The sequence below is a fragment of the Shewanella sp. Isolate8 genome, assembly GCF_022398495.1.
GTDB lineage: Bacteria > Pseudomonadota > Gammaproteobacteria > Enterobacterales > Shewanellaceae > Shewanella > Shewanella aquimarina.
The window spans coordinates 1,095,759-1,210,619 of the sequence record NZ_JAKEVI010000001.1; the positions used below are offsets into that span (position 1 = coordinate 1,095,759).

Genomic DNA, 114,861 nt, shown 5'->3' on the forward strand with positions numbered 1-114,861 from the left:
CTTTTTGCCCACAGACGCGCCTTCATAAGTTTGGCTTTATTTCGATTGAGTAGTGACATCTTAATTTCTCGCTGTTGAATCATTGACTGTGCTGAAGTTGAGGCGAGTGTTTCAGTTATTGTCGTAATTCCAAAAAAATGACTAAGCTAACTTTTTTTTATTATTTTTTTATTTGGCTTTAAGGTGTTGATTTTTAATGGTTTATTTTTTAATTATTTTTTATAGTTGTTTATGGATTTTTTTGTTTCACCCACCTCTGGTGGGTTGTATGCCTCGCTTTAATCGTTATATGCGAGGCGGCCCCTAGGCTGAGGGGGCCGCTTAATTGGAGCGTATCGTCACTGTGGCCTATATTGAGGTTGCGCTAGTTCTTCTTAGAGCTCGCTAGTTCATTATTGACTATACGGACTGCTATATAGATGCTTCCAGCAACAAAAATGGTTAGCGGTATCAGCATGATCATAGGTTTTCCTCCATTTAAATGAATCGCAGAGCGACATAGGATAGATGAGTCCACCTTGTTGGTTTTATCTGGTTCGTTGCTTTTCGATATTCATAGAGATAGCCCCCCCAAGTACATTTTAGGCCAAAAAACACAGAGGCTATAAAGTTGGCTTTAGTTTCAAAGATAACTAAACACGCAAATAGCCCTCCACCTACGACAACCATGTAGAGTAGTGGTGATATTTCGGCAAAATAATCAATGTCGAATTTTAGGCGCATACTAAAACGTATCCCCAAAGCCGGAATCGAATCCAGAGTCAAAACCTGAATCACAGAAGCCTGAATCAAAGCCCGAGTCTAAGCAATCGTCAAAGCTACTATCGATTGTGTTTACGCTCCAATCATCCTGTATCGAATCAGACATTGAATCGTCATTTGTAACGCCAAATGGCTTTCCCTGGGTATCGACATCGGCACCGTCAATCATCGGCGTGCCATCAACATTTACAGCAGGTGTAGTCGGTGTTTCATTTTTCATATCAAGCTCCTGTTGCGTCGTTTATTGTTTGGTCTTTTTTCGACATTAATGAAAAAAAGTGCGATTGCAAGAGCATTTTTTATCATTTTTTATTCGATGCTTTTTGTTAGTTTAGCTTCTGTTTTTGCTAGTTTTTATTCGTTTTCTTTACCGGGAATTGGGTATTGCTAGGCACAGAATGTGTATCTTTAAAGCAAACAATCGGCACGATTTTTTGTGAATAAAAGCGCCTGTGCAACAGGCTAACCGCAGGCGCATTTGAATGGGGACGAAGTCCCGATTCAAAGGAGCAACGCGCATGTACAGCTGGTCTGTACTAACCGTATTTACGTTTTGCTTCAGCAAAATTTAGCCTCACATTTGGCACAAATTGATGGCTAAACCATTTGTCTTTTCGTTAGAAAAGCAGAGCGTCGAAAGAGGGGAGAGGAGTGGCACACTCACCCTCGTCGTAAGCGGCGAAAATGCGGTTAGTACAGAGCGTAGCTCGGTACATGCGCGTTTAATGTCTTTGGAAGGCTAGAGCGTAGCTCGTAAGACAGATCGATGACGAGTCATCAGAGCTGGCGTGCCTTTCAAGACATATGGCCGAACAACGAAGATGTTCTGCCATCAGGCGCAGCCTGGCTTGGTAGCGACTTCAGTCGCTATTTTCATTCCGATAGGAATGGAACAGATTCTCGTGATGATTATCGAGACTTTTCTATCAATAGAGATTGTTTGCTTGGGGGGGATCTACCTGGTGATACCACTTAATCCGTTGTCTAAAAAGGTATCCCATGCAAATGCACATTTCTCAATCTCAGCAGCTCGTCAATCGGAGCATATTGCAGGCAGGAAGCTCTGCCGAAAAGTACCACCCGTATCTCAATATGGTCATGCAATATGCCCCAGGTTGTAACAACAACCAGACAGGTAAAATGAGAAGAATGACAACCATCAAACTCGTGGCGCGTTTCGGCTTAACTTCTCCCAGTATTATTGCCTGGATGTATGCCATTCCTTACCGACTAGCCTTGGAACACTTAAACAAGCTGGTAAAAGAAAAACTATTGAGTCTAGTCATTACACATCGCTCTATGGATGGCCGGGTATACCTGCTTGATTACGCCGGTGCTAAATATGCCGAAGAGTTACTTTCAGTTGCTGTGCATTTTCGCTCTGGCGAGCCGAGCTTGAGGGTGAACCAGAATACCATCATGCATGACCTTATGATGCAGTACATTTTGCAAAAAGGGCTTATCAATAAAACCAAAGAAGGGGCAAACAAACCGTTTTGGCATGCCTATGTCACAGAGCCTGAGTTTAAGCGCTTGTTTAAGTCAAATGACGTGCGCAATGTGGATGCAATAGCCGTCGAGCCTGATGGCACTATGGTCGCTGTTGAGATGGAGCACTCCTTTAAAACCAAGGCGTCTAGGCAAACCATATTATTGAAATGGCTCTATGGGTTAAAGCACGGGTATTACGGCAAGGTCATGCTGTTTTCTCAGTCACTCTCCATCTTTAGCGATATAAAACGGTTGCATGCTGAGTTGCTAGAGGAAATGCCTTTTAGATACGACAAAGCGACTCGTAAACCGCTACTCAGTGAGAATGATGCTCTGTTACTGAAAAAGGCGATAATTTGTCGGACTGTATTTTGCAATGATCTAACAGAACTGTTCTACGGGTAGTTAAACTGCAGTCTAAAACGAAGAAAAGACACACTAGGTGTCTTTTCTCGGTTCATCTTACCAGAAAGAGGAACAGTAGGATGATGACGGTATGAACACTTTGGCTCAAACGTCGGGTGTCTATGTCTAGACGATAAACACCTCCTCGGTACAGGAATCATCTACAAGGGCGCGCGCTCCCTCGTAGAATTAGATAGTATCAACAAGGGCGAAATTTAGCTTGAATTTGCCCTTTTCTCTTTTAAGGTATTCACCCTTTATAATAAGTCGGTTTGTTTGTTGACCTAATTTATTTCATGTTTCAGCATGTGAATGGTTAAGTACCGAGGGATCCCCTTATAAATCCGCCAGTGCATAACCATTTTTTTAGATCTGCTCTGCTAAATCCATGACCGTTGCTAAAAAATGTTGAATAGTAACTTCGTAGTCTGGTCGCATGAGGACTTCCATACCGAGAGTTGTGGCCAGGAGGGAAAGTGAAGTTGAGGCTTGGATTATGGAGAGAATTGCGGATCGGGGTGTTATTGGGCAATGGTTTTCACAAAAGGAGAGTGTAAAAAGATCTGTGTAAGTGGCATTCTTAATCTCTTAAAAGGAATGCAGAATGCCAATAACAGACAAACTTATCGTTCAGCTACTCGTTGGCTGTAATTCTCCAGATGATATTCTCGGTGAAGCTGGATTACTCAAACCAGAAAACACTACAGAAGTACATGAAAAAAGATAGCTGATAGTTTTTGGGGACTGATAAACATCTCTGGAATACATTAACGATGCTTCGCAATATTAATTGCATTTTTTTATCATTCTAGCGACTACTCAAAAGCCTCAGCCACTCCTCTTTTGGTTAAAAATTGCATTTACAGAGCGGTTAGCTAAGGGAGGAGGGCCAGTATGTTACGCTTATCTTTCTTTGTGTTCTACACTAATAGTTCTACAGATTAACAAGGACGTATAATGCTGATACTTACCCGAGCGGAAGGCGAATCGCTCTACCTAGATAACATCTACGACGCAGACGGCAATCAATTGCCTCCCATTGAAGTGATCAATATGGGAAAAAATAGCATTGGCGTACATGCTGCCAACTCAATCACTATCTTAAGATCAGAAGTCCATCACAGAGCCAAAATAAAGGAGCTCAATGTACGGTATCGAGACAATGTTTGCTTAGCTGACAATGATGAGTAAAATCGCTTCTTATTCTAAATAATGCAATATCGCAAAGCAGGGCATTTAAAGTAGAAAAGGCCGGGGTTAATCTATTACTGTGAGTGCAGCACAATGTTCTCCCAACTTTATCCGGCAAACAATCCGCTATACGAAAATGCCCCAAAGTGTGCTGCCCTTAGAATGAAGGTTTGGCATTTCTATAATTTGCTTGGTTGGCACTTGGCGACATGCTCATCTATTAAGTGAGTTGAAGGTCACCCCTTCATAGCCATCTATCACCTGCGGTGGGCTTATGTGCAGATACGCCTGTGAGACACCGTGAATAAGTCCCTTTAGGCTCTGCCGAAACATCCCTGTTTCGGAAGCTCACCGGCGTATCTACACTCGGTATTTAACGTCTCTTCGATTTGGCGGTATTGGATGTTTAAGGTGTGTAAGGAATTGTTCAACGGCTGCTTCCGCAGTTGGGCTGGATGTCTTTTCTGGTGAGAATAGATAAACTTCCTGACCCAATACAGGTAAGCCTTTTCGGTTTTTAAGCTATATCGCTTAGTTCTCAACACATTACGGATGGATTCAATGAAAGGTGATTTACTCATCTGAGACACTCAAAATCAGTGTCTGTATATTTATACAGTTGTAATGGGAGATCGTGAAAAAAGCAAAATTCTTCTTCCTACTATGTAAATTGAACACTCTCGTTTTTTTCTGATGTAAAAGTATAAGGGTCTGATTTTTAGGCTTTTATTAAATTTGCGAATCAGTTTAATAGGAAGCACTGTCAGAGGCGCTAAATCAGGTCTCGCATTATTCAACGATGATCAGATAAACCTTGCCAAAAGAAGTGGATTATTGGTATAAAATTCAGTCAATTAAGGTTGGCTGATGGGGAGGTATATTAGATGTTTTTGATTTACATATCCGGCACTCCCCCTACTAAGCGTTATAGCTCAGGGAAGCTATGTCACATTTAGAAAATTTGTTAGCCGAGTATTACGACTGGAAAGGCTACCTTATTAAGCGAAATATTAAGGTCGGCAAACTCAGTCATGGCGGCTGGGAAATGGAGCTGGATGTAATCGCCTTCGATCCACATACGGGTCATCTAGTTCACTTAGAGCCATCAATTGATGCTCACTCTTGGGCAACACGAGAAGAGAGGTTTACTAAAAAATTCACTGCCGCAAAGAAATATATATTCAGCGAGGTATTTACCTGGCTTGATCCAAGCACAGAAGTTGAGCAAGTAGCTGTACTCATATCTCACCCCAAAGGGCGCGACTCACTTGCTGGCGGCAAAATCATCTCAATAGATGAATTGCTGGCTGAAATACGTGAACAAGTTATTTCATGTGGCATAGTGGCTAAAAATGCAATACCTGAACAATACCCTTTGCTACGCACATTGCAGCTTTCACACAATGGTTACTACAAAGCGTTATAACAAGGCCATGTTGTAAGCCCAGCAAGCTGGGCCGGACAGCCTTTCCGCTGCTTCGCAGCTACAAGTCTGCCGCAAATGGCGGCGTTAGGCAGTTGAATAAGGAGTATTCATGTCTTCTAGAAAAGATAGAATTCATAGTCACATTGATGCAATTGCGCATGAGATTTTGGAGTATATAAAGGACAAGGAGCAATTCGATTCTGAACGTTGGGTTCCAGCTAAAGAGATAAGAAAAGATCTCGAGTTAAACTTTGTATCTGTTCCTAAAAATAACACTCAATATGGTAAAAAAGGGTGGTTATTTGCAATCGTAGCGAGAGTGCTCGAAGACAATAATTTAGTTGAGTTTAATAAAGTAAACGGCAATTCTTTTTATCGAAGTGTGCGTTAATGCCATACAAGCGCATCAACTGGACAAATACTGGTTGGCTCCTACGCTGCGCTTCGGATTATAGCCAACCAGTATTTGCCCGTTATGCGGGCGTTAGGTGCCAGCAGGGAGTCCATGTGCGATACGCAATTGTTGATAACGTAAAGGCAGAACCATCCCCCAAGCTAAGAGGCATATGTCGGTGCTGCGGGGGGGAAACCATATCAAAATGTGGTCGCTTCAAGGTGCATCACTGGGCACACAAAGACAAATTACATTGCGACCCATGGTGGGAGAACGAATCTGAGTGGCATAGAAGTTGGAAGAACTACTTTCTTCCTGAGCACCAGGAGGTTGTATTTCAAGATCCAAATACCTTAGAGCGGCATATCGCTGACGTCTATGTTCCAGATCGTTGGGTAATCGAATTTCAAAGTTACACGATTGATGACGCAGAAGCCCGTAGCCGCGAAGCTTTCTACAAGAACATGATTTGGGTAGTAAATGGTGCTAAGAACGAATTTGACAAGGTCTATTTCGGCAATAGCTTGTGCGGACATCACACAAATGATCCTTGTTACAGAATGATAAAGTGGCATGGCCGCAGTAAGCTTTTAGCTCGTTGGTCTACAGCAACAAAACCTGTGTATTTCGATTTTGGAGTAGATACAATTTGGCAGCTATTGTCATTTGACTGCCAAACAAAGCAAGGTGAAGTAAGAGCGCATGAAAAAAGTGAATTCATTAGGCAGTTTGGCGGAATTGGCACCTAACCATCACATCAAATCCGCTCCCTATGGTCGCCCGACGATCGTGCCTCGCGCGGTTTATGTGGGGCGTTATACGCATTGGAGATTTAAGTGAAGGATGACAGATTAAGGTGTCCCGTTGACACCGATTATGTTACCGCTCTTGGTTTGGCTGCATACACATTTGCAAGGCTAGAGTGGCAAGTTGTCTGGTGTATGGAAAAAATCATTCCACAATCAATTCATAAGGTAGTCGGCAATGAACTTACAGCCGGCCAAATAGCTAAGAAGTTTATAGACGCAACTAGAAACATGCCAAAAAGCTCAGAACGAGAACAGTTAAAACTACTTTCTAAGCAATTTTCAGATCTAGTGGAATTAAGAAACAGAATAGTTCACGGAAAGCCTTGTACGAGCCCAAACAAACAACAACGGTTAAGCTCAAACGGAATAATTGAACTCATCGACCTTGAGAACGCTGCGGACGATTTTAGCGAGTGTGCCAACAAACTAAACAGTTTGTTTTATGGTTTCTTATCAGAGTAGTTCGTGCAAAATGCATATAACAAACGCTTTAACAAAGGACGCAAAAAGCTTGGCTTGCGCACCTTCGTCGCTAATTTTAGCCAAGCTTTTTTCGCCTGTTAAGCGGGCGTTATACACCAAGGAGTTGAGAGTCCTAAATGCTATGGCTTGATATGGCAGTATCCCCTAGGTTCTCTTGGCCAAGAAAACAGGTTGAGATTCCATTTGAAGGTTACAAGATTGTTCTGCAGCCGCTTAGAAAAGTACCAGAAAGCCCGATGGAATTGGCGTGCACAGTATCTGTTTTCGACATTGATGGGACGACTTTTGAAATCGGAGGAACAGTTGCAAGTAGATTTTTAAGTCGCTTAGCGTGGTCTCGAAACGGTGGTGTTGTAGAGTTATTCCCAGCAGGCTCAAATAATCCAAAACGGCCAGGCTGGTTGGGCCAAGGTACTTATGGCGTATCCGGATACGCACAGGTCGAACCTTGGGACTATTTGTATCTTCCGTCCGCAGAAACTGTAGAATCTGATTTGGCTTTGGGTTTGTTCAGAGAAGGGATGTCCGTCAATTCAGTTCCATTTGCATTCCTGAGTTTTTTTAAAGTTCTAAATATCAAATACGGAGCTGGAGCAGGTCAAAAAGACTGGATCAATAATAACTTAGAGCATTTATTGTATTCCCCAGCAGTCGATAGATTGAATGAGCTAAGACAGGTAGAGAACGATATTGGTAAGTATTTGTACGAAGAGGGCCGTTGTGCAGTTGCTCACGCACATGGCAACCCTCTAGTAAACCCTGACAACTATTCTGATAAACGTCGAATGGAAAGCGATTTAAAGCTAATGAAAGAGTTGGCAGCATTATTCATCGAAAAAGAACTGGGAGTACTGTCGGATAGTTCTTTTTGGAAAAGCTTGCGGGAATCGCATTTGGGTTCGTCAAGAGACTTGCTTAAAAAAGTAGAGCTAGAAGATGGAAGTATTGTTTACCAACATGATCAATAAGATGTATAACATAGCTGTCATAGGGACATTTCTAATTCGAGTAAGAGGGAATTATCTGAATGAAAATTGGTGCCGCAGGGTTAATGAAACTAGCAGAAATGATTTGCGGCGATGATCCATTTCGAAGCTTTCCTTACCGCAGCTCCTCATATTTGACTCGTTTCTTTGTGGATCTCGATCTAGATTATGTTCACGATGGATCAACTCGCCGTGTATGGGTAAATGACGTATTAAAGGAGTTAAATGAACGCAAAGCGCTCCAAGAGAATATGCCATCTGCGGAGATGAAAAAGGTAATTGAATATCTCTTGCATCCAGATCACTTTTTGTTCAATGAAAACGTGGATAGAGAAAAGTCTATCCAAGCGGTCGAAACATGTCTTAAGACCTATGAATTAACAATTGCACAGCAATCAAATGGCGTTGTAAAGCTATGTCCCGCGCATGGACAATTTGTATCTTCTTCTTACGAGGAAGTCCCTACGGAACAGCTCATCAGTTTTAAACCAAGTGTCTTTAATGTTCCGAAAAAGCCCCAAAATGAAAAGCTGATTTCGGTGATGATGCCTTTCAATGCCAGCTTTTCTGGCACCTACGATGCGGTAAAGCGTGTGGCTGAGTACATGCAGCTAGAGTGCCTAAGAGCGGATGATATCTGGGATAACTCCACGTTTATGCAGGACATATTTGATTTGATTTTTTGTGCGAAGGTCATTGTGGTTGATTTTACGGGTAGAAACCCGAATGTCATGTATGAAACCGGAATCGCTCATACACTTGGTAAAACAGTAATACCAATAACGCAATCGTTAGATGATATCCCGTCAGACCTTGGGCATCATAGAGCATTGAAGTATTTGCCAAATGAGCAAGGCTACAGAGATCTGAGTAACGAGTTATATAAAAGATTAAAGGTGATCTATAAGATCGAAATGTAACAAGGCGCTGTTGTCGGACTGTTTTTCCGCTGCGCTCCAAAACAGCCGCAAAGCGCGGCTTTACCAATACTTTTCCTAATCCTTCAGTCTACCTTTAGAGTGTTTGCGTTAGCGCACTTTTGTCCAATTTTTAGTTATGCCTCTCCGTAGTAATAGAGCTGAATTTAGGCAAACCCACTAGTTCAAGAAAGCCGCATTGCAGATAAAATTACTTTCTTTTGTTAGCTCCCTCATCTAACACTTAATCCTAGGAATGTCTGACCACCGTGTCGTATATTGGGGTGTTAGAAAGTCTCGCCTCATTTGCCATTTCGGCTCAACGCCTTGGCCAGCTACAAAAAGCGAGTCTGTTCCATAACGCGCATTGATACAATCAAGCGCCTTCATTAGAGTAGAACTCTTAGGTTGATTGAATAAATCTTGTTGGAGGTGCTTTTCGCTACATAGCTCAATCAGGCCTACGCCAACTTTGTAGTAACGTACCCCTGGTTGAAACCTAAGGCTACTGTAGTGCACAGCCTTTTCTATCAATTCGCATGTATCATTTGTTGGTATCTCGAGGGGGAGCGTGATTTTGAATCCTGTCGGACGCTCATCAAAAGGTGAGTTACTCGCAAAGACAAGCAACGTTTTACAAAGGGAGCCTTGTTGTCTTGCTTTGACTGCTGCGATGGCGACGTGCTTGGTGATAGCTTGGAGTAGGGATGCTTTGTCAGAAATACGGTTACCCATACTCCTCGTTGAAAAAATCTGCTTTTTATCAGCCCTTGCTGCATCCCAGCCTTTGCATGGAATGCCATTGAGTTCTCTTACTGTGCGCTCGAGTTCAATACTAAATTGCTGACGCGCAACACTCGGTTCAAGCAGGGCCAAGTCTAATGCTGTATTGATACGAAGAGCCACTAGGCGTTTCGCGATATGTTTACCCACTCCCCATACATCTTGAGCCTCCATTTGCTCGAGAATACAACTGCGCTCCTCATCTGTGGTGATAGCACAAACGCCGGCGTAGCCTGGTAGGTGTTTAGCCGCATGGTTTGCTACTTTGGCTAGTGTGAGTGTCTCTCCTATACCCACACACACCGGCAACCTTGCTTCTTTCCATACGGCTCTGCGGATTTTATGACCGTGAGATATTAGACAGGGGATAGCCGGGTAAACGTTTCTGAAAGATAAAAATGACTCATCAATACTATAAATGTGTTGTTCTGGCGCAAACCGCCCAATAACTTCCATCATCGCGGCCGAGAGAGAGCCGTATAGTTCATAGTTGGATGACAGAACAATCACACCTTTTTGCTGACATAACGACTTTACCTGAAAGTAGGGGACGAACTTGCTTATCCCCGCTTCCTTGGCCTGACGATTAGCCGCAACAATGCAACCATCGTTATTGCTGAGCACCACTATTGGCTTTCCACGCCATTCAGGTCGAAATACCTGTTCAGCGCTGCAGTAAAAGGAATTGGCATCGACCAAAGCGAACAAGGTTATTAACTCCTACTCAATATCGAGCTTTGCCGGTGACAGCGAATTGAGCGAATCACAACACCCTCAATAGTAAAGGAGTCATGCTCAAAAATAGGTGTGTTCATATGAGAGTCGTTCGCAGATATCAACTGCCTGTTGACCGTATCTATGATTTTGCAAACAAAGCAGCCATTGTAGTTCGCAACGATAATGTCTTGGTTTTTGACGGTTACGTGCCTATCTACAATGAGAATATCTTGATCAAAGATGCCAACGCCTTGCATGGAGTCACCACTTGCCTGGCCGATAAAAGTGGCGCTTGGATGCTCAATAAGCAACTCATCGAGGCTTAATGGCAGCTGTTTATAGTCCGTTGCTGGGGACTCAAAGCCGGTTATCCCGGCACTGGCTAAAATGGGTATGACTTTCATATTTAATGAGTACTGTTTGTTTATACAGTATTTTAGCTGACTTTAGTGTTTTGGCAATATTCGGGAGCTTTCCTTTTGCATGCTACAGCTCGATTCAACGAAAGATCGCTACCTGTTTTGATTTTTACCACCCAAATAGTCCTACACCAAAGTCCGCTAGCGTGCCGATTTTGCTAGCTTTTTCCGGCAAAGTTATTTAGCGTACAGAGGAGACAGATCAAATGCTGGCAAGAAATGAAACCATGAGTTGGTCTTTCAATCGCCGCAATGTCATAAACATGGAGGTTTGTATGAATAGGGTGTACGCGGGCTTAATACGCCGAATGGCATTAGCTTTGGCCTTTGCCGTGTTCACGCCTAGCGCCATTGGTCACAGTGGTGCAAAAGATGAAAATGGTGGCCACCTTAATAGGTCAACCCGTACATACCATTGCCATACCCAAGACTGTCTGCTCCCACTTAATGGCGCTGCTGCAACTAATTACCTTTCGATTGTGTCTTTCAATATTCAATTTCTGGGTAACTTTAAAGACCGCGATGATAAGGCGCTAGCTCAACTATTAGCGAATGAGGATATCGTTGTCATTCAAGAGCTCGTTGCACCACCTTACGATGGTACCTTTCCAGACAACACCTCATACAAGCCAGATGTTGAAGCTCGGCGCTTTTTTGAAGCTATGTCCTCATATGGGTTTAATTACATTCTGTCAGAAGAAGACACGGGCACAAATGACACCATTCACCTTAATAGTGCTGCAACTGAATGGTTTGTCACGTTTTTTAAACCAGACAAAGTGCAATATGAACCAAGCTTGCCTAAGGGGTTCTTAGCGGAAGATCGCTCCAATAATGATAAATACGAGCGGGTCCCTTACGCTACCCCGTTTAAAGCAAAAGCGACGGGAGATGACTTTGTCCTGATATCTGTCCATCTGCAACCAGGAGCGAGTAAGAAGGATGAGGTACGCCGTAAAGGTGAGCTATTTGAAGTAGCCAAATGGATAGACGAGAACGATTCAGTTGAACGAGATTTCTTCGTGTTAGGCGACATGAACTTTGAAGACTGCGATGAAATCTCGACGATTTTACCTGACGCCTATTCTGCACTGAACGCAGGAGATGCTTGTCTCATGACCAACACTAACCTTAATAGTCCCCGGCCTTATGACAACGTCGTTTATCCGACGTCAAATACAAGTAGTTTGTTTTTGGGCGGGCAGTTTGAAGTCATCGACTTAATAGATGAGATGGAAGATGACTGGTTTGAGGATTTTACGACTCCATACCCAGGTTCGCCGTACAACCACAATGCATTCAGGGCTCGTTATTCAGATCATCATCCGGTACGCTTTAAGATCTTACTAACAGGAACTGATGACTAGTAAATCATAAATAGGCACGATGTGCTTAAAGATAGCGATGTATAACAGAGAGTATGAAGAGCAATTAAAGGAAATTGACTACACCGTTATGAATATTTCGATACCAAATAGCATATTACCTCACTTGAATGAAATATCTGCTAGGCTGTGGTCAGGTCATGCTGCGGTAATGGTCGGTGCAGGGTTTAGTTGTAATGCAATACCTATAAACGAATCATCAAAAGCCTTTCCTGACTGGAACAAACTTGGTGAACTTTTTTATGAAAAAACGCGTGGTGAAAGCATAAAGGATGGTAGATTCCTTAATGTATTAAAGCTGGCTGATGAACTACAAGCTTCGTTTGGTAGACCGATGCTTCATCAGTTATTAAGGGATTCCATTCCTGATAGTGAATATGAGCCCTCTAAACTACATGTTGATTTGTTGAACCTTCCTTGGTCAGACATATTAACAACAAATTATGACACTTTACTTGAAAGAACCGCAAGAACAGTCACAGAACACAACTATCAATTAATTGTTGGCAGTCAGGACCTGATTTATTCAGAAAAACCACGAATAATTAAACTACATGGAAGTTTTCCTAGTGATGAGCCATTTGTTATCACTGAGGAAGATTATCGACGTTACCCAATCGATTTCGCACCATTTGTAAATACAGTCCAACAATCACTGCTAGAAAATACGTTATGCCTCATCGGTTTCTCTGGCGATGACCCTAACTTTCTCCGTTGGATTGGCTGGATTCGAGATAATCTAGGGGATGAAAAGTCTCCAAAAATATACCTGATCGGTGTACTTAATCTAACTAAAGCACAGGTCAGTTTGTTGGAGAAATACAATATTGTTCCTATTGATATGTCTGATTTGGATGGCGTTGGAAAGGATGATCACTACAAAGGCATTCAGAAGTTCTTTGAGTTTTGTAGCAGCAAAAAATCTGATTCTGATTGGTTAGATTGGCCCAAGGGTGGATCTAAAAAGTATCCAGATAAAAGTGGGAATGTGCCGATAGCACAACAGATCGAAGAAGTTATAATAGAATGGAAAGCTCAAAGAGAGAACTATCCAGGATGGGTCGTTGTTCCCGAAGATCGTCGACAATATTTGTGGGAATACACCAAACAATGGGAGGGCGCTATAAAGAGCTTTGAGGATCTTTCAGTTAAGGTATTACTTGAGTTTCTGTATGAGTATTTTTGGCGAATTGAAAAATGTCTATGCCCTATTTTCGACCCAAATGTATCTTTGATAGAGTATGTACTAAAGTGTGGTGATGAGTTTCTAAAAGATAATGTCAATGGTTCTGATAGCTCAGTTAATAACAGTGCTTTCGCTGATCTTGATTTACATCAAGTTAAATCGAAATGTTGTTTTATTCAACTGTCATACCTACGATATTTAAGAGAAGAGGGGAAGATTGACAAATGGAAATCAAATGAAAAAAGAGTGAGTGCTTTCCTTGGACAAAGCTCAGACTCTTCTCGTTATCATTATGAGAAATGTCTTTTGTCATTATTTGAACTTGACATTAACGAACTTGAAACCCAGTTAGAGAGTTGGATAATTAAACCCAATCTACCATATTGGTCTGCAAAAAAAGCTGGTTTATTAGCTGAAATGGGAAGATTGGATGAAGCGATTAATCTATTAGAGGATGCTCTAAAGGTAGTTAGATCAAAACTTAACCTAAAGCCGGTAGTATCTGATTATTCAGCAGTGTCCCAAGAATCATATATTTTAGTTTTGCTTAGATATATACAAAGTGGTCTGTCTTGGGTTAATGGTGATTACAGTTTAAAATCTGAATTCTCAGACAGGTGGAATGTTCTAAAGCAATATAAATGTGATCCATGGAATGAATTGAGGTTACTAGAATCTCCATTAAGAAATCATTACAGCAGAGAGTTACCAAATCAGAATAAGCCACTTTTTGATTTGAATAGAACAAACAAGACCATTAACTTTGGAGGAAGTAACTACGAAGTATTAGAAGCTTTTAGATTGCTTAAGTTTGCTGAAGATGTCGGGCTTCCATTTCGAATTCCGGGCAGTACGTATGCAAAAGAAGCTGCAATGGGGGCCATAGAGCGACTTTCTGAAGTTGTTCCCTATTGGAGTATGTCTATAATGTTTCGAATAGGAGATAATAAAGCAGTTGATAGGATTTTTGATAGACGGTCATTACTTTCAATGAGACAATCTGAAGTAGATTCGTTAATTCGAAACTACCTTAGAGTATTCGAAAACATTGTCCTAAGTGGAGATGATAAGAATAATGGCCCGAAGACGATGTTGGTGAACGTTGTTCCTGAATTGTTGTCTCGTTTAATATCCAAGTCTTCAAAAGTTGAAAAAGAAGCAATATTCAATCTATTGGGAAGGATGTATAGTTTTGGGAAAAAAATAGAATATTCTCAGGTTGATAAATTAGTAAGTCGCTCAGTTAGGTCGCTGTCAGAAATTGATATTGTTGACTATCTACCAATGCTTATTGAGTTATCAATAGGTAGTGATGAACATTATGATGGAGTACATAAGTTTTCTAACCCATTCGAATTTACTGATAATTTAAACGAGAAATTTATTAAGGTTCCATCATGTTTTTCGTTAGACTCTGATAGAATCAACGAGCTTATACAAATCGTGATAGATGGTAATGAAAGCGAACGATTACGATGCATACGGACATTAGCTGAACTGAAACGGTTTGAAGTATTGTCAGAAAATCAAGTTTCCGATTTTCTAGAGGCTATATGGTCATCTGTTGATTCTCAAGGATTTCCAAAGTTTGTTGGATATTACAAGTTTGCTATTTGTCGCGATTTATCTCCCGGTACTGTTGATGGAGATAAGCTTATCAAACAGTATATCCTTAATGAAGAGATTGAAGCTCAGAAACATAATCCAAATAAAGGTGTAGTCATGTCTCGTGGAGCTATACCTCTGTGTCATGAAATATCTGGAGCTAGTGAATTTGTAGAATGGTCTATTGAAGAGACACATGTAATTTTTACAAAACTTTTGAATTGGTGGGATTTGGATAAGGATTATCTAAAGAAGTATGAATCAGGAGAAGTTAGAGATGAGTTTGAACTAAGGTTCAAACGACTCAGAGGAGCACTAGTAAGAGCTGTATCAAAGAAATTCTGTAGTGACCGAGAAAAAGATGTTTCAGCACTGATGAACATGGTGCAAGAAATGACGGATTATGGTCTAACAGTTTGCAGTATTAAATGTGCATTCTCTCATATAATACCTAGTTGGAAGAAATGTCTAATTACGGAAGTGTCAAACTCGTACCTCGAGACAAACGAAGTATTCATAGAAGATGCTGTCGAAGGCATGTATTCTATTTTTGATAGATGTGACGATGAAACGATAAAAGAACATTGTCTCAGCCTTCTGGCTAGTTCATTGGTATCTAGAGATAAACATAGGCTTCTCATCTCATTAAGCGCCGCTCGTCGAATCATATTTGGATATAAAGAGTGTTTTAAAAAGTCTTTTGAAAATGCTGTGTTATTTTCATTGGACAAGCTTCGCACAGAAACTGATGGTCATTGTGATTTTCTAACTTTAAATAGTGATCTATTTACTCGCGAGATTTCCGCTCATTTGGCATTTGAACTGTATACGCATTATAGAGAATCTAAGTCTACTCTGCCGTGTGTAATTGAACAGTGGCGTGCTATTTGTGAAGATCCTGATGAATTTGTTGAGATAAGAAATGCTTGGTTGCATATCTGATTTTACAATCAACCACATGCTCGGCATTGAGGTTCGAATTGATATGAATAGATTTTGTTTAAAAATGGACAAGTATGGTCAACCCCTTGTCATATTTGAGATATCTACTGAAACTGCGGGCACAGTTTTTATGACAACAAGAAAGTTTGGCGAGCAAGATAATAACCGAGCTGTCGTGTTTGTTGATGCAAATAAGCTAATAGAGTTATGGAAGAATGACCCATATAACAGTGAGCCTTTGCTAGCTTATGGGAATGAATCTATATGGCGCAGTGATCTAAAGTTTTCTCAAGCAGAAAGAGGGTTTTCATTTGGTAAATGTAATCCAGTCCCTCTAGCCAGTATAGAATGCAGTACACATGTATATAAAAATCCAGTTTGGCAAAGAAAATTTTTATTATTTAAAGAGCTTGTTGGGGTTGTTCAAGAAGAAGTAAGCTATATAGGGTTTATAGACGGAATAACTAGAGCTATATGGTTACTAGCAAATAATGCTAAGAACTTCCCTGTAGAGTGTAGTTTGGGGGATGCTAAACTACTGCAAAAGGAAGCTGGGGTTATTGGTAGTACTTATATCACGGTCGCAGATTTATATAGTGGAATTTAACAATTAATTCCACAGTGCGGTAGGCTGATTTTAGCTTGTTATAATAAGCTACTTTTAAATTCTAACTTTTAACTTTTAAGGCCTATTTTTAGCGGGGAAGTATGACAACAATAGTAATAATAGGTAATGGGTTCGATCTTCACAATGGCTTACCTACTAGCTATAAGCATTTTCAACAACAGTATCATAGTCGTTTAGATGAGCATTTTGCCTTTTTTCCTGAATTCTTTAACGATCAAGATTGGTCTACTTTTGAAGAGAACTTAGGTATCTTTAATCAGGATGAATTTAACGAGCAAGCGGCATGGCAACCAAGTGTGGAAGACATGATTGAATCCTCAAGTTATTTGTATGGCTACGAGGATGAGATAGTTCAAAAAGTCGATGAATTGGTGAATGATATCAAAACTTCATTTATCACTTGGGTAAGAGCAATAGATATAAGTTCAGCTTCCCAACTTTTTAGTTTTCCTGAAGGATCAAACTTCATTAGTTTCAACTATACACCAACTCTTCAGAATATATATTCAATTGCGGATGACCATGTTCTAAATATTCATGGTGAAGCTAGAACTGATGTTATTTTCGGACACGGAATAGGTAATGGCAATCGATCTGCGTCAATGCCGTGGAGCGAGAATGAACCTTGGTTTGATGAGTCAAATAGAACGTTGGCTACAGTAACTGATAAGTTGTACAAGCCTGTCTCTGAGATACTTGAACGATATCGCGCTCAGCTTGAAGGTTATGGATTTGTCGAAAAAATAATTGTGATTGGCCATTCGATAAATAATATCGATCTTCCATACTTCAGATGCATTTTGGAAGCCTATCCTGATGCTGTTTGGGAGAATTGGAATTCGGCTGATAATATATCGTATACCCATGATAGACTTATAGCTCTTGGTGTACCTCAACATCAGTTGAGTTCCGCATCTTCTTGTGATCTCGCAACAACTTATCCGATAATGGCATAGGCGAGTAGCATAAATTGCTTAAGTTATATATCGAACTCAGTTTGATAAAGCTTGTTTTTATTGATAAGACGATGACCTTGTAGTGTTTAACTAAATTTAGTGTCGGTTTTAAAAGTTTTCTTCTTTAGATTAGTTTATAAGCTAAAGCTTTACTCAGTAACACACTTTGAGTAGTGACGGTGTTGATGTCTATTGAATGAGGCGCACATCAGGTGAGATAAAAAGGCAACTCGCTATTAGCGGGAACCTCAGAGTAAGGAACAAGCTGCTAGAGAGTCCGGAACCAATAATAAAATTGAGTTTATGATAATATATTTTGTAAAAATCTGTGATTGCTGACATTTATGCAGATTCCTTTATATGAGAAATTTAGTGCATTAGAACCTTTGTCAAGCTGCGACAGAGAAAAACATTATGATGAATAATAACGTTATATAAACGTGACTATTTCGGCTTTTTCTAATTGGGTTATGTGGTGTTAGTAAGGAGTCTTCTGACAGGTTATTCCACTCTTTGATAATTGAGTTAATGTGTGTAGACAACTCACTGTCTTGCAGTAAACCAACCCCTTGTTTTAGTCGAAGTTCCTCTATATCCCGAGCTAAATTGGAGTACCGAGCTCCTGAGGAACGATGCATTTCAGCTCTTTCTCCAAATCTAGCTTGGCTCACTATTCCTGAGATTACTGCCGCGATACATCCGACGAAAATAACAACATGTTGTTTAGTAATGCACCAAAATAAAATTGTGCTTGGGTTATGAGTAAAAAATGAAAAAGCCGTAACAAATACAGTTGAGTAAATCAGCACGTAGCCAAGGATCTGCGACAAATCAAAGAGTTTTTCTGCTCTCGTATAATGACCATTTCGAGCATCTATACAACGTTGTAGCCATGACTCCAATGCTTCATCAATCGAAGGCGCACTTTTTTTACTATTCTCTTTTGCTGGTTCTTTCATTGTTTATAGCTTGCTGAACTTAAGGGAGGACATTGTACTAGATATTCAAATTTTTTGCATGCAATCAAGTCAAGGTGTCATCTATTATTTCAACGGCTATACCTAGGCACTATGGTCGATTGTGTATCGAAAAACTTGGAGTTTGTAGTTAACCACTACAACATCTTTACTTTAGAAAAAATTTTTTTATAACACTTGATTTGAACTGTCTGTGTACCCATTTGAATATATAGGGCCATGCTATAGTTAAGGAGATTTGTGTTCAATGTCTATTCAAGCTCATTTCAACAAGTTTAATAAGAACATCTACCTAACCAGCCACTCAGAAGGATATAAAAAGGCAAAGGAAAAGGATAATAGCATTTTTGATGAAATCAAAAGTGCTTTCAAAGATGCAGGTTATCCTGTCGTTGATTCATTCATGCAAGGTTCATTTGCTGTTAACACTGCCATCAATAGCTTAGAAGGTGATTTTGACATAGATCGTGCAATAGTCATTGATGCACATAATGCTCCTGAAGATCCTATTGCTCCAAAGAAAATCATTAAAGAAATTCTAGATAAGAGGAATTTTAAGGATCCTAGAATCAAAAAGCCGTGCGTAACAGCTGACTACAAATCTATTAATTTACATATTGACTATACCGTATACAAAAAGGAAACCTCTCTCTTTGGTAATGATACTTATTACCTTGCTGTAGGTAAAAATGGTTCTAGTAATGAACACAAAGAGTGGTCAGAAGCTGATCAGAAAGGACTTATTGAGTGGATTGATAGTGTTGATGATTTTGTTTTAGGAGCCACAGCAAAGCGTATGCAGCTTAAGCGTTTGATTCGTTATGTTAAGCGTTGGCGAGATGTGAACTTTAATTGTGAAGGTGTAAGAAAGAAGATTTTTTCGATTGGCCTAACCATCATTATGAAAGAGCAATACAGTCCAAATTCATTTTCTGCAGAGGTGGATGACGATCTACAGGCTTTGAAAGACACAGTTGATGCGATTCTTAATGCTCAATACATTTCTGCTCCATGGGGAAGCAATGATTACCGCGTTTATGTCAGGTTACCAAAAGAGCCTAGACGAGATGTTTTTCAACATAAGGTGGAAGGAGCACTCGCTGAGGGTAGTGATCTAAATGTAGGTACTCAATTAAGAAATAAGCTGCTGAAACTTCAAGATGAGCTTCAAAAGGCCTTGGATGAGACGGATGAACGAAAGCAATGCCAAATTTTAAACAAGGTGTTTGGCGACGATTTCGAGGTTCCCAAAGAAGAAAAGAAAGCATCATCTAATGTCGCATCAACATGTTTTGTTGGAGGAGTCGCCTCCCTAAGCACTGCTGGTGCTTCCGGTACGTCACAAGGGGCATAATGTGAACTACGCAACTGTTCTAGAGTACTTCCTCGATAGTGAATTTGAGGTTCAACCCTCAAATTATGCAAATCTGGATACAATTTCAGTAAACGTTGAAATCGAAGGACGCTTAATAACATTAGTGCATTTTTGCATTAATGAACTGCAGCAGTTGCCTCACTTTTATTTGAATAACTTTGCATCTTTTGGTGTTTTAGCTCATGTACTTCCTTCATCGAATTTTGAAGGGTTGGGTAGTATTTGTGTGAATCAAATGGACTCTGTGTCTGTCAATTTTGAGAGGCCAGAATTGGCTTTTGCAGAGTCCATAAGACGTCATATCGAACTTCTAAGTAACCTTATAACTGACTATGAATTCAATCAGAGTGAGTTGCTTAGGGAATTTAGTACTAATTGGTATGCGAATACCAAGAGTCTGGTGAGTTCATCGCTTAAGACACTGTACTGCACATCTCGATTTACTCATTTTACACAACTTGAGATTTATCAACCAATTAAGACAGATAGTGTCATGAGCATTCCTGCGTCTTTTACTGCCTCGCCACATGAAGGCAATGATCAAGATGTCGCTCGATTTTTCAATACTAATTCCCGTCAACGACGAAAAGATGCCGTAGGATGCATCCTTCCCTTGCAGCTTATAGAGCCAAATATTCCTCGTGATAGTGATGGATTGAAGGCGTGGTTGTTGGAAGCTATTCAAAATCTAGAGCCTAAAGTCAAAGTACGAGCTGAAAAGGAGTTATTTTCCATTCGAGCTAAAGAGTACTGGTTGGTGCTAAATGTGGAAACACCATCTGGTAAAGCATGGGTTGGGGTAAAACTCTACTTGGATAAAAAACGGGCATTTCCTCTAACCGCTGAAAAGATGAAACAGTGGATGATTGAGCCATTTTTTGTTGAAGCCTTTAACAAGGAACTAATGCTTCCACGCAGTGGTGCTAACCCTTCACTTGATTGTAAGAAAGTACTTTTGATTGGCAGTGGTTCCGTGGGAAGTGAAATAGCTCATAAGCTGGGGGCTTCCGGCATTGGTCGTATTGATATTGTCGATCCTGATCATTTCAGTACGTCTAATCTTTACCGGCATACACTAGACGGTGATAAGACAAACTGGCCTAAGTCTTTTGCTGTAGCCTTTCAGTTGCAAAAAAAGTTTCCGTGGCTAGAAACAGTAAGCTATCGCGACTCTTTGCTTGCACTTAGAAAGAGCTCAACTTTAAATGCATATGATCTTATTATTATTTCTATCGGTGTGCCTACTCATGAGCGCTTGTTTCATGATTACATAGTGAAATCGGATGTTAAAGTTCCTGTAATATATAGCTGGCTAGAGGGGTACGGGATAGGTGGGCATGCCGTATTAGATATTCCGCATCAACCAGGGTGTTTACGTTGTGCGTATGTTGAACCGAATAGTGGGATTCGTGGCTTATCATCTAATCTTAACTTTATAGAACCTGATCAGAATGTAGTTAAAAACTATGCTGGTTGTGGTGAAATGTTTATCCCATATGGTGCAATTAGCTCCACACAAACAGCTCTACTCGCAGCAGACTTAGCTGTTGGGTATTTAGAAGGAAAGCTTAATGAGTCAAAAAAAGTTAGTTGGAAAGGTGATAGTGCAGATGCAGAGTCTGAAGGGCTAAAACTCAGCAAAAGATATCAAACTTTTACATCTTCTTTACAAAAGTTTCCTCTCCGGCATCCTCTATGTGACATGTGTCGACCTAGGGAATTCATCACCTATAGAAGCAAGTGCGGAAAAGTTCTTCTTCTTCCGCAGGCTCTTAATAAAGGGTTGTGTTCTTATATACAGGATAAGTCTACATCTGTTGAGTCTGCGGGACTCCTCATTGGGTTTTATGGCCAGAATGGTGAAGTAATAATAGATAGTTTTACGACTCCAAAAGAATCAGATCAAAGAACCAGAACGACATTTAAGCTAGATGCGAATGCTCACCAGACAGAAATTGACAAAGCCTATATCGGCTCAGATCAACTGTTAGGCTATGTTGGAACTTGGCACACGCATCCTCAGGATTTTCCGCATCCCTCAATCCCGGATAAAACTGACTGGCGAACTCATGCGCATGATAATCCCGACCGCCCTTTATTCTTTATTGTTGTAGGCATAAAGAAAACATCGATTTACACCATGGATAAAGGGAAACTAATTGAATTATCGAATATTTCTGAGGAGCTTTGCTGACAATGTGGGAACGCTTTAAATGGCTGTTTGTTACAGGATTAAAATTCAAACGTACATCTTACCCACGGACAAGATGGGGAGTTAGAGCTTGCCTAGCTGCTTTGGGAACTGGTTTACTTTCGATTGGTGTAATCAACGTGAAATTTGAAACTGGATATGTTATCGACACTCTGAGTTTGGCCGATAAGGAGCCTTCATTATATGCTATGTATCTTAGTGCTGCTTTGTTTATTCTGGGCGCAATGCTAATTTTCTCTGAGTGGAATCAAAAACTTCGCCTCACCGCGAGGGTTATCATTTCAGCAATGCCTGGTGTTTCGACGGATTTTCCTGAAGAGATGCTGGAACCATCAGAAAAAGCGTTTTGCAGAGAGCCTGTTCATCTTGGGGTTCCCTCATCAATACCTGAAAATATAGAGCAACAAGTCCGGCGATATAATGCTGAATTAGAAGTGGATATTTTTAAGCGCCATATACTTCAAGATAAAGGGCAAAAACTTTACATAGGGGGGTTAGCCCGCATCCCCTTTTTAGTTGCTTATGGTGCTATGTTGAGAAACCTTTCGGCAGAGATCGTATATTTTGACAAGCTTCATAAGAACGGAAGTTATGCACTACTATCTGATGAGAATACCGAGGTTAGATTAAAGGAACCTTCTCTAGTGGATAAACTGAACGACTCAGGTGCTGCTGCAATCGCTTTAGGTCTTAGTACTCCTATAAACCTAAGCCAAATTCCTAAAGATTTTCAAAACTCAACTATCATTTTGGATTCCGAGCAAGATGCTTCGAGGAACCTGATTAAGAATCAGGGTAATTTACAAGAGATGTCCGCAAAGGTTGGAGAGATTATTGACAGGTTATCTGCATTACCAGGTTGCAAAAAGATACACTTATTCTTGTCTGTCCAGTCTGCCTTAGCTATAGAAATCGGGCGTCGTTATCAGGAAGGGACACAGCAGAACTGGGTGATACATAACTTTGACCCATCATCACAGTCATATACATGGGCGATTGAATTATCACGTTCGGGAATTTCTGTTTACTCTTAGGGAACAGGAAACAAATTTTATTCAAAAAAATGAGGGTGTGAGTGACTACATTTTTACCGAAAAAACTTTCCCAAGAGGAAATAATTTGGCTCATACATTTTCGCAAAGCGAAGACAATAAATACTCTCGAGCTTATGACTGAAAGGGCTGAACGAGACAATGTTGGTAACCTAAAAATATTGAATGACATCAATACAGGGTTTTGTGCACGGGAGCAGGAGCTTTTACAGTTGAGTTGAGGTGTCGGGTTTTGGTTCACTCCATAGAGGTTTTACTATTAAGTTGCGCTCAATAATCAAAATCGTTTGTTCTTGTATGAGTTTAGTCCAACTTATGTGATGAAAAAGCGAGCCAATTGGCTCGCTAGTAGGTGTTACAAGTCATCATTTAACCTGTCTGCCCAGTGTTGCTCCGCTTGGTCGAAATACTCATTAGGATAGAGGCCGTATAGTTCCAAAAACTCATGTTTGAACAAGTTACAGAAAGTTCTGATCTCTTCCTTTAGCAAGAGGAGAATGATGTACATGTCAATGCCCTCAAGATATTGGCAAGTGAACTCTGGAAAGTCCTCTAGGATAGACTTGCTTACGCTGATACCTAAAATTCTTCCTGCTGAATCCCTATGCTGATAGATGTATTGTCCAAAGCTTAGTTTAATTGTTCCCTGAACATCTCCTTGCTGTTCAGCTAGCAAAAGAACAGTGCAGTGGTCGTCCCAGGGACTTTTCGATTTCCTTTGATATTCTCTAATGAATAGTGACTTGTTGGTGCTCATAGCTCCTCCTAGTTAATGAAAGGTGTGTCCTCTTCAGTAGCTAGGTTCGTTAATGGCATATTAATTAAGAATTGATACAAGAACTCCAAAACAAGTTCGCATTCAATTTCATTCAAGCCATTTTTGCCAAGGTATGATTCAACCGAGTAGAGCAGAAATTCCTGTTCAGCAATTAGTCCGAGCTGAATATCGCTAACGTTTTCAAGCTCTATGTTTATCACTTTATAAAGTTGTTTAATGATGCCTCTTAGCCTGATGAGCTGAAGAGCGATAGCATTGTCTTTCATAGGTACTCCCAATTATGTTTATAGCGACCCAAGTGGCCGCATGATTATCTAGGTGCGACCGGTGCGAATTTTCGGGTTTCATGTGGGATGTGAGGCAGTGCGACAAAGAATGGTTTTTAACGGATGGTAACTATGAAGAGAGTCGATCAGGCTTGGTTAATTTTTGCATTAGTTATAACGACGGGGCGGAGTCGTTGGCAACTAGCTTTGAGAGTGATTCAGTTGAAGAAACGACATTGGTGAGGCGATTTATCAAGCAAATTACCGCCTAATGAAGAGTGGCATTTGCAGATACTGTGGGAGTTGTATTACAAAAGGAGTGAATAAGCATCTACAACGCCCACATCATTACAAAAAGTAATCGAAAGGACACCAGATTTATTACGGATTTTCGTCGTAGGTTTGACCAGAGTTTGACCGGAGTTTGACCATGTTTGAATTGCTAACAATAAATCATTAGACACAAAAAAGCCTGTAACTCGTTAAGAATTACAGGCTTTTTTGATTAAGAATTTGGTCGGTATGAGAGGATTCGAACCTCCGACCCCTGACACCCCATGACAGTGCGCTACCGGGCTGCGCTACATACCGATTTTATCCAAAGCAGCAAAGACTTGGGGTCTGCTTCGAACAGGCTGAACTTTATCAAGTCGTTTGCCCCTGTGCAAGTGTTTCGGCGGTTGAGCGCGATCGACTGGCTAGTTTATAGTCGCTGGTGGCTCAACCTAAGTACTTGGTGCTTAATGACTCAAGTTTCTAGTGATTGTAGAAGCGTCGTCCTTCGCGCATCACCTGGATCAGCTCGGGCGCGCTGATCTTCTTGTTGCGTAGACGCTGGCTATAGTCACGGTTATAGATACGGTATTTGCCGTGTCTGTCGATCACTGTGATCTCATCTTCCTGATAGATGCCAAACACCAGGTTGTCGCCGATGTAGGTCCAGTTCTCGCTTTGGGGCTGCAGTATGTTGCGCCCGGCGCTGTAGTCGCTCGGCTTGTTGGTGCAGTCGAGCAGCTGGGTCATCAGGGTCGGCACCACGCCGTAGTGGCTGCTGGGGTAGGTGACCGTCTTGTCATACTCCATGCCGGGCCAGTGGATGATCAAAGGCACATGCACGTTGGCCGGAGACAGGTTGCCACGCTGGTTGTCGTTGTCGCCGGTAAACACCTTGCCCGACACGCCGGTGACCATCACGAAGGTGCTGGCCGGTAGGCGCTCGATAAGCTTTTGCAGCTGCTTGTCGACAAAGTTGAGCGACTGACGATATTGGTTGAACAGCACCTTCTGTGCCGGCTTGAGCGGTGTGCTCGGCTTCACCGTCTCGATACCCAGGAAACCAATTGGGGTGTCGTAGCTGTCGGGGCTCTGCAGGTTGAGCAGGGCAAACCAAGGTTTCTCCTGCTGCATGCGCCACTGGTCGAAGCTGTCGATGGATTGAATATCGGCATCGGCCACGCCATTGGTCAGCGGCTGCAGGTGCGAGGTCAGGTCCTGATAGATGGCTTGGGGCTGAATAGTGCTTGTCTCAGGGGCGAAACGCGCCAGGGTATAGCCCTGTTTGGCCAGCTCCTGGGTGAACACGGGTGAGCGATAGCTGAGATCGTCGGCGGCGATATAGCTGCCCTGCAAGCCATAGAGCAGGGAGAACATGCCGCTGTTGTGCATATTGCCGCCACTCAGGTGCTGCTTAAATTCGTGGTTGTGTTTGCCGTACTCATAGAGGAACGGCATGGTGTCCTTGTTGACCAGATCGGCCCTGAAGCCGTCGATAGCTACCATCAATATGTTGATCTCTGGGTTGGCGCTGCACTGCAGCGGCGAGATCGGGTAGTTGAGGCTAGGTTGTAACTTGCTCGGGTCTTGTGCCTTGCTGCTCTTCTCTATGCCGTGGCTCTCCATGAAGGAGCGCGCGGTGGCAGGATAAGAGAGTGGGTAGGCATCATCCAGGCGAGTGATCTCTGTGATGTCGGCGGCATCTGCCCAGATATGAATCAGGTGGCTGCTGACGAAACACAGGCCGATAACCAACACCACCTTAGGGCCGTAGTTAGACTTACGTATCTTTTCTATGCGCTTCCACAAGAAGTTGGCTGCGGTCAGCTCCAGGATAATGATCCCCAGCGGCGTCACTATATAAGAGGTGCCTTGCAGCAGGGCGTTGAGATCGGCCCAGGCGATGTCGAACACAAATGGACTAAGGTGCAGACCATAGTCGTCGTAGATCAGGGTGTCATACAGCAAGATACAAAGGCCCAGGGTGGCGGCAAAGGCCGCGAGGCCGCGCAGTATCTTGGAGTAGGGCAGCAAGAGGGTGATGGGAAAGAGCACCACCAGATAGACGATGAAGGCGAGAAAGCTAAAGTGGCCCAGGGTGCTGATGGCCAGGTAGCCCCAGCCAATCCAGGACTCGGGCGCGCCCACGGTTTCAATATAACGGACACCGACTATCATCGCCAAGAAGCCGTTGAAGAAGGCAAACCAGTGCCCCCAACTGACTAAGCGTGACACGCGATCACGGCCCATCTCTTTTTTACGCTCGATCATAGGGATCCGTTATTAGTTGAAATACTTGTCTATCTTAATTTTTTTTAAGGCGGATTGGCCAGTTTTTTGCGAACAAAAACCGCTTTTTTAGCCGTTAGTGTTAGCTTTTTACCGACTGAGTCAGCGCCTTGGCAAACTGTTCGGCCACTTGCTCGCGTGCCGCCTCTGGCACCTTGCGCATCAGCAGATCTGTGACACAGTTGCCCAGGACCATCAGGCTGAGATCGGTTGGCGCCTGGTGCTTGTCGAGTACAGCCAGGATCTCGGCGATGACGGCTTCGACCTGGGCGTTTGAATATTTAGATTGGATAGCCATATTTAAAAATTTTTTCACTTTAATTTGAAATAGCGGCATATAATAACGGATTTCTACCAACATCACTATCGAGGCTTATGAGTATTAACGTCGAACAAGCAATTATTCACGCGATATCCCAAGATGGCGAAGGCCAGCTCAGCTGTAGATTGCGTCCACAACCGCTACTAAATAGTCAAGCCGTCGAAGCCATGCTCGAAGAGCTGCACCAAACCTACACCAGCAAATCGGGTAAGGGCTTTGGTCATTTTGGTACCCACGGTGACGATGGTGAGGCCAACCCCAAGTTTAAAGAGGCACTTAGCCAGTATCTGGGTGGCGAGCTAGGGTTCGTCGAGTTCTCCGGCGTGGCGGGGCAGCTGCTGCAAGAGGAGCTGGCCAAGTATGACTTCAGCCAGGGCGGCTTCCTACTGCTTGCCTGCTACACCTATATGACCAGCGATTACCTGTTTGTCTCTCTGCTTAACGCCAAGTCGTCGATGACGGTGCTGGATGATATGGAGCTGTCGCAGAATACCCACCTGGATCTCAACAATGTGCAGCTGGCGGCGCGTATCGACCTGACCGAATGGCAGGCAGATCCGGATTCGCTCAAGTATATCTCCTTCGTGCGCGGCCGCGCCGGGCGGAAAGTTGCCGATTTCTTCCTCGACTTCATGGGATGTGTCGAAGGGGTTAACACCAAGGCGCAGAACAAGTCGCTGATGAATGCGGTAGAAGACTTTGTCGCCAGCAGTGAGCTGACCAAGGATGAGCGCCAGCAGTGCCGCGAGAAGGTGTTCGAGTATTGCACCGAGCGGGTCGACAGCGGCGCCGATATTCAGCTGAAAGATCTGGCCGATGAACTGGCCGATGCCGGCATGGACTCCTTCTATGACTTCGCCCAAGGCGGAGACTATGAGCTAGAAGAGGAGTTTCCCGGCGACAAGCCGACCCTGCGTCAGCTCAAGAAGTTTTCGGGCACAGGCGGTGGCGTGACCATCAGCTTCGATGGCCAGCATCTGGGTGAGCGGGTGATCTATGACCCTATCTCAGATTCCATCTTGATCAAGGGCGTGCCGGCTAACCTCAAAGATCAGCTGGACCGTCGCCTCAAGGGCGGCCAATAACCCCATTAACGGGCTATTCAGCGCCAGAAAAAAGCGTCTGTGTTAGACGCTTTTTTCGTTTATGATGCTTTAAATAGGGTGTAATGGTCAGGTGACGAACGCTTAACCGCTGCATGACTTGCTAAAATATCGCAGATGAGTTGAAATTATCTGCTGAAACAACAGTACTGTTGAAACAAATGTGTCCGTCGGCCGTTTGCCGGAGGGATCAAATAAGGTGGACTGTTTTTCTGCCTACGGAGCGTAAATGCAACTTTTTGTTAGAGATTTAACCGTAATCGATTTTTCTTACCTGTGCCCTATCCGTGGCATGGTCGGGGAGAGCTGGATCGTCGACGTGCTGCTCGATGGCGGCCTGGACGATCAGAACATGGTGCTGGACTTTGCCAAGGTAAAGCGCACCATCAAGAACACCATAGACGATGTGGCCGATCATCGCTTGCTTATCCCTACCGCCTGCGCCGAGGTGAGATGGCAGCAGCAGGGCGATCGTGTCTGGATGGATTTCAACAGCCTGCAGGGAGATATCCATCTCGCCTGTCCCGCTCAGGCCTTTGCCCTGATCCCCACTGAGATCATCGATTTTGACAGCGTGAACGCCTTCTTGCAGAAAGCCTTGAAAGAGGTGTTGCCAGACAACGTTCAGGGCATCGCATTGACCCTGCGTAACGAGCTGCACGAGACCCCTTATTACCACTACTCTCATGGTCTGAAGAAGCACGACGGTAACTGCCAGCGGATCGCTCATGGTCACCGCAGCCCGATCAACGTGTTTGAAAATGGCGTCGCCGCGCCTAAGTGGGACGAGTACTGGGCCCGCCGCTGGAAAGATATCTATCTCGGATCTGAAGATGATTTGGTCGAGGTGGACGAGCTGGAGCTGTCGCCACAGACTGTGGTGAGCGATGAGACCCACTATGGTTTCCACTATGTGGCGCCACAGGGCGATTTTCAGTTGGCCATGCCCAAGAAACGCTGCGAGATCATCCCCCACGATACCACGGTAGAGCTGTTGGCCGATTTTATCGCCACCACGCTGGCAAACGAGAATAGCGACAGTTCATTTAAGGTGATCGCCTACGAAGGCGTGGGCAAGGGCGCCATCGCCTCTAAAGGCGAGCGTCACGTCTAGCAGCTTGTCAGACGTTTTAGTTTGCCTTAATCCTTTATTAGCCTGAATCGATAGGAGTCGAATGTGAACTTGTTGCGCTTAGTTGTGGCTGTATTTTGTCTTGGTGGCGCCGTGGGCGCTCAGGCCGAGGTGAACTTGAGCGAGGTGAACCTGAGCGAGGTTAACTTGGGCGAGGTTAACTTGAGTGGCAAGATGGAGCAGGGCGCGCTGATCCGCGGCCAGGCTCAGGCGGGAACCCAGGTATGGCTCAACGGCGAGCCGGTAAAAGTCAGCCCCGAGGGGCTGTTTGCCTTCGGTTTCGAGCGGGAAGCCGCGCTCAATCAAGAGCTTAAACTTGTCTACCCAGATGGCCTGACCCAGCTTATGCCCCTCAAGATAAGCGAGAAACAGTACAAGATAGACAAGGTCAACGGCATCGCCAAGAAGATCATGAAGCCAGATCCTAAGGCCCTAGAGCGCGCGGCTAAAGACAGCAAGCAGGTCAAGGCGGCCAGAGCCACCTTCTCGGGGCAGACCGCCTTTGCTCAAGACTTCATCTGGCCGCTGACGGGGCGCATCTCGGGCGTGTATGGCAGCCAGCGGGTCTATAACGGCAAGCCGAGTAATCCTCACTATGGTGTGGATGTGGCGGCCAAGACAGGCACAGTGGTGGTCGCGCCGGCCGATGGCGTGGTGACCCTCTCTGTGCCCGATATGTTCTACTCTGGCGGTACCATGATCATCGACCACGGCTATGGGGTGAGTTCCAGCTTCCTACACCTGAGTAAGCTGTATGTGAAGCCGGGTGAGACCATCAAGCAGGGTCAACCCGTTGCCGAGGTGGGCGCCACCGGACGTGCCACCGGGCCGCACCTTGACTGGCGTCTCAACTGGTTCCAGATGCGACTGGATCCCGTGACTGTGGTACCGTCCATGGCGAGTGTGCTTGAGCGTCAAAACCAGGCCAAACAGACCAAACAGGCAAATTAGGTCAAGTATGGTAAAGCGCTCTCTGACAAGGTGAGTGGAACGAAATATTAGTGAAGGCGGCCAAGGGTCGCCTTTTTCATGTCTCTCATTCTTTATCTCTTCCTCTATTTCTCGCTTTCTTAACCCATCTGGCGTTTGGGTGATCGATTCTTGGTATCGCTGCGTATGCAAGTTATAGGTCAAGCAGATATCGTAAGCAGCAAAGTTACAGCGCTTAGATTTCTGCGTTGGAAAGCATTTAAGCAGAAGAGTCGTGTAAGTCAGTATGAAGATCACCCATGAAACCAGCCCTGCCACTGGGGCGCAGCAAGCGGGCCACACAGAGTCGCGACAACAGGAGCCTACTAGGTTAGCGGAGCAGACCCTGGCGGTTTTTCCCCTGCCGCTGTTTGTGCTGCCGGGCGGCGTGCAGCGCCTGAGGATCTTCGAGCAGCGTTATCTTGCCATGGTTTCAGAATCCTTGGTTACAGAATCCGTGGCGGCCGAGTCTACAGGCAAGGGCTTTGTGATCGCCCGCTACGATAAGGCCTTTGACTTCAATGTGCCGGATTGGGGCACCAAGGTACAAGTCGTCGATTTTCATCATGGCGAAGATGGCCTGCTGGTTATCGATGTTAGGGCCAGTCACCTGGTGAGCCTGGACAGATTCGAGGTGCGTGGCGACGGCCTGCTGATGGCGCGCTGTCGCTATCGCGACCATTGGCCTACTCAGCCGCCCAGAGCTCGGCGCGGCGAGCTGGGGCAGGCCCTTAGCGAGCTGTTTGTTCAACATCCTCCATTGGCGGAACTCTACCCTCAGCCAGAATTTAATCGGCTGGATTGGGTCTGCGCTCGCTTTTTAGAGATATTGCCTTTATCTTTGAATGAGAAGGAGAAATTCATCTTGCCTAACAGTTTTTCTCAGGCAAAGTCGTTTCTCGATACATTTATTTTGGGTCAGGATAAAATTAATTGATCCAAGTTGCCGGCGCCTGCGTATAGACGATTATCTATGGGTCATACGTGAATTCAGATGCAGACATTTGTTAGCGCAGGCGCCCCGGATAAAGGGAGTGCGAACATTAACAGTCATCCAGAGACGCAGGTACCGCCAGAGTTGTCTGTCTGGTTGGTGCGAGTCGCCGATGAAAGGGATAAGCAGGCGTTTACACGTCTGTTTCAATTTTTTGCGCCTAAGATTAAACGCTTTGGTATCAAGCAACTAGGCAACGAGGCTCAGGCACACGAGTTGGTGCAGGAGACCATGAGTAATGTCTGGCGCAAGGCGCATCTGTATGACGGCGACAAAGGCGCGGCCACCACTTGGGTCTATACCGTGATGCGTAATGCCGCCTTCGATATGCTCAGGCGTGTCAAGTCCAAGGCGGAGATGAACCTGGGTGACGACATCTGGCCTATCGAGCAGGTGCAGAGCGAAGAGGCACTGCCTGAATTTGCCGACCACCTGATGGAGAAGCAGATGCTTGCCTATGTCGACAGTCTGCCCGAGGCGCAACGCGCCGTGGTCAAGGGTGTCTACTATCAAGAGCTCTCTCAGGAGCAGTTGGCACAGCAGTTCGGCGTCCCCATAGGCACCATTAAATCCAGACTCAGGCTCGCCCTGGCGAAACTCAAGCAGCAGATGGGAGACCAGCAGCATGATTAATCACCATCCCACTTCTGACGTGCTGGCACAGTTTGTTGCCGGTAACTTACCCGCCTCGGTATCCGTATTGGTGTCGAGCCACGTCGAGCTGTGCACCGAATGCGCCCGCTCGGTGCAGCGTTTAACCCAGCAGGCCGCCATCGACGCCTTTGGCGAACTTGCTGATGAGACAGTTGGCGATGAGTTGCTTGCAACCGATCTGACGAGCGACCTGGACGGCGAATTTGATTTCGATATAGAAGATTTCGACGAGTGCATTGCCGCCATCACGGCCGAGGAAGCCGATGACAAGCGTCAGTTGCCGCAAACCGTTACCGAAATTGCCGTGGGAGGAGAGCGTATCGCGCTGCCTATGGCACTCAGGTCGATTCCCCTCAGGGAGTGGCAGGGCATGGGCAAGCTGTCACGCTCGCGCCTGGCGCTGGATGATGGCGATCTCAGGATGAGCCTGCTGCACATAGATAAAGGCGGCAGCGTGCCTTGTCACACCCATAAAGGCTTCGAGATAACCTTGTTGCTGCAGGGCAGCTTCACCGATGAGATGGGCGAGTATCGCAAGGGCGACTTTATCTGGCTCGACGGCCAGCACACACATCAGCCGGTGACTGAAGAGGGCTGTGTCTGCCTCACGGTTTCCAGCGATGCGATCCATTTTACCCAGGGGATGAGCCAGCTGCTTAACCCAATCGGACGTTTTATCTACTAATTCCTTGATGCCTGGTCTGCTAAATGGAGGCGACATGAAGAAGAAATTGAAGATAGGCATAAGTGCCTGTGTGATGGGAGAGCCGGTACGCTTCGACAGAGGCCATAAAAAGTCCGGTTTCTGCATGGAGCAACTGGCGGAGTTTGCCGAGTTTAAGCCCGTATGCCCAGAGATGGCCATCGGCCTGCCGGTGCCTAGGCCAACCATCAGGCAGATCGTTAAGGACAATATCATCACTGTCTCTCGCCCCGACGGCAGCGGCGATGTGACCGAGGCCCTGAAAGCGTTCGGCGCTAAGGCAGCCCAAGGCTATCAGGATCTAGCGGGCTTCGTATTTTGTGCCAAGAGCCCAAGCTGTGGCATGGAGCGGGTGAAGGTGTATCACCACCACGGTAAAGGCTCTGAATCCACAGGTGTTGGTGTGTTCGCCGAGCAGGTGATGAAGGCCAATCCGCTGCTGCCCTGTGAGGAGAATGGCAGGTTGAACGACCCCATCATTCGCGAGAACTTCACCACCCGCATCTTCACCTATCAGAAGTGGCTGGATCTTAAGGCCGAGGGGCTGACCCGGCACAAGTTGATCCAGTTCCATAGCGCCCATAAGTACCTGGTGATGAGCCACCATGTAGAGAGCTATCGTGAGCTGGGGCGTCTGCTGGGCCGCGCCGACATTGGCCTCGAGGAGCAGAGCGAGCGTTATATCTCGGGTCTGATGCAGGCCCTTAAAAATAAGGCGTCCCGTCGCAGTCATACCAACACACTGCAGCATCTGCAGGGCTACTTTAAGCGTCAGCTCGATGAGCATAAGCGCCGTGAGCTGACCGAGGAGATCGCCGCCTATCGCGAGGGGCTGTCACCACTGTTGGTGCCGCTGACCCTGATAAAACATTATCTTATTGAGTTTCCAAATGAATACCTGCTACAGCAAGCCTATCTGAATCCCCATCCTAAGGAGCTGAGATTGAGGTACGGCTATTGAGAGCACTCTTGTGGCTGAGACGGGATTTCCGTCTCCATGATAATCCCGCCTTGAGTGAGGCGGTGCGGCTCGGGGTGAAACAGGCGATCTTTATTACCACCCCGTCTCAGTGGCAGCAACATGATATGGCGCCGATAAAGGTCGATCTCATTCGTCGTCACCTCGAGCTGATGGCCGGTGAGTTATCCCTGTATGAAATTGAGCTGGTCATCTTATCCGCCGCAGATTTTAGCGATCAGGTAAAGGTCCTGTGTGACTTTTGCCGCTCTAACGCGATCACTCTGCTGCTGGCCAACAGCGAGCCTGAGCTCGATGAGCAGGAGCGCGACAAACAGGTTATGGCGGCGGGGATAGATCTGCGCCTTTGGCAAAACGATACCATCTTGCCGCCGGGCAGCGTACTCAATCAGCAGGGGGAGATGTTTAAGGTCTTTACCCCCTTCAAGAAGGCCTGGCTCAAGTGTGTCGCGGCTAAGGGCATAGAGTGTGTGCCGACGCCGGCCAAATCGGTCGGTGATGCTCAAGCTGCGGCTCAGCTTACACAAGCGTTATCAAACAGCATCAGCCTAGATTATCCCCTGGAGGACTCCAGCCGCTGGCCCGACAGTGAGCAGGTGATGACTAAGCTCCTGCCCGCTTTTTGGCAGGAGAAGCTGCTCGACTATGGTGAGCGGCGTGATTTTCCCGCCATCAAGGGTACCTCGGGGCTCTCTCCCTACTTAGCCATAGGTGCCATCAGCCCACGTTGGCTGGCACTGCAACTGGTGCAGCGTCATCCAGAGGTGATCTATGACCCCCAGCACGCTGCCTTTTCCTGGCTCAATGAGCTGATTTGGCGTGACTTCTATAAACATCTGCTGTTTCACTATCCCGATCTCATCAAGGGCAGGAGTTTTCAGCCCAAGTATGAGTCGCTGCCCTGGCCCAATAACGAGGCGCACTTTCAGGCCTGGTGCGAGGGACGCACCGGATACCCCATAGTCGATGCGGCCATGAAACAGCTGCGCCGCACCGGCTGGATGCACAATCGCCTTAGGATGATAGTGGCCAGTTTTCTGACTAAACACCTGCTGGTGGACTGGCACAAGGGCGAGCGCTTCTTTATGCAGCAGCTGATCGATGGTGATTTTAGTGCCAATAACGGCGGCTGGCAGTGGGCGGCCAGCACGGGCTGTGATGCCCAGCCCTATTTTAGGATCTTCAACCCTATCACCCAGAGCCAGAAATTTGATCCTCGGGGCGATTTCATCCGTAAGTATCTACCAGAGTTAAGTGAGGTGCCCGACAAGCAGATCCACTTCCCCCACGACTATTTGGTGAGTCAGGGTGAGGGTGAGATCTACCCCGCGCCGATAGTGGACCATAAGGCGGCGCGTCAAAGGGCCCTGGCGTTTTATAAGGTGGAATAGGATGACGAAGATGACGGCTAGCGCCCTGTGGTTACAAAACTTTATCGCCGTGTATAGCGACCTCGGCACGGAGATCCTGGAGGGGCTGCGCCGGATCTATCATCCCGAGGTGGTGTTTTGCGATCCCCTGCATCGCGTCGAGGGGTTGGATGGCCTGCTGGCCTACTTTCAAGGGCTCTATCACCAGGTGATAAGCTGTGACTTCACCATAGAGTCGGTCTTAGAGCATCAGGGCGAGGCCGCCGTTTACTGGACCATGACCTTCAGACATAAACAGCTTAATGGGTGCCAGCCAATTAAGGTCGAGGGGCACTCTCAACTGCGGGCCAAAGACAACAAGGTGATCTATCACAGGGATTACTTCGATGTCGGTGCCATGTTGTACGAACAGCTGCCGCTGCTCGGTGGCCTTATCCGCGCGGTAAAACGCCGCGCCGTAAGCTAGGGGAGGTCGCCATGAAGCTAATGATCACAGGGGCAACCTCGGGGATCGGCAAGCAGCTGGCCCTTGGCTATGCCAAGGCCGGTCATAGGGTAGTGGCCTGCGGACGCAGCCAGAGAAAGCTAGATGATTTGACAGAGGCGCAGCCTAACATCAGCACCCTGTGCTTCGATCTGATGCAGTACGATAGCTATCCTGCGCTCGCTGCCGAACATGGGCCGCTGGATCTGCTTATTCTCAACGCCGGCGACTGCGAATATATCGACGACGCGCTTAATTTCGATGCTAAGCGTTTCGACAAAATTATCAATATCAACCTTATCGCCATCGGCTACGCTCTGCAGGCCTGGTTACCCAATTTGAAGCCTGGCGGTCGCCTTGTGTTGGTCAGTTCCAGCGCCCAGCTTTTGGCGTTGCCTCGAGCCGAGGCCTACGGCGCCTCCAAGGCGGGACTGAGTTATCTGGCCAAGGTGCTGGCCATAGATCTGGCGAGACATCAGATAGAGGTGACTTTGGTGCATCCAGGCTTCGTGCAGACGCCGCTAACGGATAGAAACACCTTCGCCATGCCCATGATGATCGGCGCCGAGGAGGCCGCCGAGACCATAATGCGCGGCATCGCCAAGGGTAAGCGCGACATACGCTTCCCACGCCTGTTTATCTGGCTGATGCAGAGCCTCTCACTGTTACCTTTTTCGCTCTGGCGCCGTCTCGCCATGAGGATGGTGTCTCCATGAAAAAAATTGCCATTATTGGCTCGGGCATCTCGGGCCTGACCTGCGCCTATCTGCTGGACAAGCATTATGAGGTGACCCTGTTTGAGCAAAACGATTATGTGGGTGGACACACGGCCACGGTCGATGTGCACCATGAGGGGCGCGACTATGCCATAGATACCGGCTTTATCGTGTTCAACGACCGAACCTATCCTAATTTCAATCGTCTGCTGGCCATGCTTGGCATTGAGGGACAGGCTACCGAGATGAGCTTCAGCGTCCATAATCGTCAGACTGGTTTCGAGTATAACGGCCACGGCCTCAATAGCCTGTTTGCCCAGCGGCGCAACCTGTTTCGCCCCCGTTTTTGGCGTCTGCTGAGTGAGATCTTAAGGTTCAACCGACTCTGCAAGGAGAGTTACGGCCAGGACGCCGTGCCCGAGGGGATGACCCTGGGGGAGTTTCTGACGCAGCATGGCTTTTCATCATTTTTCAGCGAGCACTACATACTGCCCATGGGGGCGGCCATCTGGTCGACCAGCCTGAAAGAGATGCAGGCCTTCGAGCTTAGGTTCTTCATCCGTTTCTTCTACAACCATGGCCTGCTCAACATCAGCGACAGGCCCCAGTGGTATGTGGTGCCCGGCGGCTCCCGTCAGTATGTTGAGGCGATCCTCGCCGGCCTCTCTTGTCCGGTACATTTAGGTAGCCAGATTGAGGGGGTTTATCGCCAGGAGGGTGAGGTGAGGCTGGTGCTGCAAGGGGGCGAGACCCAGGTATTCGATGAGGTGATCTTCGCCTGTCACTCAGACCAGGCCCTCGCCCTGTTAGGGGACGCCACGGCCGATGAACAAGAAGTGCTGGGCGGCATTCCCTATAGTCGCAACGAAGTGGTGCTGCACACAGACATCAAGTTATTGCCTAAGCGGCCACTGGCCTGGGCGAGCTGGAACTATATGCTGGATGATAATCTCGAGCGCGCCGCCTGCGTCACCTACAACATGAATATTCTCCAGGGGATCGATAGCGACACCACCTTCTGCGTCACCCTGAATCAGAGTGAGGAGATAGCCGAAGATAAGGTACTGCGCCGCTTCGTCTATCACCATCCGGTGCTGAACGAGGCCAGTGTCGCGGCCCAGCAGCGGCGCCTGGAGATCTGCGGCAAGGCTCACACTCACTTTGTCGGCGCCTACTGGTACAACGGCTTCCATGAAGATGGGGTACGCAGCGCCCTGGATGTCACCAAGCGCTTCGGGATGAGCCTATGAGCAGCAACCGCCAAACATCTGCTGTCTCTCAAGCGAGTAGAGCGCAGCAGGAGCCTAAAGCGCCTGTGGAGCATAGCGGTATCTATACCGGACAGGTGCGCCATCGCAGGTTTGGCGAGATCCCACACGCCTTCGGCTATCGCCTCTACATGATGGGGCTGGACCTCGACGAGTTATCAGCAGTGACATCCCGCAGCTGGCTGTTTGGCCAGCGTTGGTTCAACCCCATACGTTTTAATGAAAAAGATTACCTCAAAAATGAACCCGGCAGCCTTAAGCAGCGTATTGCCCAGAAAGTCGCCGCACTCGGTGGAAGTTGGCAGACAGAAAACAGGGTAGTGATGCTGGCTCAGTGCCGTTGCCTGGGGATCTATTTTAGCCCCATCAACTTCTACTTCTGTTACGACGCGCAGCAGGTTTGCCGCTACATGTTGGCCGAGGTGAGTAACACCCCCTGGAACCAGAGGCATTACTACCTGCTGAGCCTGGAGGGCGAAATGAAGCTCAAGAAGGCATTTCATGTATCGCCCTTCATGGAGATGGAGATGACCTACCACTGGCGGGTGTCGCCGCCGACGGCCAAGGCGATGGTGCATATCGAAAACCATCGGGAGACCGAGGGGGTCACTAAGGTGTTCGATGCCACTTTGGCGCTCGACAGGCAGGGGATCACCCCAAGCAACCTGATGAGCACCTGGCTCAGGATCCCCGCCATGACGGTGAAGATGCTGGTGGGGATCTACTGGCAGGCGCTTAAGTTGTTTCTCAAGCGGGTGCCCTTTATCGCGCACCCAGATGCCGATAGCGCGAGTTAGGCAAGTAGCCAGTCACGCTAGAGGTGCAGTTAGCGCAGGCGGACAGCTGCAGTGTATGGCGACAACCCAGATGCAGATGGTATTTCATTTAGCGAGGTAGAGATGGAACAGACAATCAAACAAGTAAATGGTGTAAGGCCTCGCGCTGTGGCAGTGGAACTGGGCGCAATGCAGAAGTATCGCGCCCTGGTCATTCGCCTGTTGGGCCAGCTCAAAGGTGGCTTTATCACCCTCGTTGAAGGTGATACACAGCAGCAGTTTGGTGAGCGAAGTGCAAGCCTCAGCGCCCAGATAAATGTGTTGGATCCCAGCTTCTATCGCGACCTTATCCAAGGGGGCAGCATAGGCGCCGCGGAGGCCTTTCTCGATGGTAAGTGGACCAGCCCGGATCTCACCCGTCTGATTCAGGTGATGGCCCGCAATCAAACCCGGCTGGACGCGCTGGAGCAGAAGATGGCCTGGCTGACCCGCATCAAGCATCTGTTTTTAAGGCTAAGTCAACGCAACACAGAGCAGGGCGCCAAGCGCAACATACTGGCTCACTACGACATAGGTAACGAGCTCTACGAGCGCTTTCTCGATGACTCTATGCTCTACTCCTGCGCCCTGTACGGCGACAGTGGTCAGACGCTCGCTCAGGCTCAGCAAAATAAGCTACAAACCATCTGCGAAAAGCTGGAACTCAAGCCCGGAGAACATGTGCTTGAGATAGGCTCAGGCTGGGGGGCGCTGGCCATCTATATGGCGCAGCACTATGGCTGCCGCGTCACCACGACCACCATATCCGATGCCCAGTATCAATATGCCAAGACGCGGATTGAACAGGCGGGCCTTAGCGACCAGATAACCCTGCTCAAGCAGGATTATCGCCGCCTGACGGGCCAGTACGACAAGCTGGTGTCGATAGAGATGATCGAGGCGGTGGGCCACGAGTATCTGGGGACATTTTTTGAGACCTGCTCGGGCTTGTTGAAGGATGATGGCAAGATGCTGCTGCAGGCGATCACCATCAGCGATGGCCGCTACGAAAAATACCGTAAAGGCGTCGACTTCATTCAGAAATATATTTTCCCCGGTGGCTGCCTGCCGTCGGTGGCCGTGATGAGTGAGCAGCTGGCCAAGCGTACCGACATGGTGATCTGCGATCTGCAAGATATTGGCCTGCACTATGCGAGAACCTTGTACGACTGGCGTCAGGCGTTCGAGCAGGCCTGGCCGGAACTGGAGGCGCTTGGCTATGACGAGCAATTTAAGCGTCTCTGGCTGTTTTACTTCTGTTACTGCGAAGGGGCATTCAAGGAGCGGCTGATCGCCACCCATCATCTGGTTGCCCGTAAGCCCAGGTATTTTGGGGCTCAGGATGAAAGCGTTCTGGCTTATTAATCTTGGCCTGTTTCAGCTGGCCTGGTGGTCGGCGGCCTGGCTGACGCAATCGGCCAGCTACATCATCGCTGGGCTGATCATCTTGCATTGTCTGCTGTCCCCCTGTGTGAGGGCGGATCTGAGGCTGATGGCGCTGCTACCGCTAGGTTTGCTGGTGGATGGGGCGCTCATCGCTCTCGGCGCCTTTCGCGGTGTCGACTCTGCATTTCCCCTCTGGCTAGCCCTTCTTTGGGTGATCTTCTTGATGAGCCTCAATCACAGCTTACGTCTGCTATCCGGGCTCGGCCTGCCTTGGCTGATGCTTATCGGCGCCTTCGGTGGAGCGGGCAGTTATTGGGCCGGTCTGAGCCTGGGGGCGTTGGCGACCCCACTGTCCGATCTCAATTTTTGGTTGGTCACGGCACCGGTTTGGGCAGTGCTCCTGCCCTTGTTGGTGTGGGGACAGGGGAAGGTTTCAGCACCGCAAGCGAGTAAGTTAACTGGGTAACAAGCTCATTAGGTAACAAGGCTATTAAGTAAGAAGCGTATTAGGTAAGAAAGCGAGGTGAGTCATGGGCAAAGTTCTATTGCTATTACTCTTAAGCCTGGGTGCTCAGGCCGCAGATCTCGACAGGCTGCATAAGATAGGTAGCGCCGAGATGCAGTATCTGTTTTGGACCTTGTATCGCGCCGAGCTGTATAGCGCTCAGCCTGACTATGAGGCGAGTGCCGATAAGGCGCTGAAGATAAATTACTACCGAGATATCGAAAGCGATCTGCTTATTGAGGCCACGCTAGAGCAGTGGCGTCACCTGGGTTACTCAGACCAGCAGATAACCTCTTGGCAGCGGCATATTCAGGGGCTCTGGCCCGACGTGCGCGAGGGTGACAGTCTGACCCTTTGGGTGAACAGCCAAGGAGACAGCTATTTCTACTTCGGTGACAAGCCGCTTGGGCAGATCCAGGATCGCACCTTCGGTGAGGCGTTTCTGGCCATCTGGTTATCTGAGCGCACCTCAGAGCCTGAGTTAAGACAGGGCCTATTGGGATTAAGACAATGAAAAATATCGTTTTGGCATTTGTGACCTCCTTACTTATCTTGCTGCTTAGTGCCTGTGGCAGCGCCTCACTGGAGGACTATAGCGACACCACTCCAGAGCTGCATCTGGACAGCTTTTTTGACGGTAAGCTAAAGGCCTACGGCATAGTGCTGGATCGCTCCGGCACCCTGATAAGGCGCTTCGAGGTGGATATGCTGGCTAGCTGGCAGGGCGATAAGGGCGAGATCCAGGAGTGGTTTCTGTTCGATGACGGCGAGAAGAGCGAGCGCACCTGGCAGCTCACCAAGCTTGATGATAATTCCTACCAAGGCCGCGCCCAGGACGTGGTGGGCACAGCCCTCGGTCAAACCCGTGGGGCGGCGCTGTTCTGGCAATATGAACTCGAGATCCCAATCGATGGTGAGATCTATCAGGTGACTTTAGATGATTGGATGTTTCTGCTCGATGATAAGCGCCTGTTCAACAAGACAGAGATGAGCAAGTTTGGCATCAAGGTGGGGGAAGTTATCCTCTACATCGAGAAAATCTAGGGCTAAACCGCCAACCAGTTTGCTGTCGTCATTTTAAATCGCGTTTGAGCATGCGTCTGGTTATCCAAACCCCATGGTTTCTACTAACATAAAGACTGATGCTCTTTTGATATGCCGTATTTATATCCGTGACTGAATTCCATTACTCCAACTAGAACCAAGCATTATTGACGTTACACTTGAGGGAATGAGCATAGCACTTATTGGCACATACATTGTTTGCGCGGCGATGTGACGCTTAAGAGGCAGCTTATATGAAAGGTATACAACAATCTCAGGTGGACAGTTTTAAGGCTGGATTTGGTGGCGATGTTATTTTGCCCGAAGACAGCAACTATGACGAAGTGCGACAGATCTGGAATGCCATGATAGATCGAAAACCGGGGATGATCGCCCGTTGCACCTCGGCGGAGGATGTGGTCAAGGCCGTCAACTTTGGCCGGGAACATGATTTACTCATCTCGGTTCGCGGCGGTGGCCACAATATCGCGGGAAAGGCTCTTTGTGACGATGGCCTGCTGATAGATCTGTCCTTGATGAAACAGGTCAAGGTCGACCCCGACAAACAACTGGCTTTGGTTGAGCCGGGTTGTACCCTGGAGGATGTAGATGCCGCCACCCAAAAACATGGCCTGGCAGTACCCGTGGGGATCAACTCCACCACAGGGATCGCAGGATTAACCTTAGGTGGTGGCTTTGGCTGGTTAAGCCGCAAACTCGGCATGACAATCGATAACCTGGTGTCGGCCAATGTCGTGACCGCAGAAGGCAAACAGCTCGTTGCCAGTCAGGCCAGCGAACCAGAGCTCTTCTGGGGACTGCGCGGCGGCGGTGGTAACTTCGGCATAGTCACTCAATTTGAGTTTAAGTTGCACCCCATAGGGCCCGACGTCCTCAGCGGCCTCATAGTTTTCCCCTTCGAGCAGGCAAAGTCTGTTATCAGTCAGTTTGTTAACTTTACCGCCAATGCGCCTGAGGATCTGAGTGTCTGGATGGTGGCACGTAAGGCGCCGCCATTGCCATTTCTCCCCGAGTCGGTTCACGGCAAAGAGGTGATAGTGCTGGCGATCTGTTATGCTGGCGATCCCGCCGAAGGTGAGAAACTGATCGCGCCGCTTCGTCAATTTGGCACGCCTGTGGGTGAGCATGTGGGCGTACAACCCTTTGCTGCCTGGCAGCAGGCCTTCGATCCTTTGTTGATGCCCGGTTCACGTAACTATTGGAAGTCCCATAACTTTACCCTGCTTAGTGAAGCGGCTATCGATACGGCCATCGAATATGCCGGTACCCTGCCCACAGAGCAGTGTGAGATCTTTATCGCCTCAATCGGTTGCGCTACCTGTTTGCCGGCCGCCGACGCCATGGCTTATTCGGCCCGGGATGCCCAGTACGTATTGAACGTGCATGTGCGCTGGGAGTCTGCCGACGATGATAAACGCTGTATCGCCTGGGCGCGGGAGTTCTTCGATAAGACCAAGCCTTTTGCCAGCGGCGGTGCCTACATCAACTTCCTAACCGATGATGAATCTGACCGCACCGAGTCGGCCTATGGGGAAACCTACGGGCGATTGCGTCAGCTGAAGAAGCAGTACGATCCGAATAATCTGTTTAGGGTGAATCAGAACATCAAGCCCGCTTAAATTGGGGCTTTGCTTTGAAGCAGTAACCAAGTGACTGTTTACTTTTTAAATAACAGTCACTTGGCAGTAGCCTGACAACGGTCAGGCTACTTGGCTACTGGATTAGTGTGCTACATAGCTACATAGCTACATAGCTACTTGGCTATTTAGCTTCTGAGGCGATAACCGCCTTTATGCCGTGGGGATGGACCTTGATGCAGAGGTTGCCCCGCTTGAAGGCTATGGTGGGGTTAGCCAGGCGCTCATGTTCCCCCTGGGGCGAACTCATCTTCACCTTAACATCCGTTTCCTGAGCCAGCACTCTGGTAAGTGTCGGCACCCGCTCGAGTAGCTGCTCGCTCAGTGTCTCTGTGGTGGTCGCGCCGCCCGGCAGCACCAACTCGATATGTTCCCAGCCCTCGATCGGATAGCGTTTATCGCCGGGGTAGGGCAGCTCGATACATTCTATCGTCAGCTCGCCCAGCACCAAGGGAGTGTCGAGGGCGATGATGAGAATCGGGCGGCCGTTGATCATATTATCTGAGATGATCTCACCCTGACGGCAGAAGGCCTCTCTAAGGCTGTCGGCGCCTTGGCTGGTGTTGACCCTGAGGGCGGCATGGTCGCACTCGAAACCTAAGCCATCCAGCCCCAGTTCTTTCATGAAATCTAAAATCGCTTGGCTGAAGGTAGGCCACTGCAGCTTGAGCGCGTCAAAAGTCAGCTCATCGGAAACTTGAGATTCAGTCATCATCTTAATTATCTTGTGTGGACTCAAAATTGGGTATTAGTGCCGTGCTAGCGGCGCTGGCCCCGGGTTCGGCACTGGGGCGGCACTTGTCTTAAGGCCAGATCTCTATGGGGGTGCCGGTATCGACGGCGCGCCACAGCTCGTCTATCTCTTCGTTCTTGATGGCGATACAGCCGTCGGTCCAGTTGAGGCGCTGGGCTTCATCCGGGGTGAGCGAGGAGTTAGGATTCTGGCCATGGATCATGATCTGTCCGCCGGGATTGATCCCCAGTGCGGCGGCCCTGAGTTTATCTTCATCGTTGGGGTAGGAGATATGGATAGCACGGTAGTAGGCGCTGTCGGCCTTCTTATAATCCAGGATATAGCGCCCCTCTGGGGTACGTTGATCGCCCTCTTGCAGCTTGTGGCCCACCGGACGATCGCCCAGGGCAATCTTGTAGCGTCTTAATACTTTACCTTGGCGCATCAATAGCATGCTGGCCTCAGACTTATTGACTACCACCAGATCTACCTTGCCAATCTGGCTCTTGCTGGCGCTATGGGGCGAGCTTAAGCCGCTCGATTGCGCCCAGGTAACCCCTAACGGGGCGAGCAGGCAAAGCAGCAGGAGTTGTTTAAAAAATGTCTGCATCGTCTTGGTTCGGTAAAATAAAGCCACTACTTGGGTGTTCATCATACCTTATTTTAGATTAAGCTGGATCGGTTAATTCCATGTTGCATCATAGTGGGTGGAATTGGCGTCTTCGATGATGAGAGATAAGGATTGTTAATTTAGATGGATGAGACCCCGCAAGAGGCGCGTAAACAGAAACTCAGAGAGATTATCTTCGGCACAGACACGCCGGCCGGTCGTTATTTCGACATCAGCCTGATCGTCTGTATCGTGTTGAGTGTCGCCCTGGTGTTTGTCGACACCATAGACAGCATACATAATCGTTATGGCGATTGGATCCGTATCGCCGAATGGTGCTTTACCGGTATCTTTACCTTAGAGTACATGCTCAGACTCTACTGCTCCGCTCAGCCGGCACAATATGCCCGCAGCTTCTATGGCGTGGTGGATCTGCTCTCTATCTTGCCCAGCTATCTGGCGCTCATCTTCCCCGGGGCCAACTTCACGCTGGTGATCCGTGTGCTGCGACTGTTCCGTATCTTCAGGGTGCTTAAGCTGCTGCGCTACCTCAGCGAGGGTAACCTCTTGCTGCGGGCCATGATGCAGTCGAGCCGCAAGGTCTTTCTATTTTTCTTCTCCGTCAGCCTGATTGTTATGGTGCTTAGCGCCATCATGTATGTGGTGGAAGGACCCGAGCATGGTTTTACCTCCATGCCGAAATCTATCTACTGGACAATCGTTACCATCACCACGGTAGGTTATGGCGATATTACCCCGCAGACTACATTAGGGCAGGGGATAGCCGCGTTGACCATGCTGATCGGTTACTCCATCATCGCCATTCCGACCGGCATCCTGACCTCGGAGATCTCCCAAGAGATGGTGCGCAAGAAAGATCTGCGCCGCTGTAGCAACTGCCTCAAGATGGGACACGAAGTCTCGGCGCTCTACTGTGACAAGTGTGGCAACGAGCTGGAAACAGACCTTTAGGAGCCCTATGTTTGCAATCTATTCGGCAGTAAGCGTTATTGGTTATGAGGGAGCGTTATGACCACGGCTAAATTTGTTCAGGGCTCTATCATGCGCCATATTTGGGTGATGAGCTCGACCGCCGCCATCGGCATCTCGGCCCTGTTTGTGGTGGATCTGATCGATATCTTCTTCCTCAGTCTACTGGGGGAGCAAGAACTGGCCGCGGCGGTGGGATACGCGGGCACCATCTCTTTCTTTACCACCTCGATCGGCATAGGGCTCTCTATCGCCCTCGGCGCCCTGGTTTCTCGCGCTGTGGGGGCCAAAGAGTTTGAGCTGGCCAAACGTTTGCTGCTCAATAGCGCCGTGGTGACTGTGCTGGTGGCCTCACTGGTCGCCTTAATTGTCACCTGTTTTATCCCCGAGTTGCTTACCCTGGTGGGAGCAACCGGTCGTACCGGTGAACTGGCCGCCGGTTACCTCTATATTCTCGTGCCCTCCATGCCCATCATCTGTCTGGCGATGGCCCTGGGGGCGGCGCTCAGGGCGGTGGGTGACGCCAAGCTCTCCATGGTGTCGACCTTGACCGGGGGCGGCGTCAATCTGGTGTTCGACCCTATCTTCATTTTCCTGCTCGCCATGGGGATTGAGGGTGCAGCACTGGCCTCTGTGCTGGCACGACTGGCTGTGCTGTTGGTGGCGGCGAGAGGCGTGGTGGTGAAGCATAAGCTGTTTGGCCGTTTCGACCTCACCGCCTTTAAGGAAGACATTAAGCCCATTTTTGCCATCGCGGGACCCGCGATGATGACCAACATCGCCACGCCGATAGGCAATGCCGTGGTGACCCGAGCCATCGCCGAATTTGGCGATAGCTATGTGGCGGCCTGGGCCGTGCTGGGCAGGCTGACGCCCGTGGCCTTTGGCATGATCTTCGCCCTCAGTGGCGCCATAGGCCCTATCGTCGGGCAGAACTTTGGTGCGCGGGAATTTGATCGGGTGAAGCAGAGTCTGACTAAGGCACTGCAATTTTGCGCCCTGTATGTGGTATCTGTCTCGCTGCTGTTGATGCTGCTGCAGGAGCAGATAGTGCAACTTTTTGCCATGCAGGGGGAGAGCGCCGAGTTGATCCGCTTCTTCTGCCGCTACATCGCCGTCTTCTTTGTGTTCTCCGGGGCCTTGTTTGTCGCCAACGCCTCCTTCAATAACCTGGGTAAGGCCAAGTACTCGACCCTGTTTAACGTGGGTAAGGCGACTCTGGGTACCATTCCCTTCGTTTACTATGGCGGCCAACTGGGTGGCGTCGAAGGTGTGTTGATCGGCCAGGTGCTGGGAGCGATCCTCTTCGGCGTGCTGGGTGTATTAACTGCCTATCGCTTGGTTGACAAGGTGCATGCCAGTGCGGCGCTAGCCGTTAGCCAGGAGGCGCTCGATGAGGAGCTAAGCCCCAGCAGCACCAATCCACTGTCATCCTCCTGTGCCCAGATGGCGCAGATCAGTGAGGAGCAAGATTGTGAGGCAAGCAATCGCGTCAGTGAGCTGGTTACAGGTGAAACGCGTGACTAACTGTCTTCTGTTACACAAGGGATGGTTAGAACGGCTATGAAAGCGATAGAGGCAAAAACGGCGCCGTAGTGGCGCCGCTTGGTAGAGGCATTAGTTATTGGCAATAGCCATTAGCATTTAGGCATTAGACATTAAATGCATTAGGCACAAGGCGTAAGCCTTAGCCTTGCTGCGCCGGAGCCTCTTCTTGTTCGACGCTCTCAGCTGTCACGTCTTGTTCGTCCTCAGACTTAGCGGCCTTCTCGGCGGCATTAGCCTTGGCGGCGGCTTCGGCCTGCTCCTGGGCCAGCATCTTGGCGCGATCGCCTTTTGAGATATATTTCTTTACTGTCGGCGGCGTATGTTTGTTGTGACGGGCTTTGGCGCGCTTTGCCGTCTTCTTCAGCATCTTTTGTTTCTTGTTCATACTTCCACCCAGGTGTTTGATTCAGATAATATGTGGACTTTACGGGGTCGCCCGTCGGGTAACCCAAACCGGGGGCGGATTTTAACCTAATCCGCACGCTGGGGCTATAGGCGAGTGTTGAGATAGAGGAATTATGAGTCGTATAAGCTGTGATGCCAAGATCACCTTCTTTGAGCGCTTCGAGGCCGATATTTTAAGTGGCGCCAAAACTATCACCTTGAGGGATGAGAGCGAGTCGCACTTTCGCGTCGGCGATCGCCTGTCGGTATCGACCTTCGAAACAGACAGGCATTTTTGTGATATTCAGGTGGTTCGGGTCGAAGAGCTCGCCTTCGATGCCTTAAATCAGCGCCATGCCGCGCAAGAGAACATGACGCTTGAGCAGTTAAAGGCGGTAATCACCGAGATATATGGCGAGATTAAAACCTTGTACCTTATCGAATATCGTTTGCTGTAGGTCAGCTATGTAGGCGCCGTCTTGGCAAGGAAGAGAAGGAGTCGCTTTACTATGCAGCCAAATAACATGCAGCCAATTAACATGCAGTCGCTTAATGAATCTGTAGTCTTGCTTCATGGCCTGGCGCGCAGCAGGGCCTCGATGGAGAAGATGGCGAATGCTCTGTCGGCCAAGGGTTACCAATGCGTGAATCTGGGCTATCCCTCGACTCAGTTTGATATCGAGACGCTGGCCGGGGAGCATATCGACAAGGCATTGTCTGCGTGCCGTGGAGAGAAAATTCACTTTGTCACTCACTCTATGGGCGGCATTCTGGTGCGCCAGTACCTGAGTCAACATGCCTTGCCCGCCCTTGGCCGGGTGGTGATGCTTGGCCCACCGAATGGCGGCAGTGAGGTGGTGGATCGCCTGAGGAATATGCCTGGATTTATGCTGGTTAATGGCCCTGCGGGCATGCAGCTGGGCACAGAGGCGAGTAGCGTGCCGAATCGTCTCGGTAAGGCTGATTTTGACCTTGGGGTGATTGCTGGCAATCGCAGCGTTAACCTGCTGCTCTCGACCCTATTGCCTGGGCCTAATGATGGCAAGGTCACCGTGGCGCGCACTCGGCTCGAGGGGATGAGGGATCATATTAGCCTGGCGGTAACCCATCCCTTCATGATGAATAACGCCAGGGTGATTGCCCAGACGGCGCATTTCTTGGCTCACGGATGCTTTAAGCCTCGAGCGCCTGCGGATGAACTCTGACCCTTTTCTGCCAGATTTTTAGCCCTTGTCGGCGAACTTGCTGATGTCGGCGTCGGTGGCGCCATCGTTGCACTCTCCGCGGATCTCTCCGCGTCCTACCTCTATGATACGGCTCAGTTCCAGATAGCCTTCGCGGCAGTAGCCTGTCATGGCGATGGTCTTCTCAAGGCCTAACTCTATCTGCTGTGTCCAACGCCTCAGGTCTGGCTCATAGATGGAGCGTTTCTTGCTCCCCGAGCGTTTCATCTTCTCTATCTGACGCACTCGCTGCATGTGGGGCTGTTCCAGGGTGGGCAACTCGGCGTACTTCACCTTGTAGGTAAACAGCTTGATGCCGTCGCCCTTGATTGAGGTCTGGAAGGTATCTTCTACACGAACCTTAAAATCATCGACATCGCGTTTGCTGGCGCAGCCGACAAGGCTAAGCATAGCGGTGAGAAGCACAGTGGTGGTAAGCAGTGGGGAAGGCATCGGCATCTTATTATTATCTTTATTTTCGTCGAAGGTTAACATTTGTGACAGGCCGAGCATAACCCAATTGCCAGGGGAGATCACCCCAGGTGACATGACTTTACCTAAATTGACTTTGGCTGAGTAACTTGAACTGGCTCACGTAAATAGGGTGAGATGTGAGAAAATTGTTGTTATTTGTTAGCGTCTTGGCACACTCAAGGTAAGGGGAAATGTGTTAGGAGATCCCCAGTGCTAAGGAGTCTGCATGTCGGCCTTGATCAGCCTGTTTCGTTCATTACTCGGCAGTTTTCGGGATCTGGTACCCATCATCTGTGTGGTCGCCTTCTTCGAGATCTTCGTGCTGCATCAGGCTCCGGCTAATCTGGCCGAGATCCTGCTCGGGCTGGTATTTATCGTCTTCGGTTTGACCTTCTTCGTCTTTGGGCTCGAGATGGGCCTGTTTCCCATAGGTGAGTCTCTGGCTCAGGCGCTGGCGCGTAAGGGCAGCGTTTTCTGGTTAGTTGTGTTCTCCTTCTCGCTGGGTTTCGGCACCACACTGGCGGAGCCCGCCTTGACGGCAGTAGCGAATGAGGCCGCCGAGGTGGCGGCTAATGCCGGAGCCATAGCCTCGAGCAGTGACGCCATGGAGCGCTACGCCATGGGGCTCAGGCTGACGGTGGCCATCTCGGTGGGGCTGGCGATTCTGCTCGGGGTGATCCGTATTCTTAAGGGCTGGCCCATTCATTATTTAATCATAGGTGGCTATGTGTGTGTCATGGTGTTAACCGCCTTTGCGCCGGAGAACATCATAGGTATCGCCTATGACTCTGGCGGCGTGACCACCTCGACCATTACCGTCCCCTTGGTGACCGCCCTGGGGGTAGGCTTGGCCAGTGTGATCAAGGGGCGTAATCCCATGTTGGATGGCTTTGGGCTGATCGCCTTTGCCAGCCTGACGCCGATGATCTTCGTTTTACTCTACGGCATGTGGGTGTTGTGATGACTTATCTGAGTGAGATGTTAGATACCCTGATGTTGACGGCCCGGGACGTGGTGCCTATCGCCGTCATCTTGTTCGGCTTTCAGCTCGGGGTACTTAAACGTGCCATTGCCAATTGGCGCCGGGTGCTGCTGGGATTTGTCTATGTGATCGTAGGGCTCAGCTTGTTTCTGGTGGGCCTCGAACTGGCGCTGTTTCCCATCGGTCAGAGCATGGCAAGCCAGCTGACCTCACCCGATTTTCTCCATCCAGAAGGCGGTGATACCCCCTTTATCTGGCAAGATTATCTCTGGGTCTACCTGTTTGCTGCGGCTATTGGTTTTAGTACCACAATTGCCGAACCCTCATTGATTGCAGTGGCGATAAAGGCCAACGAGGTCTCGGGCGGCGCCATCGGTATTCAGGGGCTTAGGATTTCTGTGGCGATCGGGGTGGCTATGGGGATAGCCCTGGGCTGTTTTCGAATCGTGGTGGGCGACCCCATTCATTATTACATCATGGCTGGCTATGTGCTGGTTGTGATCCAGACCTATTATGCCCCTAAGATGATAGTGCCATTGGCCTACGATTCAGGTGGGGTGACTACCTCGACCGTGACCGTGCCGCTGGTGGCGGCGCTTGGCCTGGGGCTGGCCACCAATGTGGCGGGGCGCGACCCGCTTATCGATGGCTTCGGCCTGATTGCCTTTGCCAGCCTGTTTCCTATGATCACTGTGATGGGCTACGCCCAGTTAGTCGAATTCTTAAGTCAGCGAAAATCCGCTAAGGAGCGAGACCATGCGCTTTAAACTTATCGTCGCCTTCGTCGATGAAACCTGTACCGATACCGTGCTCGATGCGGCGAGAGAGGCGGGCGCCACGGGAGCGACAGTCATTAATCATGCCCGCGGTGAAGGGCTGGAGAAGAAGAAGACCTTCATGGGCCTGGGTCTGGATATACAGCGGGACGTGATCCTCTGGTTGGTAGAGGAGCACATGAGCCGCAGCATCTTGGAAACCATTTGCCGGGTAGGGGAGTTTGAGACGAACCCTGGGCAGGGGATTGCCATACAGATAGATGTGGAGGACGCCGTCGGTGTCGCCCATCAGGTGGAAAAACTCAGCAAAGAGATTGAGGATCAATTATGAAACCAAGCAGGCTAATTAAGAACAGCGACGTCATGAAAGACAGCTATGTGATGGTCGATGGTCTGCATACCGTGGCCGAGGCGATCAAGCTGGCGGTGGGCAACGATGTCAGCATGTTGCTGGTGAACAAGCGTCATGAACACGATGAATACGGCATGGTGCTGATGAGCGATATCGCCCGCAAGGTGTTGGCCAAAGATAAGTCGCCAGAGCGGGTCAATGTCTATGAGATCATGATTAAACCTGTGCTGTCGGTACACGCCGACATGGACATTCGTTATACCGCCAGATTGTTCGAACGCTTCGGCATCAACAAGGCGCCGGTGATCGAGGCGGGTAAGATCTTAGGGGTGGTGACCTATCACGACATAGTGCTTAAGGGGATGTTGCCCCATCTGTAGCGCCTTGAGCCAGCCAATAAAAAGGGCACCCTAGGGTGCCCGTAGTGCTTAAGCATAAGCTTAGGCGAATCGCTTATTGAGATAGTCTATGATATCCGAGGATTCATACATCCACTGAGTCTCTCCGGCCTCTTCGATACGCAGGCAAGGGACCTTAGCCAGGCCGCCTTGTTGTACCAAGGTCTGTTGATGCTCGTCCTGCTTGGCATCGACCGTGACGATATTCAGTCCCTGGCGACGAATGGCGCGGCGCACCTTTACACAGAAGGGACAGGCCGCGTACTGGTATAGCGCAAGTCCTTGTGTCTGCTCGTCCACTCTTGCCTGCTCCGCCAGCGGACGCTGACGCTTCTTAGGGGTAAAAACAAAATTCAGAAACAGGATAATGCGGCCTAATACCCAGCGAACAATAAACATTAACGACTCCTAGATAATTTTGATGGGGCGGATTCTAACGCAAGCGTGATGGAGATCAAAGCCTTGCCGCAAACCGAGACCTTATCCTTTTATTTCTATCGCCTCATTTAGCCAAGGTTACGCCCTAGGGCTCGAGCTTGAACTAGAGGAGTGGCGGGCAGAAAAAACGGCTAAGCCTGGGCTTAGCCGTTTTTATCTTACTTAAATGACTTGGGGTTATGCGCGGTTATTCGGCGCTCAGGGTCAGCAGGGCCTGAGATGCACTGGTGTCGAGGGCCGCCTGACTGTCGAGCACGAATACCCGGCCCGCTTCGATGTTGGCCTGTTCGATCAGATATTGCTTAACCGCCAGCGCTCGCTGCTGCGCCAACTGACCCAGGGCGTTATCGTCAAGCTGCTGCGCCGAGACCAGGTAGTTATATAGCGCGATATGCCAGCGGGTTTGTAACTCCTCTTGGTTTATTTCCTGCTGCGCCTGTTGCTGTTTGATCTCCTTGAGTACTTCGTCTGGATCTTTTTGCAGCGTCTTCTGGTACAGGGACTTTAGCGCATCAGACAATATACCCGTGGTGGGGAAGGTACTGGCCGTGAGTGCCTGCGGTAGTTGCGCCTCGGTAAACTTGGCATCATCGAGCTGCGCCTCAACGACCAGCGCCTGATGCAGCTTGGCCGTCATTAAGGCCTGACTGTCGTTGATGAGATCCACGGCGCCCTTGGCGCTGACGGTAAGCTTGGGCCTGTCGGCCAAGCCCTTGGCCAGCTTGCTCAGTAGTGTCTGACTCTCCTCTGGCAGCATCGCCAGACCTGGGGTAAAGGCCACTTTATCCAGCTCATCGTCTGAGCCTAATAGGCCGGCTAACAGGCTGAAGGGCGCGGTCACCGCCTTAGTGATCACATTGGTAAAGGCGGTGGCGATAATGCTGCCGAAGCTAAAGCTTGGCTCGTTGAGATCGCCAGAGACCTGCAGGCCTAAGTCGATCACCCCGTGTCTGTCTTGTAACAGGGCGATGGCCAGGGTGACAGGTAGGGAGGTCGCCAAGCTGGAGTTACTCTTCTTACCCAGCTGCAGTTGATCGACCACCAGATGGTTGTCGCCCACCAACTGATTGTTCTCCAGCTGATATTTAAGGTCCAGTGACATCAGGCCTTTGTCTATGTAGTAACCCGCGTAGGTGCCCGAATAGGGGTTAACCGAGGTGAGCTCCACATGCTTGAAGCTGAGATCGAGGTCCAGGTAAGGCTGCTCCAGCAGGGGATTGATCTCACCATTGAGGACGACCGGGGCGTATCTGTCTATCTTGCCCTTGATATCGACCTTGGCGGCCTTGTCGCTACTTGAGGAGAGGTTGGCGATATTGCCTTCGAGCTGCTCTATGCTGGCGGCAAAGTTAGGAGTGAGAGAGTTATCGGCAAAGAAGGTCGAGCCATCTTTAAACACTATCTTGTTGATGCTAAGGGCCATCGGCTTGGCCGCATCGCCTATCTTGTCACTCTTTTGCTCAGCCTTTGCCGGTTTGGCGCTATCTGGTTTAGCACTGTCTGGTTCTGTTTTATCAGATTTCGCATCTTCAGACGCCGCCTGGGCGACCAGCAGATCCTGGAAGTTGGTGGTGCGATCTTCGTTGATCAGTATACGTCCGTAGGGCTTGTCTAGGGTTACCTGATCGATTGCCAGTTTGTTGGCCTTTCTATCGAAGTCGAGCTGGTTGAGATCCAGCTGCTGCCACTTCACCAATGTCTTGTTGGCCTTGAGGTCTTTGACCTGAAGATCGTCAACCTGAAGTGTGCCCTGATAATTTAGTTTGCCGTTGGCATCGGCAAGCAGTTGTCCCGATGTCGCCAGGCGGCCATCGTCGATCTTGATGTTCACAATAGGCGCAATGTAGTTCTGGAACCAGTTAAGGCTCAGCCCCTCGAGTGAGAGATCGGCGCTGACCTGCTTGGCCAGGGCATCGATCTGCCCTTTAGTCTGTACCTTGGCATTTTGGTTGATGGCTAATGCCAGCTGATAGTCTATGGGTTGACTCAGGCTCTCATCTAGCGCGCCTGTGGTAAGTTGCAGCTGGCTTATCTGCCAGAGGTTCTCCTCTTTAAACAGCTGCTCGGTGAGGTTGAGCCGATAGTTGCTCAGCTCGATTTTTGCCAGCCTGGCGTGCCAGCCTGACGCTTCATTGCTGTCAACGGCTTGCTCAGCCGTCTGCTCAGCAGTCTGCTCACCAGCATTAGCCTCAATCTCAGCCTCGGCCACTTGTTCACTGTTGGCCTGACTGGCTGTCGTTTCGTTGGAACTGGTTTCGCTAGTGCTCGTTGCGTTAGCACTCGTTTCGGTAGAGCTTGTGTCAGAGGACGTCGTTTCAACAGCACTCGCCTTAGGGGTTAACAGGGCGGCGAGATCTACGCCCTTATCATCTAGTCTGGCGTTGACCGTAAGATCGCTCGAGGTCAGGGCGGCCAGATCCACACGCTGTTGGCCCAGATCTGCCTCTATGCCTGTGAGGGCAAAACGCCCAAGGGTGATAAGCTCGCGCTGCTCGTGGCTGATCTGCAGCTGATTAAAGCTGAGCTCGCCGGCGCTGGTGCTGGCCTCTAGCTTGTCGCCTTCCTGAGCGACACGGTACTCAGTGGCGAAATCCACATAGCCCTTGTCCAGCGAGACATTAAAAGCGTCGGCAACAAAGGCCCAAAGTTGGGGCAGATCGATGTGATTTAGGCTGATATCGCCAACAAGCTCGAATGGGGTGAGCTGTACCTGTCCCTTGAGGGCAATTTTACCGCCACGGTCGCTATGGAACTCCATGTGGTAGCGGTTTGCCTTAGCCTCCGCATTGCTGTTGGTGCCTGCCTTGTCGGCTTTGCTGTCATTCTCATTGTCTTGGTCTTGGTCTTGGTCATTAATTCTGGTGGCCACAATGGGATTATGGGAGTCGAAGCTGGCAACCTTGAGGTTGACCTTGGGGTAACTCACCTCTCCTCGTGTGATCTCATCGGCTAGATGCAGGTTGGCATCGACGATTGCCAGGTTCTTGAGGATAAAATGGGGAATAGTGGCATTGCCTTCGACTTCTGGTTCGGCTTGAGGGCTATTTTTCGCTAGCGTCTCCAGGATATCGGTGAAATTAAACCTCAGCGCCTGTTCGCTCTTTAGACGCTTAACCTCGGCATGGGGATTTTCCAGCGTGATGTCGCTAAGACTCAGGCCTTGCTGAAATAGTGAGTCCCAAAACTGGATATTGAGTCCCAATCGCTTAAAGCCGACGAAGGCCTGGTCGTCCTTCTCCTTGATGGCAAAATCAGTGAGTTCGACCTCTAGGGTAAAGGGGTTTATCTTGACCTCCCCGAGGGAGACGGGCCTTAAGATCTGATCCGACAGCTGCTTAGGAATTTGCTGGGTTAACAGGTAAGGAAGCAGTAGACCCAGTAACAGGGTCCATGTTAAATACAGGGTAATTGAGATACCAATATACCTTTGATATTTAGGCAGCTGTTTGTATTTTTGTCCGAGTTGAGCGAAAAATGATGGGACGGAAGACATAATGACCTTAATGACGTTGTAGACGAACTGAAAAGATTCAGAGAAGGGGGGACGGCGAGTCCTATCCGCACGTTTGTGAACCAGTCGCTATAATTTTAGTAGGTTTATTATCGATAATGAACGGCTAAACATAAAATTTATTTAAATTTCTACGAGATAAATCGACATATATGACAACATTTTACCTCGACGGTCAGGCATTTGAGGCTAAGGCCGGTGAGTCGGTATTAGACACCCTGATACGCCATGGTCAGCGGGTCAATTATTCCTGTAAGAAGGGCGTGTGTAAAACCTGTCTGCTGCAACATGTCGATGGCGAAATGGCGATCGGGGCCCAGCGTGGTCTGACGCTTGGGCTTAAGCAGCGTCACTATCTCTGCTCCTGTCAGTGTAAGCCCACCCCAGCCTTGCGTCTCAAGTCTATCCTGCCGCAGGATCTTTTTGTCGGCGCCAAGATCCAGGAGAAGCAGTTTATCAACGAGGCCGTGGTACGCGTCCGCCTGGCGTTAGACGAACCCTTGCAGCACCACCCGGGGCAGTACATCAACTTACGACGCTTCGACGGCCTGACCCGCAGCTATTCGCCTACCAGTCTGCCGGATGAGCCTTTTCTCGAGCTGCACGTGAGGCGCAAATATAATGGGCAGTTCAGCGATTGGCTGTATCACCATGCCGGCATAGGAGAGAAATTGCTGGTGCAGGGACCGCTGGGGAGCCGCTATTACCGCAGCGCCTATCGTGATGCCAAGCTGATCATCGTCGCCTTCGGCAGTGGTCTTGGTGTGGCCCATGCCATGCTGATGCAGGCGCTGGCTCAGGGGCATCAGGGGGAGATCTTCCTCTATGTGGGCGCCCGGGATGATAACGATCTCTATCTGCATCCTAAGCTGCTTAAGATGATGTTGGAACATCGTCAGTTTCACTATCAGGCCTGCATCACAGGGCAGAGTGAGAGCAAGGGGCGGCGGGTGATCCATGCCAACCCCTTTAGCGAGGCGCTCAAGTGTCACCAATTCGACCGTCAGCAACACTTGTTTCTTTGCGGCGAGCCGGGCCTGGTTAACGAGAGCCGGGAGATTGCCTTTCTCAATGGATTTCCCATCGAACGTATCCACAGCCTGTCGTTCGAGTACAAAGATCTGCGCAAACGTCCCAGAGGGTAGACTTAGGTCGGAGTAACAATGGACTGTTATTTTAATCCTGATATGATAACATCAACTAAATCATAAGGATGTAACTGTATTTGTTGCCCCTCATCCTAGGCGAATACAGATTTCAAGGACGGAATATGCTGATACGAATTGCAATTGAAGATGATTTGAACCTGCTGACACCTCTGTTTGACCGTTATCGTCAGAGCCTGGGGCAAGCGTCTGCCTTGGCCGACAGTGGCGAGTTCCTACAGGCCCGTCTACATGAGAATGATTCGGTGATCTTTATTGCTCAGGTAGCCCTTGAGATTGTCGGCTTTATTCAGCTCTATCCCTCCTTTTCTTCGCGCCTGCTCAAGCCCGTTTGGTATTTTGACGACCTCTATGTCGAGGAGGCCTTTCGCCATCAAGGTATCGCCACCCGTTTGGTTGAGAAAGCCAAGGAGCTGGCCGATGAGACTAATGTGATGGCGGTGCGCCGCGAACACCTCAGCGGTGACGGTTTCATATACATCGACGAGTGCGACACGAGCGCAGTGTTTGCCGAGCAGGCGGCTAACCAATACTAATAGGCTGTCTTCAGGGATTTTGCTTGTGGTAAGATAGCGCCGTTTTTTTGTCTTATCCTTGGAGATAAATCGGTGAATAAGAGTCTTATCACTAATTTACTGGCTGCCCTGTTGGTAGTCTGCGGCTATCTTTTTCAGCAAGCTATCGTCTTTAGTATCGGCCTGTTTGCTCTGTCGGGGGCGGTCACCAACTGGCTGGCGATCCATATGTTATTTGAGAAGGTGCCAGGCCTCTATGGCAGCGGCGTGGTGCCGGCGCGCTTCGAGGAGTTTAAGGCGGGCATCGCCCATCTGATGATGGAGCAGTTTTTTACCAACGAGAATATAGATAAGTTCCTGTCACAGCAGGGGGGCAGTGTGGCCCACATCAACCTGGAGCCTGTCATCGAGAAGGTGGATATGTCGCCTGCCTTCGACGCCTTGGTGACCACGGTAGAGCAGTCCTCATTCGGTGGCATGCTGACCATGTTTGGCGGCACGGAGGCGATAGCGCCACTTAAAGAGCCTTTCATCAACAAGATGAAGACCTCCTTGGTCGAGCTGACCCAGAGTGATGATTTCTATGAACTGCTGAAGAATGAGATAGAGCAGCCCGACGTGCTGGCGGATCTCAGAGCCAAGGTGAAGAGCATTGTGGATCAGCGCCTTGCCGAACTGACCCCTCAGCTGGTGAAAGAGATAGTGCAGCAGATGATCAAACAGCACTTAGGCTGGCTGGTGGTCTGGGGCGGTGTCTTCGGTGGTCTCATTGGCCTGCTGGCGGCATTGCTGGGCTAGGTTGAAGACGAGTAAAAAAGGGAGCCTGGCTCCCTTTTTTATTGCCTATAATCTGAGCTATGGCGCTGCCCCTCTAGATTTAACACTCGCTTTACCTTTAGATAGGGGGTAGATTTAAAAAGCGAGACTTGGCTCACATTGATGGGCTAAACCTAACAACGATAGTCACTGCAAGGAAATGCAATGAATCAAGACCAGACCATCAACTATATCGAGATCCCAGTGAAGGATATCGCCGTGACCAAGGCATTCTTTGGCAAGGTGTTCGGCTGGCAGTTTGAAGATTATGGCCCCGAATACAGCTGTTTTACCAACGCGGGGATTGCTGGTGGATTTTTCCTGTCGGATAAAAGTTTCGATATCGCCTCCGGCACGCCGTTAATCGTCATCTATGCCAAGGCGCTAGAGGTGTGTCTGACCACGGTTGCCGATGCGGGCGCCTTGATCACTCAGGAGATCTTCTCGTTTCCTGGCGGGCGTCGTTTTCATTTTAAGGACCCAAACGGTAACGAGTTTGCGGTATGGTCAGAGTAACAGGTGCCTCATTGTATCGTCGAATATAGCGCGCCTGTGGCGCGGCAATTAGCCATCGACACCCTGGTGGCCTTGGTGCATCGTGGCGCTATCGAGAGTGATCTGTTTGAGCCTGCCAGTATCAAGTCTCGGGGCTATTGTGCCGAGCATTACCGTGTCGGTGAGGCAGAAGGGGCCGATTTTATTCATATCACGCTTAAGATCATGCCCGGTCGCACCGGTGAGCAGAAGCAGCATCTGATGCGGTGTGTCGATCGCCAGATCGCGTCGTTGTGCGCCTCTGTATCCAGCATCACCATGGAGGTGTTGGATATCGAACGTGAACACTATTTTAAACGGCTAAATGATTAAACGATTAAATGGCTGAAGAGCCTAGTCTTTATCAGGAGTATTATGGTCAATGGGAGATGGAGTCCCAGGAGTCATTCTTGAATGCAGCTTACTAGGGCCTTGATGTTGGTGGCGGGCTTGCTCGCCGCGCCGCCGGTTTACGCCGAAGACGAGCAGACGATGCGGGTCTGCGTCGATCACTATCCACCGTTTCAAATTCTCGAGGGTGAGCATGAGCCTATCGGTGAGAATATCGCTGCGCTCGAGCTGTTTGCGCATCTGTTGCAGCGTCATTTAACCTTTATCTCCAGCCCCAATTTCGCCCGTTGCCTGCATATGCTAGAGCAGGGCAGCGCCGATGTGGTGGCCGGGATATATGCCAAGCCTGAGCGGGCGGCCTATAGCCATTTTCTGCCCTATCGCGATGACGGCCGATTCGTCTTCATCAGTCAGCGTGAACTGGCGAGTGTAAACGACTATGAGGATCTGAGGCTGCTCTCCATCGGCGTATCGCGAGAAACAGAGTATTTTGACCGTTTCGACAAGGATGATCGCCTGAATAAGGTGGAGACCAACGATGTGATCTCGGCGACCAACATGCTACTCAAGGGACGTTTCGAGCTGCTGATCGTCTCCGAGGTAGTATTGCCGAGCCTGAGGGCGCGTTTTCGCGATTTCGACGACAAGCTTAGGGTACATCCCTATAGCCATGAGGAGCATCGCCAGGTCTATTTTGGCGTGAGCAAAAGGCACCAAATGGGGATCCCTATGGATAAGATGCAGGAAATCATCACTCAGGCCTATGAAGAGGGGCGCTTCATGCAGGCGGTCGAGCAGTTTGCCACCCAGCACCTGGAACACTATTGATTCACAGGCATGAATAATACCAATCGTAATAAACAATTGATCATTCTAGCTTGTTAAAACGCTCGATAACTGTATTAGTATTTTTAATTGTAGAATAACTACTTATCTAAAAATCCTGCTTTGTCCTCAAGCGTTTTTTCTGCGCTATTTCTGATCACATGTTTACTGTGATTGGTATAACACGAGTGAACGAAAGCGTGCCAATAAAAAAGAGACCTTAAGGTCTCTTTTTTATTAGACTTTCTGTCGCCTTTTCTATCGGCAAGCAGCCTAGTAAGCACTCTCATGCACCGACTGCACCGCACGACCCGACGGGTCGATGATCCCTTGAAGGCTCTCATCCCAGGCCAAAGCCTCAGGGGTTGAGCAGGCGACCGACTTGCCACCCGGCACGGTTTCGGCGGCCGATGGCAGTGGGAAGTGTTCCTCGAAGAAGCAGCGATAGAAGTAGGCTTCCTTGGTTTCCGGCGTGTTGTAAGGGAACCTGAACTTGGCGTTGGCCAGCTGCAGATCGTCTACCTGAGCCGCGGCATGGTCTTTTAGGCCATCGATCCAGGAATAGCCGACACCATCGCTAAACTGCTCCTTCTGACGCCAGGCCACCTCTTGTGGCAGCTTGTGTTCGAAGGCCTGACGCAGGATATGCTTCTCGATACGGCCCTCTTTCGACATCTTGGCCTCAGGGTTGAGTCGCATCGCCGTGTCGATAAACTCTTTATCCAGGAAGGGGACACGTGCCTCCAGGCCCCAGGCCGCCATCGCCTTGTTTGCGCGCAGACAGTCGAACAGGTGCAACTTGTCTAACTTACGCACCAACTCTTCATGGAAGGCTTGGGCGTTTGGTGCCTTGTGGAAATAGAGGTAGCCGCCAAACAGCTCGTCGGCGCCTTCGCCAGACAGTACCATCTTGATCCCCATCGCCTTGATCTTGCGCGCCATCAGATACATGGGGGTTGCCGCACGTATGGTGGTGACATCGTACGTCTCCAGGTGATAGATCACATCCTTTATCGCGTCGAGCCCTTCCTGGAAGCTGAAGGTGATCTCATGGTGTATGGTGCCTATGGCATCGGCCACCTTCTGCGCCGCCGCCAGGTCAGGTGCGCCGGTCAGGCCTACCGCGAAAGAGTGCAGCTGCGGCCACCAGGCATCGCTGGCACCATCGTCTTCGATACGACGCTTGGCGAAGGTCTGGGTGATGGCTGAGACCACAGAGCTGTCCAGTCCACCTGAGAGCAGCACGCCGTAGGGAACATCTGACATCAGCTGACGCTTAACCGCGGCTTCCAGGGCATCGCGCAGTTCATCCACGCTGGCAGTGTTGTCCTGTACTGCCTCGAAAGACTGCCAGTCGCGTTGGTAGTAGTGGGTCTCACCACCCTTTGTTAGATAGTGACCTGGTTTGAAGGTCTCGACCGTCTTACAGACGGGCATCAGCGCCTTCATCTCTGAGGCCACATAGAAGTTACCCTCGGCATCATGGCCTGTGTAGAGAGGGATGATGCCCATGTGATCCCGGCCAATCAGGTAAGTGTCGCTGCGCTTATCGTAGAGTACGAAGGCGAAGATACCGTTGAGCTTGTCCAGAAATTCGGTGCCGTACTCTTGATAGAGGGCGAGGATCACCTCACAGTCTGAGTTGGTCTGGTAGCTGTACTTGTCACCCAGTTCGGCCTTGAGTTCCTTGTGGTTGTAGATCTCACCGTTGACCGCCAGGATCAGGCTTTCATCTTCGGACAATAATGGCTGAGCGCCATGTTCGATATCGACGATGGCCAGACGCTCATGGGCGAGGATCGCCTTGTCGCTGGCATAGATCCCTGACCAGTCGGGGCCGCGGTGACGCAGCAACTTGGACATCTCCAGGGCAACCTGGCGTAGCGGCGTGGCATCGGTTTGGATGTCGAGAATCGCAAATATTGAACACATAATGAAAGCTCCAGAAAACGGTATAAATCTCAGTTGCCAATCACTTTGACAGCATTTTCTTTATCTGCCAAGCCTAAAAGTTATCAAAACATCATAAAAATCGCCTTTTCGGTGTTATTTTTATAATTTTTGTGGTGATGATTTTGAGTTTTATTTTGTTGTTTGTGGTTTTAATTATGATATCTCTATTTTCAGTCCTCTATTAGTGGCTGGAATTGTTCAATCTGAATCTCGCTCTGGATTTTAGTCGAGATGGCAAAAAGCGGTGTTAATGGTGGATAAATAAACAAAAAGGCTTCCGATGGAAGCCTTTCTAGTCATGTCGTGTGCCAAACCTGCTTATTCGGCGCTTGCGGTCTTTGTGGTGGCCGGGCGAAGTTGATGAAATTCGGTACCGGCATAATAGCCGGGCCAGTCGCCGTTGTTACCCAGGCGTTGAGCGGCCTGATAGTAGACCCCAAGATCTTCCAGGGCGCCGGAGAGATCCCAGTCGGCGCGATACTCATCACACACATTGTGGTAACAGCCTTTCATCTGCGCTTTCATCTCGGCTTTGTACTTGGCTGTGACCTCATCGACGGGATTATTGCCCCCACCGGCAAAGACGGCTGGCACGCCGTACTTGGCGAAGCTGAAATGGTCTGAGCGGAAGAAGCCGCCGGACTCTGGGCGTGTCTCACTCACCGCGGTGCGCTGCTGGCCGCTGGCCGCCTCGACCAGATAGGTTTCCAGCTGTGACTTGCCCTTACCCACGATAGTGTAATCCGATGTACGGCCATAGATATTGGTGCTGTCCAGGTTGAAGACGGCTACTGTCTTGTCCAAAGGGTAGACGGGGTTGGCGGCGTAGTAGCGCGAACCTAACAATCCTTGCTCTTCGCCTGTGGTGGCGACGAAGGTGATCGAGCGCTTGAGCGGCTTACCTTGCTTGGCCTGGGTGGCGAACTGGCGGGCGATCTCTAGGATGCCGGCGGTGCCTGAGGCGTTGTCCAGGGCGCCGTTATAGATCTGATCGCCCTGTTTGCTGCTGTCCAGGCCGATGTGGTCCCAGTGAGCAGTAAAGAGGATCTGCTCATCACTGGCGTCCTGGCCGGGCAGAGTCGCGACGACGTTGTAGCTATCGGCATATTCCGCCTTGTTGGTGAAGGCGATGCTGGCACTTTTCTGCAGGGCGACATTCACCGGGCTGCTGGCGGCGCGATCGCTTAAGGTTGCAAGGGACAAGCCCGCACTGTCGAACAGTTCGCTGGCTTTTTCCTTGGTGATCCAGCCTTCGACCTGTACGCGGCTGTCCTGTGTGGCCTTATCCAGCACCAGATCTTGCTGCGCGCCGGTCCAACTGTTTTCGACGACAGACCAAGGATATGAAGCCGGCTTGGTGTCATGAATGATGATGGCGCCGAGGGCCCCCTGACGGCTGGCTTCCTCAAACTTATAGCTCCAGCGGCCGTAATAGGTCATCGCCTTGCCGTTAAACTTGCCCGATTCTGGCAGGGCGAAGCCGGGATCGTTAACCAGGATCAGGGCAATCTTGCCCTTCATGTCCAGTCCTTGGTAGTCGTCCCAATTATATTCGGGTGCCTTGATGCCATAGCCGACAAAGACCAGGGGCGCATCTTTGATCTCGACGCCCTTATTGTCGTGGCGACTGCCAAGCACGATATCCTGACGGTAGTGCATCGGCAGGTCACCCAGGGTGATGTTTTGCGACTCGCTGGCGGTGTAGCTCACCATAGGTACGGGTTGCAGGAAGCTGCCATCGTTGGCGCCGACCAGCCCGGCGGCGGCAAAGGCCTTGCTAAGGTAATCCAGCGTCAGCTTCTCACCTTGAGTCGTCGGGGCACGGCCCTCAAATTTATCCGAGGAGAGGGTCTGAATATCCAGCCTGAATCTGGCTTCGTTAAATGCAGGAACTTGCTCCTCGCTACTTAGCTGGGGAGCATGCTGGCTACAGGCGCTGAGGAGCACCAGAGCACAGGTGGGTAGGGCAAAACGCATGGGACTTCCTATTTGTTTTTGTTATCTATTTATTGATTGCGCCCACATGATGAATAAGATGCCGCTCATTATCAAGGGAGGTGGGACGATTAAATGTTACGCTTTATGTTTGCTGGAAGGCAGATAGCATCAGGGTTTGGAGGGATAAATCTTGTGTTGATTAGGGATAAAAAACACGCGGCCTGGGCCGCGCGTCTTGGCTAGTGATTTCTCTGGCTAATCGGGCTAGATAACGTCGATATCACCGGCGCAGTCGAACACATGGTTGGGTCTGAACGGTTCTTTCTCGATATCTTTGACCTGGCTGACGCCGCTGGTGACCAGAATGGTTTCCAGGCCCGCCTGAAACCCCGCTAGGATGTCGGTGCGCATGTTGTCGCCGATGATCACGGTATTTTCCGAGTGGCCGCCGATATGGTTGAGTGCACTGCGAATGATCCAGGAGCTGGGCTTGCCCACGTAGAAGGGTTTGCGACCACAGATGCGCTCGATGGGGGCACACAATGCACCACAGGCCGGACTGTGGGCCGGGCCGTGGGTGTCTGGGTTGGTGGCGATAAAGCGGGCACCGGCGGCGACGAACTGGGCAGCCTTGTGGATCATGTCCCAGTTGTAGGAGCGGGTCTCACCGACGATGACGAAATCAGGGTTGATGTCGGTTATGGTAAAGCCCGCTTTGTAGAGCTCGTGGGTGAGGGCGCCTTCGCCAATAACAAAGGCCTTGTCACCCGTCTGATGCTTGAGAAAATCAGCCGTTGCCATGGCCGAGGTATAGAAACACTCTTCTGGTACCTGGATCCCGGCGGCGCCGAGGCGATTTTGGAGATCTTTACCCGTTTGAACCGGATAGTTGGTCAGAATGACCAGTGGGTTTCCCTGCTCGAGAATGCGATGGATAAATTTATCGCTGCCAGGGATCAACTTATTGTCATGTAGCAGTACACCATCAATATCACAAATTACGTTTTTCATCTTAGGTCTCATCTTGCTAGCAGAAAGTCAACTGCCTTCATCTAAAACCAATTGTGTTTTAAAAACAATGGAATTTGGTGATTTATTTAGTCTGGCCAGCAATAAAGGGATGCTTTGGGCTTAGTGGTTAAATTGGGTGGGCGTTTCTGCTGTGGCTCAAGGTATGCAGCCAAAGAGGTAAGGCATAACAAACCGGCTGATCAAAGAATGCGCTTATGCCAATAAAAAAGAGACCCTAGGGTCTCTTTTTTGTCTGCTTTAAGCTAATGCGTTAAAGGGTTAGTCAGCGGCGTAGCCCATAGGGCCAAGCGGTTGATCGTCAAGGTAGGCCTTGCCGTCAGACATGCGCAGGCGCTGCTGACTGAACCACTTCACCACTAAGGGATAGATGGCATGTTCCTGCTCATGCACTCTTTCTGCCAGCAGGCTGGCATCATCCTCGGGATAGACGGGCACCTTGGCCTGCAGGATCACAGGGCCGGCATCCAGCTCTGGGGTCACAAAGTGTACACTGGCGCCATGTTCGCTGTCACCGGCGTCGATCGCCCTCTGATGAGTATGTAGGCCCGTGTATTTCGGCAGCAACGAAGGATGAATGTTGATCATTCGTCCCTCGAACTGCTTGACGAAATCATCGCTCAGTATACGCATAAAGCCCGCCAGCACGATAAGATCTGGCTGGTACTTGTCGATGGCCGCCTTGAGACGCAGATCATAGTCGCTGCGAGACTCGCTCTCATGGGGGATCACGCAGCTGGTATCGATCTCACTCTGATGCGCACGCACCAGGCCATAGGCATCGGGCTTATTGCTGATAACCCCAACGACTTCGGCGTCCAGGTTATCGTCACAGCCGTCTATGATGGCTTGCAGATTGCTGCCATTACCAGAGACCAGGACGAGGACGCGACAGCAGTTGGACATTAGCAAATCTCCACTTGCTCTTCGTCGCCATTGCGGCTGGCAATGTCACCGATGAGCCAAGCGTTTTCACCTTCGGCCTTAAGCAGGGTTAGCGCCGCATCGACCTGATCCTGTGGTAGGGCGATGATCATGCCAACACCACAGTTGAAGGTACGGTACATTTCAAACTCGGCGATATTACCGTTTTCCATCAACCAGTTGAAAACGGTAGGCCATTGCCATGAGTCGCCTTTTACAACGGCCTTGGCATCATCAGGTAGCACGCGTGGGATGTTTTCCCAGAAGCCGCCGCCAGTGATATGCGCCATGGCATGGATGTCATGCTTCTCAAGCAGCTTAAGCAGCGGCTTAACATAAATCTTGGTCGGTTCCAGCAGGTGATCGATCAGCGGCTTGCCTTCGAGGTCTTGCTGAGGATCGGCCTTGCTCACTTCCAGTACCTTGCGGATCAGCGAGTAACCGTTTGAGTGTGGGCCGCTTGAGCCCAGCGCGATTAGTGCATCACCGGCAACCACTTTTGAGCCGTCGAGCACATCTTCTTTTTCTACTACGCCCACGCAGAAGCCAGCTAAGTCGTAGTCTTCGCCTTCATACATGCCAGGCATTTCGGCAGTTTCGCCACCGATCAGGGCGCAACCCGATTGAGCACAACCTTCGGCGATGCCATTAACGACCGAGGTCGCAGTCGCGACATCTAGCTTGCCAGTGGCGTAATAGTCGAGGAAAAACAGGGGCTCTGCACCGGCAACAATCAGATCGTTGACACACATGGCAACCAGGTCGACGCCGACGCTGTCATGCTTCTGATAATCGATAGCCAGTCTAAGCTTGGTACCAACACCATCGGTGCCAGACACAAGAACTGGATGTTTGTACTTAGTTGGCAGCTCGCAAAGTGCGCCAAAACCACCTAGGTTACCCATAACTTCGGGACGGTGGGTACGTTTAACGGCAGATTTAATATTGTCTACAAGGGCATTGCCTGCGTCGATATCAACACCTGCATCTTTATAGCTTAGCTGGGTAGGAGTGCTCACGGAGGATCCTCTCGGGTACATCGTTATTGGATTTTTATGCGGCGCTATTCTATCAGCTTGTGTAGGCACTCGAAAGGGATGATTTTGAATATTCAAACGGACTTAGGTCACGATTTACCGTGTTTGTAAAACTTTATGTTTTCGATTGTGAACAAATCTACTAGAATCGGTACAATTTGCTGGAAAAACTGGAATAGATCAGGAGAAAACGATGAAAGTGGTCGAAGTTAAGCATCCTCTAGTACGTCATAAGATTGGCTTGATGCGTGAAGGAGATATCAGTACTAAGCGTTTCCGTGAGTTAGCGGCTGAAGTGGGTAGCCTGTTGACCTATGAAGCGACCGCTGACTTTGAAACCGAGAAGGTCACTATCGAAGGATGGAACGGTCCAGTTGAAGTTGAGCAGATCAAGGGTAAGAAGGTAACTGTAGTGCCTATCCTGCGTGCTGGTCTTGGCATGATGGATGGCGTACTTGAGCACGTACCGAGTGCACGTATCTCTGTGGTAGGTATCTACCGCGACGAGGAGACGCTGGAGCCTGTGCCATATTTTGAGAAGCTTGCTAGCAATATGCATGAGCGTATCGCATTGGTGGTCGACCCTATGTTGGCAACCGGCGGCTCTATGATCTCAACTATCGATCTGCTTAAAGAGCGTGGCTGCACCTCAATCAAGGCGTTGGTATTAGTAGCGGCGCCTGAAGGCATCGCGGCGCTTGAGAAGGCCCATCCTGATATCGAGCTTTACACCGCCTCTATCGATAAGTGCCTTAACGAGAACGGTTACATCCTGCCTGGTCTGGGTGATGCTGGCGATAAGATCTTCGGTACTAAGTAATACGTTAAGTTAGACCTAGTATCTAGTAGCAAGCCATATTAAATATGGTGAGCCGTAAAAAAGGAGCCTTAGGCTCCTTTTTTGTTGACTGACTTTTGTGTCTGGACTCGATTAAAGTGCGATGTCCTTGTTAGAGCACCATGGCCGCAATCCAACCCGAGATCAATAGCGGGATGTTGTAGTGGATAAAGGTTGGGATCACGCTGTCACGAATATGATCATGCTGACCGTCGGCGTTAAGACCGGCCGTTGGACCCAGGGTCGAATCCGATGCCGGTGAGCCCGCATCCCCCAGCGCCGCCGCCGTGCCGACCAGGGCGATAGTCGCCGGTACCGAGAAGCCGAAGCTGATGGCCAGCGGCACATAGATAGTGGCAATAATTGGGATGGTCGAAAACGAAGAGCCGATTCCCATGGTGATGAGCAGACCGACCACCAACATCAAGAAGGCTGCCAATGCGCGATTGTCACCGATGAGGTGGCTGAGGGAATCAACCAGAGTGCCCACATCGCCGGTGGCCTTGACTACGGCAGCGAAACCGGCGGCGGAGATCATGATGAAGCCGATGTTGGCCATCATACGTACCCCTTGGTTGAAGATATCCTGATCGGCCACATGCTTAAGGGCGCCGGAGAAGCTAAAGATGATAAAGCCGATGAGGGCGCCGAAGATCATCGAGCCGGTATAGAGCTGTACCACCAGGGTCGATGCTATCGCTATTAAGGCGATGACAATATTGCGGCGATTAAGTGTTTCTTCCGGCTCCGCGGCCAGGATCAACTCCTCTTTATATTCTCTTGGCTTGCGATAGCTGACAAACACGGCGATAAATAGTCCGGCGACCATACCCAGGGCCGGGATCAACATGGCCGGTGGGATCTGCTCGCGCACCGCATCTAAGTCATTGCTGGTGAGGTTTGAGAGCAAGATGTCGTTGAGGAAGATGCCGCCAAAACCCACCGGCAGGATCATATAGGTGGTCACCAGGCCGAAGGTGAGAACACAGGCCACCAGACGTCTGTCTAGCTTGAGCTTAGACATCACATGCAAGAGCGGTGGAATTAAGATCGGAATGAAAGCAATATGAATCGGCAGAATGTTTTGCGACGACACCGCCATGGCCAGGATAGCCAGCAAGAGCAGCCAGCGGACCTTGTTAATGTTGCCAGGGTTTTCCTCTCGACCTAACTGTGCAATCACCTTGCGAGAGATGAGCGTGGTAAGGCCCGAGTGCGACAGGGCCACGGCAAAGGCTCCCAGCAGGGCATAACTCAGGGCGATCTGCGCGCCGCCGCCAAGGCCTGTGTTGAAGGCCTCAACCGTCTGGTCTAGGTTCATGCCGCCGACGAGTCCGGCGACCAATGCACTCACAGTGAGTGCGATAACGACGTTCACGCGTGCTAGGCTAAGGCCCAACATCAAGCAAACGGCAATAACAACTGCATTCATATTGATTCAATCTGATTTTTTAATCTTTAATGGGAAGCTATTTTTGCCAGCAATAGCCCGTGTTGTCCAGCGTCTAGGCGTTTTATCTGAAAAATAGACAAGAGATGTAACCGAACTGTATTCAAGTTTACTGCGTAAGTGTAAATAAGCCTAACCGAGTGGACGGAAGAAGGTGATAACTTGGGCAACTCGATGAATATTTATTAAAAAAAGTGACAATGATCCCAAATTACTTGTGTCCCGCTGGTGACTGCCTATAATGCTTCTGAGTTCATAATTAAAAGCTTTTTCAATCCATAGATGGAGATAAAAAATGAGCGTATTAGTAGGCCGTCCGGCTCCTGATTTTACAGCTGCAGCAGTTCTTGGTAATGGCGAAATCGTTGATAGCTTTACCCTGAGCGAAGCGATTAAAGGAAAGCCAGCTGTAGTATTCTTCTACCCACTTGACTTCACTTTCGTATGCCCATCTGAGTTGATTGCCTTCGATCACCGCATGGAAGAGTTCAAGAAGCGTGGCGTTGAAGTTATCGGTGTTTCTATCGATTCTCAGTTCACTCACAACGCATGGCGTAACACTCCAGTAGACAAGGGCGGTATCGGCCAGGTTCAGTACACCCTAGTTGCTGACGTGAAGCACGATATCTGTAAAGCTTACGATGTTGAGCATCCAGAAGCCGGCGTGGCTTTCCGTGGTTCTTTCCTGATCGACAAAGAAGGTCAGGTTCGTCACCAAGTCGTTAACGATCTGCCACTAGGTCGTAACGTTGACGAGATGATTCGTATGATCGATGCACTTCAATTCCACGAAGAGCACGGTGACGTTTGCCCAGCAGGCTGGGAAAAAGGTGACAAGGGTATGGACGCGAGCCCAGCAGGCGTTGCTTCTTACCTGACTGATAACGCTGATTCACTATAAGCGATTCATGTTAAAGTCAAAAAAGCTGCCCTAGGGCAGCTTTTTTTATGGCTAGATTTTATGACAAGATTTTATGATTAGTCTTTATATCAGCCTAGCTGAGGCTCACTGGTTAGAGGGGATTAGCTCGTGAGCACCAGCTCACGGTAGGAGGCGGTCTCTCTGTCATCCTCGCTGAGACCGAGCTGCTCGGCCAGGGAGATGAGTCCTCGTTCAAAATCTGCCAGTTGAGCCTCATCGTCTGTCATGATCGCTAGCTCGGCAAAGTCGCCCAGGCCGTTGAGCGTATCGACCGTCACATGGTACTGGTCGATAAAATAGATGCTGCGGGTCTTGGTAAGACGCAGCACGACATCATAGCCCAGGTTTTCCAGCATGGCGGCGGCGCTGTCGATATTGTCGATACGCGTGGCCTGACACTGCTTGTCACCAGGTCCTTTGACTATCCAGAGTTTGATCCCTGAGGGGCGCATCTCCCTGAGAATCAAATATTTCTCCTCTTTGGCCAGGCATCCTTTTTCAGTATCGTAATATCGGTCGAACTCGACATTGTCCTCGAGCATTATCTGGTGAGGGAGGCGTCGAAGCTGGTTTAAAAAAGCCTCTCTATCTTGTAGTCGATATTTGAGTTCGACTTCATACTTGCCTTCAAAATGGGCTTGGCTCATCGTTCTACCGTCTGTGTAGCTTGCTGTGGTTGTTAGCCGGACTATAGCACTTTTGGGCGGGGCGGAGTGTGAGGTGATTAGTCTTTGTTGGTGCCATTTTATGTTAATAAATTGATCATTTTGTTCGCCCTTGATATACCTAGAGAAACCCTTCTTATTTATCGGCTTAGCCGCGAATGTGAGATGTAAGGTACTCGATGCGACTCTCTATAGCGTTTCTCTGTTGTTTGTTTTTCGTGGTGGCTGTTCGCGCCGAAACCGTGCTTTCTTATGATGTGAATGGCTCCAGTAGTTGGTATCCCTACTTTATCGATGCTAACGCCAAGGACCCAGGGATCTTGGCCGAGTTGGTGCCAGATATCTTTGCACTGACCCCGATTCGATTGGAGGCGAAACATTATCCACCGAAGCGAACTAATCAGGCGTTGGCTAGCGGGGCACTGGATTTCGATGTTGTGAGTCCTAGCTGGTTTGAGGGGGGCGACTTGGGTGAAAATTTTGTGCAGTCACAACCCATCTTCGCGATTAAGGAGCATGTAGTGGTCTTGGAGACGGCACTGGACGACTGGATGGATATTAGTAAGATCCGCGGGCAGGAGATTGGTACTGTGCGCGGTTATCTCTATCACGACGACAGCCAGTTCACCCGCGTCGATTTTAAGTCGGAGCGTGAGCTTATCATCGCCTTGCAGAAGGGGCGCATCCAGGCGGCCATTGCAGGGGATCTTACTGCGCTTTACTGGGCCAAGGAGCTGCAGGTGCCTATCGCGCTGGCGGCGGTGCATTCGGATGGCGTGCTGGTGATCCGCCTGCGAAGAGAACACCAAGCCTTGCTCGAGCAGATCAATGGCGCGATAAGTCAGCTCAGAGACCAGGGAACAATCGATGCCTTACTGGCCAAATATACTTCGGGTCCATCGGTTGCCTCAAGATTGAACAATTAGGCGTATCTTCCTCTATCTTCCTCTAACCGATTGTTTTTCAATCAAACGGTACATAATCTCTTGACGTGCGCTTCGAGATAGCCGCTAATTGTCGCCAATGGAAATAAGCAAGGATAGATGTATGAATCCAATGGAGTTTGCGATTCCGGCCGAGGACAAGCAGGCCTTTAGTCAATATTACGCGAAGAAGATAGCCCCTAAGTGCCGACGTTATGAGTCGGTTCGCCAGGCGGCTGCCGCTAAGTATCTGTCGCGTAGAAAAGTCAGTGCTCCCGTCACTTATATCGGTTTACTCGCCTTTCTGGCCTTTTTTGCCCTAACTTTCTACGGCGCAGCGATTCTCGATTTTGAAGATGGCGTGTTCTTTATCGGCTTTGCCGGTGCGTTTGGCTCAGGCGCCTTGGTGGCGACGGTAAACATCTGGGCGGGAAACGAGATAGGGCAACTACGCGCTGAGATTATCGAGGAGGTCTATCCGCTGCTGCTGGGATATTTCGGTAAGCGGTTTGCGTTAAATCCTCCAGGCTTACCCGGCCTGGATACCTATATGGACTATGGTCTCTTTCCTAAGTTCGACAAGGGATATTTTGAAGATTCGGTACGAGGCCAGTACCTCAATGTGCCTTTCTTGCTGCGGGAGCTGACGCTATTCGAGCACAAGGGGACTAAAGACAATCGCCCTCAATACAAGACGCTGTTTGATGGTTTGGTCATAGAGTTTGAGCTGCCAAAGCGGTTTTCTGCCAATATCCAGGTTCGTCAAGATAAAGGCCTCATGGGTAACGGTTTTATGCAGTTTAAACAGCAGCTGTCACGGGTAAAGCTGGAAGATCCTACCTTTGAGCGTCAGTTTGAGGTGTATAGCGACGATCAGGTCGAGGCGAGATACATGTTAACCACGGCGACCATGGAGCGTTTTCTCTCCCTGTCACGCTTTTACGGTGGAGAGCTCGAAGCCAGCTTCAAAGCGGGAAGACTGCTGATTATGATCGCCTGTAAACATAACTATTTCGAGCCGCAGTTGGATCTGCTAAAGCCGCTGGATTTTAGCGATGATATAGAGCAGGTGTTTAAGGAGATCCATGAGGTATTTGATTTGATCAAGGCCCTGAATCTCGACAGTCGTACCGGGCTTTAAAATCGTCTATTTGGCCGTTCACCTTATCTCTGTTGAGCGGCCAGTATCTGTATAGACACTAGCAGGTGTTTAGCCTAGGCTGTCTAACACCTTTGGGTCTTACCTCAGATGTTATAGCTTGGCTGTCATAGTTTGGCTGTCACATAGCTCAAGCGTTATCGCTAGTTTCTTGTTCAGGCGCTGGGCTGGGTTCTTCGCTTGGCGCTACTACCGGCCAGCCGCCTAATGCCTTCCACTTGTTGACGATATGACAAAACAGCTCGGCGGTGCGTTCGGTATCATAGAGGGCGGAGTGAGCCTCTTTGTTGTCGAAGGGGATACCGGCGATCTCACAGGCCTTCGCCAGTACCGTGTGTCCAAGTGCCAGGCCCGAGAGGGCGGCGGTGTCGAAGGTGGCAAACGGGTGAAACGGCGTACGTTTCAGGGCGTTGCGTTCGATCGCCTGAGTAACGAAACCATGATCGAAGGCGGCGTTGTGGGCCACTATGATACTGCGGTGACAATCCGATGCCTTCTGATGCTTCTTGACCTCTTTAAAGATCTCTAAGAAGGCTTCTTTCTCGCTCACGGCGCCGCGCAGCGGGTTGCTGGGGTCTATGCCATTAAACGCCAGGGCATCTGGTTCGAGGTTTGCGCCTTCGAAGGGCTCGATATGATAGTGCAGCGTCTTATCCAGCATCAAGTCGCCATTATCATCCATCTTCAGCAGGGTGACGGCGATCTCCAGCAACGCATCGGTCTGAGCATTAAACCCCGCGGTTTCAACATCGATGACGACGGGAAAGTAGCCACGGAATCTATGCTTAAGTTTGTGTGCGTCGCAAATATCGCTCATTAAAATATCCAAAGTGAAGAGTGGGGGGCTATTATGAAGTATCCGATGGGATCTTGTCATGTTTGATTGGTCATAATATGGGCTAAAGGAATGCTAAATTAGGCCGATAGGGATAAGTAACGTAATTAATAAGAGTGACTGTCTATGTGGGTTAGGGTGCTATGTGCGATGACATTCGGTATCGGCTTGAGTCTGGCGACGACGGCGCAGGCCGAGTTGCGTCACTATGTGGCCTCGCTGGAACAGTCCTCCTGGAGTCTAAGCGACAACACCCCCATCATCTGTCGTCTTGAGCATGAGATCCCATCCTACGGCAAGGCGGTGTTTACCAGCCGCGCCGGTAAAGATCATGATTTGAACTTTAGCCTGGATATGTGGGTGAAGCCCGACGAGGTGACCAATGCCAAGTTGATGAGCATGGCGCCCGCCTGGCGTCCTGGTGTGGTGTCCCGTCCCATCACAGATCTCACCTATCAGAAGTATTTTAGCGGCGAGGTGCCTAAGAAGGCGGCCTGGTCCATGCTGAACGAACTCGAACGCGGCATGCAGCCGACTTTCTATTATGCCGACTGGTACAACCGTTCCAGCAAAGTCGCCGTTGGGCTTTCGGCCGCCAATTTTGGTCGTCGTTACGCCGAGTTTAAATCGTGTCTGGCCAATCTCTTGCCCTATAGTTTCGATGATATCGCCTTCACAGTGTTGACCTATGAATTTGGTGGTTCCGAGTTGACCCGTTATTCCAAGGCGCAGATCGCTAAGGTGCAGGAGTATCTCTCTTACGACCCTGAGGTCGAGCTGGTCTTGATCGACGCCTATACCGACAGCTTCGGTGGCCGCTCGGTGAATAAGAAGGTGTCAGAGAAACGCGCCAAGTCGGTTAAGCAGCTCTTCCTGGCCGCCGGTATTCCCGACGAACGTATCCATACCTTAGGTCATGGTGAGCGTCGTCATGTGGCGTCCAATGAAACCAAAGATGAGCGGGCGCGCAACAGACGCGTGGTGATTCGCCTCAGCAAGCCGCTGGATTAAAAAAGCCACAGTGAGTTAATAATATTTATGGAAACCGGCCAACAAGGCCGGTTTTTGTTATCGGCCCGGGATAAAAAGAGAGTGCTGGCAAACGCTTGGTAAAAAACAGGTAAAAAAAAGCCCACTTAATCTTAAGTGGGCCGCAAATAAATCATTGCAATCAACAAATTGAAGGAAGGAAGTCAAGCATAAGAACCAGGGATGAATTCACGTGACTGGCACGGGAACTCGGAGTTCTTGTTTCCCATCTACCAGCGGGGTAGACACTTCCGGAAAACGAGGTGAATTATAGGGTCAGACCATTTGTCCTACAAACTAGAAAAATTCCCGCCTTAGATTAGTATTTCTAATGTCAAAAAAGGGTGTTTAAAGGGGCGAATTCACACATTTTGGGTATTTGCGCTTGATTACGCAAAATTGCTGCATAATTTCACGATTTATATAATTCATCCATGTTGTTTTTTTATTAACAAGTCAATTTCGCAAATGCCGGATTCGTTTATTTGTAGCCATTGCACGGTTTTTTTTTACTTGTATAGTACGAGGTTATTGGGCGCTAGCTCACAGGTTTACCATTAATAATAACGAGATATCCAGGACGGCTACAGATGGCTCTTAAGACGATTTTATCCAAGCAAACCCTTTTGCTTGCCGGATTAGGTTTAACACTCATGGGTTGCCAGTACCATGCCAATGAAACGGCAGCGGCGCAGGCAGCGGTTCAGCCCCAGGGCGTGGTCGAAACAATTCACGGTGTAGAGGTTGCCGACCCCTACCGTTATCTGGAGGAAGAGAGTGACGCAACCCATGCCTGGGTGAAGCAGCAGCAACAGGCTGGCCATGATTTTCTGGCACAGCTGGAAAACAAGCAGGCGATAGTCGATCGCATCACCGAGCTGTGGAACTTCGAGAAGGTCACAGCCCCAACCGAGCGTGGTGATAACACCTTCTATTACCGCAACGACGGTCTGCAGGCACAATCTGTACTCTATGTGAAGAATAAGGCCGGTGAAGAGAAGGTTGCCCTTGACCCTAACAGCTTCTCGACCGACGGCACAGTTGCCCTGAGCGGCGTCTCTGTCAGCGGCGACGGTAAGATCATCGCCTATGGCGTCTCAAAGTCGGGCTCAGACTGGCAGCAGTGGCAGTTTGTCGATGTGGCGACCGGGGCCAAGCTAGGCGACGAGCTCAACTGGATTAAGTTCTCCAGCGCCGAGTGGAGCAAAGACAATAAAGGTGTCTACTATTCTCGTTATGACGCGCCCGAAGGCGGCAATCTGCTGGCCGACGTTAACTTTAACCAGAAGGTCTATTATCACCAGTTGGGCACAGACCAGTCTCAAGACAAGCTGATCTACGAGCGCCCACAGAATAAAGATTGGGGCTTTGGTGCAGAGGTATCGGAGGCGGGGGATTATCTGCTGATCTCTATCTCTCAGGGTACAGATAGCCGCAACCGCTTCTTCTATAAGTCGCTCACAGATGCCAACGCGCCTGTGGTCGAGCTGATAAGCGAGCTGGAGGCAGAATACAGCTTCCTGGGTAACGACAAGTCTGTCTTCTACTTCAAGACAGATCTCGATGCGCCAAATGGCAAGATAGTGGCGGTGGATGTGAACCGTCCAGCCAAGGCAAACTGGAAGACGGTTGTCCCTGAGTCGAGCGACCCTATCGCCAGCGTAGCCATCATCAACGATCACCTGGTGGTCAGCTACCTGCACGACGTGCTGGGCAAGCTCACTATCTTCAGCATGAACGGCGTGAAGCGTCAGGATGTAGAGCTACCGGGTAAGGGTAAGATTGCCGGACCATATGGTAAGCGCAGCAAGGATTATTTCTACTACACCTTCAACAGCTATGTGCAGCCACAGACTACCTATAAGTTTGACTTTAAGACGGGCCAGTCGAGCCTGTACGCTAAGCCGAAGGTCGCCTTTAATCCAGATAACTATGTTTCCGAGCAGGTGTTCTACACCAGCAAGGATGGCACCCGCGTACCTATGATGATCTCTTACAAGAAGGGATTGACCCTTAACGGTGAAAACCCAACCCTCTTGTATGCCTATGGCGGTTTCTCTATCTCTCTGACGCCAAGATTCAGCCCGGCCAATATCGCCTGGATGGACATGGGCGGCGTGTACGCCGTGCCTAACCTACGTGGCGGCGCCGAATACGGTGAGAGCTGGCACCAAGCGGGTATGTTCGATAAGAAGCAGAACGTGTTCGATGACTATTTTGCCGCGGCCGAGTATTTGATTGACAACAAGTACACTAATCGCAGCAAGCTCGGTGCCTATGGCCGCAGTAACGGTGGTCTGCTGATGGGCGCGGCCGTGACTCAGCGTCCGGACCTTTTCGCCGCCATTCTGCCTGCGGTAGGCGTATTGGATATGTTGCGCTTCCATAAGTTCACCATCGGCTGGGCCTGGACCAGTGAATACGGTAGCGCCGATAATGCCGAGCAGTTCCCTGCGCTATTGGCCTATTCGCCTTATCACAACATCGCAGAGCGTGATTACCCGGCGACCATGGTGATGACGGCGGATCATGACGATCGCGTGGTACCGCTACACAGCTTCAAGTTCGGTGCCCTGCTGCAAGACAGACAGACGGGAGATGCACCTATCATCATGCGTATCGAGTCTAAGGCCGGCCATGGCGCCGGTAAGCCGACTGCGATGAAGATAGATGAATTTGCCGACATTTACAGTTTCTTAATGCATAGCTTCGGTCTTGCAGTGCCGAGCAAGATAGGCGGCTAAGTAAACAAACCTGAAAAGGGAAGTGAATAACTTCCCTTTTTTATTAACAAAATTTTATGCAGTTAGTCCCGGCTACAGGGGCGTCAAGCATTCACAATTGCCTGGGCACTCGGTATAGTAGGCCTCTATTTAATCTGAATGTTGAGCCGTTTGTAGCTATGTTTCGTTGGCCTATATCCGTTTACTACGAAGATACCGATGCCGGTGGAGTGGTGTATCACTCTAACTACCTTAATTTCTTCGAGCGTGCCCGCACCGAGTGGTTAAAACAGATAGGGGTGAAACAGACGCAGCTGTTGGCCGACGATATTGCCTTTGTGGTCAAACACGCCGATATCGATTTTAAGGTCGCCGCACGCTTCGAGCAGGACCTTTTGGTCGAGTCTGAGGTCATAGAGATGAAGAAGGCCTCTATGGTGTTCCGTCAGCGTCTATTGGATCAAGACGGAACCCTCTATTGTGAAGGGCACATTCAGGTGGCCTGTGTGGCATTATCGCGCATGCGGCCAAAAGCCATTCCCCATCATATTGTTCAGGAGTTAAAGGGTGGAAGCTGATATCTCTTTTATCGGGCTGTTTTTACAGGCCAGTCTATTAGTTAAATTCGTCATGTTGACGCTACTGGCATTGTCCGTGGTGTCCTGGGCGGTGATTATTCAACGTAGACGCCTGCTGACCTCGGCTCGTCAGCGTTCGCTCAAGTTTGAAGACAAATTTTGGTCCGGTGTCGACCTCAATAAGCTTTACAAGGAACTCTCTGCCAGACAGGAGAGCAATACTGGTCTAGAGGCCATGTTTTACGCCGGCTTTAAAGAGTATGCCCGCCTGAGTAACCTTAACGGCAAGGTGCCAGCTGCCGTGATGGATGGCTGTTATCGTGCCATGCGGGTCTCTCTCTCCAGAGAGCTTGAGAAGTTGGAAACCCACTTGCCACTGCTGGCAACGATTGGCTCGACCAGCCCCTATATCGGTCTGTTTGGTACCGTTTGGGGGATCATGAACTCCTTTATCGCCCTGGGCGCCGTTGAAAACGCGACACTTGCCATGGTGGCCCCGGGTATCGCCGAGGCACTTATCGCCACGGCCATGGGTCTGTTTGCGGCGATTCCTGCCGTTATCGCCTACAACCGTTTCTCGACTCAGGTGGAGAAGATCGAGATGTCTTACGCCAACTTTATGGAAGAGTTCTCCAGCATCCTGCATCGTCAGGCCTATAGCGAGAAGGAAGCCGGTTAATGCAGCAGGGTTATCAACGTAAGAGGCGTCGTCCGGTTGCCGAGATCAACGTTGTACCTTATATCGACGTGATGTTGGTACTGCTCATCATCTTCATGGTGACTGCGCCTATCGTGACGCAGGGCGTGAAGGTGGACTTGCCACAGGGGGAGGCCGAGAGCCTGCCTGCCGACAGTAAGCCGCCAGTGGTGGCTTCTATCGATGCCGATGGCGATTATTACCTGGATATTGGCAGTGCCAGCAGTAAAGAGGTGTTGGAGCTCGAGGAGATTGCCGTCAGAGTCAGCGCCATCATTCAGCTAGAGCCAGAGCGCCCCGTGGTGGTTAAGGCCGATAGGAGCATTCCCTATGAGCGGGTGATCCAGTTGATGGTGACGTTACAAAAAGCAGGTGTACCTTCGGTAGGCCTGATGACAGATTCGCCTGAGGAGTAACAGGTGGCAGGGAAATCAGATTTTACCGTTCCACTCATTATTTCAGCCAGCATTCATGTTGGCGTGATAGTTGTTTTGGCCATGGGTGTCGATTTTAGTGAGAAGCCTAAGGTGATGCCCCAGGTCAGTGCGCCTGCGGTGCAGGCCGTGGTGGTGGATCAGAAGCGGGTCAACGAGCAGGTCGAGAAACTTAAAGCCGAGAAATTGGCCGCCGAGCGCAAGGAGAAGGCGCGTCAGGAGGAGCTGGATCGTAAGGCGAGAGAGGCGCGTCAGGCCCGTGAACGTGAGCAGGCGCGCATCAAGAAGCTTGAGCAGGAGCGCAAGCAGAAAGAGCTAGAGACGCAAAATGCGGCCAAGGCTGCCAAGGCCGCCAAGCTTAAAGAGCAGCAGGAAAAAGAGAAGGCGGCTAAGGCCGAGGCGCAGCGTAAGAAGAAAGAGGCTGAGCGCAAGGCCGCCGAAGAAGCCGCAGCCAAAGCCGAAGCTAAGCGTAAGGCTGAAGAGGCCGCCGCTAAGAAGGCCGCCGAAGAACGTAAGCGCAAGGCAGAGGCCGAGGCGAAACGTAAGGCCGAAGAGGCCGCGCGCCGCGAGCAGGAGCGTATGATGCAAGAGGCGTTAGCAGCCGAGCAGGCCGCGCTGTCACAGACCCGCAACAAGCAGGTGATGAGCGAGGTGCAGCGTTATACCTCGATGATCCGCGCCACGATTCAGCGCCATCTGGTGGTGGATGAGTCGATGCGAGGCAAGAGCTGCCGCGTCTTTATTCGTCTGGCCAAAGATGGCTTTGTAACTGGTAACGAGATAGTGTCTGGCGATCCTGTGGTGTGCCGTGCCACTAAGGCTGCGATCAATAAGGCCGGGCGCCTGCCTGTCTCGCCAGAAGCCGATGTTTATAACAAGCTAAAAGAGATTAATCTCACTGTACAACCTGAGTTTAATTAAAGGAGTTCCATGAAAAATTTGGGAAGATGGCTCATCTTGGGTCTGGCGTTTTTAACCATACCGGCCAAGGCGGCATTGGATATAGTGATCACCGAAGGGGTCGATGCGGCGCGTCCTATCGCCGTGGTGCCTTTTGTGTGGCTGGGCAGTACGCCTATGCCGCAACAGATCTCTGATGTGGTGATGTCGGATCTGACCCGCAGCGGGACCTTTAAGCCGATGGATGAACTCGGGCTGCCACAGCGCAACCTAGGGTCATTGGCGCAGATGGATTTGAAGGCCTGGTCGAATGTGGCCGCGGAAGCCGTGGTCATGGGCACGGTTAAGCCTTATGGTCCAGATCAATACCTGGTTAACTTCGAGCTTATCGATCTGGTCAAAGCCCAGATGCAGTCTGGTGGTCCTCAGTCAGCCAGTGATTACCTACTCGATAGTCGCGAGACAGTGATCAGCGGCGCCCAGTTTAGACAGTATGGTCACAGGATCAGTGATATCGTCTATGAGAAGCTCACCGGCATTCGCGGCGCCTTCCTGACGCGTATCGCCTACGTGGTGGTGGATCACAAGGCGAAATCGCCTTATAAGTTAATGATTGCCGATTATGATGGCTATAACGAGCAGATGCTGCTGCGCTCGCCCGAGCCGCTGATGTCGCCAGCCTGGTCGCCGGATGGTCGCCGCTTGGCCTATGTGAGTTTTGAGAACAAACAGGCCGAGGTTTTTGTTCAGGATATCTATACTCAGCAAAGAACCAAGGTTACCAGCTTTCCAGGGATAAATGGTGCGCCTTCTTTCTCGCCCGATGGCAAGAAGTTAGCGATTACTCTGTCGAAGGATGGTCAGCCTGAGGTCTATGTGGTGGATATCGCCACCAAGGCGATTAAGCGTGTGACTAACCATTACGCCATCGACACCGAGGCCTCTTGGACACCAGATGGTAAGGCGTTGATCTTTACCTCTGAGCGTGGTGGTCGTCCGCAGATTTATCAGGTGACTTTAGCTTCAGGCAAGGTCACGCGCCTGACCTTCGAAGGTGAGTGGAACCTGGGTGGCTCTATCTCGCCCGATGGTCGCAGCATGGTGTTTGTGAATCGTACAAATGGTAAGTTCAATATTGCCCGTATGGATCTCGAGACACGATTTATGCAGGTGCTGACCACGACACGTTTGGATGAGTCGCCAAGCATAGCGCCTAACGGTACTATGGTGATTTATGGCACCACTTATCAGGGTCAACAGGTGTTGGCTGCTGTCTCTATGGATGGACGATTTAAGGCAAGATTGCCAGTGGGTCAAGGGGAGGTGAAGTCTCCTGCTTGGTCACCCTTCTTATAAATTTACTACTGAGAACAAGATTAAGGATTACAAAATGGATCTGAATAAGCTGTTTAAAGCTATGGTTGTTGCCCTGCCGATTATGGCGATCAGTGCGTGTAGCTCAACCTCTGAGTCACAAACCGATGCGACTAGCTCTATGAGCGGCAGCGAAAGCAGCGAAATGAATGCCGGTGGTGGCGTTGAGACGGGTGGTGTAGCACCTATCCTGACACCAGAAGAGCAGCAACGTATTAAGTACCAGGAACTGCGCAAGGAACATATCATCTACTTCGATTTCGACCGCAGCTCGGTATCCTCTGACTTCTCAGAAGTGCTTAATGCTCATGGTGAGTATCTGCTTGAGCATCCTAATGTACGTGTGATGATCGAAGGTCATGCCGATGAGCGTGGTACGCCAGAGTACAACATCGCCCTGGGTGAGCGTCGTGCCAAGGCCGTTGCCAAGTACCTGCAAAGCATGGGTGTACTGCCGAGCCAGATGAGCATAGTGAGCTATGGTGAAGAGAAGCCACAAGATTTCTCTCGCACCGATGATGGCTTTGCTAAGAACCGTCGTGCGGTATTGGTTTACTAAGCGTTAGGTAGGGTTAACTATGAAGACTGCCGTTGTTACCGCGGCAATTCTGATGAGTGTGGGTGTCGCGGTAGCGGCACCTGCGCCCGTTGAGGATGTTGCCGGTGGTTCCTCCGAAGATAGAGTTGCGCGTCTTGAGCGTATCATAAAGGCCAAACAGGCGGCCGAATTTGAGATGCAGCAGCGTCTGGATACCCTCCAGCAGGAGGTACTTGACCTGCGTGGCCTGACTGAGCAGCAAAGCTATCAAATTAATCAGATGCTACAGCGCCAACGTCAGCTCTACGATGATATTGCTAATCTGAGTAAGGCTAAGGCGACGCCAGTGGCGGCAACTCCTGTAGCGACAAGCTCAGGAACCTCTTCACTAGGGGAAACCGCTAGCTATGAGCGCGCCGTGAATCTGGTGCTGAAAGAGCGCCAGTACGATGAGGCGATCCCTGCGTTTCGTGAGTTCATTGCGCAATACCCCAATTCGACCTATGCCGCCAATGCTAACTACTGGTTAGGTCAGCTACTCTATAACAAGGGTGAGCTTGGTGATGCCGCTAAGGCCTTTAATACTGTTGTCAATAAGTTTAAAGAGTCGAATAAGCGTGGCGATAGCCTGGTTAAGCTTGGCATGATTGCGCAGAAGCGTAACGATAATGCGACCGCTAAACGTTACTATCAGCAAGTCGTTAGCGAATACGCTAATAGTGCCGCTGCTCGCATCGCCAAACAGCAGATGGTGGGGCTTTAATCTCTATTTAACCAAAAAACATACTCTTAGTCTGTTTTTCATGCAAACAAAAAAAAATGGGGAATTTGCACTTGCATGAGAAGATGAAAAAGGTATTATAGGCGCCCTCGAAGCGACGTAGTCGTTTGGGCGCTAAATCAAAGAGATTTAGTTGAAAATGGGTCGTTAGCTCAGTCGGTAGAGCAGTTGGCTTTTAACCAATTGGTCGAAGGTTCGAATCCTTCACGACCCACCACTTTTCTGGCAGTGGTTAAACAATCAGGCATCTAAGATGGGTCGTTAGCTCAGTCGCTATTTTTAGAGAAAGGGCAGTTGGCTTTTAACCTATGATACAAGGTTAAGCTTCATCAGTATCAATAATATGGGTCGTTAGCTCAGTCGGTAGAGCAGTTGGCTTTTAACCAATTGGTCGAAGGTTCGAATCCTTCACGACCCACCACTTTTCTAACAGTGGTTAAACAGTTAGGCATCCTAAGATGGGTCGTTAGCTCAGTCGGTAGAGCAGTTGGCTTTTAACCAATTGGTCGAAGGTTCGAATCCTTCACGACCCACCACTTCTCTGGAAGTGGTTAAACATTCAGGCATCCAAGATGGGTCGTTAGCTCAGTCGCTTGCTCTTGTAAAGAGTGTAGAGAAAGGGCAGTTGGCTTTTAACCTCTGATACAAGGTTAAGCTACATCGGTATCAACAATATGGGTCGTTAGCTCAGTCGGTAGAGCAGTTGGCTTTTAACCAATTGGTCGAAGGTTCGAATCCTTCACGACCCACCACTTTTCTGGCAGTGGTTAAACATTCAGGCACCTAAGATGGGTCGTTAGCTCAGTCGCTATTTTTAGAGAAAGGGCAGTTGGCTTTTAACCTCTGATACAAGGTTAAGCTACATCGGTATCAACAATATGGGTCGTTAGCTCAGTCGGTAGAGCAGTTGGCTTTTAACCAATTGGTCGAAGGTTCGAATCCTTCACGACCCACCACTTTTCTGGAAGTGGTTAAACATTCAGGCATCCAAGATGGGTCGTTAGCTCAGTCGGTAGAGCAGTTGGCTTTTAACCAATTGGTCGAAGGTTCGAATCCTTCACGACCCACCACTTTCTCTAGGTGGTTAAATCAAGAGAAGGATTTAGAAGGTTATTAGCTCAGTCGATGCTTTTAAAGCAAAGAGGCAGTTGGCTTTACTTTTTAACTCCACATTGGTCGAAGGTTCGAATCCTTCACGACCCACCACTTTTCTGGAAGTGGTTAAACATTCAGGTATCCAAGATGGGTCGTTAGCTCAGTCGCTATTTTTAGGGAAAGGGCAGTTGGCTTTTAACCTCTGATACAAGGTTAAGTTACATCGGTATCAACAATACGGGTCGTTAGCTCAGTCGGTAGAGCAGTTGGCTTTTAACCAATTGGTCGAAGGTTCGAATCCTTCACGACCCACCACTTCTCCAATCATTTCTGCTTTTGTTGAATTCCTTATTATTTGTTGTCGGTTTCGGTTAACTAGCCGCAGTTCAAATAGCAGTGATCCAATATCAGTGATCTAATAAATCGTTGGATGTGCTTTAAATAAAGAGACAGTTGGCTTTGCTTCTTAACGCCACATTGGTCGAAGGTTCGAATCCTTCACGACCCACCACTTCTCCAATTATCTCTGCTTTTGTTGAATTCCTTATTATTTGTTGTCGATTTCGGTTAGCTAGCCAAAGTTCAAATCGCAGTGACTTAATGCCTGTGACCTAATACCAGTGAGCCAGGTTTAAAGCCGTTAATCATCAGATCCTTTATATCGTTTTGTTGTTCGAATTATTTGCTGATGCAATAGGGATTGCCTCGACCTAGACTAATTCACTAGCTTTTTATCGTACATTACCCCTGCCTGTTCGACCTTTGTCTTATAGACGTTTTGCTAATGTTACTTGTTTGTTAACTCCGTCATATTCATTGCGATAATAATGAAAAAGGGAGAGGACAGATGAAAAACGCAAAAGTGTCTTTGCTGGCTGCGGCGACCTTACTGGCGCTAGGTTCCAGTGCTGCTATGGCCGAGACAGAGTTTAAGTTTGGTGGCTATGTGAAGGCCGATGTCATGTTTAGTGACTATAGCAATGGCGCACCAGACTCAGGTAATCTTTCTCGCCAGTTTTATGTTCCAGGTACCATCTATGGTACACCGGGCAATGGCGAACAAGTTGTCGATTTCCAAGCGAGAGAATCTCGCTTTAATTTTAAGACGGTGACAGATCTCGACGGCCACAAGCTAACCGGTTTTATCGAGCTGGACTTTATGACTCACAGCGACGGCAACGAAAGGGTATCTAACAGTTACTCTCCCCGAATTCGTCATGCGTTTGTCAGCTTTGACAACTGGACCGTGGGTCAGACCTGGACTACCTTCATGAATCCAGGCTCTCTGCCTGAAAACCTCGATTTCGTGGGGGCGGCAGAAGGTACGCCTTTTGTGCGCCAGACGCAGGTTAGATACACCAATGGCGGCTTCCAGTTTGCTCTGGAAAACCCAGAAACTACGGTAACGCCTAATGGCGGTGGTTCACGTATCACCAGCGGTAGTGGCATAGTGCCTGATTTCGTGGCGCGTTATAACTTTAAGACCCAAGGTGGTGCAAAGTTTACCCTGGCCGGTATTGCACGCCAGCTTAACCTTGAGAAGGGTGGGATAGATTCTCAGACCATGGGTTATGGCTTGAACTTTACCGGAGTGATTCCTGTTGGTAGCGATGATCTTAAATTCTCGGCAACCGCGGGTGATGGCTTGGGGCGCTACATGGCGCTTAACTATGCCAATGCGGGAGTATTGGATGCCGATGGCGACATAGAGACCATTAGCTCATACGGCGGTTTCGCCTCCTACCGCCATTGGTGGAACGATAAGTGGCGCTCAAGCTTTACCTTATCGGGCTTCAAGGCCGATAACGATGTCGCCTTAACTGGCGGAGTTGTGAATGAAGAGTCCTATTCTGGTTACGTTAACTTGCTCTATTCTCCGGTGAAACCTTTAACGGTTGGTGTGGAGTATATGTACGCGGAAAACACCAAACAAAATGGTGATAAGGGCGAGTTAAATCGCGTTATCTTCTCGGTGAAGTATGTGTTGTAGTCACTGGTGTTAAGATAAAAAAGGAGGCTTAGCCTCCTTTTTCTTTGCTGTCGTTACAGCAGATTGTTGTCGCGAACATATTGTTCAAACTCGGTGCAGCCACCGATATGCTCTTGATCGATGAAGATCTGCGGCACGGTTTCAACTGGCTTGCCTACCGTCTTTTCCAGATCGGCCTTGGTGATGCCCTCTGCATGAATATCGACATACTTAAATTTGAAATCGTCGCGAGTCTCAACCAGTTGCTCTGATAGTTGAACGGCTCTAACGCAGTATGGGCAGCCTGGACGGCCGAAGATTACAACAAACATATTCGCTCCAGAAGTAAATGTTGGTGACTTTATACCATAGGCCAACGGGGTTTGCATATTTCAGATCATACAAACTTATGCTGGCTGTCGAATCGGCCTCGATAGTCGAAGAAACGCTCGACTAATTCCCAGCCGCGTTTGCCCTTCTTGAGGAGCAGAAGATCCGGCATACGAAAATGATCTCGTGCGGCAATCACTTGTTCGGGCGTATCGTAGCTTGGCTGTTTCTGACCTGGTGTACGCGTGTGTTGATGGACAAACACGCCATAGAAGGCACGGATCTGCGCCTTAGTGGCAAAGTTAAAGCTGCTAGAGAAGTCATTTCCCTCGACATCCAAGTAACGCACCCTGAGCCGAGTTCCTTCCGCCTCGAAAAGCATCTCTTGGCACCGAAACAGATGATGGTGCTTCTGTTGCAGCACCTCTTTAAGACGCTTGTCTGGGTCGATCAGTGTCGACTGACAATGCTGGCAAACTTTGGCGGCAATATCGTTCTCTTCGCCGCAATTGGGGCAAGCCTTGGAGCGGAACCGAAAGTCGCACTGCTTTTTGCCACTGTCATCACCTATCACGGCCTGACAGCGTCGTCCGAAGTGCTCGATAATATCGCCATCACTGTCCACCAGTCCCCAGAAAATGTTGGCAAAGCCACAGACCGGGCAGGGCACCTGCACCGGCACACTCTTGCTGTCGGGTTTAGGACGGCCCACCTCGGGAAAAAAGAGGTCGAAACCGTTGGCGGCGTAATCGATCACCAAACAGTCCTGTTTGCCCTCACAGATCCTTAAGCCCCGACCGACCATTTGCTGAAACAGACTCACCGAGGCCGTGGGCCTTAGAATCGCAATAAGATCCACATGGGGGGCGTCGAAACCGGTAGTCAGTACGGCAACGTTGACCAGATAATCGAGCTCGCGCTGCTTGAATGCATCTATGATGGCATCGCGCTGCTGGCTTGGCGTATTGGCCGTGATAAGGCCTGCCTTATCTGTGGCGAGTAGCGTCATGATCTCCTCGGCGTGACGCACTGTCGCGGCGAATATGATGGTGCCGGCTCGGGTGTTGGTGAGCTGTTTAATCTGCTCCACGATCGCCTTGGTGGCACGACCGGCATGATGTAAGAGGGAATCGACTTCGGCCTCGTTGTATTCGCCATTAGCACTGGGGGAGAGCTCGCTAAAATCATATTGGGCCGACAGGCCGTCCAGTACCTTGGGGGGCGTCAAGAAGCCCTGTTTAATCAGGGGGCGCATCGGCAGCTCGAAGATACAGTGTTCGAATACCGGCTGCTCGGTATTACCTATCTTGCCGTGGTAGTGATAGCGGTAGATCCAACCGCTTCCCAGCCGATAGGGGGTGGCCGTCAGGCCTAACAATCTAAGCTTTGGGTTCTGAGTTCTCAGGTGACTCAGTAGCTGCTGATATTGGCTCTCTTTCTCGTTGGAGACCCGGTGGCATTCATCGATGATCACCAGAGAATAGGGTTCATCAAACTGCTTGGGATTACGCACCGCCGACTGAATGCTGGCGACTACCGTCTTGTTGCGGGTCGATTTCTGTTTCAGGCCGGCCGAAAAAATACTGGCCTCATCTGTCAGTAATCCAACCTTCTCGGCGTTTTGCGCCACCAGCTCCTTGACGTGGGTGAGTACTAGGGTGCGCCCCTTGGCGATGCGGGCAAGCTCTGCGATGACGATACTCTTGCCGGCCCCTGTCGGAAGCACAAGAACGGCGGAGTCGTCGCAGCGTTTAAAGTGGCTGATGGCCGCCTCTACGGCCTGGCGTTGATAATCTCTGAGTTGCAAAGCAAATGCTGGTCTGTGATTGGGGCTATCAGGATATCAGTGCCTAACATGGCTCGCTAGGGCCTGTTGACCTTTTGAGAACAATTTTTGTTCTAATTGAGTACGTTCAAATCGCGGCATGAGGCTTGAAGTATAGTTATTCTATATAAAAGCCGAGTAACAAAGAGTTGAACGTACTCAAGACGAACCCTGCGGGCAGCGTCTGTATCATTTTTCTACTGCGTTATCGCTCATTGATGTAGCACACCACATTACAATCGCTCTGCCTTGTATAAAAGCGATACAGAATGCTGCAAAAATGAACGCGAAAGATAAACAGGCCCTAGGGGGACCATAAAAAAAGCCCCTCGATGAGGGGCTAGAAGAGAGAATCTTGTGCAGCGAGCTGTTATTCGCTGCGATTGAGACGTGTCTCAATCAGGGTATCGATCACCGCTGGATCGGCGAGTGTCGACGCATCGCCTAAGTTGGTCACTTCGTTGGCGGCGATCTTGCGCAGGAAGCGGCGCATGATCTTACCCGAACGTGTCTTAGGCAGGCCGCCGGCCCATTGGATCAGATCCGGCGTCGCCAGGGCGCCAATCTCTTTTCTCACCCATTGACGCAGCTCCTGACGCAGTTCTTCGCTCTCCTGGGTGCCCTTGGTCAGGGTGACATAGGCATAGATGCCCTGGCCCTTGATGTCGTGAGGGTAGCCAACCACGGCAGCCTCGGCGACATGTTCGTGAGCCACCAGGGCACTCTCGACTTCGGCGGTACCCAGACGGTGGCCCGAGACGTTAATCACGTCATCGACACGGCCGGTGATCCAGTAGTAGCCATCTTCATCGCGACGGGCACCGTCACCGGTGAAATACATGCCGCGGAAGGTCTTAAAGTAGGTGAGGGCAAATCTGTCATGGTCGCCATACACGGTGCGCATCTGTCCAGGCCAGGAGTCGAGGATGACCAGGTTACCCTCGGTCGCGCCATCTATGATGTTACCCATGTTGTCTACCAGCGCAGGTTGCACGCCAAAGAATGGACGAGTTGCTGAGCCAGGCTTAGTATCTGTCGCGCCTGGAAGTGGCGAGATTAGGATGCCTCCGGTTTCGGTTTGCCACCAGGTATCGACAATTGGGCAGTTCTCATGGCCAATCACCTCGTGATACCAGCGCCAGGCCTCAGGGTTAATGGGTTCACCCACAGAGCCCATGATACGCAGCGAGCTACCATCGAAACCATCAAATTGTTCCTTGCCTTCGGCCATCAGGGCGCGGATCAGTGTCGGCGCAGTGTAGAGGATGTTGACTTTATGACGGTCGATCATCTCGCCCAGGCGAGCCGGGCTTGGGTAGTTAGGGATACCTTCGTGGATCAATATGGTCGCGCCGTTGGCAAGCGGGCCATAGACCATGTAGGAGTGGCCGGTGATCCAACCCACGTCGGCAGTACACCAGTAGATCTCACCCTCTTTGTAATCAAACACATATTCGTGCGTCATCGAGGCATAGACCAGGTAGCCACCTGTGGTGTGTAGCACACCCTTTGGGTTACCAGTAGAACCTGAGGTATAGAGCAAGAAGAGGGGATCTTCGGCGCCCATCTCTTCGGCTACACAGTGTTCAGAGGCGGTTTCCATCAGTGAATCCCACTTGATGTCGCGTCCCTCTACCCAGTTTACGGGATTGCCTGTACGCTCAAGCACGATAACCTTCTCGACACAGTTTACGTCTGGGTGAGACAGGGCGGCATCTATGTTAGCTTTTAATGGAATGGTACGGCCACCGCGTACGCCTTCATCGGCGGTGATCACGACCTTGGACTTACCGTCGATCACCCGTGAGGCGATTGAGTCAGGCGAGAAGCCACCGAAGACCACTGAGTGAATGGCGCCGATGCGGGCACAGGCCAGCATGACCACGGCGGCCTCAGGCACCATTGGCATGTATACGGTGACCACGTCACCGCGTCGCACTCCTTGGCTACGCAGGGCATTGGCAAACTTACATACCTCTTTGTGGAGTTCACCATAGGTGAGGGTGCGTTGCTCGGCGGCATCGTCACCTTCCCAGATGATAGCCAGCTTATCGGCATTTTGTTCGAGATGACGATCGAGACAGTTAACCGAGGCGTTCAGGGTGCCGTCATAGAACCAGTTGATCGACAGGTTGTGATCGTCGAAGGAGGTTTTCTTGACCTTAGTAAAAGGCTTCATCCAATCGATGCGCTGGCCATGCTCTCTCCAGAAACCTTCGGGATTAACCACAGATTCCTGATACATCTTCTTATATTTTTCGTCATTAATGTGGGCATTCGCCGCGATTTCGCTTGGAACTTTGTAGAGAGACTGGGTGCTCATCTGACTTCCTTTTATTTCTAATTGTGCGTAGATAAAGTATGGAATGCTTAGGCTATTTACCTCTATTAGACCTTGGTCTAGTAAAAAAATATCCTTTATTTTTAGTCTGTTGTGATTATATTTGCACGAGATTTAAGCTAGTATTTAGCGCAGAATAATTAAAAGAATTGGAATTGCTATGAATCTGACTCTGGTTGTTGGCGTGATTGCCCTGTTGTACGTGTCGCTACTCTTCCTGTTGGCCTGGGGAGCAGAGCGCTGGTTTGGGCGGATCACCAAGAAGATTCAGACCTGGATTTATGGTTTAAGTTTAGCGGTTTACTGCTCCTCCTGGAGCTTTCTCGGCACCGTCGGCCAGTCGGCGCAGGATCTCTGGTCTTTCCTGCCCATCTTCGTCGGCCCCATACTCATCTTTACCTTTGGCTTCGGCCTGCTGCGCAAGATGGTGATCGTCTCCAAGGCGCAAAACATCACCTCGGTCGCCGACTTTATCGCCGCGCGTTATGGTAAGTCGCAGACCATCGCCGCCATCGTCACCCTGATCGCCCTGTTTGGCATCATGCCCTATATCGCCTTGCAGCTTAAAGCCATGGTGTTTAGCCTCAACCTGTTTCAGCCCGAAGACGCCCAATATGACGGTGCCTGGGTCTCCCTGATCGTCACCGCCATTCTGGCGATGTTTGCCATCTTATTCGGTACCCGTAAGCTCGACGCCACAGAGCACAACCCAGGCATGATGCTGGCGATCGCCTTCGAGTCTCTGGTGAAGCTGGCGGCTTTCCTCTTGGTGGGCTGCGTGATCAGTTTCGGCTTCTTCGACGGTTTTGGCGATATCTGGGCTCAGGCCAGTGAGCGTCAATTGATCAATAATCCCGAGCTGCGGCTGGAGAACCTGATGCCCCAGCTCTTGGTGGGCATGGCCGCATTTCTCTGTATGCCGCGCCAGTTCCACGTGATGATGGTGGAATGTAAGGACGAGCGCACCTTAGTTAAGGCCAAGTACCTGTTTCCAATTTATCTGCTGCTCTTTGGCATGTTTGTGGCGCCCCTGGCCCTGGCGGGCAAGCTGATGCTGGGGGATAGCGTGTCGGCCGATACCTATGTGATCAATCTACCTTTGGCGCTGGAGCAGCCCATGCTGGCGGTGATCGCCCTGTTAGGCACACTGTCGGCGGCCACCGGCATGGTGATCGTGGCCGTGGTCACCATCAGTGTCATGGTGAGTAACGAGTGGCTGGTGCCTTTGATGTTGCACTCGGGCAAGATCCGCCAGAAGAACTTCAGCCAGTTTTCGCAGTTTCTGCTCAATGCCCGCCGCATCGCTATAGTCCTTATCTTGGGGCTGGGGTATTTCAGTTACCTCTCTTTCATGAACAGCGACTCGCTCTCCGCGCTAGGCATGCTCTCCTTCGGCGCCTTCGCCCAGCTTGCTCCTGCCTTGGTGGGGGGCATGTACTGGAAGCACGGCAATCGCGGTGGGGTCTATTTGGGGCTTATCGTCGGCTTCGGTCTCTGGTGTTACATATTGCTTCAGGGGATGAGCGACAGCCAGGGGGTATTTGGTGGGGAGCTGGCGCTACTCGATAGTATCAACCCCAATATTCGCGACATACTCACCGCGCTCGTCGCCAACCTGGCGTGTTACGTACTGGGCTCTATCTGGTTTCGCGCCGGGGTCGCCGAGCGGATCCAGGCCAGTGCCTTCGTGACGCCGGGCGAACTGAAAAACACCAGTAACCGTAAGGCGTCGCCTATCTCTCAGCAGGATCTCTTGATCCTGGCCAGTCGCTTCGTGAGCCCCACACGAGCCTATGAGAGTTTCTCCCGTTTCTCCGATGAGGCGGTGCGCAGCGACAGCTGGCATAAGGTGGCCTCGCCCGAGCTGATCGCCCATACCGAGCATATGCTTGCCGGGGTGCTGGGGGGCTCAAGCGCCTCACTGGTGATGGACTCTGTGCTGCAGGGGCGAGATCTCGCATTGGATGAGGTGTTCAGCCTGGTGGATGAGGCCTCATCAAAGATTATCCTCAGCCAGGACATGCTCAGGGGGGCGATCGAGCACGCCTATGAAGGGATGAGTGTGGTGGATAAAGAGCTGAACCTGGTGGCTTGGAACTACAAGTATGTGGAGCTCTATGATTATCCTGAAGATTTTCTGCAGGCGGGCATGCCCATCGCCGATGTGGTGCGCTTTAACGCAGAGCGTGGCTATTGCGGTCCTGGGGATGTGGAGGAGCAGGTGGCCAAGCGGGTGCAGCATATGCGTAATGGCACGCCTCACGTGTCTGAGCGTGAGCGCCAGGATGGCAAGGTGATTAAGATACAGGGGAACCCCATGCCCAGTGGCGGTTTCGTGATGACCTTTACCGATATTACTCAGTATCGCGAGCAGGCCAGAGCGTTGCAGGAGGTCAATGAAACCCTGGAGGCCAGGGTGAAGGAGCGTACCTATGAGCTGGCGCTGCTGAACAGCCAATTGCTGGAGGCCAAGGCCCAGGAGGAGAATGCCAATGCCTCTAAGAGCCGTTTCCTGGCGGCCGTCGGTCACGACTTGATGCAGCCGCTAAATGCCGCCCGTCTGTTTACCGCGTCACTGGCGCAATATCCAAATCTGGATCAGGAGGGGCGTACCACGCTGTCTCATGTCAACAGCTCACTCAAGATCGCCGGCGAGCTATTAACGGATCTCCTGGATATCTCTAAGCTGGATTCTGGCATGGTCGAGGTTAACCGACGCGACTTTCCGGTGGCCGAGCTACTGGATGGACTAGCGGTGGAGTTCGATGCCATGGCCAAGGACTATGGCATCAAGTTTTCCATGGTGGCCAGCTCCAGCATCATCAGTTCAGATCTCAGCCTGCTCAGGCGGGTACTGCAAAACTTTCTGACCAATGCCTATCGTTATGCCAAGGGCAATCGTGTGTTGCTGGGCTGCCGTCATCATGCCGGGGCACTGGAGATCCAGGTGATCGACACTGGCTGCGGCATCGATGAGCAGGAGCTAGGGGAAATTTTTAAGGAGTTTAAGCGTCTGGAGAATCCCGAAAGTAAGAGTGTTAGCGGCTTAGGGCTGGGGCTTGCCATCGCCGATCGTATCGCAAGGGTGCTAAATCATGAGATTAGAGTGGTCTCCAAGCTTGGCATGGGCTCTATGTTTTCCATTACCGTGCCATTAGGCGAAAAGGCCAAGGTAGCCCTGCCTAAGAAGGCCAACCCTGTCATGCAGCCACTGGCCGGAGTGAAGGTGCTGTGTATCGATAACGAAGAGGCGATTCTTGCGGGGTTAGAGAGCCTGCTGAGTCGTTGGCAGTGTGAGGTGATCTGCGCCAGCGACCTGGCCGATGCGCGCATCAAGCTTGGGTTAAAAGGGGTTGCGCCAGATATCGTGCTGGCGGATTACCATCTAGATCATGGTCAGAACGGTGTCGATGCCATGGATGGGATCCGCGCCCTGTATGGCGCCCACCTGCCGGGGATCCTGATCACCGCCAATACCCGTAAAGATCTGGTGGAAGATGTGCAGCAGCGCGGTTATCACTACATGGCCAAGATGGTCAAACCCGCGGCGCTAAGGGCGCTGATATCCAGTTTGGTAAAATAGTGAATTTATAAAGTAATAGTGCTTTAAAGCGTAAACAAGGAGTGAAGATTGGGGTCGGTTAAATATTTAGAACAACAGGTGACGCCGAGTAAGATAGTCTGTGTCGGACGAAACTATGCCGAGCATATTCAGGAGCTTAATAATGAGGTGCCCGAAGAGATGGTGCTGTTTGTTAAGCCTAATTCGGCCATCTCGGAGACGCTACTCAGTAGCCATCAGGAGCCGCTGCACTATGAGGCTGAGCTCTGTTTCATGGTAAAGGCAGGGCGGTTTGAGGCGGTTGGTGTCGGGCTGGATCTCACCAAGCGTCAGTTACAGAGTCGGCTCAAGGCCAAGGGGCTTCCCTGGGAGCGGGCTAAGTCCTTCGATGGCGCCGCTCTCTTTAGTGAGTTTGTGCCTTTTGACGGGGAGCTGGATTCGCTGTCGTTTAATTTGATCGTCGACGGTGAGGTGCGTCAGCAGGGGGATGTGGCATTGATGCTCAATCGTCCAGAGGCCATGTTAGTCGAGATAGCCTGTTTCATGACCCTTGAAGAGGGTGACATTGTGATGACGGGCACGCCTAAGGGGGTGGGCCAGATCGCCGCGGGTGAGCAGTTCACCCTCTCGCTTTATCAAAAGGGACGACAGCTCGTCAGTCGGAGCTGGATTGCAGAATAAAGCTCGCCCATTTAATGCCTCTAGGTAAAGTGGGCTCTTAAGAATACGCTAAGTGCCCTCTCAAAATTACGCTAGGGGCTCACGCTAAGGGCTTATGCTAAGAGCACTCAAGTTCATGTAAAGCCCTCTACAGGCGCGTAAAACTCTTTCTGGCGCCGCGAACTGCGGCGCTTGTCTGCTTTCCTATTTACATACATAGCAGTTACATAAATAGCTGTTACATCAATAGCGATTACATAGATAGCCATTACATTGAGAACCATTTCATAAACGCCGGTTTTTAGTATCGGTTTCTCGTTTTCTTTTTGTCCTTCCTCGTTTATTCGTTTTTGTTTCGACTGCGCGGCTTGTGAACTAGTTGACCTGAATCTGTACCCAGGTATACTCAAATATCAAACGTGTTGTAAAAAATATAAAACAAAGCCGCATTATGGCGGCGCAACCTAACGATTATTAAGGAAAGTCGGATGTCACTCGCTCGCTGTCACTCTTATTACAATGCCACTATCAAGCAAGAGACCCATTACCCAGCTCTCGAGGGGGAGCTGGATGTCGATGTGGTGATCATCGGCGCCGGTTTTACCGGGGTTGCGACCGCCCTCGAGCTCGCCGAGAGAGGCGTGAAGGTGGCCGTGGTGGAGGCAAATAAGGTGGGCTGGGGGGCAACCGGTCGTAACGGCGGTCAGGTGACCGGCAGCCTCTCGGGCGATAACGCCATGGTAAAACAGCTACGCAACCGCATCGGCCATGAGGCGGAGGAGTTTGTCTGGAACCTGCGCTGGCGCGGCCATGAGATCATCAAGAAACGGGTCGCTAAATATGAGATAGATTGCGACCTTAAATTTGGCCATCTGCACACAGCCTATAAGCCCGCCCATATGGGGGAGATGCAGGCCACCTATGAAGAGGGGCTAAGGCGGGGCATGGGTGATGAGCTAACCCTGCTGGGTAAGGCTGACATTCCCGATTATCTCGACACGCCGCTCTATCACGGTGGATTACTCAATCGGCGCAACATGCACCTGCATTCGGTGAATCTGTGTATCGGTGAGGCGAGGGCGGCCGAGGCCAATGGTGCCTTGATCTTCGAGGGCTCAAAAGTGCTGGATATTCGCGATGATAAGCGAGTTACTGTATCCACAGACAAGGGGCGAATCACCACCAACTGCGCCGTGCTTGCGGGTAATGCCTACCATAGATTGGCGCGCAATAAGTTAAAAGGCATGCTGTTTCCTGCATCGCTGGGTAACTGCGCCACCGTAAGGCTCGACCCACAAGTCGCTAAACAGCTTAACCCCCATGACCTAGCCGTTTACGATAGCCGTTTCGTGCTCGACTATTACCGAATGACTGCCGACAACCGCCTGATGTTTGGCGGCGGCACCAACTACTCGGGAAGGGATTCTAAAGATGTGGCCGCCGAGTTGCGCCCGGCTATAGAGCGCACCTTTCCCCGTCTCAAGGGAGTCGAAATTGAGTTCGACTGGACGGGCATGGCTGGCATAGTGGTTAACCGGATCCCTCAGCTGGGCAAGGTGTCCAAGCAGGTGTTCTATTGTCAGGGCTACTCGGGTCATGGCGTGGCAACCTCCCACATCATGGGGGAGATAATGGCCCATGCGGTGCAGGGGCAACTCGAGGAGTTCGACCTCTTTGCCCAGATGAAACAGATCAGGCTGCCGGTTGGGGATTGGCTGGGCAATCAGGGCATGGCGTTGGGGATGCTTTACTACCGTATGATGGAGCATTTTCGCTAGTTAACACGAGGTGTAAAGCTCACCAAACGGGTGGTAAAACTTAAATTATCAACTCTTTGCAGTATTTTGTGAGGTGGATGCTGACCGGTGCCATGATGGCGTGCTACATTTATGAACAAGGCATAAATTTGATCCATTTATCTGCTCAAGTAAAGGGGGCCTTATGCTAGGTGAAAACCACTCGCTCATTAACGATTTTCCAGATTATCAAGACCTGATCCTTAAACTCACCGAATCCGACGATGGATTCGCGCAAGACAACAAGAAGTACAGTGCGTTAGACAAAGAGATCCGAACCTTAGAGCTTAACGATGCGCCTATCGATGATAGCGCCATGCATCAGCTTAAGCACGATAGAGCCGAGTTGAAAGATGCCCTCTATCAACGCCTGCTCGACGCCAGCACCTGATCGCCGCCTAGACGTTAGCTTTAGATGTTAACTTAAGATGTTAACTACGCTAAGTTAGTTCAATTAAGTGCTGTAACAAGCTAAACGCACCTTCATATCAGATGGAGGGGCGTTTTTTATGGTCTCAAAAAAGTGCAGACTCAGGGCAGTGCGCGGCCGAGAAACTCCACCATCAATTTTACCTTGGGCGAGAGGTGGCGGTTCTGTGGATAGAGTGCCCAGACACCTTCATTAGGTTCCTGATAGGCGTTGAGCACAGATACCAGGTGCCCGGCTTTAAGATCCTGACCGATATAATAGTTGGGCAGCTGCACCAGCCCTAGCCCCTTAAGCGCCGCGTCTCTCAGACCGTGGCCGGTATTGCACCTGAGATTGCCCTTTATCTTTAGCTGACGCTCGCGGCCCTGCTCGATGAAACGCCAGTAGTCATGGTTGCCGATAAGGCAGTTATGCTGGCTGAGTTCGGACAGGCTATGGGGCTCACCGAAGCGCTTGAGATAATCGGGCGATGCGCAGACATAATTGATGCGCTGGCTGATGCGTTTGGCGATCAGGCTGGAATCGGCCAGCTTGCCGATGCGAATGGCCAGATCTATACCCGCATCCACCAGCCTCACCTGACGGTTGGTGAGGGTGATATCGACCTCGACGTTGGGGTAGGCGAGCAGGAAGTCGTTAACGATAGGCATAATGTACTTCTCGCCATAGGCCACGGGCGCCGTCATCCTCAGTACCCCCTGAGGTAAGCCCCTTAGGCTACTCAAGGCGCGCTCTGCCTCTTCCAAGCCATCGAGTACCTGACGACAGTGTCGGTAGTAGAGGTGACCCTCTTCTGTCAGAGAGACCTTACGTGTGGTGCGATACAGCAGCTTGGTATCTAGCCTTTGTTCCAGCGCGCCTACCTGGCGACTCACCTGGGCGGTGGAGATCCCTAAGCGCTTGCTAGCCTGAGTAAAACTCTCGGTCTCCGCCACCGCGACAAACTCGCTTACCCCTTCCCACTCATGCATGCTTAAAACCCATTATTACGATATGGTAAAAATCATTTGTAAAAAATGGAGATTATCATCTTATGTGAAATAAATAAAATGGACTCAAGTAATCAAATCCACTGACGCCGATGCGGGCAAGACAAGCCTGTGCACAGCGTCTACATTGAAGTGGGCAGACATACATACAAACACAGAAACTAATTGGAGTAAGCGAGATGACAGACAAGTTTATTAAATCTAAGGCCGCCATCGCCTGGGGACCGGGCCAGCCGCTATCGGTAGAAGAGGTGGATGTGATGTATCCCAAGGCCGGTGAGGTCTTGGTGAAGATAGTGGCCACCGGCGTCTGCCATACCGATGCCTTTACCCTCTCTGGTGACGATCCTGAAGGTGTCTTCCCAGCGATTTTGGGCCATGAAGGCGGCGGTATTGTCGAGGCCGTCGGTGAGGGGGTGACCAGTGTGGCGGTAGGGGATCACGTGATCCCGCTGTACACCCCAGAGTGTGGCGAGTGTAAGTTCTGTAAGTCGGGTAAGACTAATCTGTGTCAGAAGATCCGTGAGACCCAAGGCAAAGGCTTGATGCCAGATGGCACCACACGTTTCTTTAAGGACGGTCAGCCGATCTTCCACTACATGGGCTGCTCGACCTTCTCTGAATATACTGTGCTGCCGGAGATCTCGCTGGCCAAGGTAAACCCAGAGGCGCCACTGGAAGAGGTGTGTCTGCTGGGCTGCGGCGTGACCACAGGTATGGGCGCTGTGCTCAATACGGCCAAGGTTGAGCCGGGCGCGAGTGTCGCCATCTTCGGCATAGGTGGCATAGGCCTGTCAGCCATCATAGGCGCGACCATGGCGGGTGCGAGTCGTATCATCGCCGTCGATATCAACGACAGCAAGTTTGAACTGGCCCGTCAGCTAGGTGCAACAGATTGCATTAATCCTAAAAACTATGACAAGCCTATCCAGGAAGTGATAGTCGAGTTGACCGACGGTGGCGTGGATTACTCTTTCGAGTGTATCGGTAATGTGGACGTGATGCGCTCGGCGCTCGAGTGTTGCCACAAAGGCTGGGGTGAGTCTGTGATCATAGGCGTTGCCGGTGCCGGTCAGGAGATCTCGACCCGTCCCTTCCAGCTGGTCACCGGCCGAGTCTGGCGTGGCAGTGCCTTTGGCGGCGTAAAAGGACGCTCAGAACTGCCTGAAATTGTGGAGAGGTATCTGCGCGGAGAGTTTAAGCTCAGCGACTTTATTACCCACACCATGGCGCTGGAGGAGATCAACACCGCCTTCGACCTCATGCATGAGGGTAAGAGTATCCGCTCTGTTGTACATTTCAATCGATAACATTAGTTGGTTTAGACAGGGCACAGACGCTAGCGTCTGTGCCCTTTAGGGATGAGAGTATGACCATAGAAAATATCAGCAGCAACAAGTGTTTCGGTGGTTGGCATAAACAGTATCAGCACCAGTCTGGCGTACTAAATTGCGCCATGCGCTTTGCTATCTATCTGCCGCCGCAGGCCAGCGAACAGAAGGTGCCTGTGCTTTACTGGCTGTCGGGACTGACCTGCACGGATGAAAATTTCATGCAAAAAGCCGGCGCCATGCGTATTGCGGCGGAGCTTGGTATGGCGATTGTCGCGCCCGATACCAGCCCGAGAGGGATGGAAGTGGCCGATGATGCCAGCTATGATCTGGGCCAAGGCGCCGGATTTTATCTCAATGCGACGCAAGTACCCTGGCAGGCTCATTATCAGATGTACGATTATGTGGTGAAGGAGTTGCCCGAGCTTATCGAAGCACATTTTCCTGTGACTCAGGCGCGAGCGCTAGCGGGCCACTCCATGGGTGGCCATGGTGCCCTGACCATAGGCCTTAAGCATCCAGAACGTTACACGTCTATCTCGGCCTTTAGCCCCATCGTTAACCCCATTAACTGTCCATGGGGGCAGAAGGCCTTTAGTCAGTACTTAGGTAAGAACCGTGACGAATGGTCGGCCTATGACGCCTGTGAGTTGATGAAGCAAGCCAGTTGCGATCTGCCGATCTTTATCGATCAAGGTAGCAGTGACAATTTCCTCGAGGAGCAGTTAAGGCCCGAAGCCTTGGTTGCGGTGGCTAAGGAGAAGGCGTATCCCCTGATCCTGCGCATGCAGGAGGGCTATGATCATAGCTATTACTTTATCGCCAGCTTTATCGAAGACCACCTCAGATTTCATGCCAAGTATTTCCAAGGTTAAGTCGTGGCGCGGTTAGCCCATTTCATGGTGAGTACCATGCTGGGTATGATGACCAGCGTGGTAGCGATTAACCATTGATAGTTGTTCACTCCGGCCACAGAAAGTGCCTGCGTCTTAAGCTGGCTCATCAACAGCAGGGCTGAGCGCTCGGGCGTCGGCGCCAGCGTCGACTGCTCTAGGCTGGCAGTGATCAGCTGTTGGTGGTGGATGAAAGTCTCGTTTAGAGGGTCATAGTTTTCGGCTAACTTTTGCATGGCGTTGCTGGTTTCTATCGTCATGAAACGAGAAAACTCGCCTATGGCAGACAGTGACCCTAGATTACGAAATAGATAGAACCAGGCGATCGTTTCGAGCAGGTGCTGCCTAGGTAAACTACGCAGAATATGTATGGTCAGCGTGATGTTTAGTAGTCCAATGGCGAAGCCTTTAAGTAATATTGCAGGCCAAAGATATGCCTGACCTATAACGGCATTGCTTCCTGTTAGCCATATACAGGTACCTATCATCATGACGATCCCTATGGGGACGACTTTGAAGGGATCTCGGTCGGGGTGGCTGGTGGCAAAGAATGCAATACCTAGGCCAGCAAGCATGCCGACAAAGCCGATAAGGTTGATATAGCCTGCGTTAGCGGCGCTGTATTGCATTATCTTCGTCATATAGACAGATGTGAGCATGGAGATGGCTAATACGACAAAGCCGGCGATGGCGGCTTGTAACATGCTCAGTTTCCCAATACGGCTGGCCAAGACACTTGCGTCTAGATATTGGCCACGCCCCCAGCGGTTTCTTATTGCTAAGCCGAATAGCGCTATTGCCGAGGCGGTGAGCAGCGCGATCCAGACCATGCTTGGCGCCTCAAACCAGTCAAAGCGTTCGCCCCGTAGCAGTATGTAGGCTATGCCACAGCTAGCGATCGTCAGCAACAGGGCTTGTAACCAGTTAAAGCCTATTTCCTGTGTCTCTTCCTGATGGGGCCAGTGACCGAATCGAGCCCAGCCGACCATGAGTAAGAAGGGCACTAGCTGTAGTGAAAAAGCCCACCGCCACAGATTGTTCTCTGCCAGGATAGACAGCAGGTAGGGGTAGATGCCCAGCGGAACTAAAACCGCCACTAGCAGCACCAGGCTCTCGGCATAAGCAATAGCCCTGAAGCTTAGGTTCTTTAAGATGATGGCGTGGGCGAACAGTACTAGAAGGCTCGCCGAGACGCCGTGGCCAAACCAACTCAACATCTGAGGTGCAGCTTGCATGCATAGGCTGCTGGCCAGTGTACTGAATAGGCCGACGACTGCGCCAATACGAAATAGCTGCCGATAGCCGAAACGACGAGCCAGCCAGGCGCCGAGTGGAAGCGCAATCAGTAAACCAAAAGTATTGAGTGTGTTAAACCAGCTGGCCTCATCCAGCGACAAGCCAACACTCGCCGCTATCTGTGAGGCGCTACTATTATAGATTTGACCGGTAATGCTCTGGGGAATCACTGCAAGTAGAGCTAAGAGCAGAATATTGAGAACCTGTTTATTCATAAGAACCTACTATCATCAATGATTGGTATCGATTGTTACCTCAGCCGATAAGCCGGGTACAACTCTGCCTTGGAGTGCCCTGGGGATCTCGAGGGCAATCTTGATGGGGACGCGTTGTACTATCTTGACGAAGTTGCCCGTGGCATTGTCCGGTGGCAGTAAACCAAATTGTGCTCCTGTCGCCGGCGCAATGCTCACTACGCGTCCCTCAAGGTGTTGCTCGGGAAAGCTGTCGAGCATCACCTCCACAAGCTGACCTGGCAATATATTTGTGATTTGGGTTTCCTTATAGTTGGCCTCTATCCAGATAGCTTCGACAGGAACGATAGCCAGAAGGGGAGCCCCCTTACTGGCAAAGCGCCCGGCGCGCAGGGCGCGATTACCTATGATGCCGGCAATAGGGGCTCTGACCTGTGTATTTTCTAACCTTAGTTTGGCCAGTGCCAGTAAAGCGCTGGCCTGCTCGGCTTGGGCAACCAAACGAGCCTTGTCACTCCTGAGGGTATTGAGTTGCTGCTTGGCTGAACTCAACTGCAACTGACTTGCGGCCAGCTTGGCTTTCGCCTGATTGTTCTTATTGGTTTGCGCTTCAAACTGTGATTGAGAAATGAGTTCCTTATCTAACAGGTTTTGCAGTCGATGCCATTCTGCCCGATGAAATACCGCATCGGCCATAGTCGAGTCTATCTGAGTCGATACCTGTTTTATCGATATCTGTTGTAGCTTTATACGCTCATCTATATTGGCAATTGCCGCCTGCGCCATGGTCAGTCCTGCCTTGGCTTGATTGTATTGAGCCAGATAATCTCTGTCGTCAATTTGTGCCAGCAGTTCACCTGCTTCTACATACTGGTTATCGGTTATGTAGACGTGATTAATAATGCCCGATACCTCGGCACTCACTTGTGAAATTTCCCCCTGAACATAGGCGTTATCTGTGCTGATCAAGCCTGCTTTGGGGAACTGGTAATAATAAAACAGAGAAGCGAATAACATCATGCTGCTGATAATTATCGCTTTTTTAATTTTGTTGCCCTGTGTTTTGCAAAGAAGTTGTTTCATGATGATGACCATAGGTATAATACTGTACCGTTCAGTATCATATCTATGGTTCGAAAAGGATGCAACCTTATCCTATAAAAAAGTGTACTATGGGGTATCAAAAGTTAGAGGAGGCATATATGCGACCATCGAGTTTGAGAAAGCGGCAGAAGTATTTGCAGGTAGCCGCAGAACTCTTTTTAGAGCAGGGTTATGAAGGCACCAGCCTAGATCAGTTGATAGAGCATTGTGGTGGCTCAAAGCTTACCTTGTATAACTACTTTAATGATAAGCAAGGCCTGTTAAAAGCCGTGGTTGTTGAACTGACCGAACGCCTGCAACTGGGGTTAAGCATCGACGTAGATGCCGATAGAGTATTAAGGGAAGAGTTAATGTCTTTCGCGTTGAAATATTTGGCGTTTATCTATCACCCTGAGCTCTTGAAGTTGGCGCGCTTACTGATGACACAGACAAAAAGCGCACCGGAACTAGTGGCATTTTTTCTTGAGCGAAGTTCAGGCCACTCTCAACAGGCATTACAGGATTATTTGATGCATCGACAAGTGATGGACAAACTCGTCATCACAGACTTGGCCATAGCGAGTGAACAATTTCTCGGTGCATTAAAGGGAAATCGTCATTTCGAAGCCTTATACGGTGGAAAAATTCTTACATCTGATGAAATGAAAATGTACGCAGAGCATGCCGTAGATAACTTTATTCGCTGCTATCAACCTTGAATGCTATCAACCTTGAATGCTATCAATCTCGAATGCTTTCAACCTCGAACGGAATGCCGTCGACAGGTGCTGTCGCAAGCTGGCGACAGATTCGGTTATTCGCCTTAGGCGCTTAAGTCATCTTGCGAAATGTGAGTGTCTTTTGGCTGAGATCTTTTTGCGCTTACAAATTGGCTGGGAACTAAGGGAAGATCTTAGGATCTTCCACCTAGGTTATAGCTCGACCTTTTCCATCTCCAGCTGCTGCAGGGCGATCACCGCCTGGGTGCGGTTTCTCACCCCGAGTTTTCTAAAGATGGCTGTGGCGTGGGCCTTGATGGTGGCCTCGGATACGCCCAGGTCGTAGGCGATCTGCTTGTTGAGCAGACCTTCGGCAAACATCTGTAGCACCTTATACTGCTGCGGCGTGAGATCGGCGAGCTTGGCCGCCATCTGATCCGTGGCATCTTCGTTTATCTCTTGTAATTCAATGTTGCTCGGCAGCCAGATATCGCCATAGAGCACTGAGGTGAGGGCCTCAGAGAGGGTGTCCATAGAGGCGGATTTTGGAATAAATCCGGCGCTGCCATAGTGGACGGCGCGGCTGATGGTCATGGCATCTTCATGGGCGGAGATCACCACAACAGGCAGTTCGGGGAAATGGGTTCTTAGGTGTATTAAGGTGGAGTAACCATGGGAGCCGGGCATCTGTAGATCCAGCAACACTAAGTCATAGGCGGTGTTGCCCTGTTCCAATAGGCCTTGTAGGGCTTCGGCGCTGTCGGCCTCAAACCATTGAGTGTCGGCAAAGGCGCCGCTCAATGCCTGTCGCAGCGCATTCCTAAATAATGGATGATCATCTGCGATGATGATGTGCAAGTTTTCGAGCTTCATTGCTTTTTGATTATCTTTGTTGCACTTGAAGGTAAAGTCAATGTAACAGATAAATGACTCAGTATTCTATTGCTTTTGTGTCTGGGCGACGGGATTTTTTCGTTTTTACAAACAATTATTAGACTTAAGTCTAATAAGTCTTTGGCTGAGAGCGGGAGATACGAGGTGCGAGGTTAGGGAAGGTTAGAGGTGAGAGGTAATAGGTCGGCAGGTGTGCGCCCGCCGACAGGAGACCTTCTAGGATTACTCTTCGCTCCACACCTTAATGGGTTTACGATCTTCATCCAGCGCCACAAAGGTAAAGACGCCGCGTATGGCATGCTCACGATGATCTTGGTACATATCTTCGACAAAGATGTTGACCTCAACCTTGAGGGAGGTGTTACCCACATAGATCACGTTGGCAATGATCTCTGCCAGGGTGCCGGCAGGAATCGACTTATTGAAGTCGATACGATCTGAGCTGACAGTAACAAGTGTCTTGCGGCAGAAGCGGGTAGCGGCGATAAAGGCGGTCTCATCCATCCAGGCCAAGGCCTCGCCACCAAAGAGGGTGTTGTGATGGTTGGTAATAGAGGGAAAAATCGCTTTGATCACCCGGGCTTCTGACTGCGCGATGCGCGCGCGAATAGCGTCAGAATACTGAGTTTCTGTATCGGTTAGGGGCATACGGCAACCTTAAGGTTATGCATTGAAAAAAACCGGCGGATTATACTGATAATCGCGGCGTAATGACAGCGCTCTAGCCCGTTAATGTGGTGGGTTTCATGACATTAAAAAAGGCTTCACGAGGAAGCCTTTTTAAAATAATCACATTAGGTACTAGCTAAGCTTTGCCATGCGCGCCTTGGAGGCTGCAGCAAGGTCTCGCAGTAGCTTTTCTGAGTCGGCCCAGTCGAGGCAGGCATCTGTGATGCTCTTGCCGTAAACCAGTGGTTCACCGGCTACCACCTTCTGATTGCCCTCTTCGATAAAGCTCTCGGCCATGATGCCGGCAATCGCGGTCGAGCCTGAGGCGACCTGTGTCATGATATCTTTGGCGACCTCGAGTTGGCGCTTATGCTGTTTCTGGCTGTTGCCGTGGCTAAAGTCCACCACCATACGGTGAGACAGACCCACCTCTTTTAGCTTCTGCGCCGCGGCCTGAATATCGGCCTCATGGTAGTTAGGCTGCTTACCGCCGCGCAAAATGATGTGGCCATAAGGGTTACCACTGGTGCGGTAAACGGCCATGGCGCCATCTTTATCGGGCGAGTAGAAGATGTGTGGCTCTTTGGCGGCGCGCACCGCATCGATGGCGATGTTGATGTTGCCGTCGGTACCATTTTTAAAGCCGACCGGACAGGAGAGCGCCGAGGCCATCTCGCGGTGGATCTGACTCTCTGTGGTGCGTGCGCCAACCGCACCCCAGGTGATGAGGTCGGCAATATACTGACCGTTAACCATATCCAAAAATTCGGTGGCGATAGGCAGGTTTAGCTCGGTTATCTCTTGCAGCAGGTGACGCGCCAGGCGCAGGCCCTTGTTGGCATTAAAGCTACCGTCGAGATCCGGATCTGAGATCAGTCCCTTCCAGCCAACCGTGGTACGAGGTTTCTCGAAATAGACGCGCATCAGGATGCAGAGTGAGTCTTTGAGTTCTTTATGCAGTACGGCCAGACGCTTAGCGTAGTCGATGGCAGCCTGGGTGTCGTGGATAGAGCAGGGGCCGATGATCACCAGAAGACGTTTGTCTTCACCGGTGAGAATGGCTTCAACTTCACGTCTCTGTTGAACCAGGTAGTCGGCGGCGTCTTGAGTAAGCGGGTATTCAGATGCGAGTTTAGCAGGTGAAATGGCCTTACATAGTAATGTGGTGCGTAGTTCGTCTGTTTTAATGGTCATTCAATATACCGAGCGTTTGTCTTGGCTTTCGCCTGATTGCTTCGGATTATAACCAATAGTTGCTAGCTGCACAGGGGTAAACAGATGAAAATTTCCGGTATTTGTCTACATCTGTGCAGTTAGCTTGCCATTTGGGGCGCTTAACTTGTCTCTATATAGGCAGAGGTCAGCGCAGTTTTAGAACATATGACGTTCCAGACCTGTGACATCCAGAATCTTGGTGGCAATCTCTTCTACCGAATGGTTGGTGGTGTTGACGAAGGGAATGCGCTCGCGCTTATACATCATCTCTACCTCTTTTACCTCGATACGGCACTGTCTCAGCGAGGAGTAACGGCTGTTTTCCATGCGGCTCTGGCGGATCTCATGCAGGCGGACAGGATCGATCGTCAGACCAAACAGCTTATGTTTGTTCTTCTTTAACACCTCGGGCAGCTTAAGGTTGTCCATGTCATCTTCGATAAAAGGATAGTTGGCTGCCTTGATGCCAAACTGCATCGACAGATAGAGGCTGCTGGGGGTCTTGCCGCAACGGGAGACGCCCAGCAGTACTATGTCGGCCTTATCGATATGTTTGAGGGTCTGGCCGTCATCGTTTTCCATGGCGTAATTAATGGCGTCGATTCGCGCCTCATAACTGTGATTCGCCTTGCCGTGAGTTCTGTGGGTGACTGGAACCGCCTTGACGCCTAACTGATCTTCCAGCGGGGCAACGAAGGTGTTCAAGAAGTCATAGTCGATACACTCACTGCTATAGATGATGTCTCGGATCTCGGCTTTGACGATAGAATGGAACACAAGTGGTCGTTCGCCTGTTGTAATAAAACAATCATTAATTTGTGCTTTTACCGCCTCGGCTTTCTGAGTTGTCTCGACAAATGGAATGGTAAGTGCTTCAAACTCAACTGGAAACTGAGACAGTACCGCATGGCCAAAAACCTCGGCCGTGATCGCCGTCCCATCTGAGATATAAAAGACTTTACGTGACATTTTGACCTCTTGTAGTAATAAAATTACAAATAAAATTATAGATTTACGCGTCTTGCTGTGGAGTGTAAAATGCCGCTGCCCTCGTGTGAAGGGGCCACACTGAAATAAACTTGCGGAGATAGAACTGTGCAGCAATATGTACTCTGGTATCAAGAATTAGGCATGGGTGACGTCAACAAGGTAGGCGGTAAAAATGCCTCTCTTGGGGAGATGATCAGCAATCTAGCTAATGCAGGTGTTCAAGTGCCTGGTGGCTTTGCGACCACTTCCTTTGCGTTCAATGAATTTCTTGAACAAAGCGGACTTAACCAGAAGATATACGAGACGCTAGAAGCTCTAGACGTCGACGACGTGAATGCACTCGCCACCGCAGGTGCACAGATCCGACAGTGGGTTATCGATACCCCATTCCATAGCGAATTTGAGCAGGTTGTACGTGAGTCGTACGACAAGCTTGCCTCAGAAACTAGCGATGCATCGTTCGCGGTACGCTCTTCAGCGACTGCCGAAGATATGCCAGATGCATCATTTGCCGGCCAACAGGAAACTTTCCTGAACGTTAAAGGCTTCGACGCGGTACTGGTTGCCATCAAGCACGTATTCGCCTCTCTCTTTAACGACCGAGCTATCTCATACCGTGTACACCAAGGTTATGACCACAAAGGCGTTGCGCTTTCAGCTGGCGTACAGCGTATGGTTCGTTCAGACACCGCCGCTTCAGGTGTAATGTTCACCATGGATACCGAGTCAGGTAACAACGATGTGGTCTTCGTGACCTCTTCATTCGGCCTGGGTGAGATGGTAGTACAAGGCGCGGTGAACCCTGATGAGTTCTATGTTCACAAGCCAAGCCTGACCGCAGGTCACAAGGCCGTTGTTCGCCGCAACATCGGCAGCAAGTTGATTCAGATGGTTTACTCTGACGACCTGAGCCACGGTAAGCAGGTGAAGATTGAAGATGTACCTGCCGACATGCGTCGTCAGTTCTCTATCAGCGATGAAGAGGTGATGGAGCTAGCTAAGCAAGCCATGATCATCGAGAAGCACTACGGTCGTCCAATGGACATCGAGTGGGCTAAAGATGGTAACGACGGCAAACTGTATATCGTACAGGCGCGTCCAGAAACCGTACGTTCACGTGAAGATGTACAGCTGATCGAACGTTTCCACCTCAAGACCAAGAGCGAAGTGATTGGCGAAGGTCGTGCCATCGGTCATAAGATAGGTAATGGTACCGCTAAGGTACTGGCTTCTATCGAAGATATGGACCAGATCCAAGAAGGTGACGTATTGGTTACCGACATGACTGACCCAGATTGGGAACCAATCATGAAGCGCGCCAGCGCTATCGTTACCAACCGTGGTGGCCGTACTTGTCACGCGGCGATCATCGCCCGTGAACTCGGTGTACCGGCGGTAGTAGGTTGTGGCGACATCACAGACAAGATCAAGCACGGTCAGCAGGTGACTGTTTCTTGCGCCGAAGGTGACACAGGTTACATCTACGAAGGTATCCAAGAGTTTGACGTTATGTCTTCTCGCGTCGATTCTATGCCTGAACTACCGATGAAGATCATGATGAACGTGGGTAACCCAGACAGAGCATTTGACTTCGCACGTCTGCCTAACGAAGGTGTGGGTCTGGCCCGTCTCGAGTTCATCATCAACCGTATGATCGGTATTCACCCTAAGGCACTGCTTGAGTTCAACGACCAAAGCGCCGAGCTGCAGCAAGAGATCCACGAGATGATCGCTGGCTACGAGTCACCAGTAGAATACTACGTGGCACGTCTGGTTGAAGGTATTGCGACTATCGCATCAGCCTTCCATCCGAAGAAAGTTATCGTACGTATGTCAGACTTCAAGTCTAACGAGTATGCTAATCTGGTTGGTGGTGACCGTTACGAGCCGGAAGAAGAGAACCCAATGCTGGGCTTCCGCGGTGCGAGCCGTTACATCTCTGAGTCGTTCCGCGACTGTTTCGCCCTTGAGTGTGAAGCTATCAAGCGTGTACGCAACGAGATGGGGCTGACGAATGTAGAGATCATGATCCCATTCGTACGTACGCTGGAAGAAGGCCGTCAGGTTATCGAACTGCTGAAAGAGCAAGGCCTGGAGCGTGGTAAAGATGGTCTACGCGTCATCATGATGTGTGAGCTGCCTTCTAACGCCCTGCTAGCCGACCAGTTCCTCGAGATCTTCGACGGTTTCTCAATCGGTTCGAACGACTTGACCCAGCTAACCCTAGGTCTGGACCGTGACTCAGGCATCATCAGTCACCTGTTCGACGAGCGTAACGAAGCCGTTAAAGCCCTGCTGGCAATGGCTATCAAGGCCGCTAAGGCGAAAGGTGCTTACGTGGGTATCTGTGGTCAAGGTCCTTCTGACCACGCCGACTTTGCGGCTTGGTTGGTAGAGCAAGGCATCGACACCGTATCGCTTAACCCAGATACAGTGATCGATACCTGGTTATACCTGGGTGAAGCTCACGCCTAATTATTCTTTAGATAGAATAAGCTAATTGACGAAAGCCGCTTTTTAGCGGCTTTTTTTTGTTTATAATGGCAACATTATTTTAATAAACACCAATTGAAAAGAAGTCATCATGCTCCCTAAGTTATCCCATCAACAGACCCTAGAGCCTGTCTATTTGGCGTATCTCGACGCCCTTGCTCAGAGCAATTATTGTGGCGACATAGATAAGCGTTACAGCGCGCGTCTCGCCCAGGCAACGGATAACTCTGTCTACCAGTTTCTGCCTCAGGCGGTTTTGTATCCCAAGACTCAGGCCGATGTTAAGCTGATCATGACCCTGGCGACTAAGCCAGAGTTTAAACAGGTAGTCTTTAGTGCGCGCGGGGGCGGCACAGGCACTAACGGTCAGTCGCTGACCCATGGCCTCATTTTGGATCTGTCGCGTTATTTCAATCAGGTGATTGAGATCAACGAGAAGGAGCGCTGGGTGAGGGTGCAGGCCGGTGTGGTCAAAGATGCGCTCAACGACGCGCTGCGCCCCCATGGTTTCTTCTTTAGTCCAGATCTCTCAACCTCTAATCGCGCCACCATGGGCGGCATGATCAACACAGACGCCTCGGGCGCCGGCTCACTGGTCTACGGCAAGACCTCTGATCATGTGCTCGAGCTGACCAGCGTGCTTTATGACGGTAGCGTGTTGGAGACCAAGCCGCTTGACTTAAAAGCGCTCGAAGCCTTAGATGCGCTGGAGTCCCCAAGCCTGGGGCAGGCGCTGCAGCGTGATATCGCCCGCATGACACGGGAGCACAGAGGCGAGGTAGAGAGCCGCTTTCCCAAACTTAACCGTTTCCTGACAGGTTATGATCTGAAAAATGTCTGGAACGAGGCTGTCGATGAGTTCAACCTGTCGCGCATTCTTACCGGCTCCGAAGGCACGCTGGCGGTGATCACCGAGGCCAAGCTGGACATTACGCCGCTGCCCAAGACCCGCATGATGGTTAACATCAAGTATGACTCTTTCCAGTCGGCGCTGCGTCACGCGCCGGACTTGGTCAAGGCCAAGGCGACCGTGGTGGAAACCGTGGACTCTAAGGTCCTTAATCTGGCCAAGCAGGATATCATCTGGCATTCGGTGTCATCTCTGATTGAAGATGTGCCGGGCGCCTCCATCGATGGCCTCAACATGGTGGAGTTCGCCGGTGAGCCAGAAGAGGTGGAAGCCAAAGTTAAACAATTAGAGGCGATGCTCGATACTCAGCTTGCCGCTAATCAGGCTGGCCTGCTGGGTTATCAGGTGACATCGGATAAGGCGAGCATCAACACCATCTACGCCATGCGTAAGAAGGCGGTGGGGCTGCTTGGCGCCACTAAGGGAAGCCGTAAACCTATCGCCTTCGCCGAAGATACCGCTGTGCCACCTGAGAAGCTTGCTGACTTTATCTTGGAGTTCAGGGCGCTGCTGGACAGCCATGAGCTGCAATATGGCATGTTCGGTCACGTAGATGCTGGCGTGCTGCATGTGCGTCCGGCGCTGGATATGTGTGACCCGCAGGATGAGCGACTGCTCAAGACGGTATCTGATCAGGTGGCTGCCCTGACCCTCAAGTATGGCGGCCTGATGTGGGGCGAGCATGGTAAAGGGGTACGTGGCGAGTATGGCCCATCTGTGTTCGGTGAGACCTTGTTTGGTCTGCTCGAAGAGGTCAAAGGCTATTTCGACCCCAATAACAAGCTCAATCCAGGCAAGCTGGTGGCGCCCAAGGGCAGTGGTCCGCTACTCTATAACGTCGACAGCACCAAACGCGGCGCCTTCGATCGTCAGATCCCGGTCAACACCCGCGAGGCTTTCCCGGATGTGATGAATTGTAACGGCAATGGCCTCTGTTTTAACTACAGTGCCTATTCGCCTATGTGTCCCTCCTTCAAGGTGACCGGAGACAGGGTACAATCGCCGAAGGGGCGCGCGGGTTTGATGCGCGAATGGCTGCGTCTCTTGGAGGCCGAAGGGGTCGATGTCGAGGCTTTGGCGAAGGCCAAGCCCCTTGGCTGGTTGCAGCGCACCCAGAACACCCTGAAGAAAGAGCGCGAATATGATTACTCCCACGAGGTGATGGAGTCATTAAAGGGCTGCCTGGCCTGTAAGGCCTGCTCGTCGCAGTGCCCGGTGAAGGTGGACGTGCCCAAGTTCAGGGCGCAGTTCTTTAACATCTATTACCAGCGTTATCTGCGTCCGGTGAAAGATTACTTGGTCGCGGGTATCGAGCAGAGTTTGCCCCTGATGGCCAAGATGCCCCAGGTGACTAACTTTGCCTCACAGAATAAGCTGAGTCAGTGGGTGATAAAGCAGTCTATCGGCTACGTGGATGCGCCGGCGCTGTCGGTGCCGACACTCAAGCAGCGTCTGGAGAATCATGCCTGCCGTGGCTATGACCTGAATGCCTTACAGCAGATCCCACAAAGTGAGCGTGACCAATATGTGCTCGTGGTGCAAGACCCGTTCAACAGCTTCTACGAGGCTGAGACGGTTTATCACTTTATTAAGCTGATCGAGAAGCTGGGCTTCAAGCCAGTGCTGCTGCCCTTTAAGCCTAACGGTAAGCCGATTCATATTAAGGGCTTCTTGGATAAGTTTGCCAAGACGGCTCAGTCCAGCGCCGACTTCTTAAATCAGGTGCACGCCCTTGGCATGCCTATGGTGGGGGTAGATCCTGCCATGGTGCTTTGCTATCGCGATGAATATAATGAGATCCTCGGTGAACGTCGTGGCGATTTTAACGTGCTGCTGGCCAATGAGTGGCTACTTAAGGTGGTTGACGCCAAGGCCTCTTTGGGTGAGGCGAAAGAGTCGACTAAGCAGTTTACCTGGTTCAGCCACTGCACCGAATCGACGGCTAAGCCCAATACGGCCAAAGAGTGGCAGGCGATCTTTAGCGCATTTGGCGCCGAGTTAAGCACAGTCAGCCTTGGCTGCTGCGGCATGGCAGGCACCTATGGTCACGAGAGCGATAACCTTAAGCGCTCCAAGGCCCTGTATGAGATGTCTTGGGAGAAGGCCATTGATTCGCTGCCACATGAGCAGATATTGATCTCGGGTTATTCTTGTCGTAGTCAGGTAAAACGCTTCGGTGGCTTTAAGCCTAAGCATCCGGTGCAGGCGTTACTGGGTCTTATAGACCATGGCTGATAACCAGCCGGATTCGGCGTTGCAACAATTCACGCAAGGCGTTCCCCTGTGTGATGAGGAGGCTCTGTTTCATATCGATAGCCAGGGGCGCTGGTTTTATCGCGGCGAGCCCTTGCCCGATAAATTTTGCCGGCTTTTTGCCACCATTTTGCATCTTAAATCTGAGGGATATTTTCTGATGACGCCGGTGGAGACGGTGAGGGTAGAAGTTGCCGAGTTTCCCTTTATTATCAATGATTATGAAGAGACTCAAGACGGGCATTTTACCCTGACCAGCTCTATCGGCACCCAGTTCCAGCTGGCCGGGCGTGATGCCTTTGTGGTGGACGAGGCGGCAATATCTGTCTCCTTAGGGAGGGGATTATCGGCTAAACTTGGAAGAGCCTGTTATTATCGTTTTATCGAGCAATACATGCTAAATCCAGAGGGCGACGTTAAGTAATGCTTAAGCCTTTCTAAGATAAGACAATTGGTTTTTCGTTACGAATTAGCGTTAGTCGAGCCCTAGTTTCTTTAGGACCAGATGTTAGTATTAATGCATGGCCGCTGTATCTGGAGGTACTGATTGAAACATTATGAAAGCTTGGGATACTTAGTGTCTCATCTTAATATCGAGCTTCAGAAGGCCTTGGATGAGAGGCTAAAGCGCTATGAGCTAGACATTAAACTCTGGCCTGTCCTGTTTGCCCTGTGGCAGGAGGAGGGGATCACCCAAACAGAGCTGTCTAAGCGCTGTGACGTGGCTAACTACACCATGACTCGCCTGTTAGATCAGCTGCAGGTACAGGGCTATATCACCCGTCATCAAGAGGCGGACAATCGCCGCGCCTTCAAAATTTTCCTTACCGACAGTGCCAAGGCGTTGGAACAAGACCTTATCTGCGAGGCCGAGCGGGTCAACGAGCAGTTTCTCGGTAATCTGTCTGAATTTGAATCGCAACAATTTATCTATCTACTCAATAAGATCAATGGCCTATCCTAGGCAATCTGACCTATTATCAAACCTCACCTAAATCAACGGATGATCAAAATGCTGAAACCTCTGCTTACTGCGGCGCTTGTAATGAGCCTGTCTGCCTGTATGGTTAATATCGAGAAATCGCCCAAGTCTTCAACTCAAGCCTCAAATCAATCTTCAACTCACTCTTCCACTCACTCTTCCACATCTCAAGCTGCTGCCTCTGAGCCAGAATCGGCTGGCGCATCGAGTGTGAGCAGTGACAGCTACGCTAAAGCCTTTACGCTGGCAAATGGCTACAGTCTGGTGGTTGTCGAGGGGGCGCTGGAACCAAGATCTATTGGCAGTGTGCAGGTGAGTCTGTATCGCAACCTGGATGTGGGGGATTTTGCCGCTAGTCTGGCCTTCGTTCGGGACGGTACCATCTTAAAGGCCGAGCTGGTGGATAATTCTCAGAAGCAACAGAAGCTAGTGGTTACCATAGTGACGGCGGGCAGCGGTAACTATCAGAGCACTCAAGCCGTCTGTGTCGCTGGGGAAAGCCTGACGCTTTGCCAATAAGCAGAGCTTTATTTTGGTGTCTCGGCGCGAATGGTCACAGAAGCTTGAATACTTGTCTGCGCTATTGTGTCTGTCTGGTTAGATCTGTTCTTTTATTTGAATAGGCGATTAAGCTCGGGATGTCGTAACTTTGAGTTACACCACCAGCAACATGCCCAGGCTCGATACGGCCATGACTATGATGACAGATTGCAACAGCATACGACTTTGCATCAGGTTTTCCTTTCCCTGTTTGATGCTGGTGATCAGGCGATTTTGCTTGTAGATGCGGCAGATCATCTGCTCACTGTTGGGATCGATTAACAGTTGAAACTTACAGGGCGCGCCACTGTTCAGTTTCACCTCATGTTCGCTCTTGGGGCCGAAATTAAGCTTACGCGACACCCGCTTGCCGTTAACAAATACCTGCTCCAGACCTATCCAGTTACTGGCCTGTAACTCCACCAAATCCTGATTAAAGTGGTACTTGAAACTTATCATAATGCAATCCTAGCGAAGATGATGAGCCTCTAAGTCAAGCAGAGGGATATGACATTTTCCAGTACGCCTTTGTGAAAAATCTGTGTCTGAAAATTATCTCTTTGGCGCTAAAAGAAAAATTGAATCAGAAAATTTTTGAGCTGTTTTTTATAGGTTGAGTAGGCTATGGCCTGGTGCAAAACTCGGGTTGTAGGCAATAAAAAACCACCGAACTTGTCGGTGGTTTTTCAATCCGGCTAGCATCAGAAATTAGCGCCAGAAATTATTTTTCGCCGTTGATGATGGCGCGTGCCAGTTCGTCGGCAACATCCGCTGTGGTGCGGTTTTGCGCGTCAGACTGTTCGAAGATCTTCAGCAGTGTGTTGTAGATCTCTTCTACCTTGGCGGTAGATTTTTGTGCGTCGTAATCTTTTTCGAACGATACATTGATGATACCGCCAGCGTTGATCACATAGTCTGGCGCATATAGGATGCCCAGTTCTTTAAGCTTCTCGCCATGGCGCAGTTCGGCAAGCTGGTTGTTGGCACAACCTGCCACAATCTTAGCTTTCAGCAGTGGAATCGTGGTGTCGTTGATGGTGGCACCCAGGGCACATGGTGCATAGATATCGACATCTTGATGATAGATATCTTGAGGCGCAACCACGGTAGCACCAAACTCGGTAGCGACCTTATCCAGTGATGACTGGTGAATGTCGGTTACGATCAGCTCGGCGCCTTCTTCATGCAGGTGACGACACAGGTAGTAACCTACGTGGCCAACGCCCTGAACGGCAATCTT

General features: G+C 50.1%; 109 protein-coding genes and 8 tRNA genes (2 of these 117 running past the window's edge). 80 read left to right on the forward strand and 37 right to left on the reverse strand.

Going from position 1 to position 114,861, the window contains the following annotated elements; translation table 11 throughout:
* Positions 1–59: the start of a hypothetical protein gene (locus L1D43_RS04805; protein ID WP_160796421.1), read on the reverse strand. It extends 205 nt beyond the left edge of the window; the window shows 59 of its 264 coding nt (coding positions 1–59); the start codon lies at positions 57–59; its stop codon lies beyond the left edge, outside the window.
* A 665-nt stretch (positions 60–724) separates the two neighbouring features.
* Positions 725–982, reverse strand: coding sequence for a hypothetical protein (locus tag L1D43_RS04810; protein WP_239850136.1), 258 nt, complete (start codon positions 980–982; stop codon positions 725–727).
* 779 nt (positions 983–1,761) lie between these two features.
* Between L1D43_RS04810 and L1D43_RS04815 the strand changes: the two genes are divergently transcribed.
* The 3 genes from L1D43_RS04815 to L1D43_RS04820 all read left to right on the forward strand — a co-directional run bounded on the left by L1D43_RS04815 (position 1,762) and on the right by L1D43_RS04820 (position 3,849).
* Complete coding sequence (locus tag L1D43_RS04815; RefSeq protein ID WP_239850137.1) at positions 1,762–2,658, forward strand: hypothetical protein; 897 nt, start codon at positions 1,762–1,764, stop codon at positions 2,656–2,658.
* A gap of 604 nt (positions 2,659–3,262) precedes the next feature.
* Positions 3,263–3,385: a hypothetical protein gene (locus L1D43_RS19850; RefSeq protein WP_275659121.1), complete on the forward strand. Its 123-nt coding sequence runs from the start codon at positions 3,263–3,265 to the stop codon at positions 3,383–3,385.
* A gap of 230 nt (positions 3,386–3,615) precedes the next feature.
* A complete protein-coding gene (locus L1D43_RS04820; RefSeq protein WP_239850138.1) occupies positions 3,616–3,849 on the forward strand; it encodes a carbon storage regulator in 234 nt (77 codons plus the stop codon).
* Between the two features lie 314 nt (positions 3,850–4,163).
* Here the strand turns inward: L1D43_RS04820 and L1D43_RS19855 are convergent, their stop codons facing one another.
* Complete coding sequence (locus tag L1D43_RS19855) at positions 4,164–4,430, reverse strand: phage integrase N-terminal SAM-like domain-containing protein (protein WP_275659047.1); 267 nt, start codon at positions 4,428–4,430, stop codon at positions 4,164–4,166.
* A gap of 362 nt (positions 4,431–4,792) precedes the next feature.
* On the opposite strand from L1D43_RS19855, the gene L1D43_RS04830 reads away from it, so the two are divergent.
* From L1D43_RS04830 to L1D43_RS04855, 6 genes are all read left to right on the forward strand, one after another.
* Complete coding sequence (locus L1D43_RS04830) at positions 4,793–5,275, forward strand: hypothetical protein (protein ID WP_239850139.1); 483 nt, start codon at positions 4,793–4,795, stop codon at positions 5,273–5,275.
* Positions 5,276–5,384: 109 nt separating this feature from the next.
* Entirely contained in the window at positions 5,385–5,666 is a 282-nt protein-coding gene (locus tag L1D43_RS04835; RefSeq protein WP_239850140.1) for a hypothetical protein, read from the forward strand.
* Between the two features lie 116 nt (positions 5,667–5,782).
* Positions 5,783–6,418, forward strand: coding sequence for a competence protein CoiA family protein (locus L1D43_RS04840; protein ID WP_239850141.1), 636 nt, complete (start codon positions 5,783–5,785; stop codon positions 6,416–6,418).
* 87 nt (positions 6,419–6,505) lie between these two features.
* Complete coding sequence (locus tag L1D43_RS04845) at positions 6,506–6,940, forward strand: HEPN domain-containing protein (protein ID WP_239850142.1); 435 nt, start codon at positions 6,506–6,508, stop codon at positions 6,938–6,940.
* 137 nt (positions 6,941–7,077) lie between these two features.
* Positions 7,078–7,929, forward strand: coding sequence for a methylamine utilization protein MauJ (gene mauJ, locus L1D43_RS04850; RefSeq protein ID WP_239850143.1), 852 nt, complete (start codon positions 7,078–7,080; stop codon positions 7,927–7,929).
* A gap of 59 nt (positions 7,930–7,988) precedes the next feature.
* Positions 7,989–8,867: a hypothetical protein gene (locus L1D43_RS04855; RefSeq protein ID WP_239850144.1), complete on the forward strand. Its 879-nt coding sequence runs from the start codon at positions 7,989–7,991 to the stop codon at positions 8,865–8,867.
* A gap of 234 nt (positions 8,868–9,101) precedes the next feature.
* Here the strand turns inward: L1D43_RS04855 and L1D43_RS04860 are convergent, their stop codons facing one another.
* Both L1D43_RS04860 and L1D43_RS04865 read right to left on the reverse strand, forming a co-directional pair.
* Entirely contained in the window at positions 9,102–10,355 is a 1,254-nt protein-coding gene (locus L1D43_RS04860) for a Y-family DNA polymerase (RefSeq protein ID WP_239850145.1), read from the reverse strand.
* A 5-nt stretch (positions 10,356–10,360) separates the two neighbouring features.
* Positions 10,361–10,768 carry a S24 family peptidase gene (locus L1D43_RS04865; RefSeq protein ID WP_239850146.1) on the reverse strand — a complete coding sequence of 136 codons (408 nt, stop codon included), beginning with the start codon at positions 10,766–10,768 and terminating at the stop codon, positions 10,361–10,363.
* A gap of 221 nt (positions 10,769–10,989) precedes the next feature.
* Here L1D43_RS04865 and L1D43_RS04870 point away from each other — a divergent pair, with 221 nt between their 5' ends.
* The 4 genes from L1D43_RS04870 (at position 10,990) to L1D43_RS04885 (ending at position 17,485) form a co-directional block, all read left to right on the forward strand.
* Positions 10,990–12,150, forward strand: a complete 1,161-nt coding sequence (locus L1D43_RS04870; protein ID WP_239850147.1) for an endonuclease/exonuclease/phosphatase family protein — start codon at positions 10,990–10,992, stop codon at positions 12,148–12,150.
* A gap of 37 nt (positions 12,151–12,187) precedes the next feature.
* Positions 12,188–15,901, forward strand: a complete 3,714-nt coding sequence (locus L1D43_RS04875) for an SIR2 family protein (RefSeq protein WP_239850148.1) — start codon at positions 12,188–12,190, stop codon at positions 15,899–15,901.
* Positions 15,882–16,508, forward strand: a complete 627-nt coding sequence (locus L1D43_RS04880; protein ID WP_239850149.1) for a hypothetical protein — start codon at positions 15,882–15,884, stop codon at positions 16,506–16,508. The genes L1D43_RS04875 and L1D43_RS04880 overlap by 20 nt, the downstream gene beginning before the upstream one ends.
* A gap of 101 nt (positions 16,509–16,609) precedes the next feature.
* The gene (locus tag L1D43_RS04885; RefSeq protein WP_239850150.1) at positions 16,610–17,485 is read left to right on the forward strand and encodes a bacteriophage abortive infection AbiH family protein; all 876 of its coding nucleotides are present in this window, start codon (positions 16,610–16,612) and stop codon (positions 17,483–17,485) included.
* Positions 17,486–17,874: 389 nt separating this feature from the next.
* On the opposite strand, the gene L1D43_RS04890 is transcribed toward L1D43_RS04885, so the two are convergent.
* The gene (locus L1D43_RS04890; protein WP_239850151.1) at positions 17,875–18,444 is read right to left on the reverse strand and encodes an SLATT domain-containing protein; all 570 of its coding nucleotides are present in this window, start codon (positions 18,442–18,444) and stop codon (positions 17,875–17,877) included.
* Positions 18,445–18,709: 265 nt separating this feature from the next.
* Here L1D43_RS04890 and L1D43_RS04895 point away from each other — a divergent pair, with 265 nt between their 5' ends.
* The 3 genes from L1D43_RS04895 to L1D43_RS04905 are packed head-to-tail and all read left to right on the forward strand — an operon-like array spanning position 18,710 to position 23,083.
* Positions 18,710–19,816, forward strand: coding sequence for a nucleotidyltransferase (locus tag L1D43_RS04895; protein WP_239850152.1), 1,107 nt, complete (start codon positions 18,710–18,712; stop codon positions 19,814–19,816).
* 1 nt (position 19,817) lies between these two features.
* The gene (locus L1D43_RS19925; protein ID WP_239850153.1) at positions 19,818–22,031 is read left to right on the forward strand and encodes a ThiF family adenylyltransferase; all 2,214 of its coding nucleotides are present in this window, start codon (positions 19,818–19,820) and stop codon (positions 22,029–22,031) included.
* Positions 22,032–22,033: 2 nt separating this feature from the next.
* Positions 22,034–23,083 carry an SAVED domain-containing protein gene (locus L1D43_RS04905; RefSeq protein ID WP_239850154.1) on the forward strand — a complete coding sequence of 350 codons (1,050 nt, stop codon included), beginning with the start codon at positions 22,034–22,036 and terminating at the stop codon, positions 23,081–23,083.
* A 373-nt stretch (positions 23,084–23,456) separates the two neighbouring features.
* Here L1D43_RS04905 and L1D43_RS04910 read toward each other — a convergent pair whose 3' ends face one another.
* From L1D43_RS04910 to L1D43_RS04930, 5 genes are all read right to left on the reverse strand, one after another.
* Positions 23,457–23,858: a hypothetical protein gene (locus tag L1D43_RS04910; protein ID WP_239850155.1), complete on the reverse strand. Its 402-nt coding sequence runs from the start codon at positions 23,856–23,858 to the stop codon at positions 23,457–23,459.
* Between the two features lie 8 nt (positions 23,859–23,866).
* A complete protein-coding gene (locus L1D43_RS04915; RefSeq protein WP_239850156.1) occupies positions 23,867–24,145 on the reverse strand; it encodes a hypothetical protein in 279 nt (92 codons plus the stop codon).
* Between the two features lie 514 nt (positions 24,146–24,659).
* Positions 24,660–24,736: transfer RNA gene (locus L1D43_RS04920), tRNA-Pro, on the reverse strand.
* A gap of 165 nt (positions 24,737–24,901) precedes the next feature.
* The gene (locus tag L1D43_RS04925) at positions 24,902–26,689 is read right to left on the reverse strand and encodes a DUF3413 domain-containing protein (RefSeq protein WP_239850157.1); all 1,788 of its coding nucleotides are present in this window, start codon (positions 26,687–26,689) and stop codon (positions 24,902–24,904) included.
* A 100-nt stretch (positions 26,690–26,789) separates the two neighbouring features.
* Entirely contained in the window at positions 26,790–27,005 is a 216-nt protein-coding gene (locus tag L1D43_RS04930) for a YejL family protein (RefSeq protein WP_041511749.1), read from the reverse strand.
* A gap of 77 nt (positions 27,006–27,082) precedes the next feature.
* Here L1D43_RS04930 and yejK point away from each other — a divergent pair, with 77 nt between their 5' ends.
* The 17 genes from yejK (at position 27,083) to L1D43_RS05015 (ending at position 42,791) form a co-directional block, all read left to right on the forward strand.
* Positions 27,083–28,114, forward strand: a complete 1,032-nt coding sequence (yejK, locus tag L1D43_RS04935; protein WP_041511728.1) for a nucleoid-associated protein YejK — start codon at positions 27,083–27,085, stop codon at positions 28,112–28,114.
* Positions 28,115–28,361: 247 nt separating this feature from the next.
* A complete protein-coding gene (locus L1D43_RS04940; RefSeq protein ID WP_239850158.1) occupies positions 28,362–29,246 on the forward strand; it encodes a 6-carboxytetrahydropterin synthase in 885 nt (294 codons plus the stop codon).
* A gap of 192 nt (positions 29,247–29,438) precedes the next feature.
* Entirely contained in the window at positions 29,439–30,215 is a 777-nt protein-coding gene (locus L1D43_RS04945; RefSeq protein WP_239851047.1) for a M23 family metallopeptidase, read from the forward strand.
* Between the two features lie 265 nt (positions 30,216–30,480).
* Positions 30,481–31,170 (forward strand): LON peptidase substrate-binding domain-containing protein, encoded by a 690-nt coding sequence (locus L1D43_RS04950; protein ID WP_239850159.1) that lies wholly within the window; start codon positions 30,481–30,483, stop codon positions 31,168–31,170.
* 57 nt (positions 31,171–31,227) lie between these two features.
* A complete protein-coding gene (locus L1D43_RS04955; RefSeq protein ID WP_239850160.1) occupies positions 31,228–31,860 on the forward strand; it encodes a sigma-70 family RNA polymerase sigma factor in 633 nt (210 codons plus the stop codon).
* The gene (locus tag L1D43_RS04960) at positions 31,853–32,566 is read left to right on the forward strand and encodes a ChrR family anti-sigma-E factor (RefSeq protein WP_239850161.1); all 714 of its coding nucleotides are present in this window, start codon (positions 31,853–31,855) and stop codon (positions 32,564–32,566) included. Before L1D43_RS04955 ends, L1D43_RS04960 begins: the two co-directional genes overlap by 8 nt.
* 34 nt (positions 32,567–32,600) lie before the next feature.
* The gene (locus tag L1D43_RS04965; protein ID WP_239850162.1) at positions 32,601–33,545 is read left to right on the forward strand and encodes a DUF523 and DUF1722 domain-containing protein; all 945 of its coding nucleotides are present in this window, start codon (positions 32,601–32,603) and stop codon (positions 33,543–33,545) included.
* Entirely contained in the window at positions 33,542–34,954 is a 1,413-nt protein-coding gene (gene phrB, locus L1D43_RS04970; protein WP_239850163.1) for a deoxyribodipyrimidine photo-lyase, read from the forward strand. Before L1D43_RS04965 ends, phrB begins: the two co-directional genes overlap by 4 nt.
* A gap of 1 nt (position 34,955) precedes the next feature.
* Complete coding sequence (locus L1D43_RS04975) at positions 34,956–35,399, forward strand: nuclear transport factor 2 family protein (RefSeq protein WP_239850164.1); 444 nt, start codon at positions 34,956–34,958, stop codon at positions 35,397–35,399.
* A gap of 11 nt (positions 35,400–35,410) precedes the next feature.
* Positions 35,411–36,133 (forward strand): SDR family NAD(P)-dependent oxidoreductase, encoded by a 723-nt coding sequence (locus L1D43_RS04980; protein ID WP_239850165.1) that lies wholly within the window; start codon positions 35,411–35,413, stop codon positions 36,131–36,133.
* Complete coding sequence (locus L1D43_RS04985) at positions 36,130–37,383, forward strand: FAD-dependent oxidoreductase (RefSeq protein WP_239850166.1); 1,254 nt, start codon at positions 36,130–36,132, stop codon at positions 37,381–37,383. Before L1D43_RS04980 ends, L1D43_RS04985 begins: the two co-directional genes overlap by 4 nt.
* Positions 37,380–38,198 carry a DUF1365 domain-containing protein gene (locus L1D43_RS04990; RefSeq protein WP_239850167.1) on the forward strand — a complete coding sequence of 273 codons (819 nt, stop codon included), beginning with the start codon at positions 37,380–37,382 and terminating at the stop codon, positions 38,196–38,198. The genes L1D43_RS04985 and L1D43_RS04990 overlap by 4 nt, the downstream gene beginning before the upstream one ends.
* A gap of 168 nt (positions 38,199–38,366) precedes the next feature.
* The gene (locus L1D43_RS04995; RefSeq protein ID WP_239851048.1) at positions 38,367–39,581 is read left to right on the forward strand and encodes a cyclopropane-fatty-acyl-phospholipid synthase family protein; all 1,215 of its coding nucleotides are present in this window, start codon (positions 38,367–38,369) and stop codon (positions 39,579–39,581) included.
* Positions 39,559–40,068, forward strand: a complete 510-nt coding sequence (locus L1D43_RS05000) for a DUF2878 domain-containing protein (protein WP_239850168.1) — start codon at positions 39,559–39,561, stop codon at positions 40,066–40,068. Before L1D43_RS04995 ends, L1D43_RS05000 begins: the two co-directional genes overlap by 23 nt.
* Positions 40,069–40,132: 64 nt before the next feature.
* On the forward strand, positions 40,133–40,621 hold the full coding sequence (locus L1D43_RS05005; protein WP_239850169.1) for a chalcone isomerase family protein: 489 nt from the start codon (positions 40,133–40,135) through the stop codon (positions 40,619–40,621).
* On the forward strand, positions 40,618–41,151 hold the full coding sequence (locus L1D43_RS05010) for a DUF3833 domain-containing protein (RefSeq protein ID WP_239850170.1): 534 nt from the start codon (positions 40,618–40,620) through the stop codon (positions 41,149–41,151). The genes L1D43_RS05005 and L1D43_RS05010 overlap by 4 nt, the downstream gene beginning before the upstream one ends.
* Before the next feature lie 254 nt (positions 41,152–41,405).
* Positions 41,406–42,791, forward strand: a complete 1,386-nt coding sequence (locus L1D43_RS05015; RefSeq protein ID WP_239850171.1) for an FAD-binding oxidoreductase — start codon at positions 41,406–41,408, stop codon at positions 42,789–42,791.
* Positions 42,792–42,933: 142 nt separating this feature from the next.
* Here the strand turns inward: L1D43_RS05015 and L1D43_RS05020 are convergent, their stop codons facing one another.
* Together L1D43_RS05020 and L1D43_RS05025 are read right to left on the reverse strand one after the other, a co-directional pair.
* Entirely contained in the window at positions 42,934–43,524 is a 591-nt protein-coding gene (locus L1D43_RS05020; protein ID WP_239850172.1) for a VOC family protein, read from the reverse strand.
* A gap of 88 nt (positions 43,525–43,612) precedes the next feature.
* Positions 43,613–44,152 (reverse strand): L,D-transpeptidase family protein, encoded by a 540-nt coding sequence (locus tag L1D43_RS05025; RefSeq protein WP_041511743.1) that lies wholly within the window; start codon positions 44,150–44,152, stop codon positions 43,613–43,615.
* Positions 44,153–44,296: 144 nt separating this feature from the next.
* Between L1D43_RS05025 and L1D43_RS05030 the strand changes: the two genes are divergently transcribed.
* Both L1D43_RS05030 and L1D43_RS05035 read left to right on the forward strand, forming a co-directional pair.
* Positions 44,297–45,124, forward strand: coding sequence for an ion transporter (locus L1D43_RS05030; protein WP_239850173.1), 828 nt, complete (start codon positions 44,297–44,299; stop codon positions 45,122–45,124).
* A gap of 57 nt (positions 45,125–45,181) precedes the next feature.
* Positions 45,182–46,669 carry an MATE family efflux transporter gene (locus L1D43_RS05035; protein ID WP_239850174.1) on the forward strand — a complete coding sequence of 496 codons (1,488 nt, stop codon included), beginning with the start codon at positions 45,182–45,184 and terminating at the stop codon, positions 46,667–46,669.
* A 160-nt stretch (positions 46,670–46,829) separates the two neighbouring features.
* On the opposite strand, the gene L1D43_RS05040 is transcribed toward L1D43_RS05035, so the two are convergent.
* Positions 46,830–47,075 (reverse strand): DUF2986 domain-containing protein, encoded by a 246-nt coding sequence (locus L1D43_RS05040; protein WP_239850175.1) that lies wholly within the window; start codon positions 47,073–47,075, stop codon positions 46,830–46,832.
* Between the two features lie 133 nt (positions 47,076–47,208).
* Here L1D43_RS05040 and yqfB point away from each other — a divergent pair, with 133 nt between their 5' ends.
* Complete coding sequence (gene yqfB, locus L1D43_RS05045) at positions 47,209–47,532, forward strand: N(4)-acetylcytidine aminohydrolase (RefSeq protein ID WP_239850176.1); 324 nt, start codon at positions 47,209–47,211, stop codon at positions 47,530–47,532.
* A 51-nt stretch (positions 47,533–47,583) separates the two neighbouring features.
* On the forward strand, positions 47,584–48,279 hold the full coding sequence (locus L1D43_RS05050; protein WP_239850177.1) for an alpha/beta fold hydrolase: 696 nt from the start codon (positions 47,584–47,586) through the stop codon (positions 48,277–48,279).
* A gap of 18 nt (positions 48,280–48,297) precedes the next feature.
* Here the strand turns inward: L1D43_RS05050 and L1D43_RS05055 are convergent, their stop codons facing one another.
* A complete protein-coding gene (locus tag L1D43_RS05055; RefSeq protein WP_239850178.1) occupies positions 48,298–48,756 on the reverse strand; it encodes a hypothetical protein in 459 nt (152 codons plus the stop codon).
* Between the two features lie 241 nt (positions 48,757–48,997).
* Here L1D43_RS05055 and L1D43_RS05060 point away from each other — a divergent pair, with 241 nt between their 5' ends.
* Genes L1D43_RS05060 through L1D43_RS05075 form a run of 4 tightly spaced genes read left to right on the forward strand, consistent with a single transcriptional unit; the run spans position 48,998 to position 51,261 of the window.
* Complete coding sequence (locus L1D43_RS05060; protein ID WP_041511709.1) at positions 48,998–49,732, forward strand: DUF1538 domain-containing protein; 735 nt, start codon at positions 48,998–49,000, stop codon at positions 49,730–49,732.
* Positions 49,732–50,520, forward strand: a complete 789-nt coding sequence (locus L1D43_RS05065) for a DUF1538 domain-containing protein (RefSeq protein WP_239850179.1) — start codon at positions 49,732–49,734, stop codon at positions 50,518–50,520. The genes L1D43_RS05060 and L1D43_RS05065 overlap by 1 nt, the downstream gene beginning before the upstream one ends.
* Positions 50,510–50,860 carry a P-II family nitrogen regulator gene (locus L1D43_RS05070; protein WP_041511708.1) on the forward strand — a complete coding sequence of 117 codons (351 nt, stop codon included), beginning with the start codon at positions 50,510–50,512 and terminating at the stop codon, positions 50,858–50,860. The genes L1D43_RS05065 and L1D43_RS05070 overlap by 11 nt, the downstream gene beginning before the upstream one ends.
* Positions 50,857–51,261 carry a CBS domain-containing protein gene (locus L1D43_RS05075; protein WP_041511707.1) on the forward strand — a complete coding sequence of 135 codons (405 nt, stop codon included), beginning with the start codon at positions 50,857–50,859 and terminating at the stop codon, positions 51,259–51,261. Before L1D43_RS05070 ends, L1D43_RS05075 begins: the two co-directional genes overlap by 4 nt.
* Positions 51,262–51,321: 60 nt before the next feature.
* Here L1D43_RS05075 and L1D43_RS05080 read toward each other — a convergent pair whose 3' ends face one another.
* Together L1D43_RS05080 and L1D43_RS05085 are read right to left on the reverse strand one after the other, a co-directional pair.
* Positions 51,322–51,678 (reverse strand): glutathione S-transferase N-terminal domain-containing protein, encoded by a 357-nt coding sequence (locus L1D43_RS05080; RefSeq protein WP_041511706.1) that lies wholly within the window; start codon positions 51,676–51,678, stop codon positions 51,322–51,324.
* A 226-nt stretch (positions 51,679–51,904) separates the two neighbouring features.
* Positions 51,905–55,210 (reverse strand): DUF748 domain-containing protein, encoded by a 3,306-nt coding sequence (locus L1D43_RS05085; protein ID WP_239850180.1) that lies wholly within the window; start codon positions 55,208–55,210, stop codon positions 51,905–51,907.
* Between the two features lie 170 nt (positions 55,211–55,380).
* Here L1D43_RS05085 and L1D43_RS05090 point away from each other — a divergent pair, with 170 nt between their 5' ends.
* The 6 genes from L1D43_RS05090 (at position 55,381) to L1D43_RS05115 (ending at position 59,438) form a co-directional block, all read left to right on the forward strand.
* Positions 55,381–56,373 carry an FAD-binding oxidoreductase gene (locus L1D43_RS05090; protein ID WP_239850181.1) on the forward strand — a complete coding sequence of 331 codons (993 nt, stop codon included), beginning with the start codon at positions 55,381–55,383 and terminating at the stop codon, positions 56,371–56,373.
* A 125-nt stretch (positions 56,374–56,498) separates the two neighbouring features.
* Positions 56,499–56,930 (forward strand): GNAT family N-acetyltransferase, encoded by a 432-nt coding sequence (locus L1D43_RS05095; RefSeq protein ID WP_041511703.1) that lies wholly within the window; start codon positions 56,499–56,501, stop codon positions 56,928–56,930.
* A gap of 72 nt (positions 56,931–57,002) precedes the next feature.
* Positions 57,003–57,707: a hypothetical protein gene (locus L1D43_RS05100; RefSeq protein WP_041511702.1), complete on the forward strand. Its 705-nt coding sequence runs from the start codon at positions 57,003–57,005 to the stop codon at positions 57,705–57,707.
* 183 nt (positions 57,708–57,890) lie between these two features.
* A complete protein-coding gene (locus tag L1D43_RS05105; protein WP_041511701.1) occupies positions 57,891–58,241 on the forward strand; it encodes a VOC family protein in 351 nt (116 codons plus the stop codon).
* A gap of 3 nt (positions 58,242–58,244) precedes the next feature.
* Complete coding sequence (locus tag L1D43_RS05110; protein WP_239850182.1) at positions 58,245–58,592, forward strand: 5-carboxymethyl-2-hydroxymuconate Delta-isomerase; 348 nt, start codon at positions 58,245–58,247, stop codon at positions 58,590–58,592.
* 81 nt (positions 58,593–58,673) lie between these two features.
* Complete coding sequence (locus L1D43_RS05115; RefSeq protein WP_239850183.1) at positions 58,674–59,438, forward strand: transporter substrate-binding domain-containing protein; 765 nt, start codon at positions 58,674–58,676, stop codon at positions 59,436–59,438.
* 270 nt (positions 59,439–59,708) lie between these two features.
* Here L1D43_RS05115 and asnB read toward each other — a convergent pair whose 3' ends face one another.
* The 5 genes from asnB to purM all read right to left on the reverse strand — a co-directional run bounded on the left by asnB (position 59,709) and on the right by purM (position 66,298).
* Positions 59,709–61,367, reverse strand: a complete 1,659-nt coding sequence (gene asnB, locus L1D43_RS05120) for an asparagine synthase B (protein WP_239850184.1) — start codon at positions 61,365–61,367, stop codon at positions 59,709–59,711.
* A 339-nt stretch (positions 61,368–61,706) separates the two neighbouring features.
* Complete coding sequence (locus tag L1D43_RS05125) at positions 61,707–63,365, reverse strand: M28 family metallopeptidase (RefSeq protein ID WP_239850185.1); 1,659 nt, start codon at positions 63,363–63,365, stop codon at positions 61,707–61,709.
* A 225-nt stretch (positions 63,366–63,590) separates the two neighbouring features.
* On the reverse strand, positions 63,591–64,337 hold the full coding sequence (locus L1D43_RS05130) for an HAD-IIA family hydrolase (RefSeq protein WP_041511696.1): 747 nt from the start codon (positions 64,335–64,337) through the stop codon (positions 63,591–63,593).
* A gap of 279 nt (positions 64,338–64,616) precedes the next feature.
* Positions 64,617–65,261: a phosphoribosylglycinamide formyltransferase gene (gene purN, locus L1D43_RS05135; protein WP_239850186.1), complete on the reverse strand. Its 645-nt coding sequence runs from the start codon at positions 65,259–65,261 to the stop codon at positions 64,617–64,619.
* Complete coding sequence (gene purM, locus L1D43_RS05140; protein ID WP_239850187.1) at positions 65,261–66,298, reverse strand: phosphoribosylformylglycinamidine cyclo-ligase; 1,038 nt, start codon at positions 66,296–66,298, stop codon at positions 65,261–65,263. The genes purN and purM overlap by 1 nt, the downstream gene beginning before the upstream one ends.
* Positions 66,299–66,509: 211 nt before the next feature.
* On the opposite strand from purM, the gene upp reads away from it, so the two are divergent.
* A complete protein-coding gene (upp, locus tag L1D43_RS05145; RefSeq protein ID WP_011865313.1) occupies positions 66,510–67,136 on the forward strand; it encodes a uracil phosphoribosyltransferase in 627 nt (208 codons plus the stop codon).
* 130 nt (positions 67,137–67,266) lie between these two features.
* Here upp and L1D43_RS05150 read toward each other — a convergent pair whose 3' ends face one another.
* On the reverse strand, positions 67,267–68,586 hold the full coding sequence (locus L1D43_RS05150; protein WP_239850188.1) for a Na+/H+ antiporter family protein: 1,320 nt from the start codon (positions 68,584–68,586) through the stop codon (positions 67,267–67,269).
* Between the two features lie 313 nt (positions 68,587–68,899).
* Here L1D43_RS05150 and L1D43_RS05155 point away from each other — a divergent pair, with 313 nt between their 5' ends.
* Positions 68,900–69,505 carry a peroxiredoxin C gene (locus tag L1D43_RS05155; RefSeq protein ID WP_041511691.1) on the forward strand — a complete coding sequence of 202 codons (606 nt, stop codon included), beginning with the start codon at positions 68,900–68,902 and terminating at the stop codon, positions 69,503–69,505.
* A 122-nt stretch (positions 69,506–69,627) separates the two neighbouring features.
* On the opposite strand, the gene cyaB is transcribed toward L1D43_RS05155, so the two are convergent.
* Positions 69,628–70,173, reverse strand: coding sequence for a class IV adenylate cyclase (cyaB, locus tag L1D43_RS05160; protein WP_239850189.1), 546 nt, complete (start codon positions 70,171–70,173; stop codon positions 69,628–69,630).
* 197 nt (positions 70,174–70,370) lie between these two features.
* On the opposite strand from cyaB, the gene L1D43_RS05165 reads away from it, so the two are divergent.
* The gene (locus L1D43_RS05165) at positions 70,371–71,117 is read left to right on the forward strand and encodes a transporter substrate-binding domain-containing protein (protein WP_239850190.1); all 747 of its coding nucleotides are present in this window, start codon (positions 70,371–70,373) and stop codon (positions 71,115–71,117) included.
* Positions 71,118–71,238: 121 nt separating this feature from the next.
* A complete protein-coding gene (locus L1D43_RS05170) occupies positions 71,239–72,255 on the forward strand; it encodes a DUF3137 domain-containing protein (RefSeq protein WP_239850191.1) in 1,017 nt (338 codons plus the stop codon).
* Positions 72,256–72,403: 148 nt separating this feature from the next.
* Here L1D43_RS05170 and rnt read toward each other — a convergent pair whose 3' ends face one another.
* Complete coding sequence (gene rnt, locus L1D43_RS05175) at positions 72,404–73,090, reverse strand: ribonuclease T (RefSeq protein WP_239850192.1); 687 nt, start codon at positions 73,088–73,090, stop codon at positions 72,404–72,406.
* Positions 73,091–73,258: 168 nt separating this feature from the next.
* Here rnt and L1D43_RS05180 point away from each other — a divergent pair, with 168 nt between their 5' ends.
* The 17 genes from L1D43_RS05180 (at position 73,259) to L1D43_RS05260 (ending at position 85,247) form a co-directional block, all read left to right on the forward strand.
* Complete coding sequence (locus L1D43_RS05180; RefSeq protein WP_239850193.1) at positions 73,259–74,119, forward strand: OmpA family protein; 861 nt, start codon at positions 73,259–73,261, stop codon at positions 74,117–74,119.
* A 608-nt stretch (positions 74,120–74,727) separates the two neighbouring features.
* Positions 74,728–76,881, forward strand: a complete 2,154-nt coding sequence (locus tag L1D43_RS05185; protein WP_239850194.1) for a prolyl oligopeptidase family serine peptidase — start codon at positions 74,728–74,730, stop codon at positions 76,879–76,881.
* Between the two features lie 158 nt (positions 76,882–77,039).
* Positions 77,040–77,438 (forward strand): tol-pal system-associated acyl-CoA thioesterase, encoded by a 399-nt coding sequence (ybgC, locus tag L1D43_RS05190; protein ID WP_239850195.1) that lies wholly within the window; start codon positions 77,040–77,042, stop codon positions 77,436–77,438.
* On the forward strand, positions 77,428–78,117 hold the full coding sequence (tolQ, locus tag L1D43_RS05195) for a protein TolQ (RefSeq protein ID WP_239850196.1): 690 nt from the start codon (positions 77,428–77,430) through the stop codon (positions 78,115–78,117). Before ybgC ends, tolQ begins: the two co-directional genes overlap by 11 nt.
* Positions 78,117–78,551 carry a protein TolR gene (gene tolR, locus L1D43_RS05200; RefSeq protein WP_239850197.1) on the forward strand — a complete coding sequence of 145 codons (435 nt, stop codon included), beginning with the start codon at positions 78,117–78,119 and terminating at the stop codon, positions 78,549–78,551. The genes tolQ and tolR overlap by 1 nt, the downstream gene beginning before the upstream one ends.
* 3 nt (positions 78,552–78,554) lie before the next feature.
* Positions 78,555–79,490, forward strand: a complete 936-nt coding sequence (gene tolA, locus L1D43_RS05205) for a cell envelope integrity protein TolA (protein WP_239850198.1) — start codon at positions 78,555–78,557, stop codon at positions 79,488–79,490.
* A gap of 9 nt (positions 79,491–79,499) precedes the next feature.
* Positions 79,500–80,825, forward strand: coding sequence for a Tol-Pal system beta propeller repeat protein TolB (tolB, locus tag L1D43_RS05210; RefSeq protein ID WP_239850199.1), 1,326 nt, complete (start codon positions 79,500–79,502; stop codon positions 80,823–80,825).
* A 34-nt stretch (positions 80,826–80,859) separates the two neighbouring features.
* A complete protein-coding gene (gene pal, locus L1D43_RS05215) occupies positions 80,860–81,402 on the forward strand; it encodes a peptidoglycan-associated lipoprotein Pal (protein ID WP_011865327.1) in 543 nt (180 codons plus the stop codon).
* A 19-nt stretch (positions 81,403–81,421) separates the two neighbouring features.
* A complete protein-coding gene (ybgF, locus tag L1D43_RS05220; protein WP_239850200.1) occupies positions 81,422–82,144 on the forward strand; it encodes a tol-pal system protein YbgF in 723 nt (240 codons plus the stop codon).
* A gap of 159 nt (positions 82,145–82,303) precedes the next feature.
* Positions 82,304–82,379: transfer RNA gene (locus L1D43_RS05225), tRNA-Lys, on the forward strand.
* Between the two features lie 128 nt (positions 82,380–82,507).
* A tRNA-Lys gene (locus L1D43_RS05230) sits at positions 82,508–82,583 on the forward strand.
* Between the two features lie 39 nt (positions 82,584–82,622).
* A tRNA-Lys gene (locus L1D43_RS05235) sits at positions 82,623–82,698 on the forward strand.
* 140 nt (positions 82,699–82,838) lie between these two features.
* Positions 82,839–82,914 (forward strand) — tRNA-Lys (locus L1D43_RS05240).
* Positions 82,915–83,042: 128 nt separating this feature from the next.
* Positions 83,043–83,118 (forward strand) — tRNA-Lys (locus tag L1D43_RS05245).
* A 38-nt stretch (positions 83,119–83,156) separates the two neighbouring features.
* Positions 83,157–83,232, forward strand: a tRNA-Lys gene (locus L1D43_RS05250).
* Between the two features lie 264 nt (positions 83,233–83,496).
* A tRNA-Lys gene (locus L1D43_RS05255) sits at positions 83,497–83,572 on the forward strand.
* 532 nt (positions 83,573–84,104) lie between these two features.
* Positions 84,105–85,247, forward strand: coding sequence for a DcaP family trimeric outer membrane transporter (locus tag L1D43_RS05260; protein WP_239850201.1), 1,143 nt, complete (start codon positions 84,105–84,107; stop codon positions 85,245–85,247).
* Positions 85,248–85,300: 53 nt separating this feature from the next.
* Here the strand turns inward: L1D43_RS05260 and L1D43_RS05265 are convergent, their stop codons facing one another.
* The 3 genes from L1D43_RS05265 to acs form a co-directional block, all read right to left on the reverse strand.
* A complete protein-coding gene (locus L1D43_RS05265; protein WP_041511673.1) occupies positions 85,301–85,558 on the reverse strand; it encodes a GrxA family glutaredoxin in 258 nt (85 codons plus the stop codon).
* 65 nt (positions 85,559–85,623) lie between these two features.
* A complete protein-coding gene (locus L1D43_RS05270; RefSeq protein WP_239850202.1) occupies positions 85,624–87,363 on the reverse strand; it encodes a DEAD/DEAH box helicase in 1,740 nt (579 codons plus the stop codon).
* Positions 87,364–87,751: 388 nt separating this feature from the next.
* The gene (gene acs, locus L1D43_RS05275) at positions 87,752–89,704 is read right to left on the reverse strand and encodes an acetate--CoA ligase (protein ID WP_239850203.1); all 1,953 of its coding nucleotides are present in this window, start codon (positions 89,702–89,704) and stop codon (positions 87,752–87,754) included.
* 178 nt (positions 89,705–89,882) lie between these two features.
* Between acs and L1D43_RS05280 the strand changes: the two genes are divergently transcribed.
* From L1D43_RS05280 to L1D43_RS05295, 4 genes are all read left to right on the forward strand, one after another.
* Positions 89,883–93,305, forward strand: coding sequence for a PAS domain-containing hybrid sensor histidine kinase/response regulator (locus L1D43_RS05280; protein WP_239850204.1), 3,423 nt, complete (start codon positions 89,883–89,885; stop codon positions 93,303–93,305).
* Positions 93,306–93,353: 48 nt separating this feature from the next.
* Positions 93,354–93,965 carry a fumarylacetoacetate hydrolase family protein gene (locus L1D43_RS05285; RefSeq protein ID WP_239850205.1) on the forward strand — a complete coding sequence of 204 codons (612 nt, stop codon included), beginning with the start codon at positions 93,354–93,356 and terminating at the stop codon, positions 93,963–93,965.
* 467 nt (positions 93,966–94,432) lie between these two features.
* Positions 94,433–95,722: an FAD-binding oxidoreductase gene (locus L1D43_RS05290; protein ID WP_239850206.1), complete on the forward strand. Its 1,290-nt coding sequence runs from the start codon at positions 94,433–94,435 to the stop codon at positions 95,720–95,722.
* A 163-nt stretch (positions 95,723–95,885) separates the two neighbouring features.
* Positions 95,886–96,131 carry a YdcH family protein gene (locus L1D43_RS05295; protein ID WP_041511666.1) on the forward strand — a complete coding sequence of 82 codons (246 nt, stop codon included), beginning with the start codon at positions 95,886–95,888 and terminating at the stop codon, positions 96,129–96,131.
* Between the two features lie 140 nt (positions 96,132–96,271).
* On the opposite strand, the gene L1D43_RS05300 is transcribed toward L1D43_RS05295, so the two are convergent.
* Positions 96,272–97,141, reverse strand: coding sequence for a LysR substrate-binding domain-containing protein (locus L1D43_RS05300; RefSeq protein WP_239850207.1), 870 nt, complete (start codon positions 97,139–97,141; stop codon positions 96,272–96,274).
* Positions 97,142–97,338: 197 nt separating this feature from the next.
* On the opposite strand from L1D43_RS05300, the gene L1D43_RS05305 reads away from it, so the two are divergent.
* On the forward strand, positions 97,339–98,469 hold the full coding sequence (locus L1D43_RS05305) for an S-(hydroxymethyl)glutathione dehydrogenase/class III alcohol dehydrogenase (protein ID WP_275659049.1): 1,131 nt from the start codon (positions 97,339–97,341) through the stop codon (positions 98,467–98,469).
* 59 nt (positions 98,470–98,528) lie between these two features.
* Positions 98,529–99,365 carry an S-formylglutathione hydrolase gene (fghA, locus tag L1D43_RS05310; RefSeq protein ID WP_239850208.1) on the forward strand — a complete coding sequence of 279 codons (837 nt, stop codon included), beginning with the start codon at positions 98,529–98,531 and terminating at the stop codon, positions 99,363–99,365.
* Here fghA and L1D43_RS05315 read toward each other — a convergent pair.
* Together L1D43_RS05315 and L1D43_RS05320 are read right to left on the reverse strand one after the other, a co-directional pair.
* A complete protein-coding gene (locus L1D43_RS05315; RefSeq protein ID WP_239850209.1) occupies positions 99,362–100,894 on the reverse strand; it encodes an MFS transporter in 1,533 nt (510 codons plus the stop codon). The two genes, fghA and L1D43_RS05315, sit on opposite strands and share 4 nt — an antisense overlap.
* A 15-nt stretch (positions 100,895–100,909) precedes the next feature.
* The gene (locus tag L1D43_RS05320; RefSeq protein WP_239850210.1) at positions 100,910–101,893 is read right to left on the reverse strand and encodes an HlyD family secretion protein; all 984 of its coding nucleotides are present in this window, start codon (positions 101,891–101,893) and stop codon (positions 100,910–100,912) included.
* A 182-nt stretch (positions 101,894–102,075) separates the two neighbouring features.
* On the opposite strand from L1D43_RS05320, the gene L1D43_RS05325 reads away from it, so the two are divergent.
* A complete protein-coding gene (locus tag L1D43_RS05325; protein WP_239850211.1) occupies positions 102,076–102,675 on the forward strand; it encodes a TetR/AcrR family transcriptional regulator in 600 nt (199 codons plus the stop codon).
* 213 nt (positions 102,676–102,888) lie between these two features.
* Here the strand turns inward: L1D43_RS05325 and L1D43_RS05330 are convergent, their stop codons facing one another.
* The 4 genes from L1D43_RS05330 to L1D43_RS05345 all read right to left on the reverse strand — a co-directional run bounded on the left by L1D43_RS05330 (position 102,889) and on the right by L1D43_RS05345 (position 106,422).
* Entirely contained in the window at positions 102,889–103,548 is a 660-nt protein-coding gene (locus tag L1D43_RS05330) for a response regulator transcription factor (RefSeq protein ID WP_239850212.1), read from the reverse strand.
* Positions 103,549–103,791: 243 nt separating this feature from the next.
* Entirely contained in the window at positions 103,792–104,217 is a 426-nt protein-coding gene (locus L1D43_RS05335; RefSeq protein WP_239850213.1) for an acyl-CoA thioesterase, read from the reverse strand.
* A 153-nt stretch (positions 104,218–104,370) separates the two neighbouring features.
* Positions 104,371–105,432, reverse strand: a complete 1,062-nt coding sequence (locus L1D43_RS05340; RefSeq protein WP_220083066.1) for a 3-deoxy-7-phosphoheptulonate synthase — start codon at positions 105,430–105,432, stop codon at positions 104,371–104,373.
* Between the two features lie 177 nt (positions 105,433–105,609).
* On the reverse strand, positions 105,610–106,422 hold the full coding sequence (locus L1D43_RS05345; protein WP_011865347.1) for a pyruvate, water dikinase regulatory protein: 813 nt from the start codon (positions 106,420–106,422) through the stop codon (positions 105,610–105,612).
* 126 nt (positions 106,423–106,548) lie between these two features.
* Here L1D43_RS05345 and ppsA point away from each other — a divergent pair, with 126 nt between their 5' ends.
* The 5 genes from ppsA to L1D43_RS05370 all read left to right on the forward strand — a co-directional run bounded on the left by ppsA (position 106,549) and on the right by L1D43_RS05370 (position 113,600).
* Positions 106,549–108,918 (forward strand): phosphoenolpyruvate synthase, encoded by a 2,370-nt coding sequence (gene ppsA / locus L1D43_RS05350; protein WP_144198636.1) that lies wholly within the window; start codon positions 106,549–106,551, stop codon positions 108,916–108,918.
* Positions 108,919–109,027: 109 nt separating this feature from the next.
* The gene (locus L1D43_RS05355) at positions 109,028–112,081 is read left to right on the forward strand and encodes an FAD-binding and (Fe-S)-binding domain-containing protein (protein ID WP_239850214.1); all 3,054 of its coding nucleotides are present in this window, start codon (positions 109,028–109,030) and stop codon (positions 112,079–112,081) included.
* Positions 112,074–112,523: a DUF1285 domain-containing protein gene (locus tag L1D43_RS05360; protein WP_239850215.1), complete on the forward strand. Its 450-nt coding sequence runs from the start codon at positions 112,074–112,076 to the stop codon at positions 112,521–112,523. Before L1D43_RS05355 ends, L1D43_RS05360 begins: the two co-directional genes overlap by 8 nt.
* A gap of 123 nt (positions 112,524–112,646) precedes the next feature.
* Positions 112,647–113,063: a MarR family transcriptional regulator gene (locus L1D43_RS05365; RefSeq protein WP_033540720.1), complete on the forward strand. Its 417-nt coding sequence runs from the start codon at positions 112,647–112,649 to the stop codon at positions 113,061–113,063.
* 48 nt (positions 113,064–113,111) lie between these two features.
* Complete coding sequence (locus L1D43_RS05370) at positions 113,112–113,600, forward strand: PliI family lysozyme inhibitor of I-type lysozyme (protein WP_239850216.1); 489 nt, start codon at positions 113,112–113,114, stop codon at positions 113,598–113,600.
* Positions 113,601–113,735: 135 nt separating this feature from the next.
* Here L1D43_RS05370 and L1D43_RS05375 read toward each other — a convergent pair whose 3' ends face one another.
* Together L1D43_RS05375 and L1D43_RS05380 are read right to left on the reverse strand one after the other, a co-directional pair.
* Complete coding sequence (locus tag L1D43_RS05375) at positions 113,736–114,080, reverse strand: hypothetical protein (RefSeq protein ID WP_239850217.1); 345 nt, start codon at positions 114,078–114,080, stop codon at positions 113,736–113,738.
* 262 nt (positions 114,081–114,342) lie between these two features.
* A protein-coding gene (locus L1D43_RS05380; protein WP_011865354.1) for a Glu/Leu/Phe/Val dehydrogenase dimerization domain-containing protein crosses the window boundary here: on the reverse strand, positions 114,343–114,861 show its 3' portion. It continues 513 nt past the right edge of the window; the window shows 519 of its 1,032 coding nt (coding positions 514–1,032); the start codon falls outside the window, past its right edge; the stop codon is at positions 114,343–114,345.

Excerpts from the sequence above, each read along its gene's own strand:
- L1D43_RS04975 (WP_239850164.1), top strand. The coding sequence starts at position 34,956 with ATGACGAAGATGACGGCTAGCGCCCTGTGGTTACAAAACTTTATCGCC.
- L1D43_RS04810 (WP_239850136.1), bottom strand. The coding sequence starts at position 982 with ATGAAAAATGAAACACCGACTACACCTGCTGTAAATGTTGATGGCACG.
- L1D43_RS04965 (WP_239850162.1), top strand. The coding sequence starts at position 32,601 with ATGAAGAAGAAATTGAAGATAGGCATAAGTGCCTGTGTGATGGGAGAG.
- L1D43_RS05155 (WP_041511691.1), top strand. The coding sequence starts at position 68,900 with ATGAGCGTATTAGTAGGCCGTCCGGCTCCTGATTTTACAGCTGCAGCA.
- L1D43_RS05330 (WP_239850212.1), bottom strand. The coding sequence starts at position 103,548 with ATGAAGCTCGAAAACTTGCACATCATCATCGCAGATGATCATCCATTA.
- L1D43_RS05090 (WP_239850181.1), top strand. The coding sequence starts at position 55,381 with ATGACAACATTTTACCTCGACGGTCAGGCATTTGAGGCTAAGGCCGGT.
- L1D43_RS04880 (WP_239850149.1), top strand. The coding sequence starts at position 15,882 with ATGCTTGGTTGCATATCTGATTTTACAATCAACCACATGCTCGGCATT.
- yejK (WP_041511728.1), top strand. The coding sequence starts at position 27,083 with ATGAGTATTAACGTCGAACAAGCAATTATTCACGCGATATCCCAAGAT.
- L1D43_RS05130 (WP_041511696.1), bottom strand. The coding sequence starts at position 64,337 with ATGAAAAACGTAATTTGTGATATTGATGGTGTACTGCTACATGACAAT.
- L1D43_RS04990 (WP_239850167.1), top strand. The coding sequence starts at position 37,380 with ATGAGCAGCAACCGCCAAACATCTGCTGTCTCTCAAGCGAGTAGAGCG.
- tolR (WP_239850197.1), top strand. The coding sequence starts at position 78,117 with ATGCAGCAGGGTTATCAACGTAAGAGGCGTCGTCCGGTTGCCGAGATC.
- L1D43_RS05035 (WP_239850174.1), top strand. The coding sequence starts at position 45,182 with ATGACCACGGCTAAATTTGTTCAGGGCTCTATCATGCGCCATATTTGG.
- L1D43_RS05165 (WP_239850190.1), top strand. The coding sequence starts at position 70,371 with ATGCGACTCTCTATAGCGTTTCTCTGTTGTTTGTTTTTCGTGGTGGCT.
- L1D43_RS05060 (WP_041511709.1), top strand. The coding sequence starts at position 48,998 with ATGTCGGCCTTGATCAGCCTGTTTCGTTCATTACTCGGCAGTTTTCGG.
- L1D43_RS04955 (WP_239850160.1), top strand. The coding sequence starts at position 31,228 with ATGCAGACATTTGTTAGCGCAGGCGCCCCGGATAAAGGGAGTGCGAAC.
- L1D43_RS05095 (WP_041511703.1), top strand. The coding sequence starts at position 56,499 with ATGCTGATACGAATTGCAATTGAAGATGATTTGAACCTGCTGACACCT.
- L1D43_RS04895 (WP_239850152.1), top strand. The coding sequence starts at position 18,710 with ATGTCTATTCAAGCTCATTTCAACAAGTTTAATAAGAACATCTACCTA.
- L1D43_RS05345 (WP_011865347.1), bottom strand. The coding sequence starts at position 106,422 with ATGTCACGTAAAGTCTTTTATATCTCAGATGGGACGGCGATCACGGCC.
- L1D43_RS05015 (WP_239850171.1), top strand. The coding sequence starts at position 41,406 with ATGAAAGGTATACAACAATCTCAGGTGGACAGTTTTAAGGCTGGATTT.
- L1D43_RS05170 (WP_239850191.1), top strand. The coding sequence starts at position 71,239 with ATGAATCCAATGGAGTTTGCGATTCCGGCCGAGGACAAGCAGGCCTTT.
- L1D43_RS05295 (WP_041511666.1), top strand. The coding sequence starts at position 95,886 with ATGCTAGGTGAAAACCACTCGCTCATTAACGATTTTCCAGATTATCAA.
- L1D43_RS04890 (WP_239850151.1), bottom strand. The coding sequence starts at position 18,444 with ATGAAAGAACCAGCAAAAGAGAATAGTAAAAAAAGTGCGCCTTCGATT.
- L1D43_RS05370 (WP_239850216.1), top strand. The coding sequence starts at position 113,112 with ATGCTGAAACCTCTGCTTACTGCGGCGCTTGTAATGAGCCTGTCTGCC.
- L1D43_RS05005 (WP_239850169.1), top strand. The coding sequence starts at position 40,133 with ATGGGCAAAGTTCTATTGCTATTACTCTTAAGCCTGGGTGCTCAGGCC.
- asnB (WP_239850184.1), bottom strand. The coding sequence starts at position 61,367 with ATGTGTTCAATATTTGCGATTCTCGACATCCAAACCGATGCCACGCCG.
- cyaB (WP_239850189.1), bottom strand. The coding sequence starts at position 70,173 with ATGAGCCAAGCCCATTTTGAAGGCAAGTATGAAGTCGAACTCAAATAT.
- L1D43_RS05305 (WP_275659049.1), top strand. The coding sequence starts at position 97,339 with ATGACAGACAAGTTTATTAAATCTAAGGCCGCCATCGCCTGGGGACCG.
- L1D43_RS05360 (WP_239850215.1), top strand. The coding sequence starts at position 112,074 with ATGGCTGATAACCAGCCGGATTCGGCGTTGCAACAATTCACGCAAGGC.
- L1D43_RS04995 (WP_239851048.1), top strand. The coding sequence starts at position 38,367 with ATGCAGAAGTATCGCGCCCTGGTCATTCGCCTGTTGGGCCAGCTCAAA.
- L1D43_RS04915 (WP_239850156.1), bottom strand. The coding sequence starts at position 24,145 with ATGAAAGACAATGCTATCGCTCTTCAGCTCATCAGGCTAAGAGGCATC.
- L1D43_RS05075 (WP_041511707.1), top strand. The coding sequence starts at position 50,857 with ATGAAACCAAGCAGGCTAATTAAGAACAGCGACGTCATGAAAGACAGC.
- L1D43_RS05010 (WP_239850170.1), top strand. The coding sequence starts at position 40,618 with ATGAAAAATATCGTTTTGGCATTTGTGACCTCCTTACTTATCTTGCTG.
- L1D43_RS05050 (WP_239850177.1), top strand. The coding sequence starts at position 47,584 with ATGCAGCCAAATAACATGCAGCCAATTAACATGCAGTCGCTTAATGAA.
- fghA (WP_239850208.1), top strand. The coding sequence starts at position 98,529 with ATGACCATAGAAAATATCAGCAGCAACAAGTGTTTCGGTGGTTGGCAT.
- L1D43_RS05290 (WP_239850206.1), top strand. The coding sequence starts at position 94,433 with ATGTCACTCGCTCGCTGTCACTCTTATTACAATGCCACTATCAAGCAA.
- L1D43_RS05150 (WP_239850188.1), bottom strand. The coding sequence starts at position 68,586 with ATGAATGCAGTTGTTATTGCCGTTTGCTTGATGTTGGGCCTTAGCCTA.
- L1D43_RS04950 (WP_239850159.1), top strand. The coding sequence starts at position 30,481 with ATGAAGATCACCCATGAAACCAGCCCTGCCACTGGGGCGCAGCAAGCG.
- L1D43_RS19855 (WP_275659047.1), bottom strand. The coding sequence starts at position 4,430 with ATGAGTAAATCACCTTTCATTGAATCCATCCGTAATGTGTTGAGAACT.
- L1D43_RS19850 (WP_275659121.1), top strand. The coding sequence starts at position 3,263 with ATGCCAATAACAGACAAACTTATCGTTCAGCTACTCGTTGGCTGTAAT.
- L1D43_RS04835 (WP_239850140.1), top strand. The coding sequence starts at position 5,385 with ATGTCTTCTAGAAAAGATAGAATTCATAGTCACATTGATGCAATTGCG.
- L1D43_RS05065 (WP_239850179.1), top strand. The coding sequence starts at position 49,732 with ATGACTTATCTGAGTGAGATGTTAGATACCCTGATGTTGACGGCCCGG.
- L1D43_RS04815 (WP_239850137.1), top strand. The coding sequence starts at position 1,762 with ATGCAAATGCACATTTCTCAATCTCAGCAGCTCGTCAATCGGAGCATA.
- L1D43_RS05185 (WP_239850194.1), top strand. The coding sequence starts at position 74,728 with ATGGCTCTTAAGACGATTTTATCCAAGCAAACCCTTTTGCTTGCCGGA.
- L1D43_RS05030 (WP_239850173.1), top strand. The coding sequence starts at position 44,297 with ATGGATGAGACCCCGCAAGAGGCGCGTAAACAGAAACTCAGAGAGATT.
- upp (WP_011865313.1), top strand. The coding sequence starts at position 66,510 with ATGAAAGTGGTCGAAGTTAAGCATCCTCTAGTACGTCATAAGATTGGC.
- L1D43_RS04925 (WP_239850157.1), bottom strand. The coding sequence starts at position 26,689 with ATGATCGAGCGTAAAAAAGAGATGGGCCGTGATCGCGTGTCACGCTTA.
- L1D43_RS04905 (WP_239850154.1), top strand. The coding sequence starts at position 22,034 with ATGTGGGAACGCTTTAAATGGCTGTTTGTTACAGGATTAAAATTCAAA.
- L1D43_RS05180 (WP_239850193.1), top strand. The coding sequence starts at position 73,259 with ATGACATTCGGTATCGGCTTGAGTCTGGCGACGACGGCGCAGGCCGAG.
- L1D43_RS05325 (WP_239850211.1), top strand. The coding sequence starts at position 102,076 with ATGCGACCATCGAGTTTGAGAAAGCGGCAGAAGTATTTGCAGGTAGCC.
- L1D43_RS05320 (WP_239850210.1), bottom strand. The coding sequence starts at position 101,893 with ATGATGTTATTCGCTTCTCTGTTTTATTATTACCAGTTCCCCAAAGCA.
- L1D43_RS04830 (WP_239850139.1), top strand. The coding sequence starts at position 4,793 with ATGTCACATTTAGAAAATTTGTTAGCCGAGTATTACGACTGGAAAGGC.
- L1D43_RS05300 (WP_239850207.1), bottom strand. The coding sequence starts at position 97,141 with ATGCATGAGTGGGAAGGGGTAAGCGAGTTTGTCGCGGTGGCGGAGACC.
- L1D43_RS05025 (WP_041511743.1), bottom strand. The coding sequence starts at position 44,152 with ATGCAGACATTTTTTAAACAACTCCTGCTGCTTTGCCTGCTCGCCCCG.
- L1D43_RS04865 (WP_239850146.1), bottom strand. The coding sequence starts at position 10,768 with ATGAAAGTCATACCCATTTTAGCCAGTGCCGGGATAACCGGCTTTGAG.
- L1D43_RS04940 (WP_239850158.1), top strand. The coding sequence starts at position 28,362 with ATGCAACTTTTTGTTAGAGATTTAACCGTAATCGATTTTTCTTACCTG.
- pal (WP_011865327.1), top strand. The coding sequence starts at position 80,860 with ATGGATCTGAATAAGCTGTTTAAAGCTATGGTTGTTGCCCTGCCGATT.
- L1D43_RS05355 (WP_239850214.1), top strand. The coding sequence starts at position 109,028 with ATGCTCCCTAAGTTATCCCATCAACAGACCCTAGAGCCTGTCTATTTG.
- L1D43_RS05115 (WP_239850183.1), top strand. The coding sequence starts at position 58,674 with ATGCAGCTTACTAGGGCCTTGATGTTGGTGGCGGGCTTGCTCGCCGCG.
- acs (WP_239850203.1), bottom strand. The coding sequence starts at position 89,704 with ATGAGCACCCAGTCTCTCTACAAAGTTCCAAGCGAAATCGCGGCGAAT.
- L1D43_RS05020 (WP_239850172.1), bottom strand. The coding sequence starts at position 43,524 with ATGATGACTGAATCTCAAGTTTCCGATGAGCTGACTTTTGACGCGCTC.
- L1D43_RS05040 (WP_239850175.1), bottom strand. The coding sequence starts at position 47,075 with ATGAACAAGAAACAAAAGATGCTGAAGAAGACGGCAAAGCGCGCCAAA.
- L1D43_RS05085 (WP_239850180.1), bottom strand. The coding sequence starts at position 55,210 with ATGTCTTCCGTCCCATCATTTTTCGCTCAACTCGGACAAAAATACAAA.
- L1D43_RS04960 (WP_239850161.1), top strand. The coding sequence starts at position 31,853 with ATGATTAATCACCATCCCACTTCTGACGTGCTGGCACAGTTTGTTGCC.
- rnt (WP_239850192.1), bottom strand. The coding sequence starts at position 73,090 with ATGAGCGATATTTGCGACGCACACAAACTTAAGCATAGATTCCGTGGC.
- L1D43_RS05125 (WP_239850185.1), bottom strand. The coding sequence starts at position 63,365 with ATGCGTTTTGCCCTACCCACCTGTGCTCTGGTGCTCCTCAGCGCCTGT.
- L1D43_RS04985 (WP_239850166.1), top strand. The coding sequence starts at position 36,130 with ATGAAAAAAATTGCCATTATTGGCTCGGGCATCTCGGGCCTGACCTGC.
- purN (WP_239850186.1), bottom strand. The coding sequence starts at position 65,261 with ATGTCCAACTGCTGTCGCGTCCTCGTCCTGGTCTCTGGTAATGGCAGC.
- L1D43_RS05375 (WP_239850217.1), bottom strand. The coding sequence starts at position 114,080 with ATGATAAGTTTCAAGTACCACTTTAATCAGGATTTGGTGGAGTTACAG.
- L1D43_RS05000 (WP_239850168.1), top strand. The coding sequence starts at position 39,559 with ATGAAAGCGTTCTGGCTTATTAATCTTGGCCTGTTTCAGCTGGCCTGG.
- L1D43_RS05055 (WP_239850178.1), bottom strand. The coding sequence starts at position 48,756 with ATGCCGATGCCTTCCCCACTGCTTACCACCACTGTGCTTCTCACCGCT.
- L1D43_RS05080 (WP_041511706.1), bottom strand. The coding sequence starts at position 51,678 with ATGTTTATTGTTCGCTGGGTATTAGGCCGCATTATCCTGTTTCTGAAT.
- L1D43_RS04930 (WP_041511749.1), bottom strand. The coding sequence starts at position 27,005 with ATGGCTATCCAATCTAAATATTCAAACGCCCAGGTCGAAGCCGTCATC.
- L1D43_RS04885 (WP_239850150.1), top strand. The coding sequence starts at position 16,610 with ATGACAACAATAGTAATAATAGGTAATGGGTTCGATCTTCACAATGGC.
- L1D43_RS05105 (WP_041511701.1), top strand. The coding sequence starts at position 57,891 with ATGAATCAAGACCAGACCATCAACTATATCGAGATCCCAGTGAAGGAT.
- L1D43_RS05260 (WP_239850201.1), top strand. The coding sequence starts at position 84,105 with ATGAAAAACGCAAAAGTGTCTTTGCTGGCTGCGGCGACCTTACTGGCG.
- tolB (WP_239850199.1), top strand. The coding sequence starts at position 79,500 with ATGAAAAATTTGGGAAGATGGCTCATCTTGGGTCTGGCGTTTTTAACC.
- L1D43_RS05070 (WP_041511708.1), top strand. The coding sequence starts at position 50,510 with ATGCGCTTTAAACTTATCGTCGCCTTCGTCGATGAAACCTGTACCGAT.
- L1D43_RS04945 (WP_239851047.1), top strand. The coding sequence starts at position 29,439 with ATGGAGCAGGGCGCGCTGATCCGCGGCCAGGCTCAGGCGGGAACCCAG.
- yqfB (WP_239850176.1), top strand. The coding sequence starts at position 47,209 with ATGAGTCGTATAAGCTGTGATGCCAAGATCACCTTCTTTGAGCGCTTC.
- ybgF (WP_239850200.1), top strand. The coding sequence starts at position 81,422 with ATGAAGACTGCCGTTGTTACCGCGGCAATTCTGATGAGTGTGGGTGTC.
- L1D43_RS05280 (WP_239850204.1), top strand. The coding sequence starts at position 89,883 with ATGAATCTGACTCTGGTTGTTGGCGTGATTGCCCTGTTGTACGTGTCG.
- L1D43_RS04820 (WP_239850138.1), top strand. The coding sequence starts at position 3,616 with ATGCTGATACTTACCCGAGCGGAAGGCGAATCGCTCTACCTAGATAAC.
- ybgC (WP_239850195.1), top strand. The coding sequence starts at position 77,040 with ATGTTTCGTTGGCCTATATCCGTTTACTACGAAGATACCGATGCCGGT.
- mauJ (WP_239850143.1), top strand. The coding sequence starts at position 7,078 with ATGCTATGGCTTGATATGGCAGTATCCCCTAGGTTCTCTTGGCCAAGA.
- L1D43_RS04875 (WP_239850148.1), top strand. The coding sequence starts at position 12,188 with ATGTATAACAGAGAGTATGAAGAGCAATTAAAGGAAATTGACTACACC.
- L1D43_RS04855 (WP_239850144.1), top strand. The coding sequence starts at position 7,989 with ATGAAAATTGGTGCCGCAGGGTTAATGAAACTAGCAGAAATGATTTGC.
- L1D43_RS04870 (WP_239850147.1), top strand. The coding sequence starts at position 10,990 with ATGCTGGCAAGAAATGAAACCATGAGTTGGTCTTTCAATCGCCGCAAT.
- L1D43_RS04980 (WP_239850165.1), top strand. The coding sequence starts at position 35,411 with ATGAAGCTAATGATCACAGGGGCAACCTCGGGGATCGGCAAGCAGCTG.
- L1D43_RS05265 (WP_041511673.1), bottom strand. The coding sequence starts at position 85,558 with ATGTTTGTTGTAATCTTCGGCCGTCCAGGCTGCCCATACTGCGTTAGA.
- L1D43_RS05315 (WP_239850209.1), bottom strand. The coding sequence starts at position 100,894 with ATGAATAAACAGGTTCTCAATATTCTGCTCTTAGCTCTACTTGCAGTG.
- L1D43_RS04910 (WP_239850155.1), bottom strand. The coding sequence starts at position 23,858 with ATGAGCACCAACAAGTCACTATTCATTAGAGAATATCAAAGGAAATCG.
- L1D43_RS05335 (WP_239850213.1), bottom strand. The coding sequence starts at position 104,217 with ATGCCCCTAACCGATACAGAAACTCAGTATTCTGACGCTATTCGCGCG.
- L1D43_RS05340 (WP_220083066.1), bottom strand. The coding sequence starts at position 105,432 with ATGACCATTAAAACAGACGAACTACGCACCACATTACTATGTAAGGCC.